Annotated in this window: 38 protein-coding genes and 4 pseudogenes (1 of these 42 running past the window's edge); 13 read left to right on the top strand and 29 right to left on the bottom strand. The window is 69.4% G+C overall.

Annotated features, from left to right (window positions below):
• From ACWCQ1_RS36220 to ACWCQ1_RS36205, 4 genes and pseudogenes are all read left to right on the top strand, one after another.
• Positions 1–116: the 3' portion of a hypothetical protein gene (locus ACWCQ1_RS36220; protein ID WP_451028285.1), read on the top strand. The gene continues 253 nt to the left of window position 1, outside the view; the window shows 116 of its 369 coding nt (coding positions 254–369); its start codon lies beyond the left edge, outside the window; its stop codon occupies positions 114–116.
• A 407-nt stretch (positions 117–523) separates the two neighbouring features.
• Positions 524–970 carry a HesB/IscA family protein gene (locus tag ACWCQ1_RS36215; protein ID WP_451028284.1) on the top strand — a complete coding sequence of 149 codons (447 nt, stop codon included), beginning with the start codon at positions 524–526 and terminating at the stop codon, positions 968–970.
• 23 nt (positions 971–993) lie between these two features.
• Positions 994–1458: a hypothetical protein gene (locus ACWCQ1_RS36210; protein ID WP_451028283.1), complete on the top strand. Its 465-nt coding sequence runs from the start codon at positions 994–996 to the stop codon at positions 1456–1458.
• A 452-nt stretch (positions 1459–1910) separates the two neighbouring features.
• Positions 1911–2477, top strand: a pseudogene (locus ACWCQ1_RS36205) (FAD-dependent oxidoreductase); the annotation flags it as partial.
• Between the two features lie 99 nt (positions 2478–2576).
• On the opposite strand, the gene ACWCQ1_RS36200 reads toward ACWCQ1_RS36205, so the two are convergent.
• From ACWCQ1_RS36200 to eccD, 16 genes are all read right to left on the bottom strand, one after another.
• Entirely contained in the window at positions 2577–2789 is a 213-nt protein-coding gene (locus ACWCQ1_RS36200; RefSeq protein WP_451028282.1) for a DUF7008 domain-containing protein, read from the bottom strand.
• A gap of 213 nt (positions 2790–3002) precedes the next feature.
• Positions 3003–3869, bottom strand: coding sequence for a type VII secretion system-associated protein (locus tag ACWCQ1_RS36195; protein ID WP_451028281.1), 867 nt, complete (start codon positions 3867–3869; stop codon positions 3003–3005).
• Positions 3870–3986: 117 nt separating this feature from the next.
• Positions 3987–25487: a lonely Cys domain-containing protein gene (locus ACWCQ1_RS36190; RefSeq protein ID WP_451028280.1), complete on the bottom strand. Its 21501-nt coding sequence runs from the start codon at positions 25485–25487 to the stop codon at positions 3987–3989.
• 100 nt (positions 25488–25587) lie between these two features.
• Entirely contained in the window at positions 25588–25851 is a 264-nt protein-coding gene (locus ACWCQ1_RS36185; protein WP_451028279.1) for a hypothetical protein, read from the bottom strand.
• Positions 25799–26053, bottom strand: coding sequence for a YbaB/EbfC family nucleoid-associated protein (locus ACWCQ1_RS36180; RefSeq protein ID WP_451028278.1), 255 nt, complete (start codon positions 26051–26053; stop codon positions 25799–25801). The genes ACWCQ1_RS36185 and ACWCQ1_RS36180 overlap by 53 nt, the downstream gene beginning before the upstream one ends.
• Positions 26054–26155: 102 nt before the next feature.
• Positions 26156–27025 (bottom strand): type VII secretion system-associated protein, encoded by an 870-nt coding sequence (locus ACWCQ1_RS36175; protein WP_451028277.1) that lies wholly within the window; start codon positions 27023–27025, stop codon positions 26156–26158.
• A gap of 59 nt (positions 27026–27084) precedes the next feature.
• Positions 27085–27912, bottom strand: a complete 828-nt coding sequence (locus ACWCQ1_RS36170; protein ID WP_451028276.1) for a type VII secretion system-associated protein — start codon at positions 27910–27912, stop codon at positions 27085–27087.
• An 18-nt stretch (positions 27913–27930) separates the two neighbouring features.
• On the bottom strand, positions 27931–73782 hold the full coding sequence (locus tag ACWCQ1_RS36165; protein ID WP_451028275.1) for a lonely Cys domain-containing protein: 45852 nt from the start codon (positions 73780–73782) through the stop codon (positions 27931–27933).
• Positions 73783–73882: 100 nt separating this feature from the next.
• Entirely contained in the window at positions 73883–74227 is a 345-nt protein-coding gene (locus ACWCQ1_RS36160; protein WP_451028274.1) for a hypothetical protein, read from the bottom strand.
• A 17-nt stretch (positions 74228–74244) separates the two neighbouring features.
• Entirely contained in the window at positions 74245–74727 is a 483-nt protein-coding gene (locus ACWCQ1_RS36155) for a YbaB/EbfC family nucleoid-associated protein (RefSeq protein WP_451028273.1), read from the bottom strand.
• A gap of 76 nt (positions 74728–74803) precedes the next feature.
• Positions 74804–78121, bottom strand: a complete 3318-nt coding sequence (locus ACWCQ1_RS36150; protein WP_451028272.1) for an AAWKG family protein — start codon at positions 78119–78121, stop codon at positions 74804–74806.
• A gap of 71 nt (positions 78122–78192) precedes the next feature.
• On the bottom strand, positions 78193–78648 hold the full coding sequence (locus ACWCQ1_RS36145) for a type VII secretion system-associated protein (protein WP_451028271.1): 456 nt from the start codon (positions 78646–78648) through the stop codon (positions 78193–78195).
• 237 nt (positions 78649–78885) lie between these two features.
• Positions 78886–79206, bottom strand: a complete 321-nt coding sequence (locus tag ACWCQ1_RS36140) for a WXG100 family type VII secretion target (protein WP_451028270.1) — start codon at positions 79204–79206, stop codon at positions 78886–78888.
• A gap of 130 nt (positions 79207–79336) precedes the next feature.
• The gene (locus ACWCQ1_RS36135; RefSeq protein WP_451028269.1) at positions 79337–79684 is read right to left on the bottom strand and encodes a hypothetical protein; all 348 of its coding nucleotides are present in this window, start codon (positions 79682–79684) and stop codon (positions 79337–79339) included.
• Between the two features lie 380 nt (positions 79685–80064).
• Positions 80065–81543, bottom strand: coding sequence for a type VII secretion protein EccB (gene eccB / locus ACWCQ1_RS36130; RefSeq protein ID WP_451028268.1), 1479 nt, complete (start codon positions 81541–81543; stop codon positions 80065–80067).
• 16 nt (positions 81544–81559) lie between these two features.
• The gene (gene eccD / locus ACWCQ1_RS36125) at positions 81560–82957 is read right to left on the bottom strand and encodes a type VII secretion integral membrane protein EccD (protein WP_451028267.1); all 1398 of its coding nucleotides are present in this window, start codon (positions 82955–82957) and stop codon (positions 81560–81562) included.
• A gap of 396 nt (positions 82958–83353) precedes the next feature.
• Here eccD and eccCa point away from each other — a divergent pair, with 396 nt between their 5' ends.
• Positions 83354–87289 carry a type VII secretion protein EccCa gene (gene eccCa, locus ACWCQ1_RS36120; protein ID WP_451028266.1) on the top strand — a complete coding sequence of 1312 codons (3936 nt, stop codon included), beginning with the start codon at positions 83354–83356 and terminating at the stop codon, positions 87287–87289.
• A gap of 308 nt (positions 87290–87597) precedes the next feature.
• Here the strand turns inward: eccCa and ACWCQ1_RS36115 are convergent, their stop codons facing one another.
• Complete coding sequence (locus ACWCQ1_RS36115) at positions 87598–88839, bottom strand: S8 family serine peptidase (RefSeq protein WP_451028265.1); 1242 nt, start codon at positions 88837–88839, stop codon at positions 87598–87600.
• A gap of 96 nt (positions 88840–88935) precedes the next feature.
• Here ACWCQ1_RS36115 and ACWCQ1_RS36110 point away from each other — a divergent pair, with 96 nt between their 5' ends.
• A complete protein-coding gene (locus ACWCQ1_RS36110) occupies positions 88936–92271 on the top strand; it encodes a right-handed parallel beta-helix repeat-containing protein (RefSeq protein ID WP_451028264.1) in 3336 nt (1111 codons plus the stop codon).
• Positions 92272–92346: 75 nt separating this feature from the next.
• Here ACWCQ1_RS36110 and ACWCQ1_RS36105 read toward each other — a convergent pair whose 3' ends face one another.
• From ACWCQ1_RS36105 to ACWCQ1_RS36065, 9 genes are all read right to left on the bottom strand, one after another.
• On the bottom strand, positions 92347–93489 hold the full coding sequence (locus tag ACWCQ1_RS36105) for a hypothetical protein (RefSeq protein ID WP_451028263.1): 1143 nt from the start codon (positions 93487–93489) through the stop codon (positions 92347–92349).
• A gap of 223 nt (positions 93490–93712) precedes the next feature.
• Positions 93713–96973 (bottom strand): hypothetical protein, encoded by a 3261-nt coding sequence (locus ACWCQ1_RS36100; protein WP_451028262.1) that lies wholly within the window; start codon positions 96971–96973, stop codon positions 93713–93715.
• A gap of 156 nt (positions 96974–97129) precedes the next feature.
• The gene (locus ACWCQ1_RS36095; protein WP_451028261.1) at positions 97130–98197 is read right to left on the bottom strand and encodes a sugar-binding transcriptional regulator; all 1068 of its coding nucleotides are present in this window, start codon (positions 98195–98197) and stop codon (positions 97130–97132) included.
• A complete protein-coding gene (locus tag ACWCQ1_RS36090; RefSeq protein WP_451028260.1) occupies positions 98197–98355 on the bottom strand; it encodes a hypothetical protein in 159 nt (52 codons plus the stop codon). The genes ACWCQ1_RS36095 and ACWCQ1_RS36090 overlap by 1 nt, the downstream gene beginning before the upstream one ends.
• A 197-nt stretch (positions 98356–98552) precedes the next feature.
• On the bottom strand, positions 98553–98843 hold the full coding sequence (locus ACWCQ1_RS36085; protein ID WP_451028259.1) for a WXG100 family type VII secretion target: 291 nt from the start codon (positions 98841–98843) through the stop codon (positions 98553–98555).
• Positions 98844–98926: 83 nt separating this feature from the next.
• Positions 98927–99262 (bottom strand): WXG100 family type VII secretion target, encoded by a 336-nt coding sequence (locus ACWCQ1_RS36080; RefSeq protein WP_451028258.1) that lies wholly within the window; start codon positions 99260–99262, stop codon positions 98927–98929.
• 791 nt (positions 99263–100053) lie between these two features.
• The gene (locus ACWCQ1_RS36075; RefSeq protein WP_451028257.1) at positions 100054–101016 is read right to left on the bottom strand and encodes an ATP-grasp domain-containing protein; all 963 of its coding nucleotides are present in this window, start codon (positions 101014–101016) and stop codon (positions 100054–100056) included.
• 3 nt (positions 101017–101019) lie between these two features.
• Positions 101020–101298, bottom strand: coding sequence for a hypothetical protein (locus ACWCQ1_RS36070; RefSeq protein ID WP_451028256.1), 279 nt, complete (start codon positions 101296–101298; stop codon positions 101020–101022).
• A 300-nt stretch (positions 101299–101598) separates the two neighbouring features.
• A complete protein-coding gene (locus ACWCQ1_RS36065) occupies positions 101599–104478 on the bottom strand; it encodes an AAA family ATPase (RefSeq protein WP_451028255.1) in 2880 nt (959 codons plus the stop codon).
• 949 nt (positions 104479–105427) lie between these two features.
• Here ACWCQ1_RS36065 and ACWCQ1_RS36060 point away from each other — a divergent pair.
• Entirely contained in the window at positions 105428–106603 is a 1176-nt protein-coding gene (locus tag ACWCQ1_RS36060; protein ID WP_451028254.1) for a DUF4241 domain-containing protein, read from the top strand.
• Positions 106604–106876: 273 nt separating this feature from the next.
• Here ACWCQ1_RS36060 and ACWCQ1_RS36055 read toward each other — a convergent pair.
• Positions 106877–107222 (bottom strand): annotated as a pseudogene (locus ACWCQ1_RS36055) (transposase); the annotation flags it as partial.
• A gap of 383 nt (positions 107223–107605) precedes the next feature.
• On the opposite strand from ACWCQ1_RS36055, the gene ACWCQ1_RS36050 reads away from it, so the two are divergent.
• Positions 107606–108424 (top strand): IS5 family transposase, encoded by an 819-nt coding sequence (locus tag ACWCQ1_RS36050; protein WP_358612385.1) that lies wholly within the window; start codon positions 107606–107608, stop codon positions 108422–108424.
• An 89-nt stretch (positions 108425–108513) separates the two neighbouring features.
• Positions 108514–109755: a GMC family oxidoreductase gene (locus ACWCQ1_RS36045; protein ID WP_451028253.1), complete on the top strand. Its 1242-nt coding sequence runs from the start codon at positions 108514–108516 to the stop codon at positions 109753–109755.
• A gap of 761 nt (positions 109756–110516) precedes the next feature.
• On the opposite strand, the gene ACWCQ1_RS36040 is transcribed toward ACWCQ1_RS36045, so the two are convergent.
• Positions 110517–111128 (bottom strand): TetR/AcrR family transcriptional regulator, encoded by a 612-nt coding sequence (locus ACWCQ1_RS36040; RefSeq protein ID WP_451028252.1) that lies wholly within the window; start codon positions 111126–111128, stop codon positions 110517–110519.
• Between the two features lie 135 nt (positions 111129–111263).
• On the opposite strand from ACWCQ1_RS36040, the gene ACWCQ1_RS36035 reads away from it, so the two are divergent.
• The 3 genes from ACWCQ1_RS36035 to ACWCQ1_RS36025 all read left to right on the top strand — a co-directional run bounded on the left by ACWCQ1_RS36035 (position 111264) and on the right by ACWCQ1_RS36025 (position 114275).
• Complete coding sequence (locus ACWCQ1_RS36035) at positions 111264–112490, top strand: MFS transporter (RefSeq protein ID WP_451028251.1); 1227 nt, start codon at positions 111264–111266, stop codon at positions 112488–112490.
• Between the two features lie 79 nt (positions 112491–112569).
• Positions 112570–113553 carry an alpha/beta fold hydrolase gene (locus tag ACWCQ1_RS36030; RefSeq protein WP_451028298.1) on the top strand — a complete coding sequence of 328 codons (984 nt, stop codon included), beginning with the start codon at positions 112570–112572 and terminating at the stop codon, positions 113551–113553.
• 197 nt (positions 113554–113750) lie between these two features.
• Complete coding sequence (locus tag ACWCQ1_RS36025) at positions 113751–114275, top strand: helix-turn-helix domain-containing protein (RefSeq protein WP_451028250.1); 525 nt, start codon at positions 113751–113753, stop codon at positions 114273–114275.
• A gap of 55 nt (positions 114276–114330) precedes the next feature.
• Here ACWCQ1_RS36025 and ACWCQ1_RS36020 read toward each other — a convergent pair.
• Positions 114331–114495: pseudogene (locus tag ACWCQ1_RS36020) on the bottom strand (IS5/IS1182 family transposase); the annotation flags it as partial.
• 458 nt (positions 114496–114953) lie between these two features.
• Between ACWCQ1_RS36020 and ACWCQ1_RS36015 the strand changes: the two are divergent.
• Positions 114954–115343 (top strand): annotated as a pseudogene (locus ACWCQ1_RS36015) (helix-turn-helix domain-containing protein); the annotation flags it as partial.

The raw sequence follows: 115343 nt of genomic DNA, 5'->3' as shown, positions 1-115343 counted from the left end.
AGCACCCCACCCCGCACACCGAGCAGATAGACCTGTCCCAACTGCACCTGTTCGACGTCACATTGATCGAGCACGCTCGCATGCTTACCTTCGCCGAGCGCACCGCTCTCAGCTGATCCGGCAGGTCGCGCGGCACGGCGCGGCAACGCCCTGCCGCAGCAGCCAGCCCACCACGACCTGCAGAAGGATTTCCCACATGTGCGCACCACCGATCCCATCGCTTCACCCGCGGCACCGGCTCGGCGAGCCCGACGCCGAATGCCGCTATCGCACTTCGTCCCCGAACTGCAGCGACTGCCGCCCGGGGAGATCGCTCGGCCCTTTCACATGAGCGAGCAGCACATCGGTTTCGTCGTGAGCTCAATGTTTCGGCGGGTTCAAAAACTGTGACTGTCCATTCATGCACGGAGCTGACCGCATCAGGGCAGACCTGGGCACGTTGAGTGCACCCCATCCGGGTGGAACCCGTAGTTTTCGATGATGCCCTATCTATACGGGCTTTGGACAGACGAAGGGGTCTTGCATGGTGCAGGAGACGGTGGACAGGCCGACGTATTCAGTCGAGCTCACGGAAGCGGCGATAGCCAAGGTCACCGACTTGCTGCGCCGAGAGGAGCTCGGGCTGGCACTGCAGGTCTCGGTGCAGCCGGGCGGCTGCTCGGGGATGCGATACCAGCTGTTCTTCACCGACAAGTACGCCAGGGCCCTGGCCAAGACGCTGGCGGAACGCGATGACGAAGGGTTCGCGGAGGAGGACGATACCGAGACCGCGGCCCAGCGTGCCGCTCTGGTCGAGGAAAAGATGTCAGTGGTCTGGTTCGACCGCTTCGCGATGGTGATCGACTCGAAGAGCGGCCCCTATCTGGAGGGGGCGAGCATCGATTACCTGGACACGCTGCAGAAGTCGGGATTCGTGATCGAAAGCCCGAACGCGACTGGCTCCTGCGCCTGCGGCGACTCCTTCCGGTGAACCCCCAAGGCCAGGCGCCCGAGATGCCGTTGGCCTGGCTGTGCGCGCAGGACAGCGCCAGCCGACTGCTCACACACAGCCAGGAGCCCTGGCCACAAGCGTCGTTCGAGTACCGCGCCGTGCACGACGTCCTGGCCTTGACCCTGCTGTTCACCTGCCCCCTTGAAGCCTTGCTCGCATTCAGCCCCGCAGACTTCGAAGCGGCACACGCGCTGGTGACCGACGACGTGGAATGGGCTGTCTGGTGCCAGGCCCGCCTCGATACCGGGGACCTGCCACCCGCGGACAGGGAACCGGCCGCGAGGACGTTTCGCTGGCTGGCGGCGAGCCGACTGCTGGGCGGCTCGCTCGACGAGGCCCGGGGAATCTGTGTGTCCACGGCAACCTACCGCGGCGCGGGCGTCACCGCCGGCGTGACGTTAGCCCGCCGCGTGCTCGGCCCATGGGCCCATCAGCGCCACCCCGGACAAGAGCCCAACCTCGCGTAACGCATTCCCGGCCGCAACGGCCGGGAACCCATCAGGCACGCAGCAGCAGCTCACACAGCTACCCAGCCCCAGTCTGTCATGTGCGGACCAGAAGCAGCTTCTCATGCCCTCGCGGGCGAGGTGGTCCAGGATGCGTTCGTAGGTCTCCCAGTCCTTGCCACCGACCTGGGCACATCTGATGAGCATCGCGGTGATGTCCGCGATGCGGTTGGTCTGGCCAGTGAACTGTTCGACGAGGAGCGCGACCTCTTCCCACCCACCGTCCGATACAACGCGACGGCATCGTTCCTGAACTCCTCCGGATACGGAGACCTACGTCCCACCAGGACACCCTTCCTCGGATCTGAAAGATCCATTGTCAGAGTGTCCACACCACCGGGGTCACCTCATCCCTGCTCGACAGCTTGCGCAGCGACAATCCTGCCTCGCTGCGTGATCTGGCGCTGTGGGGTGGTGCCGCATCACACTTGCTGCCGTGGGGCCGGCTGGCCAACGCGATACGCACCGGCACCACCCCGGCACAGGACGCCCCCGGCGCCGAGCTGCACGCCTTCTTGAACATTCGCCGCCCAGAACCGCCATTGCCCGCCCTCCGTAACCCCGACGCCCAGCGGGACCTGATCGCCACGGCCTTCGCAGGCGCGGAGTGGGAGGTCCCGGCATGGTCAACGCCATGCGCGACGCGAATGACCGGTTCTTCGACACGGCCGGTCAGATCCGCATGCCCCACTGGTCCAGAGATCGCGTCGCGCTCGTGGGCGACGCCGCTTACGCGCCCTCGTTCCTCACCGGACAAGGCTCAAGCCTCGCGCTGGTCGGTGCCTACATGTCCGCCAACGCCCTGGCCACGAACCGGGACCACACCGCGGCCTTCTCCGCCTACGAACGCGGCCTTCGCGAGTTCGTTGGCCATGAATCAGGCCCTGGTCGACAACGGTGCGGCCGCGCTCTCTCCTACCACGGCGCGGGCCCTGGAGCAGCGCGACACTATGCTGCGTGGCCTCGCCACCATGCCCTGAGCAACAGCACGACCGGCCTACTCGGCCCTCGCGCTGCCCGCATTCACCCCGACGCCATGACCTGGCACGGCAGCCGGTGGGCGCAGCCGGTGGGTCGGACTACGACAGGCGGTCGGTGCCACCGTCGGGGTCCTTCTCTCTCTTGTCCCACGGGTCGGCGGCCCAACGGCGCTTGTACTCGGGGCGCTCGATGAGGGCAATGTCCGGGCGAGTCTCGATCATGTCGATGCGGGCCTGGACGATGTCGCGGTACCAGTCGGGCCAGCGGGAGGGATCTCGGCGACCGGGGTGGAACTGTGGCGGTCGAACCACGCCGTTGCGATCTCTCCGGCTGCCTGCTTGCTGTGCGCGGCCGGCCTGCCTGCGGCCAGGCGTCACCGTTCCCGGGACGCCCGCGGGCCGGTGCCCGGCCTGCCGCATCGGAGCCTCACCGCGAGCGGCCGGACACCAGGTACGTCGGCGACAGGTTGGGCACGCCAGCGCGGGGCAGCCGTCAGGGCCGCCCGGTTCTCGGCTGCCCCGAGGTCACAGAAGGTCCTGAGCCGCCTGCGAGGACGCGACGTTGACCGTGCCCTTGCGGCGGGAGGAACTGCGCCCCGTGCCGGCTGTTCCACTCGTGGTGGCGGGGCGTGAGAGAACGTCGTGGTCGACCCCGTCCTTGTCCTCATCGGTCTCTTCCACGGTGTTCTCGGCGAGTGCCTCGCGCAGCGCGTCGGTCTCCACGGTCATGCTCACGGGCGCCGACGGATTGAGGTAGAGAAGGTGGCCTTCTGGCAACCGGTCCAAGACGTCGGACACGGGCATCAGCTCGAACGCCAGGCGGCCCGAGGTATGCAGGTAGACCGGCGAGGTGAACAACGGCACGACGGGGGTCTCGCCGTCAGGCGCGGTGGCGGACAGCGGAGCGCCGTCGGGGGTGACGAACACTGCCGCCTCCGGCAGCTCGGCCAGCGCCCGGGGCACGTCCTCGCCCGGTCCGTAACCGGTCGCGGCCAGCTGTACCGCCGCGTCGACGTCGTCAGCGGGCTCGGGCCACCCGAGTGCCTTGGGGGAGGGACGGTACTCCTCGTTGTCCTGCCACTCGACGATCTCGCCGTCCAGATCCGACCGCCACTGACCGACAACGGCCCATGCGGGGGGCGCGCCCTCTCCGTTCCAGGTGGGGTCGACCATCCCGAGCCAGTGGTCGGGCGCGAGGCGCGCGGCCTCGCGGATCTCGTCCGGAATGGGCGGCATGTTCTCCGTCGCGCCCTCGATGTCCCCGGCCTGGGCGGCGGTGGTCGCGTCTGCGGAGTCAGCCGTTTCAGCCACTGCAGTGGACGGGGCCGCCATGTCCTGACTGCCGGTTTCCGACTGCTCGGCCGCCTTGGCGTTCTGTGCCGACTTGATCACTTTTGGTTCCTTACTCGCTGTCTTGACGATGACGGTGGTTGATATGAGGTCATGGCTGAAAACCGGTGCTGCAGTCCGAGGAATCCGCGGGTCCACCGCCGGTCCGCGGGTACGGGATCACAGCGACTCCCCTTCCTGTGGAATGCCGGAAAGTACCCGGTACACCAGCGCGTTCCAAGAGACCTCCGGGACCGGGGCATCGGCATCCGGGCCATCGTCGGAATCCGAGTCGGAGTCGCTCTCGTTCGCCCCCTCGGGCCCACGCCACATCACGCCCTCACGGATCTCCGGCAGGCGCGGGTAGAGCTGGTTCTTCCCCCCGTTCCATTCCGCCGCGGGGGAGAACGCGGGACCGATGCGCCGCCCCGTGCTCGTGCGGACCTCATGGACCGAACTCGCGTTCCCGGACCACGCGCGGTGGCCGGCCGCGGGCTGAGAGGCATCGGTGCCCGCGGTGAACGAGGCGATGCCGGTCTCGTGGCCCTCCGCATCAGGGAGGGTACGCAGGACAGTGCCGCCGTCCCTGTCCCGGGCGAGTTCCGCCCGGCCTTCGAGAACGTGCGTGGGCAGCTTGGTCAGGTGGAAGACACGGCGTGCCAGGTCCTGGGCGGCGGCCCGGTCGGTGACCGCGGCCGAGTGGCCGGGCAGCAGCATGATCTGGGTGAACCCGGACAGCCGACGGTGTACCAGGGCGACGAACTCCGCGTCCTGCATGGGGCGGCGACGCCCGTCGTCCAGGGCCGCGTCGATCAGACCCTCGGTGCTTGGGGAGGACCAGAAGAAGGTGCGCCCGCCCGGATCGAGGGGCAGCGGGCGCCGGGTGGTCACGCGCTTGCCCTCCCGGTCCGTGTGCCGGGCGTCGTACGAGGTCAGCCGGGGCAGGCCCGCCAGGGCCCGCGCCCGCGACGACAGTTCGGCCGGCGGGTACGAGGCCAGCCCGTGGAACACACCGTCCTCGTCCACGACCTCGTGCAGGATGACGCGCTCGTGCCAGTCGTTCCCGCCGAGGGCCGGCCGCCGGCTCAGCTGACCGCGCGGGTCGGTGAGCACGCCATCGGCCAGCATCCGGGACGCGGACTGGCTGAGCATCCGGATCACGACCGGATGCTCCAGCGCCACATCGTGCGTAGCACGGACGTCGCCCAGGCCGATCATGTGGCCGAGGCGCTGCCTGAGCGTGGCGACCATCCGCAGATCGACACTCTTGAACTGGACCAGCACGCCGGGGCCCGAGGGTATGAACACTGAGGTGCTCGCGTGACCCTCCTGCGCGGAGAACGCGGACTTGTCGCCGGGCAGGCTGACCTCGGCCCGCCCGTCGTACAAGTCGCTGTACCGGTAGCGGACCCAGCCGGTACCGGTCTGCCAGGCACCGCCCTGGTCCTCCCGAGCGTCGGTGGTCGCGGTCGCCGGCGTCGGCCGGCCGACCTCACCGCCGTCCACCACCTCGAAACTGGCGTCGCCCACGAGCCCCAGCACCTCACCGTCGGCGAGCCGGGCGTACATCAGCACGTCTAGGTCCTGGTTGCGCAGAAGCGCCGGGACATGGGCCTCGGGCAGGCGCAGCCCCCAGGCGGCGATCGAGGGGACCGCTGCGGTCAGCCACTCGGTGGAGACCGCCTCCTGGGTCGTGTAGGAGGTGGACTGTCCGGTGGTGTGGAAGTCCTCTCCGCCACCGGCCTGCCTGGCCAGTGAGGCGAGCCCGCGCCGTACGGCCTCCGTGCCCTGGAAGGCATTGACCTGGGCTTCACGCGGAAGGCGTACTCCCTTGCTCCGCCACTCCTCCAGGGGCGCCACCAGGTCGTAGGGGCTGAGGATCCGCGCCCGGGGCGGGCTGACGTGGGCCAGTGCCACCAGGTCCGACACCGGCACCCGGAAGAGCAGGGACGGCCGTGTGGCGTCGGCGTCGGCGGCGGCATCGGCGGCATCGGCGGCATCGGCGGCATCGGCGGCATCGGCGGCATCGGCGGCATCGGCGGCATCGGCGAGGAGATTACCGTCGTCGTCGGCCTCGCCCAGCACCCGGCCGCCGGTGTCCGACCGGTCCCCGTTCTCCTCCCGTGGCAGGGGCAGGTCGACCGAGGCGATCGGGTCGCCGTACTCCGCCAGGCCATGGTCGTACAGGGCCAGCGTGGCGGTGAACGGAACACGCAGACGCACCTGCGGCTCGTCGTCCGACACCGCCACCTTGACGCTGTGCACATGGTCGACGGCGGCTCCGTGGCTCCGGGGGCTCGCGCCCTCGAAGTGCGCTCCTGCCCCCACCGGGATGCTGCCGGTGGCCGCGTTGCCCGACAAGCTCGGGAAGGGCGTCACCAGCGCGTCCAGACCGGGGCCGGCGCTCCTTTCCTCAGCGGTGGCCTCCGCGACGGACACCGTGCTCGCGTACTCCAGTCCTCGGGCCCCGTCGGGGCGGTCGTGGAACGTCCCGGTGCCACGCCTCACGGACAAGCGTGCCGTGTAGGCGTGGGTCCCGCTCTTGCCTCTGACGAACAGCTCCACCGGCACCCCGCCGTCCATCGCGCCGGACAGCAGGGCGGGGACGGCGACGCGGTCGAGGACGGCCGCCAGCCGCTGGGTGTTGCGGAACCGGTCGTTCAGCAGCCGTTCGGGCAGCAGGGCATCGGCGAACTCCTCACCGCGAGCGCTCGCCAGCTCGGCCCTGAGCATCGGCAGCAGCTGACCGAAGTCCGGTGAGTTCTCGATCAGTCCCAGGCCCAGCGGCCCGTCACCGGCCAGCTGCAGCCCCTCAACCGTCCGCTCGGCTGTCTGGTCTGCTGCCTGCTCGGTGGGGACTTCGGCCGAGGTCCCGGCCGGCGCTGCCGCGGTTGCCACCGTGGGTGCCAGCGCGTCGGGCGCTGCCCCATCGACTGCCGTCTCCGCGTCACGAGCCCGTTGCAGGGCGTCCAGTTGCTCACCCAGCCCCTGGTCGCGTGCCTGCTCCTCGGTCAGCCAGACGACGGCCACCTTGGGCAGGAGCATGCCGGCGGACCGGGTGCCGTCGGATCCGACCGACACCGACACCTCCGCGGCCTGGTACAGCCTCAGGTCCGCTTGGACCAGGACCAGACGGGTGTCCTGCTTGGTCTTGGCGGCGCGCTCGATGGTCCCCGAGACGCTCTGCTCACGCGTGTGGGACTGGCTCCAGCCGTAGTTGCCGTTGAACCCGCCCCAGGTCCACAGCCGGGGGGTCACGTTGCCGGCACCGCCGGCCGACGCCGCGAACACCAGGGACCGGCTCCTGGACCTGGACGTCGCCGCCTGGTGGCCACCGGCGACGGTGTTCTTGGTTTCCGGTCCGCCGACAAGGTCGATGACCACCGGATTGACCAGCTCGGAGCGCTGTCCGAGCGCGCCGGTGAGGGAGCCAACCCGCCGCTTGTAGTAGAGGTCGTCGACCAGTGAGACACCGCTCCCGCGGCCCAGGCTGACCGCGATGGCACCGGGGCTGAGCCGGTCCTCCACCCACAGGGCGGGGTCGAGGCCGGTCGTGGACAATGCCCCGTCCCCCCCGGCCGCCCCCGTGAACAGCTCCACCGCCAGTTTCTGGCTGTCGCTCCCGTCACCGACGTCCTCGACATACAACCATTCACGCAGGCGGTTCTCACCCTCCGACGGGGCGGCCCACCGCGGGTCGTACATCGAACTGATGCCCCGCAACGGCGGTATCGGCAGCCGACGGGTGGGACCCGGCGCACTCAGCAGTTCGCGCTGCCGCAGGGTGAGCGTGAACGGCACCGGGGTGCTCAGACGCACCGGGACCGGGTCGATCCGAAGTTGGTGCACCCCGGACCGGCCGGAGATATCACCGGTACGCGCGATGACCTGGACAGGCGGCGTCTGCCGCCCCGGGAGACCGGGCGTGACCGACCGTTTCCAGGTACGAGGACGTTCGACCAGTGTGATCTCGACGTCGAAGCCCAGAATCGTCCGGTGCAGAGCGGTCTGCTCGGCGCCCTCGTTCGCGGACTTGTTGGTCGATCTGGGCCCGCCCTTGCGGGCGCGGACGCTGGAGAAGGTGAGAGCGCCGCCGGCCGTGAGGTACAGGTGGCCGGGAATGGGCTTGCCCGCAACCCCAGCACGGAGCCCGAAGACCTGGCTGCCCGCCGCTCCGGTGAGCCCGTCAATGCTGAGTCCGAGGGCGCCGCGCACCTTCCAGTCGTCGGTGTCGCCCAGGTACTTGCTCGGACCGTTGTCCAGGCCCTTGACCCGGACCAGGGCGTACTTGCTGTGGGCACGGCCCTTGCCGCGCAGTACGGCCACCACGCCCTGGGTGAACAGGACGTCCTTGCTGGCGCGCAAATTGGTGTCGGACAGGGTCGTGGTGAGGGCCTGGTGGTTCTTCAGCGCCCGGTCCCCGTCCGCGGTGGCCCGGGTGGGGCGCAGCAGATCGTCGAGCAGGCCCCGCCCGCGGTTCTCCGGCCCGAACGTCGGCAGAAGGCCCTGGAGGCGCGTGTCCCGGGCGAAAACCCTCTCGATCTCGGCGACGAGTCGAGTGGTGTCGAAGCGTGACATGGCGGTGCTGAATCCACGCGGCCCTGCCAGCAGGGTCCGCTCCACACCGGGATGCTTGACCAGGGGGCTCGTGACCAGGCCGGCCGGCAGCGGCAGCCCGAGGAACGCCGCCTCGTCGGCCCGCAGGCTGAACCAGGTGGTGACGGTGAACTGCCCGTAGGGAGTGGCACGTCCGGCTCGCATCGCGGGGCTGAGCGGCCCGGCGCCCTCCAGGTCCAACCGGACCCTGGCCTCGTACAACACGCGGTCACCCTTGACGTCGGCGCCGTGTTGCCGGGAGACGGAGGCGCCAAGCGAGGAGAAGCGCCGACGCTGACCGCCGAACAGCGGGCTGAACCACGCCCGTACCAGGGGTCCGCTGCCCATCAGTCCCGCGCCGAAGGCCGGTCCGACCGCGAACTCCGCACCTCGCTCGCCGCCGACCTCGACGGACAGCTCGCTCGCGGACTGCTGGTCGGTCCTGGGCCAGGGGTTCCCGAGGCCGAAAGCGGGCGCGATGTCCGTGATCGTGGCGTGGTAGCGATAGCTGCCGCGCACGCTGTCGTCCTTGCTGCGCAGTTCTGCGGAGTCCACCCATCCGCTGAGCGCCGCGAGCATGTCCCGCTCCACACCATGGGCGGTCGAGCCGTCGAACGCCGTGCCCCTGCCCGCCGAACCGGGAGCGGTGAGCGCAGGGTGGACCACGCCCTCGATGGCGTCGAACAGGCCCGCGCGGCGGTCGGCCGGAGAGCCGTTTCCGCTGACGGCCATCGGATCCAGCGAGTCGGCGGCGGCGATGTCCCGGGCCAGGTCGGCGGAGACCGACTGCAGTTCGGCCGCCCGGTGAGGCGCGCCGTCCGGGACGAGATGGCCGACCGGGACGTTCGCGATGACCGAACCTTCGCCCCGGAAGGTGGACGAGGCCAGCACACCCTCCTTCTTGACCGTGACGACGAACTGGATCCGGCGGGACACATCCACGGTGGCTTCGGTGGACAGCCCTTCGCTTTGGCTCACCGTCCGCTTGCCGGCGGCGGTCGTGGAGACGCGGCGGATGGGAACGTTGACCGAGACCGTCGCACCTGCGAGCAGACCCGGCACAGGAGTCGGTGCCAATGCCAGCCCCGTACCCCTGAGCCCGAAGCCCCGGTACCGGGTGCGCGCGTGCTTGGTTTGCGAGGCGACCTGTCGATCGAGAAAGACGCCGGACCGGTCGTCACCGGCGTTCTGCTCCTCAGCCACCATCGTCAGAGCGGCGGGCGCGCTGGCGGCCCGGGACGTGCCGTGGGACGGAGGGTCGGCGGGCAGCTGGACGAGCGGACGCCCTTCCCTCGGGGAAGGTCGGATCGCGACCGTCACGTCGTACCAGCTGCCGTCGCCGCCGAGGACCTGGAACGGACGGCCGCCGCCGAGGAAACTTCCGGTGCTGAGGGCGAGCTGCTCGATGACGGTTTCCGCGTTTCCGCCGCCCGTTAGGTTACTGATGGTGCGGGCCACCCAGTCGGTGCCGTCCAGGTCATGGAAGGAGGCGCGCCCGGCGGCCCGCATGGACTCCAGGTACGGGTGCAGACGCATCCGGCGCGGCTCAGCCGTGCGAGCGTAGAGGTGCCGGAACCGCGGCTCCACGGTCGAACTCCCCGGCGCGTTCCAGAACTCCGCGGACGGGTAGTGGACGGACGACAAGGTCTCCTGTCCGACCCGTTCTCCGGGCGCGGGAACGGGATCGGGCACCCCTGGGAGCAGGCTGACGAATCCGGCGGCTCCCTGCGGGTGCACATCGACGTGGATCCGGTCCGGCTGGCCGTCCCGCCCCGGAACCAGCGCGATCCGGGTGGGCACCATGTGGATCGCCAGTCGGCGGCTCTCCACCAACGGGCGCAGCCTGGCGGCCGAGGTCGCCAGTGCGGACGGCGTGGAGCACGCGACCAGAGTGATCGAGGTCAGGCCCGCGGCGACCACCCGGTCCGCGAACCGCCCGAACTCGGCCATGTCCGCGGTCGGGTCGCCGTGCCCGAACCACATCGCGCGCGTCACCGGCATGCTGCGCTGAACCCCGGACTTGGAGCCGTCGGCGGTCTGCACCCACTGCGTGTACTGAGTGATACCCGCCGCCCGGCCCAGGGCCGAACCGCGCCGGTCATGGTCCGCTTGGTTGAAGGCCGCCTCACCGAACCAACGGCCGTCCGCGTTGGTGACCGGTCGGGTCACCACGGCCTCCGCCGGATCAATGGTCCACCGCGTCAACAGCTCATCCACCGGATCGGCACCCTCGCCGCCCAGCGAATCCCCAACCGACTCCGCATCCTCGACGTCCCCGGCCTCCGAGGACGGCGGGGCCACCGTACCCCTCGTGCTCCAAACCCGGATCTCCGCCGGATCAAGGGTGGTCCACCGCGCCAACAGCTCATCCACTGGATCGACGCCCTCGCCGTCCAGCGAATCCCCGACCGACTCGGCATCCCCGGCGTCCCCGGCCTCCGATGACGGCGGGGCCGCCAAGCCGCCCCTCGGCTGGAACGCCGCCAGATCAAGGCCGGCATCCAGCACGTCCAGCATCTCGGACAGATCGTCCTCGTCGAGGTTCCCGTCCTGCAGAGGACCGAGGTCCGCCGGATTCCCGAAGAAGCCCTGCTGAATCATCCGCAGCAGCATCCGGGGGTCCTGCGGGCTGTCATGGGCACCGTTCGGACTCATCCGTTCGTTGACCTGCGCGCGCTCCTGTTCGTCCAGCCCCGACTCGAGCAGGTCCCACAGCGCGCTGTCCGGCCACGGACCGGCTTCGCCGGCCCGGTTGACGTATGTCTCCTGCGGATGGTCAACGGTCGTCTGCGACGGCCTGGACGACGGCGACGCCCCGGACGCCCCGACATGGGTCACCAGGGTGCCGTCATGGCGGTAGGTGATCCAGAACGCCGAATGGCCCTGTTCGTCGGGCAGCAGGTGGAACAACCCCGGCTCACCCTTCTTGCCCGGCGTTACCGCCATCCGGCCCAGGACGTGGACGTCGATACGCTGTTGCGTGGCCAGCTCACGCAGCCGGGCGGAGTCTCCGGCAGCGGCCTGTGGAGCACACATCGTCAGCACCAGGTCCGTGGTGCCGTCACCACTACGGGCGGCGAACTCCTCCGCCACTCCCTCGAGGTCGACGACGCTCGCCCCGTGGGTGGAGGGGTAGTACGCCCGGCTCCGATCGCCGATCGGCACCTGCCACAGCTCGCTGCCGCCTTCGTCCAGCCGCACCCGCATGCGGGAGATCTCCGGAAGACGCGGATAGGTGTTCGGCACCTGCCGCAGCTCGCTGCCGCCTTCGTTCTGCCACACCCGCATGCGGGAGATCTCCGGAAGACGCTGATAGGGGTCCCGGCGCCACTTCCAGTCCGCGTCGGAGAACCACGCCTCGCCGAACCTGCGGTCACCCAAGACCAGATCACGCCGCTGGGGTCGGCGCGGTCGCCAGGCGGAACGCGACGGCAGCGGATCCCGCTCACTGACCGTCACCTTGTGGTAGGTCACGTTGGTGGTGGGATCGGTGACGGTCTCCAGACCGATGACGTCGTACCGCCTGTTCGGCAGGGACACGAAGGCGGAGTCGTCGTCGAGCCCCATATCCGCGGCGGTGCGGGCGCTGGAGTCCAGTACCCGCATCACCAACGGAGTACCGATGTCATCGGACTCGGTGAACGGCATCAGCACGTCCTCGACCGAGCTCCTCTCCAGGAAGCCTTCCCGGACGAGGCTTTCGCCCATGCCGTTGACAAACGCGGCGAGCTCATCGTCCGGTATGACCCTCACCAGGCTCCAGGTGTCGCGACCCGCGGGCGGAAGCTGCACCAGGCCTTCCGCGACCATCGCGTCCTGGATTTTCAACCATTCGGCAAGCTGTCCTGCGCGTTGGGAGAAGCGGTCCTGGAGCAGGTCCCGGTTCCGGGGGTCGCGGACCCGCTGGGCCACCAGCGCGACGAGTGCCGCTTCATCGGCCATGACGTAGGGCAGGGCCGCGCGGCTGAAGCCGTCCGGAAGCTCGCGCGGGTCGGCCTCGGCGATCCACCGGTCCACCCACAGCTCCAGCCTGGCCCGGACCTCGGGGTCGGGATGGGCTTCCGCGAACGGGTCCTCCACCGCGCTGCGCTGCGACAACTCCTCGAGACGCCGGAAGGCGGCGGCATGGTGCGGCAGCACACCCAGCTCCGCCGCGGACGCGATGTCCTCGGTCGACGGCTCACCCATGACGTCGCCGTACAGCGACAGATGCGGCGGCAGCGGCCAAGCCCCGGGTCGCTCTCCCGGCAGCGCCCGAACACCCGCCCCGAGTTGACGGTACGCCCATTGGTACAGGTCGGCCGCCTCACCGCGGAACGCCTCTCGAAGCTGGGCGTCGGAGAACCCCGCCGCGTCGAACGCACGCAACACCTCGTACATCGTCGCCGCCCGGCTGACGAGCACGTGACCGAGCAGTCCGTCACGCAACAACGCCCGGTCCGTGGCCGGCAACCCCAGCCGGCGGTGCAGCCACAGCGCGTGGGCCACCAGGGGCGGGTACTCCCACCCGTGGTCGACCAGAGGTGTGTACTCCCATTCAGTCGGCGTGTGCGGCTGGTTCTCAGCACTCAGCAGGACGCCGCGGCGACCGAGGACGGCGCGTTCATCGCGGCTCGGCGTCCAGGGGCCGACCGCGTCCAGGCCGCCCAGCGCGGACAGCTCGTCACGGTGCCAGCTGACGACGGCCAGGAAGTTCTCCACGGGTGAGCCCAGCCCGATGCCGACCTCCTCGTCCGTGAGGTCCGGCAGTTGTCCGCGCACCGCCTCCAGGGCACGCTCCGCCGCCCTGTCCACGTCCGGGTGGCGCGCGGTCAGCCGCTGCCCGAGTTCCGCCTCGTAGGCAGCCGCACGCTCCCACCAATCCGTCCCGCCGTACATCGCCCCGAACCGCACCGGGGAGGTGGGCAGGACAATTCTGATCGACTCGGGCTGGGTCCCCTCTCGGCCACCGGGCGCTGCCTGCGTGCGAGCCGCCGGGGCCGCCCGCCTCAGACGTTCCTCCGTCGCGTCCTCCGGCAGTTCGTCCAGCCGGCCGTCCGGCAGCGTTGCCCAGTCGTCCGGTAGTGCCTGCCGGTTGACGTACTGGTCTTCCGGATACACGTCGTGGTCGGGGAAGTGGAGATATGCCTGGATGGCCTGCAGGTCCAGTGGGCTGAAACCGCGTCGCGCGGAAGAATTCGCGATACCGAAATCGGCAAGCGCCCTGGTCTTGACCTGATCGCGGGTGAGGACACCACCAAAGCTGCTCCACCACGGAGGCGCGACCTCGGTCCCTGTCCGCGCAGCGTTCGCGACCACCCACTGACCCGCGAGAGTCGGCACCTGGTTCACAACGATCCGCTGGTAGCCGATCCGCGGGGTCTGCCACACCTTCATCCGCTTGCCCTGACGGTTCCCGCTCTCCTCCAGGAAACGCACCTGATGCCCGATCAGCGCATACGCCTCCAGATTCCCGCTGCGGAACCCCAGATGTTTCAGACCGCCCCCGGAAACCCGGGCCAGGTGATCGAAAACCTGGAACTGATCCTCACGAGTGCCGCCGGGAAACGCCTGCCGCCAGTCCTCACCGGTCCAGAACTCCGTCAGATCATGCACATTCGGATACGCCCCGGCCAGCTCCCCCAACGCACCATTACGGGCACCGTCCCCTGCGATGATCACATTCGTGTCAGGCGCCAACCCCTCGATGATCTGCCGCAGACCCTGCGTACCGATGGCATGCTGCGGATGCGCACCTTCCTGACGGCCGCTCAACCGGGACCACAACACCACGTACGGCCCCTGCTCCGGCACCCCACGCTCAGCAAGGAACCCCCGCAACCGCTCAGTCGACGGAGCATCAAGCCCCCACGCGGAGCGGACCGCCGCCCGCGCCCCGTCATCCCACAGGTTCGTCACCTCACTCGTGGCATACGACGTCGGCTTCTGAAGTCGGACACCACGCAGCCCCGGCGGGACCACCGGACTCATATCGTCATAAGGCAAAACCTTGTAGCCGTTCGCCCCCTGCGTATACAAAGCATGCGGGTCATCACTGTGGAATGTGTGAACCCGCGCCTCCTGGGCGCCCAGCTCGGCATCGCGCCGAGCCACCATCCCCGCCAGCGCATCCGCACGCGCCTTCGGCGACAGACCGGTATCCGCCTCAAGCCTCGCCACGGCCTCCGCATACCGCGCACGCACCGGAGCCGTGATCGTCTTACGGACGAACCCACCCACCTGATCCGGATGGCCCGGACCCGTCAACACACCAAGATGCAACTTCGGGTTGAGCAAAAGCGCCGTGGCCACACCGAACATGTCGCCCGTGAAATTACCCGCCGTCAGAACCAACCCGCGATACGGACCACTGCCCACCCGGAAAACATCGGCCAGATCGGCAAGTGCGCGATGCAGCCCCTGCACATCCTCGGACGTCGCACCGAACCGGCTCCACTCGGCCACCAGGGAGGCCCGCGCACGCTTACTCCCCATCAAGCCGCCCAGCACATGGGCGAACTGCGCGGTCAGATCCTGCTTGCCATCACGCCGTGGCCGAGCCGCATACGCGGCACCACGCCGCCCCACCAACTCCTCGACCAGCACCGTCTCCAGCCCCGGACGTGCACGCAACGCCCACAGCAGGTCGAACAGATCCGTTTGCCGCTTCCCGCCACCCACACGATCCGCCAGCGCAAATGCCTTGTCCACCACCGAATCGACGACGGACGGCACCACGATCCCGTCGACCTCACTCGTATCCACATACCAGTGGCGACTCGGGCCGATCGTGACATCCACACCATCGATCGACCCGCTCAGCGCACGGCGATCATGATCGTCCCTCCGCAGAACACCCGGCGCACCACCAGAGACACTCGAGAAACGCTCAGCCACAACCTCATTGATGACATCCGCGTACTGCGTCACATCCGGAGTGTTCAACCGGAAATCCAGATCCGCCACCGGACGCGGACTACCGAACACAAGATTGATCTGAGCACCCCCGGAAAGCACCAACGGATGCATGACCTCGCGCATCCGCCGGTCCTCCCTGACCAGCGTATTGATCACTTCACTCAAAGCACGACCGACATCCAAATTCCTTCGGTTCTCCACCGGCGTTAACACAGGATCGAAAACTGACCGTGCCGGAGAAACCGGCCCGGACACCGGTTCTGCGACACCCCGTGACTCGATACGAATGTCACGGCTCTCAGTCCCGCGATGACCATCCGCGTTGAACGACAGCAACACCTTGTGACTGCTGCCCGCCGCAAGCATGGCCTGAGGCCTCGACAACACGACCTCACTCGCCAGACCCGCCGCATCGATCTGCTCCAGAACAGCCGTCAACAGATCACCGGCAGACGTCCTCCTGCCATCGATCATGACGGTCAGGGGCACGCCTCCCCGCCTCTCCACCGCCCGATCCCACAGATTCTTCAGATCATCGACAGCCTTCGGCGACGCCGTAACACCAACGCTGGCATTCCACGCACCCGCATCAGGGAAAGGAATCCCCTGAGCACGAGCCCCAAAACCGCCCCGAATCTCCCTTACGGTGCCGTCCGGAAGATGACTACGAATCGCAGGAGCACTGCCCGCCCCATCAAGCTGCACATGCCACAACACGGGGCCATAGCGCTCATCCGGCGACTCCGTGACCACCGACCGCCCCAGCGGCTCATGCACGGTTATGCCATGCGTACGGGCCCACTCGCTGAGATCCACCTCCGGCCGCGACTCCCCGGCGACAGGGGTGTAACACGGCAACAGATACAAGTGCCGAGCCCCCGAAGCCGCCATTTCCGCAGCGATTTCCCGGCCCTCAGCCGCGCTCAGACCACCAGCACGATCATGCCGCGCGAAGAAAAAACCCGCCCCCGGATCACCCGGAACCGGCAGCACCTCACCCACCGGCCCATCCTCACCCCATACCACCACATGAGACAGCTCAGCCAACCGCCCAAACGGCCGCTCACGCGACGCCCAGTCCCTATCAGAGAAATACCCGACACCATGCGAGCCCCGCTTCCCGACCAGATCACGCCGCCGCACCACATCCCTGCCCCACTCGGAGCCCAACCGCGACACCGACGAATTCCACGACTCGGGCGCCGGGAGGAACTGGAAATCAATCGGCTGCCCCCCACCCCGCGCCGACCGTGCAGGCGTCGGGTCCTGGGTAAACGAGACGGTCGCATCCGGTCCGGGCATGGACGGACGCCGGGAGTGAACGGCCTGCACCACGCTGGAGCTGCCGGCTGGCCGCCAGCTCGGCACCGACCAGGCGGGCCCCCGGGTGGCGTCGATGAGGTCAAGCTCCTCCGGGGACGCGTCCTGGGCGGTGGGCGTCACATTGAGGTACTCCTGGCCCGGATAGTCGACGGTGGCGGGAGTGCCGGAGCCCGTGTCCCGGGCCTGGGCGACCGGGCCGCCGGACGGGTGGGCCGTCACCCATTCCGTGGCCCGGCCCTCGGCGTCCTCCAGCAAATGCACGTCCGCCGGACCGCCGTCCTCTCCCCCGGTCACCGCGACACGACCCACCGCCAAGTGCACCGGCAGCCCCGTCGCGTCCGCCAGCCGCCGGGCCCGCGCCCTGGCCTCCTCCACACTCCTCGGTACATCACCGGGACCACACGCCAGCACCGTCACACTACTGAAGCCACGACCTCGCACCGACCCCAGCAGCCGTCCCGTGTACGAGCCGTCGTCCCGCCGGACACCACCGTCCTCGACCAGCGCCAGGCCCTCGGACCCGCCGTGCGAGGCAAAGAAGAACGTGCCGCCCGCGCCCCCGCCACCCGGCAGCGTCTTGCGCGTCGCCACCGGCCGGCCCTCGCCGTCACGCTCCCACGACACAAAGCCCGTCGTGCCGTTCAACCGGGCATACGCATCCTGCCGCACCGCCCAGTCCGCGTCATCGAACGACGCCACGCCGACCAGCCTGCCCTCCCGCGAACGGACCTCCCGCAACACCGGCGCGGGACGCGGCGGCTCTTCGGCAGGATCGGTCGCCGGGGCGACGGCGAACAGGTCGTTCAGGTCGCCCAGTACCGGGAGCGACGTGCCAGAGGAGGAGTCGGAGGGGGCGTCCGCCAGCGACGTGGATTCCGTCGCGCTCGTGTACTCGTAAGCCTGCCTCTCCTCGTTGTCCTCTATGACGAGCCGGTCGGTTCTGTCGAAGAACGCACCCGGCGGATAGATGGCCTCCGCCTCCGACAGGAAGGGCACGAACGGGCTGATCTCGCGCGCCGTCGACCGGGGAACGTGCACCAGACCCGGGTGCGAGCCCTGCGTGGCGGGCCTTCTCCGGAACGTGAACCGACGGGCCACGGCGGGGTCCAGCGAAACACTGCGGAAGAACGGCATCGTGATCGTCCGCGCGCCGTAGAGCGGCCCGTCCACCGGCGGCTCGTCCAGCGAGCCCGGCATGCCGCGATCGCCCCACCACACGTCGGCGTTCACAGGCGGCAGTATCTCCAGAGCCTCGATCGCCATGTCGATGTGCAGACCCATCTCGGCGTACAGCCGATCTGCCATGGCGTCGAGCCGCTGCCGCAGCTCGGAGATCTCAGGGGCCTGGCTCCCGAGATCGTTCCCGAGGTCCTCCTCCGCCACCAAGTCGTCGTACACGTCCTGGAGGTCCGGCAGCGCCCGCAGCATGATGGGAAGGAAGGCGGGCGAGTTCGCCGCCACGGCCCTCCGGACCATCCACCAGACGTTGAGCCGCACCAGGCGGCGGCCCATCCCCGAGCCGAGGCGTTCGCCGGTGAGATAGGTCTTCATCACCCGGTAGTCCGTCCCGCTGTACAGGTACAAGGCCGTCAGGTGGGCGGGGCCGAGCCGGCTCAGCGCCGCCATACCGCGGTCGCCGTAACGGCGCAGCCAGTCCAAAAGCGCGCGGTACCTGCGGTCGGTGGGCGGAAGCTGGCCAGCGAGGGCCTCGTCGACCATGGCCACCAGATCGTCGGGGACTTCGAGCTCGCCCGGGTTGATATCCCAGCCGTACCGCATGCGCTCGTCGTACAGGGCCCGGTGCGGCGGGACCAGCTGCCTGATGCGGGGGTCGTGGGGGTTGACCCGATGGAAACCGGCGAGCCTGGCCGCCTCCTCCGCCCAGATGTGGAGCGCGGCGCCGTCGCGCAGGATGGCACGTTCCCGCTCGTGGCCCATGCCGATCAGCTGGGAGGCACGCATGATCTCGGCCAGCGACTGCAGATCCGCCGGAATCATCCAGGCCATGAGCGCGGTGCGGAAGACAGACAGCTCCTGGGGCGACGTGCCGAGGGCGGCGAACGTCCGCAGCAGCCGCAGCGCGGGACCGCGATCCCCGCCCACCCGGCGCAACCCACGGCTGTCGTGCACGGCGCGATAGGCGCTGCCCGGCGCGTACCGCGCACGGCGACCGGGCGGGCGGGACAGCGTCTCGGCCAGCTCGCGCGGCAGCCCCGGACCCGCGTACGCCGCGTACGTGAGCGCGGTCATCAGCTCGTCCAGAGCGAGCGGCCCCGGCGGCAGGGTACGCAGCCTCTCCAGCGCGGCCGCGGGGTCGGCCGGAATGGCGCCCGGGGCGAAGAAGGCGCGCTGCGCCGCGGCCTCGCCGTGACGGGTGGCGAGTTCCCCGTGCATACGGAACACGGCGCCGCGAGCGGACTCGGTGAGCGCGCCGACCCCGCCCAGCATGCCGGCGAAGGCGAACTCCACATCCACACTGCGCCGGCGCCACTCACGGTCCCGGTACAGGCTCTGGAAGCGCGCCACGCCCGGTGATCCCGCCGGGCGCCAGGACGACACGGACCAGCCGGGGGCGTCATCGGTCACGTCCCTACGGATATCGGTGGCGTCGGTAGCGTCCTCCACGCCAGCGCTGGTGTCCGACTGGTCCGTCGCGGACACGGGGGTGGCATTGATCTGGACGGGCGCCGGGTAGGCGATGCCGGACCGCTCGCCCTGCTCCCCGGAACCGTCACGGACCGCGTCGGGCGCGAAATGGTACATCCCGACGGTGTCGCGCCGGCTCTGCGCCGTCGGCCAGGTCCCGTCCGGGTCGAAGTGCGGATTGGGAAGGTACTCGCCGACGGGCTGCCCGTTCTCCATCCGCTGCGCGCCGCGAATGAACCGGAGGTCCACGCCCCCGGCGAAGACCACCTCCTGCTGGTCGGGGAAGGGCGAGGCGAGACCCAACGTCGCGTTGATGTCGATGCCGCCGGGTGCCTCGATGTCGTACCGCCAGCGGTAGTGGCCCTCCAGAGCCGCCGCATGGAGCGGGTCGCTCAGGACCGAATCGCGCACATAGTGCGGATTTGTGGTCACGCTCAGATAGGCCGTCTTCGCCACACCGCCGCTGCTGTACACATGGTCCACCAGGTGGACCAGGTCCTCCCCGCGGGGGGTCAGTCCCTCGCGGAAGACCTGCTCGGGCGAGCGGCGGCTGAACTTGTACAGCGGGCCGTCGTGCGTGCGCCACAGCACGTCCGGAAGGGCTCCTCGCTCCAGCACCCCGGGGGTTGCGGCGACGAGGGCGGGGTCGAGGGGCGGGGTATGGCTCACCGGCCCGGTGGCGGGCCACTCGGCAGGCACGGCCGTGACGTTCCCGTCGGCATCCGTCAGCCAGTCCTGACGCAGCCGTGAGGAAGCGATGAGTCCGCGCCCCGGCAGATACCAGTCCCAGGAGGGGCCTCGCGCGTACAGCCGTCCCGCGTCGTCCGTGACCCTCCCGGCCGTCGGTCCCTCGGGGTTGTATTCCCCGCGCAGCCCGAGCCCCGGTATCTCGGCCACGAACACATGGAGATCGGCATCGTCCTGCCCCTGCCCCCACACCGTGGAACGGTCCCCGGCGAGCACCACCGGGAACTCCTCCACCGTGCCCGCGAAGCGCTCGTCGAAGTCGCCGTACGGGTCGTAGCCGTGCGTGCCCTGCCCGGCGTTCTCCGCGCCCACACCCGAGGGATCCTGGCGCGTCGTCACCGAGGACGATTCGGAGGCGAGGCCGGTCGTCGGGGCCGTGTGGATGGTCCCAGGTGGGAGCGGCGGCAAGTTGCCGGCACGGGCCACGCGCTTCCATGTGCTGAACTTCCACCAGCCCGACGTCTGGGTGCCCGGCTCGAAATGGGCCGTGAGGCGAAGCGGGGCGCCCGGGGCTTCGGAGATCGTTTTGAGGGGACCGCTGAACGTCACGGCGGTACGGCCGGTGCGGTCGGAGTACGCCTGCGACAGCTGCCGTCTGTCCGCTCCCAGACCGGACCCCAGCAGGACGACCTGGACCCCGGTCGCCGTTTGACGCAACGACGTGTCCATGTCCAGCAAGGCCAGGAACTCCTCGTCGGGCACCGTGACGGGCGACATACCGGGCAGGTGCATGACCACAGCACCGTTCTGGTCCGTATCGACCCAGAACACAGCGGAGTGCGGAGACTTCCAGATGGGGTTCCACGGTGTGTATGACCTCTGGAAGTAAGGACCGTTGGGGCCCAGCCACTCCTCCAGCACTTCGTCCATGGCCAAGCCGTTGGGCGTTGGAGTGCCGCTCCAGTTCTTCCCCACGGCCACCTGGCCGTCCGTGAGATTGAGCGCCGCGTCGAACGCCCCGCGCGACTTCAAGTGGTAGGCACCCAACGCGTGGTCGTCGTAGATGTCCACCTTCTCTGCGGCGGCCTGCGCGACGAGGGTCCTGAGCTGCTGCTCCGCAGTCGCGTGCCACTGGTCCGCGTCCGGCATGTGGAGCACCCTGCGCCCCAGGTCCTCGAGGGCCGCCGGATCCAGGTGGCCCAGCCGCTGGTGGGCAGCGGTCAGCGCCCAGAGGGCTCGCGCGACATGCGGTCCGGTCACCGGGCCGGAGCCGGCCAGCCCCATGACTTCCCGCACACGGGCCTCCCGGCTGCCTGCGGACGCGAGCCGGCTGAAGGCGTAGCCCAGTGCCGGGGACGGCATAGCCGTACTGAGCCGGGCATCGGGGTTCTGGGCGACCTGCTGCCGGGCGTTGTCCAGGACGTCCCGACAGGCGGTCGCGTCCGGGGCGTTCCCACCGGGCCGGCCGGCGAGGGTCGTCCACAGCTCCAGTCGGAACGGCGTCAAGCCGCTCAGCCGCGGTTCGTTGGCACGCATGGTCTCAAGCGCGCCGATCCCCTTGAGGAGCTTCTCGTACTCCCCACCCGGCACACCGAGGTCGTCCTCGATTCCGGTGCCGAACACCTGCCGCAGCGCCCGCACCAGCCGGAGCGTGGTCTTTCGCGTTTCCTCCGGAAGGTCGCCGGGGCCGGAGTGCAGACCCGCCTGCTCGGCCAGCAGCGGCAACTGCTCCAGCGGATCCGGAACGTAGGTCGCCACACGTCCGGGCACACCGCTGGGCGAGTCTCTCAAGACGCGAGCCGTGTTGACCAACCCGTTGACCGTGAGGGAAGCGACGGTTTCCCGCTTGCTGACGTTCGCGACATGCTGACCGAGCGGTACCTCCTCCAAAGGATCGTCGACCGGTGGCAACGACCCGTGTTCCGCAGTCGGTCCCAACGGGTCGCCGGCTGCCCCACCGTGGCAGACCTCAAGGCGGATCTTGTACCCCGGGGGCAGTTCGGCCACCTCACGCAGCCCGCCGATGTACTCGGCGCCGTCCTCGGCGCTCAGCACCACCTTCCGGCCGTTGTGGAGGTACAGTTCCAGTCCGCCCGGCAGCCCGTGACCGTAATAGACGTAGACCGCCCGGTCCGGCAGGTCCCTCTCCCTGCCCAGGATCAACGTCCCTGCGCCGGTGACCACCTCATGTTCGACCTGTCGCCTGTTGAAGTACGTCCGCAGCAGCTGAACCCGCGTCCGTACGCCGTCCCCGATCGACATACGGCCGAACCGCTCATGCTGGGCGGAGACCAACGGACGGGTGTTCACGTCACTGTCCCGGAACTCGGTACCGTCCAGCGCCCTCCACGTGCGGTCGACGAACGGCGCCGCCACTCTCGGCGGATGGAACGGCACCCAGGCGGGGGCGGGCGTGCTAGGGGCGGTGTCAACGTCGGTCAGCGCCAGGACATACTCCCGGCCACTGCCCTTGGACGTGCGCAGCAGCCCCGCGTCACCGCTGGGAGCCCACACCGTCCGCCCCAGCCTGACGGCCACGGCACGGGCCAGCTCGGGGTACCGGACATCGGCGTACGCCACCGCCAGCACCACCGGCACGTCCTTGGGCAGCTTGGCCAGCTCGGGATCGTTCGCCAGCTTCTCCGCGAACGCCTCGACGCTCAGCACCTGTCCGTCGGGGCCGCGCACGCCGCCCTTGGTACCCTTCGCGCTCACCACGAAGGCGTTGGTCCGCCACGGCGCGTGCTTCGCGGACTCCAGTTCGAGCGACTGGTCCGTCTGCTTCCTGTACACCCGCAGTCGGCTGATCGACACTCGGTCGACCTTCTTGGACGTCCAGTTACGGCCGACTATCGCACCGGAGCCGTCCCTCAGCAGGGTCTTCGGATCCAGGTAGGGATCTGCCGCGGGAGTGGGCTGTGTGGCGGTCGGGGTTGCGGGGCTGAAGATGCTGTCGGGGGCGGTTGAGGTCGGTGTCTGGGCGGCCGGGCTAGCGGTTGGGGCCGCAGGGGTTGCGGGCGCGGGAGCCTTCCCGGGAGGCGGCACCGCCGACCGCTGTCCGGACTCCTCGGAGGAGGGAGTGTCCGCGGTGTCGGTACCCAAAGGCGGCGACGCGACGGAGTCGTCGGGACTGGCGGTGGCGTTGGAAGAGGTCTGGGCGCGCTGCTCGGGTGTGGCCGCCTGCGGATCGCCCGGGCGCGCACCGGCGGCGGGTACACCGACCACGGGCGGCACCTGGGTCACCGGGGACGACAGCTCCTGGTCTAGAGGCACCGACAGGGATTCGTCCAGGGAGGTCGGCAGGGCTTCGTCCTGGAGGGAAAGGTCCTCGGGTGTAGTGCCCTCGGGTGTAGTGCCCTGAGCTGTGGTGCCCCGAGCCTGGCCCGGGTGCTGCGTGTGCGCCTCGGGACGGGGAGCGGCGTGGGGCGGCGGGAGGTCCGGTGTCACCGTCGGGGCCGGCTGCGCCCCGACGGTGCCGTCCTGGTCCTCCGCGCCGTCCGCGACCGGGGACATGCCGACAGGGGTCTGGTGCCCCCTGGGGGACGCGGTGAGGTCCGGGGACTGCTGGCCCGCCGGGCCCCCCAGGCGGGCGTTCTCGGCATCGGCGTCGGCGGCAGAGGCGTCGACTTCGGCGTCGGCGTTGTAAGGAAGGCTGTCGAGTCCCGCCGTCGACGGCAGATCCGCGCTCTCGGTGACGGTCGTTGCAGCGTTGGACACGCGCACCGTCGTTCCCGGGTCCGCGGCCAACTGCCCGGCGGAGGGGCTCTCTTCCGCGGTGCTCTCCCCGGCGCCCTCCGGGGTGAACCTTTCGACATCCGCTTCGTCCGCCACCATGTCGTCGGCGTCTTCGGCGATCGGCGCGCGTGTGTCGTCGTCCGCCGTCCGCTCTCGGTCGGACTCCCCCTGGCCGGTGCCGGTGCCGGTGGTTCCGGTGCCGGTGGTTCCGGTGCCGGCTGCGTGGCCCGCGGGCGAGTTGATGACGTTCGAACTCAGCGGCTGCTGCCCCGGGGTGAGCGCGGCGCCCTCCGTGATGGGCATCCCCTCCTCCGGATCGAGGAGTGTCTCGTCGGCGGAAAGGCCGGCGGGGTCGTCCTCGTAGTCGGAGGTGACCGCCGACTGCCCGGTGCCGGACGTGTAGACGGGCGCGGGGACGGCCGTGCCCGAGAGGTTCGCCTCGGAGGAGGAAAATGTCCCAGGCGCGGGAACCGCAGTGTCCGCGGTGTCCGCGGTGTCCGCGGGATTGAGTGTGGAGAAGACGGACCCGCTGCTGGAACCCTCGTACGCAGGCACATTGCTCTCCACGTACGGAGGAATACCGCTCTCCTCGTACGAGGGCACCTCGTTCTTGCTGGACGTAGGAAGTCTGGTCTCACTGTACGGAGGAACATCGTTCACGCCGTACGAAGGCACATTGCTCACGCCGTGCGGGGGAACGCTTCTCTCTCCGGACGAAGGCACATCGCTCGCGCTGTACGGAGGGAGATAGTCCTCGCCGACGGGGTTTTCCAGTACGGCCTTCGCGTCGGAGGCATCGAAGGGGGAGGAAGCGTACGGCGGTTTGACGATGCCGAAGGAATCCTTGTTCGACGTCGGCACATGCTCGTCGAGGCTGTAATCCGTTACGTGCGTCCCACTACCGCTCCCGCCACCGCCACCGCCGGCCGGGAGCTGGTTGATGCCATTCTTGTTGAGATTGATGTTCAGGAAGAACTTCTTGTTCAGCCGTTTGCCGCCGGACGAGAGGACGTCGGAGGTGGACTCGAAAATGGCCCCGCTGACGCCGGCCGTCAGAAACGTCTCCGGGTTGAGGGAGAACCCGCCGATGAAGATGGCATTCGTGAACGCTTCGGCGAACACTTCGGCCTGTCCCTCGTTCACGAAGGCCAGCGGGAGTTCGGCCGCCTTCTTCCACAGCGGACTGTCCTTGAAGAATTTCTTGACGTACGGCTGAACGAACTGGGAAAAAGCGCCGCCGAAGAGTCCCGCGAACGCTCCCACGACGGCCGACTGCCCGATGTCCGACCAATCGAACTTCTTCCGCCGACGATCCGGGTCCCCCACCTCCATCGAGATGATCTGCGTCGCGAAGGTGGTGAAGGCCTCCTCAATCGCTTCGAGCACCGCCGAGACCGGAGTCGGGACGGACCGGGCCATCCGCTGGAGAATCAGGATGATCCTGAGCGCGGTGCGGAATTTCGCCGCAGCTATCTCGGACAGCGAGGTACCGAAGTCGAAGACGGAGGCTGCGGCAAGAAGCGCGAGTTCGAGGTTCATCATGATGAACTCGAGAAGCATCTCGTACTTGCCTTCTCGAAGCTTCATCGTGTCAGGGCCGTGCTGGGCGGATAAGTTCCGGAGTTCGGTGGAGAACTGTGCCAGATGGTTCGTCCCGGAGTCGTCGACGAACTCCTTCACCGCGGCGACAAATTCCCTGGCCATCTCCGGCGGCATCGACTTGCCGGCTGTGGTGATCGCTCCCTTCAGCGAACTGGAGAGCGCCTCCACGTCGTCCGCCAACCGGCTGTAGGCCACCCGCGCATCCCAACCCCTGTCCTCGTTTCCGGACGCGACGTTCCCACCCACGTACCACTTGAGGAACTCTCGAAAATCGGGTGGGAACTCGATCGCCATTTTACCGCCGCTTCCCGGTTCCCGACGCCGCGTCCGCGATGTCGTCCATCGCCCACTCCTGCGGACGCCCGACCGCAGAGGCCTGCGCGGCGACCGCGTTGATCAGTCCCTGCACGGCTTCGGTGATACCTGTCGTCGTCCTGATCACCGAATCGCTTGTCTCCCGCCATTTGGCACCGAGCTGGTTGGCGAAGTCGTCACCCACCCCCTCCTCACCCCACCAGCCCTCGAAGTTCCGGTAGGTCTGCTGGAACCTGGGGAGCATCCATGGCCCGGTACTTGCCGTCGAGGAACTCCAAGCTCGTCAGTTCGCCCTTCCCTCCGACGGTCACCCGGACCGCCCGGCCCGCCGAGTGAGCGGTCATCGACGCGGCGTTCAGCTCACTCGTAGCCTTGGCCACCGCTTCTTGCGTCGCTGTGAGATGGGCCATCGCCTCGGCTACGCGGTCGTTGATCGACTCACTCAACCTGGTCTCCCTGCTGGGTACTTGGTACTTCACGCGCCACTGACCACGGGTCAAGGAGCCTGACGAGCGGCCCCGGCAACCTCGCCGGGGGCGCCCCCGGTTTCAGACGTCCCCCGCCTCCCCGGTCCCGGGCTTCTCCTCCACCCCGACCGACCCGAGATCCGGCAGGTCGGTCATCGGCCTCGGCCGGTCACCGCCCGCTTCCGGATCGGCCAGGCCGCCGACCGCTTCGGGGCCGGGCCAGCCCAGGTCGCCGCCCTCCGCCTCGAACCGTTCCAGGTCGGCCTTGGCCTCCCGCAGCGCGCTCACCGTGACGAGTTGCCCCACCGGGGCGGAGGAGCTGAGGAACAGCACCTCTTTGCCCTCCGGCATCCTCGCCAGCAGATCGGGCACCGACATCACCTCGTGCGGGGGCAGTTTGGCGTCGTCCAGCTCCGGTGATGTCGAGAAGACGGGCACGGCCTCCGTGCCGTCCTGCGCGTCGGTCACCGCCAGGCCGCCGTTCTCGTCAACGCACACGGCCACCTCGGCGTCGGCGAGCATCAGGGCGAACAGTTCCTCCGAGGCGTATCCAGTGGCGACCAGTTGCACGGCGGCGTCCACGGGGCCGACCGGTGGGGCCCAGCCGTACGCGTCTGGGGAGGGGCGGTACTCGGTGTTCTCCTCCCACTCGACGATCTCGCCGTTCTCGTCGCTGCGCCAGCGCCCGAGGCTCGCCCAGGACGGCGGGGGTTCGCCCTCGTCACCGTTCCAGTGCCGGTCGATGATGGACAGCCAGTGGTCGGGGGCCACCTTGGCGGCCTTGACGTAGTCCTCGGGCGGCTCCCGGAAGCCCTCTTGGCCCTTGAGTACCGCGCCAGGGCCGCCCTGAAAGCCGCCGGTGCCGCCAGTGCCGCCGACGGGATCGTCCGCGGGGTGCGCCTCCGCGGTGTTCTCTGGCTCGTTGTCCGGTGTGCCGGAAGAACTCGTCATGGGATGAAACTCCATCGATGTGCGGTGTGTGACGTGCGGTGGGCGCGGAGTTCCGCGGATCAGGTGGTGGAGCCCAATCCCGGATCAGGTGGAGAGGTCCAAGCCGAGGGCCGACCCCCGGCGGTCTCCCCGTCAGCGGCCTCCTCCTCGGCGGGGGCCGTGGCGGCGGGCGTGGCGGGCGCGGGTTCGCCGCTGACCGTCGGGGGGCGCACGGGGGCCGGGTACTCGGGAGCCTCCCCGACAGCCGCCTCCTGCCCCTCCAGGATCCCGTTCTCCGCTCGCGCCGTTTCCTCGACCGCCTGACGCAGCACGTCGCTTTCCACGGTCATGCTCACCGGGCCCGAGGGGTTGAGGTAGAGCACATGCCCGTCCGGTATCCGGTCCAGGAGCTGGATCACCGGCATCAGCTCGTACCCGAAGCGACCGGCGGCGTGCAGGTACGTGGGGGAGGTGAAGACGGGGACCACCGACGCGCCGTCGGGCGATGTGGCCGACAACGGGCCGCCACCGGGCCCGAGCAGCACCGCCACCTCCGCGCCGACCAGCAACCGCGGTACGGCCTCACCCGGGCCGTAACCGGTTGCTGCGAGCTGGACCGCCTCGTCCACCGCGTCGGTCGGCGCGGGCCAGCCGAGCGCCTGCGGCGAGGGACGGTACTCCTCGTTCCCGCGCCACTCCTCGATGTCCCCGTCCAGGCCGGAGCGCCACTGGCCCACCACCGCCCAGTTCGGCGGCTCGCCCTCCCCCGACCACGCCGGGTCGACCATCCCCAGCCAGTGGTCCGGGGCGAGCCGAGCCGCCTCCTTGATCTCCTCGGGGACCGGCGGCGCGTCGGCAGTGGCCTCGGCCTCGGCGGTGGAGTTCGCGGCCGCCGTGTTGTCGTTCATGAGCTCCTCGTTGGGGTGTTATGCGCGGTTGTTCAGTATCTGACGGAGCTTCTCGGCCAGGGAGCCGGCGAGCTCCAGGTTCCGCGTGCGGAACCAGTCGTCGACGAGGCGCTCCAGCAGCTCGGGGGTGAGGGGGGCGCCGTCGGCGTCGTGCCCCAACGTCACCAGGACATCCCGCACGTCCTCCAGGGTGTCACGGTGTGCCGCGAGCCACTCCGCCGCTTCCTGGTCGGCCGACCCCTCCGAGGCGTCGTCCGGCCCGATGCCGGTCGGCCACTCCGTGTCGTCCAGGGCGTGCTCGTCCGGGAACCTGCCGTCGACGGCCACGTGCTCACGCAGCTCGGCCTCGGTCAGCGGGGCGATATGCCAGTAGCGGCCCCAGTTGTCGACGTAGTCGAGATCCGTTGACTCCGGGGTGCCACGTTCCCGCAGCTGGTCGAGGACCATTTGGCAGCCCCGCATGATCTCGTGCAGGGAGTGGTGGCCGGCCGTCAGCATCTCGGCCAGCAACGCGATCCGCACCAGGCCCAGGTCGAGGTCCAGGCCCCACACGTCGCGCATCGCCACGGCCTGCGTCATCAGCCGCTGCGACGAGCCGGACGTGCCGGCCAGCACCAGCCCGCCGGCCGGCTCGGTGGCGGCCTGGAAACGGCTGCTCATGGCGTAGTCCCAGCGGTTCCTCCCCGGAATCCATGCCATGTCCGCGTCCGGCATCAGCGCCCGCTCGGCCTCGCTCAGCGGGGGCCGTACGTCCTCGGGGAGCACCGCTGCCCGCAGGGGCCGTTCGGCCTCGGCGAGCAGACGCGCCTGCTCCCGGGGCGGCATGCCCTGCGTCTGTGCGCGCGCCTCGCGGTACGCGGTCATCGTGCTCGACGGCAGCCGTTCGGCGTATTCGTCGATGATCGACTGCGGCATCGGGGCGGGCGTGCCGAGCAGGTCGGAGATCAGCCCCCCGGCCGGATGCGGGGCCCCGATCCACAGCAGGCCCATCCGCTCCCGCAGGTTGCCCGACTCCACCACGGCCTGGATCCGGTCCCGGTCGGTGCCCACGGCGCCGTCGGTGCTGGGATCGGCCGAGCCCAGTTCCGCCCAGCGGCCCGCCGTCACGGCACGCTCCCACACCGCGCGAACCATCACGCCGAGCTGGGCGTTGGCGGCGTCGTGGTCGCCGAGATACCGGCCGAGCCGCTCCTCGAAACGCTCGGCCTCCTCCATGTAACGGATGCGCGCCCGGATCCAGTCCGGCGCCTGCCGGGTCGCCAGCCGCCGCCGCACGGACACCGGCGCGGCGGACAATGTCTCCACCACCCGGCGCAGCCGCGCCTCGCTGTCACCGGTGGTCTCACTGCTGGTGTCGCCGGTGGTGTCACCGGGCCCGTCCGGAAGGCCGGAGAGATAGCGGTCGCCGTCGCGGACGAGGAGGGCAGGCGGCGCGCTCCGCGTGGGGTCGCCGTGGAACGTCACCTCCCCGTCCGGGCCCGCCACGGCCACCTCCACGCCGAGCGCGCGAACGACCGTCCCCACGAGCGCTTCCATCGGCATGCTCACGCCCTCGCCCGCGTAGGAGGGGTCGCTCATCAGCACCTGGAAGCGCTGGACCGGGCTCAGGGTGGCCTCCGAGACCGGCAGCGCGTCGCCGAGAAGGGCCGCCTGGGTCTGCTGGGAGGTCCCGAGCTTCACCCCGATCCGCTTGAGCAGGCCCAGCGGGATCGTCCGGCCCCGGTCCAGCGACGGCACCGTCACCTCCGCCACGTCGGCTTCGGTGACGGTCCGCCCGAGCCAGTCGCGGAAGGCCTCGGGGGTGTCGATCCCCGCCTCCCGGAGCGCCTCGGGTACCGCGTACCGCAGGGCGGACAACAGGGTGTCGGCCGTCCGGTCGCCCTCCCCCGGCGACTCGTGCAACGCGAAGGCGGCGCCGTCGAGTTCGGAGGCGTACGGCCCGGTGCGCCGGTAATCCCCCCGCGCCGCGGGCTCGACCGCGGACTCGACGGCCGGGGTCTCGTCGTTCTCGTGCTGCGTGAGTTCCACGATCCGCGGCCACGGCTCGCTGTCGGCGTTGTGGTAGGGCCTGGGCGGGTAGGGCAGTTCATCCGTCGTGTAGTCGGCGAACTGCTGCCCGGAGACGGGATCGGTCTCGATGTCGCGGGCGGTGATGCTCAGGACCTGGCCCGGCGGGTAGAGCACCTCGTCCTCCTCACCCACCCACGCCGCGAACGGCGTCACCACGGGGGCGGTGGAGTGGTCCACGAAGCCCCGCATCGGGTGCCGGTCCCGAGCGTCGCCGATCTCTTGGGCGTCGTCGCGCATGTACCCCGTCGCCAGGCCCGCGTCCTCGCTGGTACTGCGGAACCGCGGGAGGTACATGGTGGTCGCGGTGACGAGGGGCGAGTCCTGCGGGATCTGGCCCAGGCGGCCCGGAAGCCAACCACCCCACCACACCGGCCCGTTCACCGGCGGCAGGATTTCCAACGCCTCGACCGTCATGTCGACATGCCAGGCCAGCTCGTCGTAGACGCGGTCGGCGACCCGGAACACCTGGCGACGCAGCTCCGCCACGGCCGGTCCGTCCGTGGCCGGGTCCAGATCCTCAGTCAGTACGCCGCTCGCCTCGACGATCTCCGGTTTGTTCGCCAGCAGCTCCGGCAGGACCGGATCTCCGCTCGCGGCGTCCTCCTGTACGAGCTGCCACACCTGATGCCTGATCATCCAGCGGCCGACGGCCTCGCCGAAGCGGCCCCCGGTGACGAAGGTCTTGAACAGCGTGTGATCCGGGCCGGTGTACAGGAACAGCGCGGTCAGGTGTGCGGGGGTCAGGGCGCTCAGGGCGGCCCGGCCCCGCTGTCCGAACCGTTCGAGCCACTTCCTGGTGGCCTCCACGCGTTCGGCCTGGGACTCCATCTCGCCCCCGGTCACCGCCGCCGTCACCGCCTTGAGGATGTCTTCGGGAACGGCGACGTCGTACCGGGAGACGAAGCGCGTCCTGGCGTCATACACCTGGTGGTGCGGCAGCGGTCCACGGATGCCGTAGGCCCGCGCGGCCCACTGGTGCAGCCGCACGCCGTCCCGGGTGACCTCGGTGCGCTCCGCCTCGTTGCCCAGGCCGACCAGGTGCGAGGCGCGCAGGGCCTCATGCAGGGACTGGCTGCCGGTCAGGATCGACCAGGCCAGCACCCCGTTACGGAAGGCCAGCACCTCGGCTCGGGTCGCCCCGATCGCATGGTATGCCTGCAGCAGCCACAGCGCGGGACCCACCGTTCCGCCCACGTACCGGAACCCACGGGGATCGTGGGCCCGTTGGTAGGCACCCTGACGGTGGCCCCGGGGATGCGCAGGGCGGGGGGAGCGGAGCCACCCGGGCAGGGTGGCGCGCAGAGAGGAGGGAGCCGCGCCCGCGTACGAGGCGCCGGCGAACGCGCCCATCATCTCGATCATGGACGGCCCGCTGCTCAGGAAGCGGCGTACCGCGTCGGGCTGGCCCAGCCAGCGTTCGCCGGAAGGCCCCCGGAAGAAGGCCCGGTCCGCGGCGTCCGAGCCGTGTCGCTGCGCCAGGTACTGGTGCAGCTGGAAGACGGCGCGCGCGACGGCCTGCTGGGCGGCGGGGGTGGCGGCGATCTTCTGGGCCAAGCCGAATTCGAACCGCACGCTGAGGTTGTGCCATTCGCGCTGCCTGTACATCCCGGCGAACCGCGTGCTCTCGGGCATCCCGGCGATCTGCCAGCCGGGCACGGCCCACGGCTTGCCCACCGGCGCGGACGGGGCGGGGTCCGTGATGGTGGAAGACGGGGGCTCCGGGAGGTGCTGGAAAGCATCGGCCGCCGCACGGGTCCTCGGGGGAATCCGCAGGAAAGTCGTCGGGGTGCCGTCGGGAGACTCCAGGAGGTGGATCTCGGCGGTCTTCTCGCCGTCCTCATTCCGTCCCGGAGTGACGGCCGTCCTGCCGGTGTTGAGATACACCTCCAGCCCGGTGGCGTCAGCGATGCCCTGCGCCCGCTCGACGGCGCGGGCCAGGGTGCCCGCGCCGGTTCCGGGTACGGCTCCGGGGTCACAGGCCAGCACGGTGATGCTGGTGAAACCGTTCGCCGCCGGATCCTCGCCGAGCAGGCGCCCCACCATCTCGTCGTCGGCACCGACCGTCACATCGTCCTCACGGGCGAGGACGTAGCCGCCGTTCTTTCCGTGGGACGTCCAGAAGAACGTGCCGGTGGCAGGCAACGGACGCCGCGAGGGCACCCGTTCACCACCCGGACCACGGCTCCACTCGGTGTAGTGAGTCGCCAGGGGCAGTAGACCATAGAAAGGCTCACGCAGCGCCCAGTCCTGCCGTGAGAACGATGCCTTGCCGACCGTACGGCCGTCCGCACGGCCATCCGCACGGATCTCCTGGACCACGATCCCCTCCAGAGACCGGGCGCTCTCGTGTCCCTGCCACGGAGCGTTCCAGAAGTCCGGCTCCGGATAGGCCGGGGCCGGTGCGTCGGAGGGGCCCTCCTCACCGGGGTGGGAATCTACGTCCATGTCAAGGTCGGAGTCCCATTCGCCATCCGACATGTCGGAGTCGGAGCGGCCGAGGTCGAGGCCGAGGAGATCGTCCGCCGAGTCCTCGAGCTCGGCCGGAGCGTAGGCGAGCGGGTCGGCCTGCGACGTTGCGGGGAGGCCGTCCGGCAGCGGAGTGTCACCCGCCGCGTACACGGCTCCCAGCGGGGCCACGGCCGGGGCGACGACGGATGCCTGCCAGTTTCCGTTCCGTACCCATGTGCCCGGCAGCCCGGTGGCTGTCTCGGGATGCAACTGGATGGTGAGCGGGGCGGCGAACGAAGCAGGCGACGGCCAGACCACCTGGAGGAGACCGCTGTAGCTCCAGTTGACGTGGCCGGTGCGGCGGTAGAACTGCGACGCCACCTGCCGTCCCGGGGTACCGAGACCGGACCCGAGGAAGAAGAACGGGATCCCCGGGGGTGTCGTGCGCACCAACGGGGACAACCACAGGAGCGCCTGGAACTCCTCGTCGGACACCTGGACACCGGACAGCCTCGGCAGGTGCAGCATCAGGGCCCCACTCGGCGCCGTGTCGGTCCAGAGCACCATGGGTTGCGGAGTCACGGCCTGCCCGGGCTCCTTCCACGGCGGATCGTTCCGCGTGAGGCCCTGCGGCCCCGCCACATGAACGACATCCGTGTCCACGCCGAGGGGCGCCTGCCAACCGCTCCAGTTGTAGCCCTGGACAGTCCCGTCGGCGCCGATCAGCTCTGTGGACGGTTCGAACGCGCCCATGGACATCAGGTGGTAGGCGGCCAGCGCATGCTGATCCGTGATGTCCACACCCTCCGCGAGCGCCTGCGCGGCCAGTGTCCACAGATCGGCGAGGCGTGCGGCGTCCCACGGGACGTGGCCCTGCATGTGGAGCACCCGACGGCCGAACCCCTCACGGGACACGGGTGGCATCGCGCTGAGCAGCCGGTGGGACCGGGCCAGCGGCCACAGGGCCCGTGCCATCTGGTCCCTCCCCATCGGCACGTGCCACGGGGTCTTGGTCACACTCCGCGCCAGGCTTTCGCCCAAATTGGTGAGACGGCTGAGGGTGTGGTCCACGGCCGGGTGCCGTAGTTCCCGACTGAGTTCGGCAGCCGGCCGTGCGGCCTGCCGTACTCGGGCGGCGTCCAGGACTGCCAGGTAGGCGTTCTGGTCCGGGGTGTTGCCGCCGAACGACTGGGCATAGAAGGTCCACAGATCCATCCGGAACGGCGTGAACCGGCCCAGCGCCGGGTCGTTGGCCCGCAGGTTCTCCAGGGCGACGATGCCGTCCAACACCCGCTGGTACCGGCCGCCCGGCACACCGCGGTCGGCCTCTATGTGGTTGCCGAACGTCTTCCGCAACGCCCGCACTAGTCGGCGCATGGCCTTCCGCCGGTCCTCCGGTGTCTCGTTCAGTCCGGGGTGCAAGCTGTTGTCGTACGCCAACCGGTCCAGTTCGTGGTCCAGCGGCTCCGGGACGTGGCTCACGATGCGCCCTTGCAGACCATTGCCCGCCGTGGTCAGCACGAAGGTGTCCGGCGCGACCGCGAGGGGCATGAGGGACGCGTCGACTTCCATCCTGCTGACGTTCGCGGTGTGCTGACCGAGAGAGACAACCTCCAGGGGATCGTCGACATGCGGCGGCGGCATGGATTCCCCCTGGGGCTGTGACGGGTCGCCCGCCAACGCGCCGTAACACGCATCCAGTCGCAGCCGGTAGCCCGGAGGCAGCTGGGACAGCTCGGGCAGCCCGCCGATGTAGCGTGCGCCGTCCGCGGCGCTCAGTGTCACTGTCCGGCCGTTGAGCAGGGCGAGCCCGAGGCCGCCGGGCACCCCATGGGCCATGAAGACATAGACCGCCGGGTCGACGGGCGCGATCTCTTCCACGCTGTAGTCCAGGAAAGCGTCGCCGGTCTTCACGAAGCGCGTGAGCAGCCGCTTCTCGAAATACGAGCGCGCATTTTCCTCCCGCCTTCGTGTGTTGTCGTTCACCGACATGCGGCCGTACCACTTGTGGAGGTTCGTGACCATGAGCCGGGTGTCGACATCGCTGTCCCGGAACGGAGTGCCGTCCAAAGCAACCCACTGACGGTCGACAGTCGGCAGCACGGACGCCGGCGGAGCCATCCGGACCCAGGCGCCGTACGGCAGTCGGGCATCGTGGTCGACCAGTACCGGGACATACTCACGACGGTTTCCGTTGCGCTGCAGACGTCCCCGGTCGCTGGGGCCCCACACGGTCCGCCCCAGCCGGGCGGCCACGATCCTGAGGAACTCCTGGTAGCCGCCGCCCACATACGGTATGGCCAGCACCACGGCCACGTTCCCCGGCAGCTTCGCCAGCTCGGGGTCCGCCGCCAGCTTCGCTGCGACCTCGTAGGCGTTCAGCGTCTGTCCCGCGAACGTCACGGCCCGGCCGTCGTCGCTCTCGCCCGCCACCACATAGGCGTCGTCCGGCCACGGCGCGCGCTCCTGGACCCCCTTCGACACCCGCTTGGGCGGCAGGCCGGGCCGTTGCTCGTAGACCCGGATCTTGCCGGTCACCAGGCGCTCGATAGGCTCGAGCGTCCAGTTGCGTCCGCGCACCGCACCGGAGACGTCCCGCAGCAGTGTCGTCGGCGACAGCAGCGGGTCCTCCGGGTCCGGGTCCTCGACCGTGGGAGGGTCGGACGGCGTGGAGGATGCCTGGCCCGCCGCCGACTGATCCGGCTGCCCGGTCACATCGCTCGGCGCCTGCCATGTGGTCTGCACCCACTTGGCCAGCTTTCCGGCGTTGTCCCTGCGGTGCGTCACGATGCGCAGCGGATCCGACGGGTCTTCGGCCTCGGCCACCTCGTGGGGTCCGCTGTAGACGTAGCCGAAACGCCCGGTGCGGTTGGAGTACGCCTGTGACACCGCACTCTGCTGTCCGGCCCCGGGACCGGACATGACGAAGACCGCCGGAACCGTCAGGGGGATCCGGTGGAACCGTGTCATGAGATCCGTCAGCGCCAGGAACTCCCCCTCGGACACCGGTACGGGACCGAGCGTGGGCACGTCCAGCACCAGACCCCAGGCCTGGTCCGTACCGGCCAACAGCATGATCGGCATTCCCGACTGCTGCGTGCGCCACCTCGGCTCGTACGGCTTGGCGTCGGCGATGTGAACGGACGCGCTGGTCAGCAGGTGCGCCCGGTCCCACTCGACGCCGTTCGGCGCCGGCACGCCACTCCAGTTGACGCCCCTCAGCGACTCACCGACCTCGCTGGGATCACTGGTCCTCAGCAGCCTGGACTCGTCGAACGCGCCGACTTCCTCGAGGTGGTACGCGGCCAGCACATCCGAGTTCAACGCGTCCGCGCCCTGGGCGAGGGCCTTGGCCGTCACCTGCCACAGGGCTGGGGTCCTCGTCTGGTCCCACGCGTTTGTGTCCCGCAGATGGAGTGCCTTGCTGCCCAGTTCCGCCACGTCCTGCGGCGGCAGGGCGATGCGCTGGGACGCGGCGGCGCCCGCCCACAGGGCCCACGCGACCTGCCGGGGGCCCACCTGCGCGGAGGGGTCGAGCTTCAACAGGGTCCGGACGTGCGCGTCACCGCCCTTCGTCAGCTGATCAAGGGAGTACGCCAGGGCGGGGTCGGGGGCCGGGGTGAGCCGGGCGTCCGGATCGGCGGCCAGCCGGTCGCCGGCGTCATCGAGCACGGCAAGATAGTCGGCCCGGGCCGGCACGAACCCACCCGACCGGCGGGCGAGGAACGTCCACAGACCCATGTGGAAGGGCGTCAGGCGGCTCAGCTCCGGGTCGTTCGCGCGCATCCGCTCCAGCGCGGCGATGCCATGGAGCATCCCGGTGAACCGCGCATCCTTCTGGACGTGTTCGCCGAACACCCGCTTCAACGCCCGCAGCAGCCGGAGCGTGGTCTTGCGGGTTTCCGGAGTCACAGCGCCCGGGCCGCGGTACAGCCCCGCCTCCCGCGCCAGAGCGTCGAGTTCGTGGTCCAGCGGCTCCGGCAGGTGAGCGACCCTCCTGGCGACCTCGCCACCGGGGCTGTCGAACACTACCCGGCCGGTGGTGTAGGCGCCGGTCTGGCGGGTGTACGTGGTCGCCTCCCGCCGACTCTCGTTGGCGGCGTGCTGCCCGAGTGACACGTCCTCCAGCGGGTCGTCGACGAAGGGGGCCGGCGCGGTCGAGGGATGAAAGAGCGATGGGTCGCCTTCCGATTCGCCCCAGCACACCACGATGTCCAGCTTGTAGCCGGGGGGCAGTTCGAGCACCTCGTGCAGCCCGCCGATGTAGCGGCCCGCGTCGCGGGTGCTCAACCAGATCGTGCGGCCCCGCACGCTGAGCCCCACCCTGCCCGGTTTGCCGTGCGCGACGAAGGTGTGGACCGCAGACTGCGGGGGCAACTCCTCCGATCCGGTCATGGCGTGGCCATCGCTCACCGGAACGAAGTGCGTGAGCTGGCGTGCGGAGCGGAACAACCGGTACCGCTGCTCGGCGGTGCGCCGCCTGGGCTCGTCGTCCCGATGCGACTCCAGGCCGAACCGCTCGTGGCTCTCGTCGACCATCGGCATGGTGTCCACGTCGCTGTCCCGGAACGTCGTACCGTCCAGCGCGGTCCACTCGCGGTCGGTGTAGGGCACCTTCACCGACGGCGGGTCGAACGGCGCCCAGGCGCCGAGCGGCCGGTCAGGGCCGGGGTCGATCAGTGTGAGGACGTGCGCGTCCAGCTCGTGGTCGTACCGCAGACGCCCGTCACCGCTGGGAGCCCACGCCCGCCGCCCCAGCCGGGTCGCCACCGCGCGCTGCAACGCCATGTACTGGCGACGTGCGCCGTACGGCACCGCCAGCACCACTGCCACGTTTTTCGGCTGCTTCAACAGCCCCGGATCGTTCGCTAGCTTGTCGGCGAACTCCTCGTTCGTCAGCACCTGCCCATCGAGGATCCGCACACCCCCCCAAACCAGCTCGCCGGCCACCACATAGGCGTCGCTGCCCCACGGCGCGGGCTCGTCCGACACCCGCTTCGGATCCGAGCCCGGTTCGGCCTTGTACAACGCCACCCGGTCGGCCCTCACCCGGTCGACCCGCTCACCCGTCCAGTTGCGCCCACCCGGCGCGCCGGAGGCGTCCCGCAGCAGTGTCGCCGACGACAGCAGCGGGTCCGCGGCCACGACGGACCCGGCCGACGGAGCCACGGTGACCATGCCGGCGGAGGACGTCAGGATCGGCCGGGCCTTCCAGGTGGTACTGACCCACTGTCCCAGCTTCTTGTCGCCGATTGCGGTGATGCGCAGCGGAGCGGACGGGTCGTCCTCGATCACGTCGAGGGGCCCGGTGCAGCTCCAGCCGTTCCGGCCGGTGCGGTCGGAGAACGCCTGCGACCGCCGCAGATCGCCTGCCTCGGAACCGGGCATCACGAAGACGACGGGGATCTTGACGGCCTCCTCTGTCAGCAACGGGGCGAGGTCCAGAAGCGCCCAGAGTTCGTCGTCGGGTATGCGCAGCGGAGGGTGCCCGGGCAGGTGTATCACTACGGCGCCCTGGTCCGTCCCCGTCCAGATCACTCTGGATTCCCGAAGCGACCCCTTGGGCTTCCACGGCGCCCGCTGAGAGAGGGTGGTGGTGCCGTTGCCTTGTCGCACCAGCGCGTACGACTGGTCCACGTCGACACCGTTCGGAGCCGGGCGGCCACTCCAGTTGTAGCCGGTGGGTTCCGTACCGTCGGTGAGGACCTGGTCGAAGGCGCCCAGTGTCCTGAGGTGGTGGGCGGCCAGCACATGCCGGTCGGTGATGTCCAGGCCGCTCACGTGGGCACGCATCACCAGCAGCGTGAGCTCCATGACCTGGTCGTCGCCCCACGGGGCCGTGTCCGCCAGGTGGAGAACACCGCGGCCCAGGCTCTCCTGGTCCGCCGACTGCATCCGGAACAGGACCAGGTCGGCCGCGGCCACCATCGCCCAGAAGGCCCGTGCGATGTCCTTCGGACTCACCGGCGAGGAGCCCGGCAGATCCAGCGCGTCGCGTACCAGGTCCGCCCCACCCGCGCCCGACAGCTCGTCGACCGCGTACGTCAGGGCAGTGTCCGGGAGCATCTGGCCGAGCCGGGCGTCCGGCCGCTGGGCCAACTGGCCCCGGGCGGCGTCCAGGACCCGCAGATAGGCGTCCTGGTCCGGGGTGTCCCCGCCGATTCGCCGCGCCAGGAACGTCCACAGGTCCATCCGGAACGGCGTCAGCACACGCAGATCCGGGTCGTTGGCGCGCAGGGTCTCCAAGGCACCGATGCCCTTGAGCACCCGCTCGTACCGGCCACCCGGCACCCCGCGGTCGTCCTCGGTGCCGTTGCCGAACTCCTCCCTCAGCGCACGCACCAGCCGCAGCATGGTCGCGCGGACCTCCGGCGGCACGGCACCCGGGCCGCGGTGCAGCTCCGCGTCCCGCGCCAGCAGGTCCAGTTCGCCGTCCAACGGCTCCGGTCGGGCACGCTCCACCCGTCCGACCACGCCGCCCGGGGTGTCCTCCACAGCCTGGAGGCCATGGCCAAGCCCCCTGATCATGGACGTTGCCTCGACCTCCAGTCGGCTTGCGTTGGCTGTGTGCTGTGCGAGCGACACCTCCTCCAGAGGATCGTCCACGCGCGGTACCGGGCGGCCCTCCTCCTGGTGGTGCGAGAGGTCACCGGCCGACAGGCCGTAGCAGACCTCCAGGCTTATGCGGTGGCCGGCGGGCAGCTCACCGACCTCGCGCAGCCCTCCGATGTACCGCCCGCCGTCGGCCGCGCTCAGCAGGACCGTCCGGCCGCCGCGCAGACGGAGTGCCAGCGCGCCCGGGAGCCCATGGGCCTCGTAGACGTAGATCGCGCGGTCCGGGGTGAGCGTCTCGGAACTGACGCTCACGTCCCCCTCGCCGGTGGCCACGTAGTGGATCCGCCGCTGCTTGCCGAAGTAGGCCCGCAGCAGCCGCTCCCGCCGCGCCAGGTCGTCGTTCATCGACATGCGGCCGAACCGCTCGTGGCCGTCGGCGACCAGGGGCCAGGTCTCCACTTCGCTGTCGCGGAAGACGGTGCCGTCCAGCGCCGTCCACTCACGGTCCTCGAACGGCAGGTTCACCGCCGGCGGGTCGAACGGCAGCCAGTCGCCGCGCCAGCCGTCGGCGTCCTGGTCCATCAACGTCGGGACGTGCGCGTCCAGGTCGTCGTCGTACCGCAGGCGCCCGTTACCGCTGGGCGCCCACACCCGCTGCCCCAGACGGACGGCCACCGCGCGCTGTACCTCCATGTGCTGCGAGCCCGCGTACGGAATCGCCAGCACCAGGGGCACGTTCTTCGGCAGCTTCGCCAACTCCGGGTCTGCGGCCAGCTTCTCCGCGAACTCCTCGTAGCTCAGTTCCTGCCCGTCGAGGGTCTGCACACTCCCCGGGACCAGCTTCTTCGGCAGCTTCGCCAACTCCGGGTCCGCGGCCAGCTTCTCCGCGAACTCCTCGTAGCTCAGTTCCTGCCCGTCGAGGGTCTGCACACCCCCCGGAACCAGCTCGGCCCCCACCGTGTACGCCTGGCTGCCCCACGGCGCGGGCTCGTCCGCTTCCCGTATCTCCGGCTCGCCCGGCCTGTCCTGGACCACCAGCACCCGATCGGTGCGCATCCGGACGATCTGCTCGTGCGTCAGGTTGCGTCCGCGTACCGCGCCGGAGGTGTCCCGCGTCAAGGTGTCCGGCGACAGCAGGGGATCGGTCGCCGGGGCCGTCGGGGCGTAGACACCCTCGGTGCTCGACACCGACGAGGACTGCGTCAGCGGATTCCGCGGCTGGCGGTGGGCCGCGATCCATTCGCCGAAGTCCTGGGTGGCCGGATCCGGAAGGACGGCGATGCCGAGCGGATCGGACGACGTGGCGGCGCTCAGCGTCATGGGACCGCCGTAGCTGAAAGCAGGCCGTCCGGTGCCCTGCGAGAACCGCTGCACCAGTCGCGGGTCCAGGGCTCCGGAACCGGTGGTCAGGAAAAGGATCGGCTGGCCCAGGGGAAATGCGTCAAGCGGCGTGGCGAGACCCATGAGAGCCAGGAATTCGCCGTCGGAGACCCGGAGAGGACTGCGGCCGGGCAGGTGCAGCCCCACATTTCCGGCCGCATCCACGTCGACCACGGTGAGCAGCGGCTCGGGCCTTCCCTTGCCCTTCCAGACCGGCTCGACCCGCCGGCCGGAGCCCTCGCCGGGCCGTTGCTGGTACACCCTGTCCAAGTCGACGCCCTTCGGCGCCGGGACACCGCTCCAGTTGACGCCCTGGAAGTTCTGCCCCCGCGTCAGCAGAGCACCCGGGCCGAACGCACCGATGTCCTTCAGATGGAAGGCGGCCAGCACATCGACATCCGAGGTGTCTAGGCCCGTCGCTGTCGCCTTCGCCATCAGCGCCCAGAGCTGCTGCTGCTGTGACCGGTTCCAGGGGTCCGCCGGGCCCAGATGAAGGACCCTGCGGCCCAGTGCCTCAAGGTCCGCCGGCGTTGTCCCGCGGAACAGTGTCCCGGCCGTACGAGCCATCGCCCACACGGTGGACGCCACCTGCTTGGGCGTCACGGCCGCGGAGGCGGACAGCTCCTGGACATAACGCGTGGCGGCTTCGCCCTGGGCGGAGAACGCGCTGAGGGTCACCACTAGGGCAGGCGACGGCAGCTCCTTCCTGAGCTGGGCACCGGGCCGGACCGCGATCCGGTCCCGGGCGAAGTCGAGCAAGGCCAGATGCCCGGCCTCATCCGGGGCCCTGCCGCTGTGCTGCTCGGTGAGGAAGTCCCACATGTCCATCCTGAACGGCGTGCGCCCGCCCAACACCGAGTCGTTCGCGCGCATCCGCTCCAGCGCGCCGATGCCCTCCAGCACCCGCTCGTACCGGCCGCCCGGCACACCGCGGTCGTCCTCGATCTCGTTACCGAAGGCGGTCCGCAGCGCCCGCACCAGCCGGAGCGTGGTCGCCCGCACCTGCGACCGCGTGGCACCGGGGACGGTGTCCAGACCCGCCTCCCGCGCCAACCGGTCCAGCTCGTGGTCGAGCGGCTCGGGCCGGTAGATGACCCGGCGGGCCCGCTCGCCGCTGACCGCGTCGAAGACCTTGCGCCGAAGGCTGTCGGCACCGGTCGACCTGGTGGCCGCCGAGACCTCCCGCCTGCTCTCGTTGGCGGCGTACTGCCCGAGTGGAACGTCGTCCAGCGGATCGTCGACATGGGGCGCGGGGAGGTGGTAGCCATGCGGCCGCCTCGGGTCACCGTCCGACGCGCTCCAGCAGACCTCCAGATGCAGCCGGTGGCCCGCCGGCAGCTCCCGCACCTCACGCAGCCCTGCGAGGTACCGCGCGGCATCCCGCTTGCCCAGCCACACCGTCCGGCCGCCCCTCAGCGGCAGCGCCAGTCGGCCCGGCTCCCCATGACCGGCATAGACATAGATCTCCGGGTCCGGGGTGATCGTCTCGGAACGCTCCTCCTGAACGCCGCCACCGGCGGGTACGTAGTGCACGAGGCGCCGCAGGTGACGGAACCCGCGGAGCCATCTCTCCCGCTTCCGCAGATGGTCGTCCTTCGCCACCGCCAGCCGGCCGAACCGCTCGTGGCGGTAGTCGGTCAGAGGCCTTGTCTCCACCTCGCTGTCCCGGAAGACGGTGCCGTCCAGCGCCGTCCACTCCCGGTCCTCGAATGGCAGCGTCACCTCCGGCGGGTCGAACGGCACCCAGGCACCGACCGGCTCATCGGGGTCACGGTCCATCAGCGCCAGAACATGCGCGTCCAGTTCGTCGTCGTACTCCAGACGCCCCTCCCCGCTGGGCGCCCACACCTTCCGCCCAAGACGGGTGGCGACCGCGCGCATCAGGTCCATGTACTGCGTGGCGCTGTACGGAATCGCCAGCACCACCGGCACGTCCTTCGGCAGCTTCGCCAGCTCCGGATCCGCGGCCAGCTTCTCCGCGAACGCCTCGTAGCCCAGCACCTGACCGTCGAAGGTCCGCACTCCGCCGGGGACGTGCTCGGCACCCGTCACATACGCCCGGTCACCCCACGGGGAATCGTCCGAGACCCGTACCCGCGGCTTCTCCGGCCTGACCTGGTACTCCACCACCTGGTCGACCCGCACCCGGTCGATCCGCTCACCTGTCCAGTCACGCCCACCGGGCGCGCCGGAGGTGTCCCGCACCAGCGTCGTCGGCGACAGCAGGGGATCGCCCGCGGACGTGGGCAGCGCGGTTCCGGGAGGTGGGGAGGACATGAGGGGGGTGCCCCGGGTGGTGGCCGAGGTGGTGGTGGGGTTGGGGCGTACCAGCCACGTCTTGCTCCACCCGGCCGGCGTCCCGTTACCCGCCTCGGGCAGGCCGACCATCCGCAGCGGGGCGGACGCGGCACCCGCGGGCGGGGTGGGTACGACCGTCAGCGGCCCGTCGTAGGCCAAGCCCCCGCGGCCCGTACGGTCGGAGAACATCTGCGACAACGACACCGCACGCCCCGCACTGCCCGCCCCCGTGCCGCCCGCACCGGACACCACGAACACCAGCGGCGCCTCGAGGGGCGTCGCACGCAGCAGCGGGGCCAGGTCCAGCAGCGCCAGGAACTCCTTGTCAGGCAGCCGCAGCGCAGGCATCCCAGGCAGGTGCAGCACCACGAAACCGTCGGAGTCGGTATCCGTCCACACCGCCAGGACGTTCTCGGGCTCCCCAGGGGCCGTCCACGCCGCACGGACGTACGTGTCGGACGTCCCACCGTCCTCCTGGTTCCGTCTGCCGACGGTTCGCAGGTCCATACCGGCGGGCGCCGACGTGCCGCTCCAGTTGTAGCCCCGGACCTTCTCACCTTCCCTGAGCAGCTGCGCGGGCCCGAACGCCCCCTTGGAAGCGAGGTGGAAAGCAGCCAGCGTGAAGTAGTCCGACGGGTCCAGCCCGGCCGCGATGGCCTGCGCCGTCAGGATCCACAACTCCTGTTTCCTGGCCGGAGTCCACTGCTCGGCCGGGGCCATGTGAAGCACCTTGCGCCCCAGCCGCTCCGTGAACACCTCATCCATACCGCCCATCCGCTGCGCGGCACCGGCCATCGCCCAGAAGACCCGCGTCACCTCCCGCCGGGTGACCTGCCCATCGCCGGGCTTCCTCAGCACGCTCCGCACCAGACCCGCACCCAGCTTCGTCACCTGGGTCAGGGCATGCTGGATGTACGGATCCGCGATGGCCTCGCTCAACGGGGCATCCGGCTTCTGCGCGTGCAGCTTCGCGGCGAAGTCCAGAACCTTCCGGTAGGCCTCCCGATCCGGCGTCCTACCGCCCACACGCTGCGCGATGAAGGTCCACAACTCCATCCGGAACGGCGTCAACAGGCCCAGTGCGGGATCGTTGGCACGCATGATCTCCATCGCAACGATGCCCTTGCGCAACTGCTCATGCAGGCCACGGTCCGCCTCGACCTCCGGACCGAACACAATCCGCAACGCCCGCACCAACCGGAGCATGACCGCCCGCACCTCCGGCGACACCTCGCCCTCACCGGAATGCAGACCCGCCTTCACTGCCATGGCGTCCAGCTCGTGCGGCAGCGGCTCGGGCACCGAGTCCACAAGACGCCCAGCCACACCACCAGGCGTGTCCACCAGCACGCGCGTATTCTCGTCGTACCCGCTCATCATCACCGACCCGGTGGTCACCCGTCGGCTCACGTTGGCCGTGTGCTGGCTGAGAGACACCTCCGTCAGCGGATCATCAACCGGGGGCGCGGGCCGGTTGTCCAACTGCGGCAGCCCCGGATTCCCCGCCGAACTGCTCCAGCACACCTCCAGACCTATCCGGTGTCCCTCGGGCAGCTCGCTCACCTCACGCAGCCCGCCGATATACCGCCCGCCGTCCGCGGCACTCAGCGTCACCGTCTGACCGTCACGGAGAACGAGGTCCAGTCCTCCTGGGTTCCCGTGAGCGACGAAGGTATAGACCGCCGGATCCGACGACGGGCGTTCCTCCTCACTGACCGTCGCCGCCACGGCACCGGACCACACCACATGCCTCAGCTTCTTCGCATGCAGATACGAGCGCAGCTGCCGGTCCCGCTTGCGTAGGCCATCCGCCTGCGACATCCGGCCGAACCGATCATGGCGATCGGAGACCAGAGGCCGGGAGTCCACGTCACCGTCCCGGAACCTCGTACCGTCCAGCGCCGTCCACTCACGGTCCTCGAACGGCGTCGACCTCGTCGTCGGATGGAACGGCACCCACGCACCGACCGGCTGATCGGGACCGTGATCGATCAGCGCCGGAACATGCTCACGCTTCTTGTTCCGCACCAGGCGCCCGTCACCGCTGGGCGCCCACACCGTCCGCCCCAGCCGGTTCGCGACCACCCGCATGTGCTCCAGGTACCGCTCGTTCGCCAGATACGGCACCACCAGCACGACCGGCACATCCTGCGGCAACTTCGCCAACTCCGGGTCAGCCGCCAACTCCTCCGCCAGTTCCCCGGCACTCAGCACCTGGCCGTCCCGCAAGCGCACACCCGCCGGGTCGCTTCCGCCCCACACCGCATACGCCGCATCACCCCACGGCGCGGGGGCGGCGGCGTCCGCCACCTCCTTCAACGGCACGCCCGGCCGCTCCTCGAACACCCGCACGCGTCCGAGCCGCAGCTGACGCACCGTCTCACCGGTCGCGTTGCGCCCGCGCGGCGCACCGGACGCGTTCGTCATCAGCGTCCCGGGCGAGAACAGCGGAGTGGACGAGGACTCCCCCTGCGTGTCGATCCCCAGCGCCCCGATGTCCGGCAGCTGTGCCGAAGCCTCGGAGGACTTCGGGGCGAAGACAACCGGGTTCGCCCCGGCGGTGGGGGTGATCTGCCGCCGGTAGGCGGCGGTCCACCGGCCCGGGGCGCCGGTGGCCGGATCCGGGAGGGCGAGGACGTTGAGTGGCCGGGAGGGATCGCCGCTGGTCAGCAGCATGCGCGCGCTGTAGCCGAGGGCGGGGCGTCCGGTGCGCTGGGCGAACCGCTGCACGAACTCCGGGCGCAGAGCCCCAGGGCCGGTGGTCAGGAACACCATCGGGTGGTTCAGGGGCAGGGTACGCAGCATGGGGGCGAGGTCCAGCAGGGCCAGGTATTCGTCCTCGGTGACCGGGACCGGCTGTCGGCCTGGCAGGTGCGGCACCAGGTTTCCGGCGTGGTCCACGTGGATCACGTTCATGAGCGGTTTGGGCTCTCCGGGGCCGTTCCAGAGCTTGTGGGTGGGCTGGAAAGCGGGCGCCCCGCCGGGCCCGTTCGTCACCTGGAACACATTGCCCATGTCGACCCCGGCAGGCGCGGGAGATCCGCCCCAGTTGAAGCCTTGGGCGTTCTGCCCCTGCATCAGCAGAGCGGCTGGACTGAAGGCGCCGGTCTGCGCCAGGTAGAAGGCGGCCAGCAAATGGTGGTCGGTGGTGTCCAGTCCGCTCGCGACGGCCCTGGCCGTCACCGACAAGAGGACATCCTGCCGCGTCCGGTCCCAAGGAGCGGCGGAGTCCAGGTGCAGGATTTGGCGGCCCAGCGCCTCCTGGTCCGCCTCCGCCATCGCGCTGAACATCTTTTCGGCGCGGGCGAGGGCCCAGAGGGTGGACGCCGCGTGCCGTGGGGTGAGCGGGGCGACGGCAGGCAGCGACTGGACGTACCGCGTGAGCCCTTCGCCCCTGGTGGAGAGATCATCGAGCGCGTCCCGCAGGGCCGGTGCCGGCACCTTGTCAGTGAGCCGGGCGTCAGGGTCGGCCGCCACCTGCTCCCGGGCGAAGTCGAGCAGGGACAGATACCCGGCCTCGTCCGGAACCCTTCCGCTGTGCTCCCGGGTGAAGAAGTCCAGCATGTCCCGCCGGAAGGGCGTGAGCCGGTTGATCTTCGGATCGTTCGCCCGCATCCGCTCCAGCGCCACGATGCCCCGCCACGCCCCCTCGTACCGGCCGCCCGGCACCCCACGATCGTCCTCGATCGTGTTGCCGAACACCTGCCGCAGCGCCCGCACCAGACGCAGCACGGTCGCCCGTGCCTCTGCCGGTCCGACACCGGGGATTGTGTCGAAACCCTCGTCACGCGCCAACTGGTCCAGCTCGTGCTCCAGGGGCTCGGGCCGGTAGGTGACCCGACGTCCGGCTTCGCCGCCGGACGCGTCGACCATCGACCGGGCATCAGCGGACATACCGGTGGGCCGGGTGGCCGCCGTGGTTTCCATCCGGCTCTCGTTGGCGGTGTACTGCCCGAGCGGAACATCGTCCAGAGGATCGTCGACATGGGGCGCGGGCTGGGTCTGCCCAGGGGAAGGCCGCCTCGGGTCGCCGTCCGATGCGCTCCAGCAGACCTCCAGATGCAGCCGGTGGCCCGCCGGCAGCTCCCGCACCTCACGCAGCCCGGCGATGTACCGCGCGGCGTCCCGCTTGCCCAACCACACCGTCCGGCCGCCAAGGAGGGGAATTTCCAACCCGCCGGGCCTCCCATGGCCGGCGTAGACGTAGGCCGCCGGATCCGGTGTGATCGTCTCCGAGCCCACCGTCTGATAACCGGGACCGGCGGGTGTCAGGTGCACCAGCCGGCGCATCTGACGGAACGCCCGGAAATACCGTTCGACGTCCCGCACTCTGTCTCCGCGCGGAAGCGCCATCCGGCCGAATCGCTCATGGTTCTTGTCGACCAGCGGCCGGGTGTCCACGTCGCTGTCCCTGAACGTCGTCCCGTCCAGCGCCGTCCAGACACGGTCCTCGAACGGCAGGTTCGTTGCCGTCGGGGAGAACGGCGTCCAAGCGCCGACCGGCGCCTTCGGAGCGGGGCCGGTCGGCGCACCGGACGCGTCGACCGGCGGGACCGGGACGTGGTCGAGCAGCGCCAGGTGTGCGTTCCCCGAGCCGTCGACAGCCAGGCGCCCGTCGCCGGTGGGGCCCCACACCATCCGGCCCAGCCGGTTCGCCACCGCCCGCAGCACGTCCTGGTACTGCTGCCCCGCGTCCGGCACGGCCAGCACCACCGGCACGTCCTTGGGCAGCTTCGCCAGCTCCCGGTCGGCCGCCAGCACATCGGCCAGCGCCTCCCCGTCCAGTACCCGGCCGTCCTGGAGCCTCACCTGCCCGCCGCCGCCATCGGCCGCCACCACGTACGCCGAATCACCCCACGGCGCGGGCTCGTCCGAGACGGCTCTCGGCGGGACCCCCTTCTGGACCTCGATGCCCCGCACCCTCCCGAGCAGCACCCGGTTCACGGGCCGAGCCGTGAAGTTACGGCCCTGCGGCACACCCAACGCACTCGTCATCAGCGTCCGCGGCGACAGAATGGGGTCGTTCGGTCCGGTGAAGCCGCCCGGCACGGCCGGGGGCGCCGGTGCGGTCGCCGTGGCGGGCGGTGTCGAGGCTGACGGCGCGAACAGGAAAAGCTGCTGGGCCGCGACCGACGTGCCGGCGAGGGTGGCCCCCGTGGCACTCCGGCCCCAGGCCCGCGGGCCGTTGTGCTGGGGGATGAGCGAGAACCGGGAGAGCTCCAGATCCACGCCGACCCTGCCGGCGGCGGCGACCAGGAGGAACGGCAGCGCCATCGGAAGCGGCGGCTGGGGCCGGCCGGGCTGGGCATAGTACGAACCGATCATGTGCAGTAGCTCGCTCCAGGTGAGCGGCGGCCGGCCCACCCTGGTCTGCTCCAGGGCCCAGAAGCCCGTCAGCAGCGCGTCGAAGGCGGCCCGGTCGTTCTCCATCATCGGCCCGTAGATCAGGCGGACGGCCCGGACCCAGCGCTGCACATCGGGGGCGCGGCCCCGGTCGCCGGTCACCTGCTCGGCCATGCGGCCGAGTTCCGCGGTCGTCGGCTCAGGACGGAATCCGGCCCACCAGTCGCCCTCGGCCAGTTGGAACCGCGGCCCGAGCCCTGCCTGGGCGTCGGCAGGGACGAGGACCGGCTCCCGCCCGCTGGCGGTCGTCCACACCCATCGGTCCAGGCCGGTGGCGAGTGCCTGACCGGCGAGGGGTTGCTCCAGCGGGTCGTGCGCGGGCGGACCCGTCAGGTCGGCGCCGGTGACGAGCACGGCCGTCTCCGCGGCCAGTGCGTTCAGATCGGCGTCGACGGCGAAGAGGAAGTCCACGATCCGGTCGTAGTCGAAGACCGCGCTGGTGCCGTCGGACAGCGCGAGCGCGGCGGCCGTGCCGTCGCCGCGGAAGCCGACGAGGTGCGCCTTCTTGAACGGCAACGGCTGCGGGGCGCTCTCCTGCAGCACCGGCCCCGGCCGCACCAGGGTGAACTGCTCGGCGTCGGGCAGCAGGGCGTAGGTGTTACGGCGTCCGTCCTGCCAGTCCTGGAGCGGACGGGAGGACACACCCACCGGCTTGCCCATCAGGCTCCGGTGTCTGACCACCGATATCAGGTCCAGGGGAACGCGGGTACCGTCCGTCGCGACGATCTCCTCGGTCCACGGCATGATGGGCGGCTGCTGCGCCGGATCGGCGAGGATGTCGAGGGCGTTGCGCGCGGCCTCGAAAACGGTCCGGGCCTGCTCCTGCAATTGTGGAGGCACCTGAGGCAGCAGAGCGAACGCCTCGGCTACGGCGTCCCGCAGCTGCTGCGGTGCCGGGTGGGCGGCGAGCCGGGCTCCCAGGGCGTACTCGCCCAGCGCGGCCGCGATGCTCATGCTGTCCCATACGGACAGCAGCTTCCTGGACGGGCCGCCGACCTGCGGCACGCCCGCCACCGTGACCCTCACGAGGAAGTCCGCGACCGGTTGGACCACCGGATTGCTCACGATCCGCAGAATGGATTCGCGCAGGACGTCGTCGGGGAGTGGGGTGCGGAGCGCTGCCGCCCGCCGGTAGGCGCTCCGGGCGAGATCCGACAGCTCCGCGACGGCGCGCCGGATCTCCTCGCGTGTCATGTGCTGGCCGGTGTAGCCGAAGTGCCGCAGCTCCACCAGGACCAGCGCGACCGCCAGCCGGCCCTCGTCGGTGTCCAGGGACGGGTAGAACGCGTCCTCCATACCTATCGCGTGGCTCTGGGTGATGACCGCACCCTGAGACGTGCGTCCGGTGAGGACGGCCGTCCAATGCTCGCGGGGGACTGGCACAGCGTCGCTGGGCGCGTCGAAGAACCCCGCGTCGAAGGGCTGGTTCGGCGTCAGGTGCCGCCGGTGGAGCTCCATCAGCTTGAAAAGATGGGAGCGGAGTTCCTCGGTGAGCTCGTCGTGGCGCTCGTTGAGGAACCTCCTGGTGCGCGGCCGCAGTGCCCGCCGGATGCGGTCCAACGAGTGCCGGGACGCGGCCGGCACGAAGTTCTTGATGAGATTGTCCCCCGTGGCCTGGTGGAAGATGGTGCTGATCGGCGAGGCCGCGACGTGCTGCGCTCCCATCCATCCGTAGCCCCAGACCTCGTCGATATCCGGAATGACCGCCAGGAACGGAACGAGGTGGCGCGCCGGGCCGTCATGGCCGAGGAAGTGACGCATGAACGCCGTCGCGGTCAGCTGCCCGAAACTCCGCGCCGAGCCCATCAGGAGCCCTAGGGCCGGCACGCTCAACCGCTCGAAGGCGGCGTCCTGGAGCTCACGGAGACCGAGGGCGGGGGAGCCCTCGGTGAGCTGGGCGTAGTCGGCGCCGACGTACCCCTCGGGAGCCGGCAGGACCACCGCCATCCCACCCGTCTCGGTGAGCTCCCAGCCGCCGAGTGGTGCCAGCAGATCGGCGAGCCGATCCGGGGCCCCACGTCGGTCCACGATGGCCATCGCGTCGTCTGCCCGCTCCCACTGGGCCAGTGCCGCCTCGGGGGACTGCCTCCGCTCCCCCGGAATCGAGGCCATCGGTTCGACGACGAACTCGCCGATAACGTGATACTCCGGGACGGGCTCCGGTTCCCCCGATGCCACCTGCGGCTTTTGAAGGAGGAGCCGCCCATCGGCGGTCCGCCAGAAGGTGGCGTGATCCGTAACGAAGTTGAGGCCGGGGCCGTGGGCCAGCACCAGCTTCTGGGTGACAGCAGTCAGCCCGCCGAGGAAGAGAGGCCGGGACTTCTCGACCTCCAACCCGACGGCACCGTAACGGCGCTCGGTCGGCGCGTCGAGTTCCGCGTGCCCGGTGGAGGCGGACCGCGCAAACTCGGGCAACTTGTGTTCCGCGACCTGCCCGGACGGGTCGATCACCACCGCTTGCGCGTCGGAGGGCGCGATCCGCGGGGGAATCGCCGAGATCCGGCTGCCCACACCGGCCGACGCGTCCACCCACACCACGCCGTCCGTCTCGCCGAGGTGGTACGCCGCCCAGGCGTGCCCCAGCGCGTCGCCCTGACGTCGGGCCAGCACGAACGCCGCGGCGCCCGGCCCGGCATCGGCCACCGCCCGGGACACCGCGTCCCAAGACCGCACCCCGCGCCATCCGGGGCCCGCCGCCAGGGAGGACGCCGCCGAGGTCAGGCCGACGGCGGAGTCGTCAAGTGCCGTCGCGGGCCGCACTCCCTGCGGGTACAGCTCGTCCCGTAGTGACCCGAGCAGCGTCAGGCAGCGCTCGACGGACTGGCGCTGATCCGGTCCCCGGCCCACCAGACGGCGCACCAGCCGCACCAACTCCCCACGGCTGCGCACCGGAACAGGCCCACGAGGACCCGCTGGCTGCGGCCTCGCGTCGCTGCCCGCCCGGCGCGCATCCCGGCTGACGGGGCCGCCCGGGCTGACCGGGGTGATCGGGATAACCGGAGCAGCCGGGACAGCCGCGGTCCGCTGCCGCCCACCACCCGGCCGGCGGGCGGGCGTCGAGGACAGGGAGCCGCGGATGGACCCTCCCTGACCGGTGCCCGCCGCGCGGCGGGCGGCGTCCAGCGTGCCCGCTACTCTGGACAGTTCGCGCCACACGTTGTGCTGGGCCCGGGCCTGCGTCTGCCGTTCCTGCCGGGTGTCGCGCAGCGTCTGCTCGACCTCACGCAACCGGAGCAGGTCGTCGTCGCGCAGCCGCGTCCGGCGCGACACCACCCTGGCCCTGCGTTGCTCCTCGGTCTGCGCCTCGGTGACGGCGCGGTCGGTCTCCAGCCGGACCTGCCGCCGGTCCGCCCGTGCGGTGTCCACCGCGGTACGAGCCGCGGGCAGCGCGGCCCGTGTGTCGCTCAGGGCCGCCGCGCGGCCCTCATGCCGCCGCTGGAGGTCGAGCCACTGCCGATGGGCGGTCGCGGCACGCTCCTGAGCCTCCGTCAGTCCAGGTGGCGGGCCATTCTCCGTGGTCATCCGTTCGACGCTCTGCGCCTCGGCCTGCGCCTGCCGCCATGCCAGCCGCGCCTGCCGCACCTGTTCCGCGGTCGGCAGCACCTCCGCGTCCCGGACGGCCTGCTCGGCACGGGCCAGCTCCGCTTCGGCCTTGCGCACCGCGGTGTCGGCCGTCTGACGGGCGAGCCCGGCCTGCTGTACGGCGGACTCGTGGGCCATCACCGCCGCCGTGTGCTCGGCGGTGGCGTCCACCACCGCCTGCTCGGACCGGAGCAGGGCCCGCTCGGCCTCGCCCCGGTCCGCCAGGAGCTCCCGCTCGTCCGTGACGGCCTGCCGCTCGGCCGTCACCGCCGCCGAGTAGGCGTCGGCGGTGGCGCGCAGCGCCCGCGCCGCGACGGCGGTGGCCTCGGTGGCGTCCGTCAGCGTGCCGTCGGCGGCGAACGGCCAGTGGCGCAACCCGTCGTCGGTGCGCACCACCAGTTGGACCGGCTTCCCGGACAGAGTGGCGGTACGGGAGGCCGTGAAGAGGGCGCGGGCCAGCCGGGTCCCGTCGAGGTCGGTTCCGAGCGCCAGCCACAGCTGTGCCGAGGAGTCCTGCTCGTCGAGGCCGTCCGCGAGCACCCGCGGAAGGTCGGTGACCGGGTGGCGCGTCCAGTCCCGCAGATCCTCCGCGTCCTGGTCGGCGAGCATCGCGGGCAGATCGTAGATCCCGGCGTCGGGTCGCGCGGGCGCGACGCCGAAGCCGAGTAGGTCCCGTTCCGCCAGCCGCACGGTCGCGGTCCCGGTGACGTACCGCGTCCCCTCCGGCCCCACCGCCGTGACGACCGCGTCGACCATCGTCTCGTAGCTGCGGCTGCCGCGCCGGCCCTCGGGCTGCGTGGAATGGCCGGTCCGCATACGGTCGTACCGAGTACCGGTCACACCGGCGTTGGTGGACACGGTGTGCGGCTGCTGGGCCGCCAGGGAGACGTTCACGCCCAGCAGTTGCAGATTGCCACTCTCGAGGCTGTACGTACCCTGCTGGGCCAGCGAGAAGGAACTGCCCGCCGAGGATGAGGACAGGCCCGTACGGGAGTGTGTCCGGCCCCGGTCCACGGCGGCGTCCCCCGTGTCCGTGACGGGTCGCGGGTTGTGCAACGAAACCGACAGCGCGGGCGCCACCGCGGGTACGTCCAGCGGCCAGCTGCCGGGCATCCGATGCGTCAGACCCGCTGCGGCGCGGGGCAGGTCCACGCTGATGTCCCCGGCCTGGATCAGCTCACCGAGACGGGCGGCGGTCACCTCCGGGGGGGCATCGGCGTGCAGCCCCCAGGAGGAGGCCAGGTCCGGTGCGACGGTGTGCAGGGCCTGGGCCATCTGGGGAAAGGCATTGAAGTCCTCGACGGGGGTCGCCCAGGTCGGCACCAGCCGGGAGTTCCCCGGGAACGGCGGCGTGCCCTGGGCGCGCGCCTGCCGCGGCGACATCGCCAGCGGGTCCTGGGTGAGCAGCGCGGGTGGACGAGGACCGTCGTGCTGCCGGGGCTCGGCGGCCTCGGAACCGACGAACCGCAGCATCGCCGCGGCCGGCACCATGGCCGAGCTGACCGACCGGCCGCGCAGCAGTCGGCGGGCCCCGGCGATCAGCCGGGCCGCGACATTCCCGTTCAGGCCCGAGAAGGACAGCATCCCGGCCTGGAGGAGCCCGCCCGGGACGTTCGCGGGCCATTCGGGGATCAGCTGGGAACGCACCGAGGCGGTGAAGCCGTAGTCGATGTCGTCGAAGTCGGCGACGCTGTCGGTACGCGTCCACAGGCGGTCTTCGGCGGTGATGCCGGACTGCCGCGTGCGGGTGCGGGTGTTGGCCAGTGCGACGGACGGGCCTTCGCGGTCCGTGCGGCCGGTGACGCCGGGACGCGGATACCGGGAGATCGGGTTGACCGCGCCCTGGTGCGTCCAGGTGGTGGCGGCGGTTGTCGAGCTCACCTGCGGCGCGTGCGACTGGATCTGCTCGAGACCGCTGCCCGTGCCCGCCGGGCGCCCGCGGACGCCGCGCAGCGCCGGGGTCTGCATCAGGGGTTCCGCGCGAACGGTCACCTCGACCAGTCGTGCGCCGCCGTAGCCGACGTGCAGGAACTCGAACCGGGTGCCGTCCTCACCACGGCCGGGCAGCAAGCGCAGGGCCGAGGGTTCGGTGTGCCGGATGATCGCGGATTCCACGCCGGGGAGATGGGAGGCGTGTCCCGGCCGGGTGGCGCCCGGCGCCTCGTTCTCGACCAGCTCGGTCAGCTCCTTCCGGAGCTGGTCGCGGCGCTCGTTGCGGCGGATCGTGCTGTCCAGCTGGGTGATCGACAGGACGCTGGCGACGCCGAGTCGGCGAGTGCGGGCGAACACATCGGGAAGCGGGACGCTCGGCTCGGGCAGCGCCAGGGACGGCATCCCCGCCATGCCCTGGAACCATCGGGCGTAGCGGACCAGCGACTCTTCGGGCGTCAGGAACGTCACCGCACGCGGCAGATCGATCGCCACCGTCACGGGGGCGTAGCCGCCCAGCCCGACGATGTTCCCGGCCACATTGCGCAGGCCCCGCTTGACCGTCACCAGCAGCGTGACGTCGGCGCCGATCAGATGGTGGACTCCTTCCTGGACGGGGACGCGAGTGATCTTCGTGACGCTGCTCAGCGCACGGGTGTCGTCGGTGCGTCGGGAGTAGGTGTACCGGCCGCTCGGGTTGAACTGATGCACCAGATCGGCGGAGTCCGCCGGGGCCGTCTGCAGACCGGAGAGCGCGAAGTTCCCCTGCCGGACCAGACCGACACCCCGCTGCTGACCGGCCGAGTCCGCCCACGCCACGTCCTGCTCGGAGCACATGTCCTCGGAACCCAGGTGCCGAGGGTGGTGCAGATAACCCTCGATCTCCACCGTCATGACCTGGTCCGCCGCCATGCCCGGCAGCGTCAGGTTCTCCACCACATGACGGCTCCCGAAGATCTGTTGCGCGCGGGAGAGAAGCTGAGCCGGCCGGATCCCGGCATGCCGGGTCTCGGCCGCGAGGGTGCCCGGGTCGTTTTTCGCCGCACCCACCAGTGCCACCGACGTCCACCTGTAGGACGTCGTCGCCCAGGTGTAGGGCAGGAGTGCCGCCCGTGCCAGGGGGGAGCCCGCCAGGTTCGCCACGGTGGCGGCGCGGTTCAGGGCACCGCCGAAACTGGCGGGTACGACACTCTTCGCCGCGGCGGCGGTCCGCTGCGCGGCACCGGTGATCAGGCCCGCGGCGCCGGTGGCCGAGCCGAAGAGACCGGCGGCGGCACGGCGCGCGGCCCGGGTTAGCGTGCCGGGCTGCGGGCTGCCGGGATAGGTCCCCGCGACGATCCGGTCCATGGCCTCCATGATCGCGGCGGTGCCGCGGAAGGTGTCCACGACCGTGCCGTCCGGTATCCGGGTGATCCCGGGGAGCGGGCGTCCGTGCGCGTCCACCATGCCGAGGCGCGCGTGGTCGTCCATGGGCCCGCCGTCGGTGACCAGTTGACGGATCACGTGTCCGCCGGGCCGCGGCCCGGCGGACACGGTGCTCCTCCTCGGGGGGCGGGTGCGGTAGTGCGGAACCAACAGAGAGATGCTGCCGGGAACGGTGTGCGGCACGGTGGGTGGCGTGGTGGACAGGTCGCGCAGCGGTACGGCCGTGCTCGCGCCCTCCCCGGCGTCCACGTCCCCTTCCGCGACGTCCTCCGTGTCTCCCGCGTCGTCCTCCGCGACGAGGTCGGCGAAACGGACGAGGGGCTGCTCGTCGGTCCCCTCGTACAGGTCCAGGGCCAACCTGGCCGGCACCTTGAAGACCTCGCTGCCGTTCTTCGTCGTCATGGTGAACTGTTCGAAACTGACCACGCCGCCGACGGACACGGTGTCGGTGATCTGCCCGGAACCGGTGTAGTCGGGGCCGGTGCTCAGCGTTCCCGCGCCGTCCGCGAGCGGAACGTTGAACCCGCCGCCGAACCCGAACGCACCGCCCAGCGCGGTACCGCGTTGCCGCCCGCCACCGGACTCGGACGAGCTGAAACCGAGCTGATGGATGTCGGGCAGCCTCCGGGTGTGCTCGGCGGGCCGCGTGGTGTCACGCAGGGCGGACAGCCGCAACTGCACCCGACGGGTGCCGCTGACGGCGTTGGGCCGCTCGAACCAGACGGGGCGCCCGCCGTCCACCGCCTCCGGCATCGAGGTGGCCAGGCCGAACCGGGTGCGCAGGTTTCCCAGCTGCCGCAGATTGGCCAACTGGGCCTGTCGGAGCGGCTCGTCCAGCCGGATCGGGAAGGACGACGCCTGGTGCTGGGCCGGCGGCAGGAACCCTTCCTGCCGCAACCACGCCTTCGCCCGGTCAAGGAGCGCCTCGGCCCCGTCGACCTTCAAGGGCGTTTCGGAGTACCCGATGCTCTCCAGGTTCTCCAGATGCTCGGGCAGCTCCCGCACCTCGTCCGGACGGGGCTGGTGCCCCTCCTGTGTGCTCCGCTGGGCCATCTGCAGCCGCAGGCCGTCCTCCCACGGCCCGAACGTCCCGCGGATCTCACCGCCCCCGGCCCGGTGCAGCGTCACGTCATAGGTGACCCGGCCGGGGGTGAGCAGAGTACTGCTCGTCGTGGTGACGCCGTGCATCAGCATCGCGCCGCCCGAGGCACTCAGCCCCTCGTTCACCTGCCAGGTCACACCCAGCTTGCCCACGAGGTTGCCACCGAACGACGCTGCGGCGTTCGGGTGCTGTGGGGCGTGGTCGGTGGTGAACGTCGGCCCGCCAGTGCCCTCGACCCCGAGTCCGCTGGTGAACTTCGCCGACTGCTCCGTGTTGACGCCATGGGCGAACCACGTATCCAGCAGGAACTTGCCGTCGCGGCTCTTCGCCATCGGCTGCCCCGGCTCTATCCGCGCCTTGAGTTCGAGCACACCGATCGCGTTGCCGTCCGCGTCCATCAGCGTCGGCGAGTACGCCCCGCCGCTGGTCTGGAGGTGCGGGGTGCCGGCCAGCATCTCCTCGCCCAGGAAGATCTCCAGCTCCCGCGCCGAGTCCTCATCCAGCGCGGTCAGCGGGACGAAACCCGGATCCGCGACGAGTTCGCTGAGCAGTTGGCGCGGCTGTCCCACGCTCTCCACACCCCACAGCGGAATGCCATCCGGATCCGCGGGCTCGGGCAGGTCCGCAGGGTCGGTGCCGTCGTCGAAGGCCCGGTGTTCGGGGATCCACGCCGTGAGCGGACCGTGCGACCGCTCCGGCGACCAGTTGTCGGTGTGCTCTCGGGGGGTGTCCACCCGGATCTGCCACAACCCGTCGAAGTCCAGCGGGTACGCCCGGTCCTCGGCCCGCTGCTTGCTCGTGATCACGAGCGAATCGCCGACGATGACGGACTGGGCCAGTTGGTTGTGCGTCGTGGACACCGCGACCGTGACGTCACCGAAGCGCACCGGGCCCGCACCGTTGGCCAGGCGGATCAAGGTCCACGGGAGGGAGCTGTTGCGGACGTTCCCCCAACCCTCGGTGGCGGAGGACGACTGGCCTCCCTTGGCACGCCGCTCCACCTGGACGTCCGGGAACGCCACGGCGTCCTCGCCGTACTTCGACGACACCCTGCTGTTCCCGTGCGCCAGCCGTACGTCGACGGTCCGCTCCCGCCCCCCGTACCGGACCGTGATCCGGTGGCCCTGGAGGCTGCGCAGATAGGCCCTGTTCCGTTCGACTTCCTCCGCGCTCAGCACATCGCGGAGCTGGGTCCGCAGGGACGAGGCGTCGGCGCTGCTCCCATCGACCCCGAGTTCGTCGATGACCTGCTCGTACAGCCCGTCGAGGACGACGTCGGTGGTCGGCTCGTGCTGGACGAGGCCGACGTGGCCGTCGTGCTGGGAGCCGTAGGCCAGGGCGTGCGCCGACAGCCTGCGGGAAGCGGGCGGCGAGGTGGGCTGGGTCTCCTCCGTCTGCTCGATCTGTATCCCACTGGGCGGCGGCCCAGGAGCATCCAGGACAGTTCCCACCGGGCGCACAGGAGGCGCGACCACCGGAGCGGTAGCGTGCGACTGCGGCACATGAATGCCCTCCGCCTCATCCCACAACGCCCGGAAACCCGCATACATCTCGTTCTCCGCCTGAGTGGCATCGACCGGATTGACCGTCCCCGCATCCGTCCCCGCGTCCGTCTCCTGCTGACCGGTGCCATACAACCGCTGCATCAGCGGGAACAGCTCCGGGAAATGCCGGCGGACCCAGTCCGGACCGCCGTTCTGCCGCGTATGACCGGTATACGGGTCCTTCCCGTGGTTCACCCGGAAATAGACGTTGGTGAGCTGGGCGAAGAACTCCCCCTCGTCCCGGCTCGAATAGTTTGCCCCGGTACGGCGCCCCTCGCCGTCCATGCCGTACAACGGTCCATCGGGCCACAACGCGCCGTACTCGGCCAGAGTCGCCTGGTGCACGTCGTGGATGAGCTGCTGGTCCGCCTCACTCAGCCCGTACTGGTGAATCGTGTGCGCGAACTCGTGATGGGTCGTGGAGTACCCGTCCTGATAAGCGGGAGGGGCCCCAGGGACGGAGGTGATCTCGCCGAGGAGGTTCTCCTCCGTCACTCCCGCCGTGCGCAGGCCGACACCACGCACCTCGTCCCACGACCGGCCGTCCGACCTGATCCGCCCCGCCAGGTCACGGAACGGGTCCAGCGAGGTCATCGCCTCACTCATGGGCACCACGATCGCGCGGGCGTTGCCCTTCAGCAGCTTCGCCGTGACGACCGGGTCGTGCAGCATCTGCGCGATCTGCGTCTGCACCGCGCGCTTTGCCGCCACCGGCTGGTCCACCCCAGCCGGAATCTGCACCATCAGCTGCACCGCCGTCTGGGCGAACTCCTCACCGGGCAGCCGTTGCAGCGCGTCCACCAGAACCGGATCCGACGCCAGCCGCTCACGCTCGCCAGGCGACAACAGCGCTAGTTCACGCGACCGGTCCGCCTCGGACATGCCCGGCAGACGCGACGCCAACTGCCGGACCGGGTCGGCGGCCACCACGTCGGTGGCACGCAAAGCATCAGCCAAAGTGGCGAGTTCACCGTTCAGCCACCTCAGATCGTCCGCCACCGCCCCGAGAGCCAGCCACTTCGCCTCATACTCCGACCGGGCGACATCGTTCCGCACGACCCCGTCCAGCAACTCGCTCAGCCGGACCGTCAGCGTGGGAGCGGCCCCGGAAGGACGTGCCGCACGATAGGCATCCCCACGCAGGCCCTCCAGCCCAGCAACCCCGAGCGCGCCGTCGACCGGAGCCTGCGACAGCCCCCACACCAGATCGAACAGATCCCGCGCACGCCCCTGCTCATCCGTGGCCAAAGCCAGCCGATACGCGGTATCCGCCAACGACTCGGTCACGGAAGGAACCGTGAAACCGTCCATCTCAGTGGTATCGGCAAAGACGTGTGGGGCGGTGCCGATACTGATCTCCGCACCCTGGACCACACCGGTCAGCGAACGCCCGTCCGCCCCCACACGCAGAGCGTTCGGCGACACGCCAGGGATCCGCAGGGCAACCGCCCGGTTCACGACATCGGCGAAACGGGCCGCATCTGTGGGGAGATAAAACTCCAGCGTGCCCAACGGACGCGGATTCCCGAACTGCACCCTCCCCCGAACCCCACCCGCGAGAACCACCGGATGACCGATCTCCCCCATCAGCGCGCTGAACCCACGACCCACCTCCAGCCTCACGTCATCCGACAGCGGTCGAACGGGCGGAGTCCCGGACTCCTTGTCCGGTTCATCCGCCCTCGAGATGACGGAGGAGGTCCGGGACGCGTCGTCCGGGTCAACGGGTGGTGGTGCCGCGGCCTGCTGAGGGACGCTCGACGTTGTGGTACTACTCGTCGGGCCGGCGGCCCCGAGACGCGGGCTGTCGTACTGGGCGACCAACGACGACCAGGGCAGCGCCAGCTCGATCCCCTGCATGGATGCGACCTGGGACAGGACGACCGGCAGGGCCTGTGCCGGCTCCGGCTGCGGCTGGCCGGACTGCGTGTAGTACGCGCCCATCACGGTCCGCAGGCCGCTCCAGGTCAGCGGCTGCCGGTCGCCCTGGGCCGCCCGCCACTGGTCCAGCGCCCGGAAGCCGTGCAGCAGCGACTCGAACGCCGCCGTGTCGTTCTCCAGCATCGGCCCGTAGGTCAGGCGGATGGCTCGCACCCAGCGCAGCACATCCGCGCCACGGCTCCGATCGCCCGTGACCCGCTCCGCCAGTGTGTCCACCATCGCGGTCGTGGGCTCGGGACGGAAACCCGCCCACCAGTCGAACTCGCCCAGCTGAAAACGCGGTGCGTGGTCAGTGGACGGGTCGGCGTCGGCGATGGTCGGTTCCTCGCCGCTGCGGGTGGCCCAGACCCACCGGGACCAGCTGTTGGCCAGCAGTTGGCCGGCGGACGGCGCATCCAGCGGATCGTGCGGCGGCTCGCCCGCGATATCGGCGCCCATAACGACCACCGCCGTGTCCGCCGGCAGCGTGATGAGGTTGGCGTCAGTGGCGAAGAGGAAGTCGACGATCCCCTCGTAGTCAACGGCCCTGACGTCGGTCTGCGTGGCCAGTCCGGCTGCCGTGCCGTTGCCGCGGAGAGCGACGAGATACGCCCTGTCGAACGGCAGGGGCTGCGCGGGACTCTCCTCCACTACAGGCGCCAGGCCCGTACCCTGCGGCCCGGGTGCCCGCCGCACCTGGGTGAACCCCTTCACCCGGGGCAGCAGACCATAGGTGTTCTGGCGCCCGTCCTGCCAGCCCTCGGTCGGGCGCAAGGACACGCCCACGCCCACCGGCTTTCCCTCTGGGTCGGTGTGTTTCACCGTCCACACCTGGTCCACCGGCACCGGAGTCCCGTCCAGCGCGATGATCTCGGCGTTCCAGACCAGCGCGGGGGGCGTCTGCGCGGGGTCGGCGAGGACGGAGAGGGTGCCGCGCGCGGTCTCGATGAGCTGCTGGATCCGCGGCTGCAGCTCCGGGGGCACGTTGGCCAGACGGTTCGACGCCGCGTCGAGGAGTGCCCGCAGACTCTGGTGTTCGGGATGGTCGGCGGGCAGCGGAGTACCCAGGGCGTAGGCGCCCAGCGCGCCCGCGATGGCTCGAGCGCGGCGCGGTGTTATGAGATGGAGGGGCTGACCGCCGATCTGTGGCAGGCCGTTTCTCGACACCCAGTGCAGGAAGGGGGCGACCGCCTGCACCACCGGCTGGTGCAGGATGCGCCCGATGGATTCGCGAAGGACACCCGGGGAAAGCGGGACCGAGTGCGTCAGGGCTCGCTGGTAGAGGTCCCGGCTGACCGCGGAGAGCTCGGCGACGGCTCGCCGTATCTCCTCGGGAGTCATGATGCGCTTGCCGAACCCGTAGTTCCGCAACTCCGCCAGGAGCAACGGAATCGCCAGTCGACCGTCGTTGGTGTCCAGGTCCTGGTACTCGGCGTCCGCCATGCCGACCGACTCGTACTGACCGACGGTCGTCCCCTGGGAGGTGCGCCCGCTCAGTGTGGCGTTCAGATGTTCGCGGGGGGTCGGCGCGGCGCCGGCCGTGACGTCGAAGAATCCGTCAAAGATCGGAGGCTTTCGCAACAGCCTCCGGTACTGCTCCAGGACGTTCCCCAGTGCGACCTGATACGTCTTGGTGATCTGGGCGTACGCCGTGTCGAGGTACTTCCGGGAGGAACGAGGCCGCAGGGCCGGCAGGACGCGGCCGAACGGATCCCGGGACGCCACAGGCAGCAGGTTCTTGGTCATCTGGTTGAAGACCATGGCGGCGTTGGGCCTCGCGGCGACATGGTTGAAGGCGGCCCATGTGTATCCCCAGACCTCGTCGACGTCCGGGATGACCGCGAGGAAGGGCAGCATCTCCTCCGAAACGCTCGGGTCACCGATCCCGGCGCGCACGAACTCCGTGGCGATCCGCTGTCCGACGTGCCGCCCTGCCGCGAGCAGCGGCCCGAGTTGGGGAGTGTTCAACCGCTCCCCGGCTAGATCCTGGAGCTCCGTGAGACCCAGGACGGGGACACCCACGGTGGGCTGCGTGCCCGCGGCATGCACCGCACCCGAGGGAGAGGGGAAGGCCACGGCTTGTTTGCCGAGTCCGGTGAACCGCCAGCCCTCGGCCTCGGTCAGGAGATCGGTGAGCCGGATCGGGCTCGAAAGCTCGTCGGTGAGTCTCAGCTTGGCTCGGGTCCACTCCAACCGGGCCAGCCCCTCCTCCGGGGCCATCCACCGCTCTCCGGGGAGCGCGGCCATGGGGTCGACCACGATCTCGGCGACGTAGTGCTCCTCGGCGATGGGCTGCGGCTGTCCCGGGGCCACCTGAGGCTTGGTGATTTGAAGCTTGTCCGTGGCGGGGTCGCGCCAGAACAGCCCGCCGTCGAGGACGATCTTGAGACCCTGGCCGTGGGCCAACGGCATGCCGGACTTGTCGCGGGACGCCGTCTCGAACTCCGTCTCGGACCCCTCTACCAGAAGGCGGATCACATGCATGTCCTCCACCTCCAAGCCGACTGCGCCACCGCGTCCCCGGGCCGGCAACCCGAGGTCGTGTCGCAGCCGTCCGGCCAGTCGCACCCCCGACGCCGCGTGAGGCCCGTACTTCAGCAGATGGTCGGCGACCTGCCGCACCGCGTCCCGGTAACCACTGCCCGCGTGCCGGGGGTCCGCGAACAGCGGGTCAAGGACGAGCGGCAGCACGAGGAAGGCAGCCTTGTCCCAGGCCTGTTCGATATCCTGCTCGGTCGGCGTCGATACCGTCCCGGCGGCCTGCGCCGTGCCCTTGAAGTCCGCGTACGCGGACTGCCACATCCGCCGCGACGCGTTCGCCGCCACTTCGTGGAGCAGTTCCGGCCAGGGGCCGGGCCGCCCCATCAGGACGCGCAGCTGGTCGACCGGTTCCAACGCGCGTATCGGCAGCAGACCTTCGCGGAGGGCTTCCTCGGTCCGTGGGCCGGAGAGCGGCCACCTGTCCGCGGCCCGTAGTTCCTCCACGGTGACAACGCCGTCCAGATCGTCGCTCGACGCATCCGTCGGCACGTCCTGAGCCGTGATGTGTGAGGCGATCCACCGGCGTTGGACGTCGTCGAGACGGATCTCGGGCACCGCCGTCGCGCGGCTCCCCGCTCTCCGTATGAACGGGTCGACGCCCAGGTCCCGCAACCGGGCCAAGGCGCCGGCCAGTTGCCCGTACGCCTGGTCGACACGGGCCCGGGCATCCGGGAGCGCGGAGGTGTCGGTACTATTCCCGGTCCCGGACTTCACCCGGCTGCTCAATGTCTCTGCCAGGTGGACGGCCTCGGCGTAGGCGTTCAGGGCGTTCGCCCAGTCCTCACCCGCCAGCTCGATGTCGATCTCCGGAACGCCGCGCGGATCACGGGTCGGTGCGCCGTCCAGAGCCCGCGCCTTGCCGCCCGCGCCGTCCGGAGTCCGCTCGTCTCCGTGGAGCGTCGCGATGTTCTCATCCCTCGACGTCGTGGGCGACGCGTCCGGCGTCGTGCCGGAGGCCTCATCCGCGTAGGCGACGGTCGAGGACTCCCGGCGGGGGACGAACCTGAGCAGCGCCTCCCCGCCGTTGCTCAGGTGCGCCGCGCTGATGGTGTCGTAGATCTCCCGGCCGAAGGCGTCCTGCGGATCCCACTCGAGGAGTGCCCCGTGCGTGACACCCATGCCGGAGTCCTTCATCTCCTCGATGAGCGCCTCGTACTGCTCCGCCGGAACGGAGCTGCCGTCGGGATTGCTGATCCGGAAGACGTCGTGATCGCCGGTGAGCGGTCTGCGGGTGCCGTCGCCGGTGACGGCGTGGACCACGCCGTCGACCGTCCGGTACCGACCCGCCCGGCTCAGCTCGTCCATCTGGCCCCGCAGCGACTGGTACTCCCGCAGCCGCTGCTCATGACGCGCCCGGACCGGGTCGTCGGCGGACACGCCCTCAGGCAGACGCGGTTCGAAGAAGCCGACCAGCCCTCGGTCCTCTTCCCGGGCGCCGAGACGGACGTCCAGGGCGTTGATGGTCTTCGCCTTGATTTCCGCGGGCTTCGGAAGGGCGCCCAGGGTCAGCCACTTCACCGAGTCCACGTTGGTCGGCCGCACGTCGATGACCAGTTCGCGCTGGTCCGCGAACGCCTGGAACCGGAGTTGGTTGTCAGGCGGCATGCCCCAGCCCGAGATGGCCGACTCCACGGGCACGTCGGCGGAGTACTCCTGCACCTGCGGCGCCTGCCGCACCTCGACAGGACGTCCCGGCCCCGGCCTCAGGCGAGCACCCTCCCGGGGTTCCATCTCTCCGGCGGGCGGTGCGGGGGGCTCGGGGAACGTGCTCGACGTCGTGCTGACGGGCCGGTACGGCGTGGCGGCCGGACCGTCGGTGGAGAGCGCCGGGCCGGTGTCGGTCGGGTTCTCGTCCGGCTGACGGAAGTCCGGTGGTACGGCGGGCTCCGGCAGCGCGTCCGTGCCAGCGTCGGAGGCGGGGTCCGAGAGCGGCGACGCGACGGAGTCGTCGGGACCGGCGGTGGCGTCGGTGCCAGAGGCCCCTTCCCGGTAGTACGGGATGTACGCCGCTACGGTACCCGCTCCGGCGTCCGTCAGGCTGTCGCCCGGCACCAGGTACAGGCCCGACTCGCCCGACAGCAGCGTGTACGGCTGTGTGCTCCCCGGGCCCATCGCGTCCAGACGGCGCCCAAGCCCGTCCTTGTCAGCGGCCAACCCGATCCAGCCGGTATCGCCACGCAGGAAAGCACCCGTCGACCGGTGGACGAAGTCGTGTCCGTACCCGACCCATCCCTCCGCAGAGAGCACGTCACCGGATGGCAGCTCGATCCAGCCCGCCCTGCCCACGGTATACACGTCAGAACCGGCGCCCACACGGATGTCCCCATCGGCCAGCCGCATCTCACCCAACGGCACCATGCCCGGGCCCCGGCCGACCTGACGCGGCTCCTCGACCTCCACCGGACCGCCGACAGGCCACCCCGCAGCGAACGGCTCGGCATCAATGCCCGGGAACTCAGCCAGCCTGCCGTCACTCACCATCATCCACGCGATGCGCTCACCCCGCGCCTTGGTGGTCGCCTTCCGCTGCCACACCCCGGGAAGCAGAGCATGCAACCGCGCCACCTCGGCATCATCCACGGGCCGACGCACCCTCCACCGCGCCAACTGCCCCACAAGCGCCGCACGGACATCTTCAAACTCGTCCGACGACAGCCCGCTGCCCGACGGACCGGATCGGTGGGCGGCGATCGGCGGGACGGGCCGCTCGGACGATACGGGCGTCGCGGAGGCCGCGGACGCCGCGGTCGGTTCTGTGGATGCCATGCCATCAGGGCCGACGGTGCCCTTCAGCGGGATCCGCACCGCCTTGCCCCCGTCCGCTGCGGACTCCCGTTCAACGGGACGCGCTGGAACAGCCGCTCCGCCGGGCAGTCCGATGGTCCGTGAGGACCCCGCGGTGACGGGCGCCTCGTAGGGCAGCAGGCGGGCCGCGACGGACTGCTCGCCGAGCCACCACCCGTCACCGTGTGCCTGACCGAACCACTCCTCCCCGTCGCCCTCGGGCAGATCCAGCGGCGAGCGCTCACCCTCCGGATACTCCAACAGGCCGCGCACACCCTCGGGCAGCTCGACCACGAACTCCTCGTCCACCCCCACCAGACGACGCAGCGTCACACCACGCACCAGCTGCCGTATGTCCCCACGGGAGGCGAGGAACCGCATCACGGCCTCCCACACCATCTGCGGCTGCGCATGCCGGTTAATGACACCAGCCGCGCCCGTCAGCCGCAGATCCCCGTTGCGGTTGTACAGATCCCGCACCAGGCTGTGCAGCACACGCCGGGTGAAGAGCAGCGTCCGCGCACGCCCCGTGGCCAGCAGCGGCGCGGAAGCCGGAGCCTTCCAACTCCAGTCCGTGCCGATACTCACCCCCTCCAGCCGCGGCAGATCCCGCACCTCCTGGAAACCACCGTGCCGCAACAGCACATTCAGCACCGCCGGCGGGAAAGTACGCTCCAACACCGAGTTCCGCCTGGCCCGGCCCGACTCCGTCGTCACCCAGAAATCACGCAACGTACCGGCGACGCCATACAGGTCCTGCTGCGTCCTGCCGTACCGAGCACGAATCACCTCCCGGATCTCACCGACCGCCGGATGCCCCGGCACCATCAAGACGGCCGAGTTGGCAACCTGGTCACCCACACGATGAACAGCAAAGCCCTGACCATCCGCGGCAGACAGGAAATCCTCCGCCGGATTTGTGATCCCGTTGTCCCCATCGCTGTACAGACCACCGAACCGGTCGACGATCTCCCACCGCAGAAGGTCACTGGCAGCAGCCCACCCCGGCCCCGACTGCTTCGCCATCTCAGTGAGATACTCCGCCTGCAACCCCATCGGCCGAGCGGAATTGAACACCTCACCGATATTGACCAGGCTGATACCCAGATCCTGCGCCCACAAGGCCATCCGCTGCACCGCCAGCAGCCACGGATCGTCGGACCAGTCCGTCAGCCGCAGAACCGCCTCGACATCCTCACGCGGCACATCGGTGAACAGAACGAAATACATCTGGCCCTGGAAATCCCTTGCGGCACGGCCGAACTTCTGCCAGAACCCCGCAGACGGTCCCGTGTCCGACAACGGATCACCATGCCAAATAGCCGACACCAGCAACGGCATCCGGTGACGCGTCCCCTGATGACTGTAAGTTCGCTCCGCCACATCCCACGAGGCCGGATCCATAAGACCCGGCTCCGGCCTCGGATCCAACATGTTCATCAAATACAGATACTCAACCCCATAATCAGGGCCGTACCCCGAATAGTCATACGGCTGCCCAGACGCCGGATCCCGCAAAAACTCCGGAACCTCCGGCGGACTCAACACACCGAAAACATCCACACCCAACGTCCGGTCCGCCACCACCTGACCCACATCAGGAACACGAACCGAAGCAACCACATCACCCAACAACTCGCCCGAAGACCCATAACCAACACCACCAACCGGCGCACCACCCGGCAGACCCGGCCGCCAAACCTGCCGTCCGCGGGGCTCGACGGGGGCGAAGCCCTGGTCGAGGGAGACGCTGTCCGCCTCTGCGGCCGTCCCCGTGTCCGCGGGGGCGTACGCGGCCGGTGCTTGGAGCTGTCCGCCGTCGGGTGCCAGGACGGACCCAGGAGCGGCCTGCTCCCACAGCCGAGCGCTGCGGTACCGGGGAGCCACAGTGAACCGGGAGAGCCCGAGGTCCAGCCCGCGCGGGCCCGCGGCAGCCGTGAGGAAGAACGGCAACGCCCGTGCGAGATCCTGCGGCTCGGGCCGGCGCGTCGCGACGAAGAACCGCGAGATCAAGCCCCGCAGACGGCCCCACGTCAGAGGGCTCATATCCCCGCCGCCCCGGCGGCCCTCGTCCAGTGCCCAGAAGCCACGCAGCAGCGCGTCGAACGCCCCACGGTCGTTCTCCATCTGGGGCCCGTAGATGAGGCGGATGGCCCGCACCCAGCGCAGCACATCGGGGGCGCGGCCCCGGTCGCCGGTCAGCTCCTGGGCCATCCGGCCGAGTTCGGCGGTCGTGAACTCGGGACGGAAACCGACCCACCCGTCGCCCTCTGGCAGCTGGAACCGTGGCCCGGGGTGGCCGTCGGTGTCGCCGGGGAGGATCGTCGGCTCCTGACCGCTTGTGGTCGTCCACACCCACCGGTCCCAGCTGTTGGCCAGCAGCTGACCGGCGACCGGCTGCTCCAGCGGATCGTGCCCCGGTTGCCCCGCCACGTCGGCCCCCAGGACGAGCACCGGCCTCTCCGGCCGCAGTGTCGACAGGTAGGGGTCGGCGGCGAAGAGGTAATCGACGATCCGGGCGTATTCGAAGGCCACGCGGCGACCATCGGACAACTCGAGTTCGGCGGCCCGGCCGTCGCCGCGGAAGCCGACGAGGTAGGCCTCGTCGAACGGCAGCGGCTGCGGGGCGCTCTCTTGCTGCACCGGACCCTGCCGCACCAGGGTGAACTGCTTGGTGTCGGGGAACAGGCCATACGCGTGCCGACGGGCGTCGTGCCAGTCCTCGATGGGCCGGGAGGACACGCCCACCGGCTCGCCCTGCGAGCCGTGGTGCTTGACCACCGACACGTCGTCCACGAGGACCCGGGTGCCGTCGATGGCGACGATCTCCGAGGCCCACGGCATCACGGGGGGCATCTGCGCGGGGTCGGCGACGACATCGAGGGCGTTTCGCGCGGCCTCGAAGACGGACCGGACCCTCTCCCACCCCCCTGGGGGCACCTGGGGCAGCAGGTCGAACGCCTCGGTGACGGCTTCCGCCAGTCGCTGGAGGGCCGGGTGATCAGCGAACCCCCTGCCCAGAGCGTAGTTGCCCAGCGCGAACGCGATGCTCTGGCTTTCCCACACGCTCAGCAGCTCCTTGGTCGGGCCGCCGATCTGCGGCACGCCCGCCATCGAGGCCACCATCAGGAAGTCCGCGACGCCCCGGACCACAGGGTTGTTCACGATCCGCTGGACGGATTCGCGGAGGACGTCCTCAGGAAGCGGGGCGCGGAGATCCAGAGCCCGCTGGTAGGCGGCCTCGCTGAGATTCGAGAGCTCGGTGACGGCCTGGCGTATCTCCGCGGGAGTCATGTTCCGGCCGGTGTAGCCGAAGTGCCGCAGCTCCAGCAGCACCAGTGCGGCCGCCAGTTGCCCGTCGTCGGTGTCCAGCGTCTCGTAGTCGTCCATGCCGATCGCGTCGCGCTGGGTGACGATCGTGCCCTGGGACGTGCGCCCGGTAAGCACGGCCGTCCAATGCTCGCGGGGGGTCAGCACATCGTCGTCGGCGGTGTCGAAGAATCCCGGGTCGAACGGATGGTTCGGCGCCAGTCTCCCGCGGTAGAACTCCAGCACCTCGGAAAGCTGCGTGGCGAATTTCTCGGTGAGCTCGTCGTGGTTTTCGTTGAGGAACGCCCTGGTGCGCGGCCGCAGGGCCCGCAGGATGCGGTCCATCGGGAGCCGGGACGCCGCCGGCACGAAGTTCTTGGTGAGGTTCGGGTTCGCACCGGGGGGCAGGGACTTGTCGAAGATGGTTCTGACCGGCACGGCCGCGGCGTTCTGGGACCCCAGCCAGCCGTAGCCCCAGACCTCGTCGACGTCCGGAATGGCCGAGAGGAACGGAATGAAGTGGTCCCCCACGTCGCCATTGCCCATTAGGCGGTGCACGAGCACCGCCGCGGTGTTCTGCCCGAAGACCCGCATCGACATCATCAGGGACTCAAGCGTCTGCACGCTCAACCACTCAAGGGCGACGTCCTGGAGCTCCCTGAGGCCGACAACGGCTTGTCCCACGGTGGGCTGGGCATAGTCGCTGCCGTCGTACCCCTCCGGGGCCGGCTCGACCTCCGTCACCTTGCCGTGCTCCTTGACGTCCCAGCCGCCGAGGGACGCCAGCAGCTCGGAGAGTGGGACCGGGACCCGCCGTTCGTCCACGCCGTCGAGCGCGGCGACTGTGCGCTCCAGCTGGGCCAGTGCCTCCTCCCGGGACTGCTTCCGCTCCCCGGGAATCGAAGCCATCGGGTCGATGACGAGCTCACCGATGACGTAGTTTGCCTTGACGGGCTGCGGCTCCCCTGGCGCCACCTCCGGCCGCTGGACATGGAGCCGCCCATCGGCGGTCTGCCAGAACGTGTGACTATCCGTGACGATCTTGAGGCCGGGGCCGGTGGCCAACTCCACCGTCCGGGTCAGAGTACCCACTCCACGGAGGAAGAGTCTCCGGCGCTTCTCGACCTCCAGGCCGACGCCACCGCCGCGAACCCGCTGCGGCAGCCCGAGGCGGTGCCGGAGCGTGTCGGCCAGCTCGACGCCCGACCGCGCGCCCAGTCCGTTCTCCACCAGGTGATCGGCGACCTGCCGCACCGCCTCCCGGAACCCCGCGACGGCGTGGCGGGAGTCCGCGAGCACCGGATGCAGCTCCAGCGGCAGCACGAGGAAGAGCGCCTTGTCCCACGCCCTGTCGGCGTCCGTCTCCCTCGTCCGTGCCGACGTCGGCGTCCGCGTCGGCAGAGACGTTTCTGTCGTGATGGCCGGTGCCGCGCCCTTGAAATCCATGTACGCCGACTGCCACATACGCCGTGACGCGTTGGCCGCGACGGCGTTGAGCGCGTTCGGCCAGGGGCCTGGCCGCGTCATCAGCAGGCGCGCCTGGTCCACCGGGTCTAGCGCCGCCACCGGGAGCCGGTTTCCGCCCAGCTCCGCCAGCTCCTGTCGGTGCGGGTCGAGCGTGATGCCCGCGGCGCTCAGGTCGTCTGTGCTGACGGTGTCGTCCGGGTCCGGCCCCAGGTCCTCCAGCAGTTCTCCCGGCACGTCGTCCGCCGTCAACTGCTGGGCGATCCAGTGCCGTTGCGACTCGTCACGGCGGACATCGGGCGCTGCCTCCGCCAGAGCATCGGGGCCCGGTCCGTACGGGTCGATACCGAGGTCCCGCAGTTGTCCGACGGCGTCGAGCAGTGTCTCTTGCGCTTGGTCGGCCTTGGCCCAGCCGTCCCGAAGCGCGGCGGAGGTGTCGGTGCTGCGGCCGACTCCGACCGCCATGCGCGCTCCGATCGCCTCGGCGGCACGAGCGGCACCGACGTAAGCGCTGAACGCGTCGTCGTACTCTTCGCGCGCGAGGGCGATGTCCGCCTCATCCCGGACCGGAGAGGCGCTGTCCGGGACCTGACCCGCAGGCTCCTTGCCGCGCGATCCTGTCGGGCTGCCAGAGGCTGTATCCTGCGGGTCGCCATGGTCCGTGACGATGCCCGTGTCCCGCTCCCCCGGCCGCGAGTCGGAGGACGTCGGCCGGGAGTGAACGGCCTGCGGGTCCGTGCCCAGCCGCTCCTCGCCGAATGTCCCGGCATCGCTGCCCGAGTAGTGGTTGCGCGCCATGTCGCGGAAGATCTCGATCTCCCGGGCGGCACCGGCCGGTCCGACCTCGATGAGGTGCTGGTCCGACATCGTCTCGCCGGTCCGGTTGAACTGGGCGACGGTGGCTCGCAGGCCGAAAGCGTGCGTGACCAGCGGCAGGAACGCCTCGCCTTCGAGGGTGTTCCCGTTTCGCTCCCAGTTGACGACGGCGTTGGTGAGGAGGGCGAGCTCCGCGCTGTCCAGCGGCTTGTGACGCAGCACCAGGTCACGCAGGTCGTCGGTGGTATGGGCTTCGAGCACACCGGGAACCTGCATCTCCGGCAGCGCCGTGTCGGCCCCGCGCAACTCCTCCAGCAACTGGGCACGGTCCATGCCGGCAACGCGCTCGAGCGCGTCGGGCGACCACGCACGGTACTGGTAGGCGATCTGCTCAGGCAGCCTTCCCTCACGCGTGACCCGGGCCAGGTAGTCGCCCACGACGTCCCGCATGGCATCGGCGACCTCGCGGTACGGGCCGACGTCGCTCCTCGTGCGGTCGGCCAGATCCGCGCGTACCCGCTGGGTGTCCCCCAGCCAGGCGTACGCCTCCGGGCTGACGGACGCCAGACCGGGCAGACGGTCGCGGATGAAACCCGGATCGCCCGCCATGACGGCGTACAGCAGATCGTTCCCGTCGTCCGGTACCACTTCGTCGGTGGCAACGTCGTGGGGCCCGTGTTCCTCCGTCTCCGTGTCCTGCCGCTGGGAACCCGACCCGCTTGAGCCATCGGCGGCATCACTCCCCTCCCTGTTCCCGTGCACATCCGGGTCGGACCCGTCAGACAAGTCGATTCGACCCGGAACGGAGGGGGAATCGGCCGGAACCTCCGTCAGCGTCATGTCGCCGGACCGCGCCGACTCGGAAGCAGTGGGCGGCAGCGCACTGGACTCGGTCGCTACCAGTCGATACGGCTGCGAAGCATCAGGGTCGGAGCCGGTCGGCGGTACCGCCGACCGCTGTCCGGGATCCACGGAGGAGCGGGTGTCCGCGGTGTCGGTGTCCACGGGCGGCAACTGAGTCACCGGGGACGACAGCTCCTGGTCCAGGGGTGCCGACAGGGCTTCGTCCTGGAGGGAAAGGTCCTCGGGTGTGGTGCCCTCGGGTGTGGTGCCCCGAGCCTGGACCGGCTGCTGCGTGTGCGCTTCGCGACGGGGAGCGGCGTGGGGCGGCGGGAGGTCCGGTGTCACCGTGGGGGCGGGCTGCGCCCCCACGGTGTCGTCCTGGGCTGTCGTGTCCGACACCAGGTCCGAGTCGGCCACGGTCCCCTCCCGGTCCTCCGCGCCGTCCGCGACCGGGGACATGCCGACAGGGGTCTGGTGCCCCCTGGGGGGCGCGGTGAGGTCCGGGGACTGCTGGGCCGCCGGGCCCCCCAGGCGGGCGTTCGCGGCGTCGGCGGCGGCATCGTCGTCGTAAGGAAGGCTGTCGAGTCCCGCCGTCGACGGCAGATCCGCGCTCTCGGTGACGGTCGTTGCAGCGTTGGACACGCGCACCGTCGTTCCCGGGTCCGCGGCCAACTGCCCGGCGGAGGGGCTCTCTTCCGCGGTGCTCTCCCCGGCGCCCTCCGGGGTGAACCTTTCGACATCCGCTTCGTCCGCCACCATGTCGTCGGCGTCTTCGGCGATCGGCGCGCGTGTGTCGTCGTCCGCCGTCCGCTCTCGGTCGGACTCCCCCTGGCCGGTGCCGGTGCCGGTGGTTCCGGTGCCGGTGGTTCCGGTGCCGGCTGCGTGGCCCGCGGGCGAGTTGATGACGTTCGAACTCAGCGGCTGCTGCCCCGGGGTGAGCGCGGCGCCCTCCGTGATGGGCATCCCCTCCTCCGGATCGAGGAGTGTCTCGTCGGCGGAAAGGCCGGCGGGGTCGTCCTCGTAGTCGGAGGTGACCGCCGACTGCCCGGTGCCGGACGTGTAGACGGGCGCGGGGACGGCCGTGCCCGAGAGGTTCGCCTCGGAGGAGGAAAATGTCCCAGGCGCGGGAACCGCAGTGTCCGCGGTGTCCGCGGTGTCCGCGGGATTGAGTGTGGAGAAGACGGACCCGCTGCTGGAACCCTCGTACGCAGGCACATTGCTCTCCACGTACGGAGGAATACCGCTCTCCTCGTACGAGGGCACCTCGTTCTTGCTGGACGTAGGAAGTCTGGTCTCACTGTACGGAGGAACATCGTTCACGCCGTACGAAGGCACATTGCTCACGCCGTGCGGGGGAACGCTTCTCTCTCCGGACGAAGGCACATCGCTCGCGCTGTACGGAGGGAGATAGTCCTCGCCGACGGGGTTTTCCAGTACGGCCTTCGCGTCGGAGGCATCGAAGGGGGAGGAAGCGTACGGCGGTTTGACGATGCCGAAGGAATCCTTGTTCGACGTCGGCACATGCTCGTCGAGGCTGTAATCCGTTACGTGCGTCCCACTACCGCTCCCGCCACCGCCACCGCCGGCCGGGAGCTGGTTGATGCCATTCTTGTTGAGATTGATGTTCAGGAAGAACTTCTTGTTCAGCCGTTTGCCGCCGGACGAGAGGACGTCGGAGGTGGACTCGAAAATGGCCCCGCTGACGCCGGCCGTCAGAAACGTCTCCGGGTTGAGGGAGAACCCGCCGATGAAGATGGCATTCGTGAACGCTTCGGCGAACACTTCGGCCTGTCCCTCGTTCACGAAGGCCAGCGGGAGTTCGGCCGCCTTCTTCCACAGCGGACTGTCCTTGAAGAATTTCTTGACGTACGGCTGAACGAACTGGGAAAAAGCGCCGCCGAAGAGTCCCGCGAACGCTCCCACGACGGCCGACTGCCCGATGTCCGACCAATCGAACTTCTTCCGCCGACGATCCGGGTCCCCCACCTCCATCGAGATGATCTGCGTCGCGAAGGTGGTGAAGGCCTCCTCAATCGCTTCGAGCACCGCCGAGACCGGAGTCGGGACGGACCGGGCCATCCGCTGGAGAATCAGGATGATCCTGAGCGCGGTGCGGAATTTCGCCGCAGCTATCTCGGACAGCGAGGTACCGAAGTCGAAGACGGAGGCTGCGGCAAGAAGCGCGAGTTCGAGGTTCATCATGATGAACTCGAGAAGCATCTCGTACTTGCCTTCTCGAAGCTTCATCGTGTCAGGGCCGTGCTGGGCGGATAAGTTCCGGAGTTCGGTGGAGAACTGTGCCAGATGGTTCGTCCCGGAGTCGTCGACGAACTCCTTCACCGCGGCGACAAATTCCCTGGCCATCTCCGGCGGCATCGACTTGCCGGCTGTGGTGATCGCTCCCTTCAGCGAACTGGAGAGCGCCTCCACGTCGTCCGCCAACCGGCTGTAGGCCACCCGCGCATCCCAACCCCTGTCCTCGTTTCCGGACGCGACGTTCCCACCCACGTACCACTTGAGGAACTCTCGAAAATCGGGTGGGAACTCGATCGCCATTTTACCGCCGCTTCCCGGTTCCCGACGCCGCGTCCGCGATGTCGTCCATCGCCCACTCCTGCGGACGCCCGACCGCAGAGGCCTGCGCGGCGACCGCGTTGATCAGTCCCTGCACGGCTTCGGTGATACCTGTCGTCGTCCTGATCACCGAATCGCTTGTCTCCCGCCATTTGGCACCGAGCTGGTTGGCGAAGTCGTCACCCACCCCCTCCTCACCCCACCAGCCCTCGAAGTTCCGGTAGGTCTGCTCGAACTTGGGGAGCATGTACCGGGATTCTTCATAAGCTGCGGCAATATCCTTCGAACCCTTCAGGATTCCTACCAGGTCAGCCGAATAATCAGCCATCGCCTTTCACTCCTGTCTCACTTGTTCTCGGTGCCACGACTGGTCGGGGTGGCGGGTTCCTCTTCGTCCTCATGGATCTCGTCACGGAGCCGGTCCATCGCCGACGATCCCTTCTCCACCGAGTTCTCACTGAGCAACGATCCGAAGATCGAGCTCCAGTCGACCCCCATGCGTTCTGGGGCCATACCCCGGGGGGTCATTCTGGTGAGGGGGTCGAGCGTGTCGACGACCCGGCGTGCCATGGCGGCGCGAGCCTGGTTCACGGCGTCGAGCACCGAGGCGGAGAGTTGCGAGGCGGCCATGGCCCGGTACTTGCCGTCGAGGAACTCCAGGCTCGTCAGTTCGCCCTTCCCTCCGACGGTCACCCGGACCGCCCGGTCCGCGGAGTGAGCGGTCATCGCCGCGGCGTTCAGCTCACTCGTAGCCTTGGCCACCGCTTCTTGTGTCGCTTTGAGATGGGCCATCGCTTCGGATACGCGGTCGTCGATCGACTCACTCAACCTGGTCTCCTTGCTAGGTACTTGGACAACCGAACTTCTACGTGTTCAACCAAGACAGGGTGACGGCGGCATGTATTCATCGCCCCAACGCTTGGGGTGTGCCGCTCTCTTCGGTGCCCCAGACGTCCTCGTCCTCCGCCAGCCACGTCGTCCGCTCGCGGTCGCTGCTCTCCGTCTGCTGGCCGGGCCCTTGGCTCCCGGGCATGCCGCCCATTGGTGGCATGAAGGGCTGCGAACTGCTGCTCGTCTGCGTGGCCCGCGGGATCACCCGGTGCTCTTCGTCCTCGACGGTCGATCCGGAGCTGGCCACTCTGCCGGAGCGGCCGGCACCGGCGTCGAGGACATTACGCACTCGCTCGCCGGACGATCCCGACTCCCCGCCACCGCGCATCATCTGCGGCATCATCGGCGCCCCGGAGCCCCCCGGTGAACCGGTGGACGAGCCGGCGAGGGCGCCGTCGCCCTGCGGGCGTCCCAGCGCGGATGCCAGATCATCCGAGTTGTAGAGGTTGTCGTTGAACGCGGAGGCATACTCCGAGCCGGCACCCGGCGACGGGTTGTAGGAGGACAGGTCGGGCGGCTGCGGGAGATCCGCGATGCGTTGGCGGATCTGCTCCTCGATGTCCTTGTCGCCACCCGCGATCCGGTCGTACTCGGACTGGATGTCGCCCATCTTCTGGTCGTACTCGGCCTTGGCGTCCCGCCGTGCCTGCTCCGCGTCCGCGCGAGCCTGCTGGCGTTCCTCCTGGGCGGCGGCCTTCTGCTCCTGGTAGTCGTGCTTGGCCTGGGCCTCACGGTCTCCGGCATCCCGAAGGGCGTCCTGCTCGGTCTTGTTGATCTCGGCGATCCGGTGGTCGTACTTCTCACGAGCCGCCTGCTCATCGCCGCCGCTGGCCACCTCACGGTCGAAGTCCCGCTTGGCTTGCGCCCGGTCCTGATCGGCCTGCTCGTGAGCCTGGTCCCGTTCCGACTGGGCTTCGGCCTTCTGCTGCTCGTACTCATGCTTCGCCGCCGCCTCCTGGCGATCGGCATGCTGCTCTGCGGCTGCGCGCTCTTCCCTGGCCTCGGCCTTCTGCTGCTCGTAGTCCGCCTGCGCGTCCGCCTTGGCCTGTTCGGCCTCCAGCCGGGCCTGCTGCCTCTCCTTGACAGCGTCCTGCCGAGCCTGCTCCTGCTGCCTCTGCGCGTCGGACTTCTGCTGCTCCGCCTGCTGCTTGGCCTCGTTCTTCTCCTGCTGGGCCTCCTGCCGGGCCTGCTCCTGCTGCTTCTGCGCCTCGGCCCTCTGCTGCTCCGCCTGTTGCTTGGCTGCCGCCTTCTCCTTGTCCTGCTCCGCCTTGGCCTGGTTCTTCTCCTGCTCGGCTTCCTGCTTGGCGGTCTGCTGCTCTGCCTTCGCCTCGGCCTTCTCCTTCTCCTGCTCCGCCTTGGCCTCGTCCTTCTCCTTCTTGGCCTCGGCTCGCTGCTTGTCCGCCTGGCTCAGGGCGAAAGCCTGCTGCTGGGCGGCCTGTTGTTTGGCCTCGTTGCGGTCCTGCTCGTTCTGCGCCTTGGCTTCGGCCTTCTCCTGCTCGGCCTTCTGCTTGGCGGCTTCCTGCCCCGCCTTCGCCTCGGCCTTCTCCTGCTGCTGCTCCGCCTTGGCCTGGTTCTTCTCCTGCTCGGCTTCCTGCTTGGCGGCCTGCTGCTCCGCCTTCGCCTGAGCCTTCTCCTGCTGCTGCTCCGCCTTGGCCTCGTTCTTCTCCTGCTCGGCCTTCTGCTTGGCGGCTTCCTGCTCCGCCTTCGCCTGAGCCTTCTCCTTGTTGGCCTCCTCCTTGGTGGCCGCCTGCTCCGCCTTCGCCTCGGCCTTCTCCTGCGCCGCCTCCGACTTTTCCTTGGCCTTCTCCCGCTCCGCCTCCGCCTTCTCGTTGTCGCGCTCCCGCTTGGCTTCCGCCTCCTTCTTCTCCTGCTCCGCCTTGGCCTGGGCCTTCTCCTGCTCCGCCTCCGCCTTCTCCTTGTCCCGCTCCCGCTTGGCTTCTGCCTTTTCCCGCTCCGCTTCCGCCTTGGCCTGGGCCTTTTCCCGCTCCGCTTGGGCCTTCTCCCGGTCCGCCTCCGCCTTGGCCTTGGCCTTCTCCCGCTCCGCGTCCTTCTTCTCCTTGTCGCGGGTCTCCTTCGCAACGATGTCCGAAATCGGCCGTTTATCTTTGTCGGTCAGCTTAGAATCAAAGGCCTTTTCCGCCTCATCGAAAGCTTTGGTAAGAGCCACAATGGCATTGGCGCCCGCCACACCCAGCCAGTTCTTCGCCGAATTATCCCACCGACGCACGGCCTCTTCGGCGAGCCTCTTCCACGACTCCATCAAATGGGGTTGTCCGTAGGACACGCCTCCGACGATGAGGTTGTTGTCGAACCCCTCCAACGCCACGTTGTAGAGTGTGGCGCCATACCTCTCACCAGAATTCACGATTTTGACCTTGCCGAACTGCGTGTCCAAGGAGTGGAATCTCGCGTCCTGCAGCATGTCGTACAGCCACCGCTGAGGGTTGCTCTCGGCCCTCCATGCGTTCCACGCGTCGACAAGGTTCTGCGCCTGGGTGAGGATGGTCTGCTGGAGTTCGGCCAGGGCGATAGCAGGCCTGGACGTCACCGCCGTACCGTCCAGGAGCACACCACTGCCCGTCTCACCCTCCCCTTTGAGCTGGTCGGCGTATCCATCATAATTCTTTGCCAGTTTGTGGATGAGTTGCTTGAAGACGGCTGCCGGGGTTCCGTCCCAGGAGTCACTTCCCTCACCGATGTTCTCAGTGTCCCATTTACCGACGGTGACGGCGCTTTCCGTGAAGAATTTTACGGCCCGGTCGAAGGCTTTGGCCACGTCGCTGAAGGATCCCAGGTCGACGTAGGAATCGTCGGCCACGGAATTCGAGCGGTCCGAGAAGCCATGGGTCGAGTAGGGCCACGTGGTCAGCTTGTCGAGGGCCGCCTTGGAACCGTAGACGTACTGGGTGAGGGGCCCGGTGTCCCAGTCGAGCTTGTCCCCTTCCTTGTTATAGCCGCCCTTGTCCTTCAGCTTGTCGCTGGTCTTTTTGTAGCTGGAAATGATGTCGTCCCCGGCCGGCGGTAGAGCCTGGGCCGAGGCAAGGAAGGTGATGTACGCATTGTAGGAGGGCACCTTTGCGCCTGCCGACCGGTTGCCCTCGCCGAGAAACGGAAAGACGTAGTCGGTGTTGTGCACGTGCCAGCCGCCCCCCGAAACATGGTGGGGCGAATAGTGGTCACTCACCTTGTCCAACCGGACATGAATAAGCGGGATGTCGTCGTTGCCCTTGAGATTGTCGAACACCTTGCTGCGATCCGGCAGCATATAGCCGGTGAGCATGTCGACTGCCGATTTCCAGGTGTCATTGTTGTTCTCTTTGGGGTCGGCCATCACCGGGCTCCGCGATGTCGTGGGCGAGAAGAGGACTACCGGTCGTGATTCAGGACCTTCCGGCCCGTCTTCTATTTGTCTTTAGGTTCTCCGTTTCCGGGAGTCCCAAGATCGCTGTCGAGGTCCCCGAAGATGTCGTCGAAATCATCGAGGGAAATACTGTCGAGATTCTTCCCCTGCATGCCGTTCAGCTTTTCGATGGTTTCTTCCAGCGCCTCATGCAGATCACCGAACAGAGTTACATGGCTGTCGATGATGCGCTGGAGTTCTTCTGCGGCGCCTTGGATGACCTTGTTCAGATCGGCTCCGCCGACCGGGCTGTCACCGAAAGCCAGGTGACCGATGACGAGCGGCTTCGGGGAGAATATGGTGGTGCTGGTGGGCTTCTGCTTCGCAATGGTCTGGGGGGCCGGCCCAAAGGTCGGGTCATCCTTCTGCATTTTTTCCAGGCTGGTGGAGAACGTCTCGATCTGGTTGGTGATGAACTGCTTCAGGAATTCCGTGTTGAGAACCGTGACATTGGCCATGCCGTTCCCCTTCCATGCAGCATCAGGGACCATGACGGTCCCCTAAACGTGATCTTTCAGAGCTACTCACGGTTGAAGCACCGGTCATGGCGTCGGGCGCCGCCGGCCTCAGCTTCCCGCACCGGGCCGGTGGCGCCCGAAACAGCTGAGGCCGACGGCGCCCGGTCGTTCGCCGCTCCCGCCCGGTTCAACCCGTGCCGTCGTGCACGGGGCGGACGAGAAACGCTTCTCCCAGGGTCAGCGGCTGCCGATCCTGATGTCTCCCCACCTCTGCGTGAGGTTCTGCTCGGTGCGCCGGTAGTTGCCGGAGATGTCGGTCAGCAGGTTGGAGTGGCTGGCCAGCAGGTTCTTGATGTTCTCGACGGCATGGTCCCACTTGGTCTGCACCTCGGTGTAGACATTCTTGTCGTCACCGATCCAGCTGTTCTTCAGATCCGCCAGCTCCATTTCCAGGTTCGAAATGATGCCCATAATGGCCTGCGACTGGCTGATCATTTCTTCGGCCGAGCTTTCGGCCTGGTTGTAGTCGACGTAGATATAGCCGTCTGAGTAGTCCATCAGAATCCCCATTCGCCGCGCGTACGATGTCGTGTGCGGTATCGGTCAGTGGGCAGGACCGCGACCGCCGGAGAGTGGTTCCCGAACGCGATGCCACGCAAAAGGGGCAAGCGCACGGAGGGCCCGTGAGTCAGGATGCGGTGTGGGTGCCGTTGAGCTCGTCGAACACGCTCGTGGAGCGCGAGTACGCGGTGTCGATCGCCTCATTCGCGGAACCCTGCATCAGACCGTGTTCCTGGAGGGTCCCGTTGAGCTCGTCGACCATCCGGTCCAGATTGGTCAGGATGATGTCGACATTCCCGTCCCACTGCTCCAACAACTGCTTGAACTTCCCACCGTCCGTGCCCCCGTAAGCATTGGCCAGAGTCTGCCCGGTGGTCTGGACGTCCTGCTGACGCTGCTGGATGCTGCTGAACGCCTGCTCCAGCGACCTGATCCCGCTACGAGTTGCCTGCTCTTCGGACTGCTGCATGGCCATGAGAGAACTTCCTTTCGGCGAAATTCACCGACCTGTGGGCCCCATGCCACCCGTGGACAGACAGGGTGGTCCCGCAACCACGCACCGGTTCACCGGGATTGGGGGGTCAGCCGATACTAAGCAGCCCGTTTCTCGTTTGGCAATTGCCGTCAGACGACCACGACCGCCCGATTGGATATCCCGGAATGCTCGGCTGAGCGCCTATTCGAATTTCACGCCGCTCACTTGAGCGGACGGTCGACGCAATCGGACAGACCGGTTACTAACGCACGCCCCGTTCCGTGTGCGGGACACCGCACTGCAACGGGGCGTGACCGGAAATGAACCAAAAGTTTTTCTGCCGAAAGCTCCGCACCGGTGGGCTGGTTCCCACTCGCCCGCTACGGCTTCGGGCACCGCAGCGTCACCCGGGCTTCTCCGGAAGAGGCCGCCTCCGGAGTGAGGTCCGGGCCGCTCGGCAACATGGCCAGCATCGGGGAGGGCATCGTCCGCTCCTCGACGCCCCCGTAACCGAGCGCCTTCACCCCGTCCTGGGACAGCAGCCGGTACTTCACACCGTCGTCCGTGACCAGGTACGTGGTGTCGCCCAGGGCGCTGCCGCTCGCGCTCAACGCCCTGACCAACGCGCCCGTTCCGGCCCGCACCGCGACGGTGTCGACCTTCAGGCAGCCCGGCACGATCTCGGGAGCCGGGGGCTGCACCGGTTTCGGCAGCGACTCCTCGGGCCGTACGGACGTGCCCACCCGCACGCCGCCCCCCGAGGAGTCGACGTCCGCGCACACGACGGAGCCGGCCGAGACCTGGACCGCCTTCGGCGGCGTCTCCGGGAGCTTGCCCGTGTTCACGACGGAGGTCTCGGAGCCGGGGGCGAGATGCTCGGTCAGTTCGTCGGCCCGGAGCGTCGCCACGGTCGCGGCGGCTCCCCCGTACGCCTTCTCGCGGGTCTGAGGGTCACCCAGCACAAGGGCCGCGCCGGTGGCCGTGAGCGGGACCAGTCCGGCCTTCGTCAGCAGGTGGTAGCGGGGGGCCGCGCCGGGTATCTCGACCCGGAAGATCTGGCCGACCTTCGTGCTCCGGCCCGCCAGTGACGGCCCGTCGGTCCCCCGGCCCGGCACATCGGCCGGGGAAAGGTCCGGCCCCAGGGGGAAGGCAGCGAGGAAGGCGGCCGAGACGGGGCGGGGCGTGACGCTTCCGTACCCGAGGGCGTGAGCCGCGTTCGCCTTCTCGTCCAGGCGCAGCCGGCTGCCCTGCCACAGCAGATACGTCGTGTCGTCCGGCCCGGCGACCAACAGGCCCTCATTCTGCCCCAGTTCGCGTCCGCCCGGGACGTCCTGGGGTTCGTCCGCGCCGAGCGCGAGCGTCGTGGTCTCGTTGACGACGCCCGTCGTCCTCGGGCGGATGCCCGAACACACCAGCCACGGCTTGCCGTCCAGGTCACCGATGACCGGCAGGGACTCCGGGCCGTCCGGGATGCCGAGGGGCGCTCCGTGCGGTGTGCCCTCGAGCGAGGACGTACCCACCGTCGTGACGCCGAGGCCGCCGCCGGCCAGCAACTGGGCTGACGCGTAGTTGCGTACGGGGCGCAGCCGCCCGTCGAGGTACAGGTAGCGCGCACCCGTCTGCTTGTCGACGATCAGGTTCTTGCCCGCCCGCCACGCGTCGTTGCCGCCGGGCTTGATGAGCCCGAAGACGAACGCTCCGGCGCACACCATCACCGCGATGATCACCCCTATCGCGGCGCCGCGGTTGGTTCTGCCCAGCGGGCTCTCCGGCTCGTCGGGATCGGAGCGCAGCATGGCCGAGGCCAGCCGCCCCATGATGAAGAGGTGGGCTTGTACTTGGTCCCGTTTGTTGTTCATGGTCGCGTCTCCCGCGTCAGCCGTTGATCCCGCGCAGCAACCCGTAGACGCCCATCGACCAGAGCATCAGCGGCAGCATGCTGACGGCGGCGAGCGAATGCAGCAGTTCGGCGGCCCGGCCCCAGTAGGGCACCAGTCGCCGCCCCGGTACGGTCCACGAAGCGATCATGATCGCGGCTGCCAGGCCCATCAGACCCGCCACCAGCACCAGTCGGTCCCCCGATCCGAGGTCGCGCGCGGCGATGAACAGCAGCAGGATCACGCCCCAGGCCCCGGCGCCGGTCAGCGCCACCCGCTGCCATACGTTGCCCAGTCCCCTGCTGTGGAGCAGCAACAGGAGGGACAGGGCCACGACGGTGAAGATCCCGGCGAGGCCCGGCTCGACCGAGAGCGCCGCGAGGCACGGCAGACAGACCAGCGCGATGGCTCCGTAGAAGGCAGTCATCCAGCCGTCCGCCGCCGTGGACCGCAGCTCGATGTCGGAGGGTGAATACGGGTCGATGTCCTGCTGGAGCTGCTGGACGTTGGTGGGCAGCGGCGGCATCCGCATGCCGGAGAGCCTGAACGACAGCGAGGGGACGAAACCGCCGAACAGGACGACCACGACGGCGACCACGCTGGCCGACTGTTCCATGTTCAGCTCCGTGGTGATCAGGACGCCGCCGAGCGCCCCCGCGGTGGCGACGAACGCGGAGCCGATGAACAGCGCCGGGTACACGCCGACCGCCGCCAACGCGAGTACCGCGCCTCCACCGCCGGCGGCGGCCGCCGCCAACAGCCGTGCTCCCAGGACGGCGTCGCCCTCGGCGCCGCTCAACTGGCCGCCCGGCAGTAGCCATCCCGCCAGCGCGAGGTAGAGGGCCGACATGAGGCCCAGCACCGAGCCGGCACCGGAGTCGCCGACGGCCCGGGCCGCCGAGCCCGCTCCGGCCAGCAGCAGCAGTCCGGCTGCCGAGGCCGCCAGAGCCCGGACCCAGCCGGGCGATCCGGGCACGGCGAGGAAGACCATGCCCAGCACGAGAATGACCACGGCCACGCCGCGCAGCAGGCGCTTGGAGACCTCGGGGGTCCAACTGTGCGGCCGCTGCCGCATGCTGCTGTAAATGCCGTCGACCAGGTCGTCGAGATGTACCTCGGGCAGTGCCTCGGCGCGAGGCCGCAGATAAAGGTACTCGCCGTCCCGCAGACCGAGGGAGTCCAAGGTACTCTCAGGGGCGAGCGGTGGGCCGCCGAGGCGTTGCAGCACCCAACCGCCGTGTTCCAGGCCGGATTCCTCCAGATCGTCGCCTCCGTAGCTGATCACAGTGGGCAGCAGATCGGCAACGGGCACATCGGAGGGTACGGCGAGGTCGACGGTTCTGGCCGGGGCACGTACGGTGACGCGACACAGGCTTGCCGCCTGGATATCAGTCATGGGCTTCGGGTTCACGCTTTCTGGCGGAGCGCGGGGCGCGCGGTGGCTGGAAGACAGAGGCGGTGCGCCGGTCAACCCGTCGAACGCGACGGGGAGTCGGATGCGGCACGCGCCGATGAGTTTGACGGTAGGTCGGACTCTTGTGCAACACCCTCGAACATTCAGCGTTCCTCGGAACCCCTAGGCAAAAGGTCCGCAATCATCGCCGGACTCTGACTGACTCTTTCACGATGTGAAGAATCTCACTTCACTTCACCGACTTTGATGCGAACCCGCGTCCGGGCGGACATCGAATAATTCCGTGCCATTGCCGCGAAATTGTTCTGAAATCATTGAGGAGGCCATTCGTTGAGCGTGATCCTGTTCCGCAGGCCGGCACGCCGCAAAGGTCCGGAAATGCCGTCGGGAGAGCTGAGCCTTCAGGAGCCTCCGACCCTTCCGGAAACCGTTCCGGACAGTTCCGCGGTATGGACATACTTGCCGATGGCGCTGATGTCCGTCTCCATGATGCTGATGTTCATGAGACCGGGCATGAGCAAGTCCAGCGGCGGATTCATGTACGTCGCGCTGGGCGTGATGGTGATCGCGTCCGCGGGAATGATGATCGGCCAGGTCATGCGCAAGAGCGGCGAGCGCAAGCAGCGGATGAAGGGCGAACGCCGCGACTATCTGCGTTATCTGCGGCAGACACGCCGCAAGGTGCAGGCCTCCGTCATCGACCAGCAACTCGCCCTCGCCTGGCGGCATCCCGCGCCGGACGCGCTGTCCTCGTTCGTGCGCAGCACCCGGCTGTGGGAGCGCCGCGCGTCCGACGAGGACTTCGCCGAGGTCCGGATGGGCAGCGGTGACCAACGCCTGTCGATGAAGCTGACCCCGCTGTCGACGAAGCCCGTCGAAGACCTCGAACCGCTGTCCGCGCATGCGCTGCGCAGCTTCACCAAGGCCTACTCGACCGTACGCGACCAGCCCATCGCGATCTATCTGCGCGCCTGGTCGAAGGTGCTCTTCCGCGGGGAGGAGGAGCCGATACGGGATGTGGCGCGCGCTCTGCTCGCCCAACTGGCGTTCTTCCACTCCCCCGACGACCTGTGGATCGCGCTGTGTGTGTCGGACGAACGGCGGGCCGAGTGGGAGTGGGCGAAGTGGCTCCCGCACAGCCTGCACCGCCACGAGGAGGACGGCGCCGGGCCGGCCCGCCTGATCACCTCGGCCTTCAGCGAGCTGGAGAATCTGCTCGGTGCCGAGTTCCTCGAGCGTCCGAGTGCCGACCCGGACGCCGTTCCGGGACGGGAGGAGCCCTACACGGTGGTCGTGCTCGACGGCTGCACCATGCCCGCGGGTCACCGTTTCGACGGCCTCGGGTTCCGCAACGCGGTGGTGCTCGACCTGAACGGCGCTGTCGCCTGGAAGCCCGGTCGCACCACCCTGCGTCTGGAGGTGGAGCAGGAGAAGGTCGCGCTGGTACGCACGGACCGCGACCGCAAGGAGCAGACGACGGTACTCGGCAGGCCCGACCGGTTCAGACCGGTGGAAGCGCTGGCGCTGTCCCGGCTGCTCGCGCCCTACCGGATGACGGTGGGCGGTGACGACTCCAAACCGCTCTCCGACGATGTCCAGCTGACGACACTGCTGAACATCCCGGATCTGCACCGGCACGAGCCGTCGACGCTCTGGGAGCAGTACACCGGCAGCGCCCGGCTCCGGGTCCCCATCGCGGTCAGCGGCGACGGCAGGCCCGTGGAGCTGGACATCAAAGAGTCCGCGCAGGGCGGCACGGGACCCCACGGCATGCTCATCGGCGCCACCGGCTCCGGAAAGAGCGAACTGCTGCGTACCCTCGTGCTCTCCCTCGCCCTCACCAACTCCTCCGAGACCCTGAACTTCGTCCTCGTCGACTTCAAGGGCGGCGCGACCTTCCTCGGGCTCGACGAACTGCCGCACACCTCCGCCGTCATCACCAACCTCGCCGACGAGGTGGCGCTGGTCTCCCGGATGCAGGACGCCCTGCACGGCGAGCTGATACGCCGCCAGGAACTGTTGCGGGCCGCCGGCAACTACACCTCCGCGCTGGAGTACGAGAAGGCGCGCCAGTCCGGGGTGCCGCTGCAGCCGCTGCCCAGCCTGTTCGTCGTGGTCGACGAGTTCAGCGAACTGCTGTCCGCGCACCGGGACTTCATGGAGCTCTTCGTCATGATCGGCCGACTCGGCCGTTCACTCGGGGTGCATCTGCTGCTCGCCTCGCAGCGGCTGGACGAGGGCCGCATGCACCAACTGGAGAGCCATCTGTCGTACCGGATCGGCCTGCGCACGTTCTCCGCGATGGAGAGCCGCGGTGTGCTGGGCGTGCCGGACGCCTACGAGTTGCCCGCGCAGCCGGGTGCCGGTTTCCTCAAGAGCGGTGTCGACGCGCTGACGCGGTTCCATGCCGCCTACGTGTCGGGCCCGTACGAGCGGCGCCGCGCCGTCCTCCAGGCGCAGGTGGCACGCCAGGTGGTGCCGTGGACGGCGAACTGGGTAGTGCCGCGCGCGCCCGCCGACCCCGACGTCACGGGCGAGGCCGAGCAGGAGCCGGACGACCCCGACGAGGGGACCAACGAGACGCTGCTGTCGGTGGCGCTCGACCGGCTGCGCGGCTCGGGGCCGCCTGCCCACCAGGTCTGGCTCCCGCCACTCGGCGCGCCGTCCACGCTGGACCAGATCCTGCCTCCGCTGGCGCCCGACCCGCGGTTCGGACTCACCACGGCGGACTGGCCGTTGCGGGGCCGGCTCACCGTACCGGTGGGCGTCGTGGACCGGCCGTTCGACCAACTTCGTGATCTGCTGACGGTGGACCTGTCGGGGGCCGGGGGCCACGTGGCCATCGCCGGTGGTCCCCAGAGCGGCAAGAGCACCCTGCTGAGGACCCTCATCACCGCGCTCGCCCTCACCCACACGCCGCGGGAAGTGCAGTTCTACTGCCTTGACTTCGGTGGCGGCACACTCGCCACGCTCGAGGGCCTGCCCCATGTGAGCGGCGTGGCGTCCCGCGTGGACAATGAGCGGGTGGGCCGGGTGATCGCGGAGGTCAACACGCTGCTCAGCCGGCGTGAGCGGTTCTTCCTGGAGCACGGCATCGACTCCATGCCCACGTACCGCAAGCGGCGCGCGGCGGGCGAGTTCGCCGACGAGCCGCACGGCGACGTCTTCCTGGTCATCGACGGCTGGTCCACCGTGCGGCAGGACTACGACCGGCAGATCCCCACCTTCAACGCGCTGGCCGCCCGCGGACTCAACTACGGCGTCCACCTGATGATCACCACCGCCCGGTGGGTGGAGCTGTCGTCGTCGGTGCGCGACCAGGCCGGTACCCGTCTCGAGCTGCGGATGGGTGACCCGATGGACTCGCAGATCGACTCCCGCAAGGCGGCGTCGGTCCCGCGCAGTCCGGGCCGCGGCCTGACTGCCGACAAGCTGCACTATCTGTCGGCGCTGCCGCGTGTCGACGGGGTCGAGGACTCCGACGACCTCGCCGACGGCATCGCGGGGCTCATCTCCGCGGTCAGCGAGAACTGGCCGGGCCCGGCCGCGCCCCGGGTCCGGATGCTGCCCACCAGCCTGCCGCTCGCTGAACTTCCCGCGCCCGAGGGCGAGATGGGCCTCAGGATCCCGATCGGCCTGGACGAGAACGAACTCGCCCCGGTATGGCACGACTTCTCCGAGAACCCGCACATGATCATCGTCGGCGACAGCGAGTGCGGCAAGACGAACCTGCTGAAGGTGATCGCCAAGGGCATCACCGAGCGGTACACACCCGCCGAGGCCCGTATCATGACGGTGGACTACCGGCGGGAGCTGGTGGAGAGCGTCCCCGAGCCGTACCGGCTTGGACACGCAGTGTCCACCGACATGCTGAAGGATCTCGTGGACGGGGCGGCCAGAGCGGTCCGGCAGCGGGTGCCCGGCGAGGACATCGCCCCGTCGCGGATGAGGCTGGGCGACTGGTGGCAGGGACCACGGCTGTTCATCCTGGTCGACGACTACGACATGATCGGCAGCGGTCCCATGACGCAGCCGTTCACCCCGCTGCTCGACCATCTCGCGCTCGGCCATGAGGTCGGCCTGCACATGATCGTGGCCCGCTCCTCCGCGGGAGCCGGGCGGGGCCTCAACGAGATGCTGATGCGCAGGCTCCAGGAGGTCAACACCCCCGGCCTGCTGATGTCCTGCCCGCCGAGCGAGGGGTATCTCTTCGGCAGTGTGAAGGGACGCGAGCTGATCCCCGGCCGTGCGGTGCGTATCGCGCGGCGCAAGACCCTCCAGATCCAGACTCCGCTGCTGGAGGACAAGCTCTGATGTCCGGCACCAGCGGCACGGACCGCCGCGGCCCCGTTCTGGTGCCGCGGACTGTTCGTGCCGTGCCGCGGCTCCCTGGGGGCGACGCCCGGCGCAGTGCGCACGGGACGACTGGTGCGGCGGCTCACCACCGGGCCGCGTCCGGCCTCACGGCTCGACGGCAAGACCCCGTGGCCAGCCTCGCGGGGGCACGCCAGGTCCCCTGGGCGGGTCTCGCGGCGCCACTCCATGGCCCTGCGACCGGCCTCGCGGGGCCACGCCGAAACCCCGCGGCCGGCCTCGCGGGGCCGGGGCTGCCCGGAGGCGGATCACTGACCGGGCTGCTGCGCCGCGGACGCCTCCGCCGGGTTGCCGGGCGGCAGCCAGTTCCTGGCCCGGCCGCGTGGGATCACCACGGCCATGCCTCCCACCAGCAGGACGATCGCGAGGCTCGCGGCGGCGATCACCAAAGACCGGGTCCGGGGGCCGGGGTCGGCGGCCGCGGGCAGGTGGGCGGGGACAGGCTTCGCCGAGGCCGCCTCACCCCTGTCCGGGACGACGGAAAGGGCGGCGAAGGGGTCGGCCCTTGGAGTGTCCGCCGGATAGGCGGTGGCGAGCAGCCGGTGGGTGACCTCCGCCGCACTCGCGTCGGGCTGGTAGGCCCGTACGAGGGCGGCGGTCCCCGCGACAACGGCCGCGGCCAGCGAGGCACCGGAGCCTATGTAGTGCCCGGAGCCCTGCGGTCCGGCGCTGACCATGGAGCTGCCGGGCGCGGACAGGTCCGGCTCGTAGGCGGGCGGCGCGTTCTGCTGCCGTACGCCGCTGGGTCCGAAGTCCACGACGGACAGCACGTCCGGCACAGCGGCCGGCCAGTACGGTCCCTCGGGCATCTTGTTGCCGGGCCCCAGTTCCTCCTTGGGCACGGCGTCCGGCGCGGCGGGAGCGACCACGAGCGCGTCCCGCTTCGTGGCATACGCGACGGCCGCGGTGAGTTCCGCCTTTCCGGTACGCAGGACGTAGCCGACGTAGATGACCTGCGCGCCCCGGTCCGCCGCCGTACGTATGCCGTCGGCGACCCTCTGCACGGAGGGCACACCGCGGTCGTCGGTCCCGCGCAGGGCGACGATCTTCGCGGCCGGTGCCGCCCCGGTGATACCGCTGCCCTTCTGCGGGGCCGCCGCGATGAGGCCGGCGGCGAAGGTGCCGTGTCCCACGCAGTCCTCGTCCGCCCCGTCGAGGGCCGTTACCCGCCCGGACAGGCTGGGCACGTCCGGGGTGACTCCGGTATCGACCACTCCGACCGTCACCCCGCTCCCCCGGGAGATCCGCTGTGCCCGCGTCAGGCCGAGGGCCGTCTGCGACCACGTCACTCCGGTCGCGGTCTCGTCCGACGGCCCGGTGCACGGATTGCCCTCGCCGAGCCGGACCGGCAACGGAGGCAGCAGCGTCGTGCCGGGGGCCTCGTCGCCGGAAGAGGCCGACGGCCCGCCGTCTGCGGCGAAGGCGGGGACAAGGGGCACCGGCATGGCGACCGCGGCAGCCAGCACAAAGCCCACATACCTGTATTTCATGGCATTTCGCATACCCTGCATGATATGCACATGACACGCTCGGCGCACGCGCGGGGCAGGGCCAATGAGGCAGAAAAACGAGGAGGTTCGAGGCGCGTGGCACGGCAGATACTCACGGTCAGCCCGGAGCGGACGGACGGTTTCCCGACGATCGGTGAGGCACTGGCCCAGGCACGCACCGGGGCGGTGATCCGGGTGCGTCCCGGCCGCTACGCCGAGAAGCTCGTCATCAGGAACCGGGTGACGATCGTCGCCGAGGGCGAGCCGGGATCAGTCGAGATCTGCCCCCGCTCCGGCACCGCCGTCAGCCTCATGGCCGACGCCGTCATGCTCACCGGTCTGACCCTGAGCGGCCGCGACAAGGAACTGCCGGTGGTCGACGTACCGGCCGGCCAGGCCGCACTCGACGGCTGTGTCGTCAACGGCTCCGGATGGACCGCGCTGCTGGTCCGCGGCCAGGGCTCCCTGGCCGCCCGCGGTTGTCGGATCAGCAACCCCGGCGGCGCCGGCGTCGTCGACTCCTCGGGCACCGAAAGCGTCCTGGACAACTGCGTGTTCGAGAACTTCGGCACCTCCGCGGTGGTCATCGGCGAGACGGCCAGACCCCTCGTCCGCGACTGCCGGATACGCGGCGCGCGGGCCAACGGTGTGCTGGCGAGCGGCGAGGCCGGCGGCACGGTGGAAGGCTGTGACATCTCCGGCACCGACAAGCCCGCTATCGCCCTGGAAGGCCACAGCTCGACCCGGATCCTGCGGTCCACCATCCACCGCACCTCGGTGGGACTGCTCGTGACCAGCGTCTCCCGCCCCGAGATCGAGGAGACCTCGTTCGAGTCCATCACCCAGAGCGCCGTCGTCATCTCCGGCGGTGCGGACCCCCTGCTGCGCCGCTGCGTGACCCGGCGCACCAAGAACAGCGGTGTGCTCGTCCTCGACCGCTCGCGCGGCATCCTGGAGGAGTGCGAGTTCCACACCTCCACGGAGTCCGCCATCCGGGTCGTCGAGGGGTCCGCCCCGCTGTTCCGCGACACGGTCGTGAGCGACTGTGCCGACACCGCCGGGGCGGTGCTGCTGGCCAACGACTCCACAGCCGAGTTCGACCGGCTGGACGTACTGGACGCAGCCGGGGTCGGCGTCTCCGTACGGTCCTCCGCCAACCCCCTGCTGCGCCATGTCAAGGTCACCAGGGCGGGCGGCCACGGCATCGAGATCGGTGACGACGGCCGCGGCCGCCTGGAGCACTGCGAGATCGAGTCCGCGGGCGGCTGCGCGCTGAGCATCGACGACGACGCCGACCCCGAGGTCAGCGACACCGTGATACGGTCCTCGGCCCGTTCGGGCGTCCTCATCGGCGAGCGCGGCCGTGGCAGCCTTCGGGACTGCCAGATCAGCGACAGCGCCGACGCCGGTGTGAGCGTGCGAGACGGCGGTGAGATCCTGCTGGACAGGGTCCGGGTGAGCGGCTCGAAGGCCCACGGTGTCCAGGTGTCGCGGGGCGGCCGCGCCTCGCTCACCGCCTGCGAGATCACCGGCAGCGCCGGCGACGGCGTACGCGTCGACAGCACCGAGCCGGTGAATGTCACCCGGTGCGTGGTACGCGAGAACCAGGGCGCGGGACTGCGGCAGACCCAGGCCGGCGACCGCATCTCGGTGGACTTCCTGACCAGCGCGGACAACGGCTCAGCCGACAGCTGGGGCGAGAACGAAGAAACGAGGGGCGGGGGCGGAGGAGCCCCGGGAGAGTCCAAAGGGGGCACCGAGCCGCAGAGCCCGCTGGCCGAACTGGAGGGGCTCGTCGGTCTGGACAACGTCAAGCACCAGGTGCACACCCTGGTCAACCTCAATCAGCTCGCGGAACGCCGCCGACGGCTCGGCATGCCGGTCCCCTCGATGAGCCGGCACCTGATCTTCGCCGGGCCGCCCGGCACCGGTAAGACCACCGTGGCCCGACTGTACGGGAGCATCCTGGCAGACATCGGCATCCTGCGTACCGGCCACCTGGTGGAGGTCGCCCGCGCCGATCTGGTGGCCCAGATCATCGGCGGTACGGCCATCAAGACCACCGAGGCGTTCAACAGCGCGTTGGGTGGCGTCCTGTTCATCGACGAGGCGTACACCCTCACCCCCGAAGGGGCCTCAGGCAACGACTTCGGGCGCGAGGCAGTCGACACCCTGCTGAAACTGATGGAGGACCACCGCGACGACGTGGTCGTGGTGGCGGCCGGATACTCCGAGCAAATGGAGTCGTTCCTGTCCGCCAACCCGGGTCTCGCCTCCCGTTTCACGCGCACCATCGAGTTCGGCAACTACGCGGTGGAGGAGCTGGTGACCATCACCGAGAGCATGTGCCTGCACCACCAGTTCGAGCTCGGGCCGCTGACCCGGGAAGCACTGGCCGTGCGCTTCGAGCAGATGACGCGGGACGCGACCTTCGGCAACGGCCGGGCGGCCCGCGCGGTGTTCGAGGAGATGGTGGACCGGCAGGCGTTCCGGCTCGCGTCCATGCCGAACCCGGGCGAGAACGACCTGACGCTGCTGCTGCCGCAGGACGTCGGGGACGCTGAGGCGGCGGCCGTCGACGGATCACCGCGGAACGCGGACGGCACGGACGACGCGCACGACCCGATGGCCGAACTCGAGGCCATGGTCGGACTCGCGGCCGTGAAGCGGGAGGTCACCGATCTGGTGAGTCTGCTGGCCAACGCCCGCCAGCGGATCGCGGCGGGGCTGCCCTCCCCCAGGATCAGCAACCATCTGGTCTTCACCGGACCGCCCGGAACCGGAAAGACCACGGTGGCCCGGCTTTACGCCAGACTCCTGCATTCGCTGGGGGTGCTGCCCCGCTCCACCCTGGTGGAGGTAGCACGCGCCGACCTGGTGGGCCAGTACGTCGGACATACCGCCCAGCGCACCAAGGAAGTCTTCGAAAGCGCCCTGGGCGGCGTGCTGTTCATCGACGAGGCCTACACCCTCACCCCCGAGGGCTCCTCCAACGACTTCGGACGCGAAGCCGTCGACACCCTGCTGAAACTGATGGAGGACCACCGCGACGAGGTCGTGGTCATCGTCGCCGGATACACCGAGGAGATGGAGGGTTTCCTGGCGTCCAACCCCGGGCTGTCCTCACGGTTCTCCAAATACGTGCAGTTCGAGGACTACAGCACGGACGAACTGGTCACCATCGTGACCCGGCACGCCGCCGCATCCGGTTACGAGTGCAGCGCCGACACCCTCGCGGAGCTGCGCGCGCACGTGGACGCGATCCCCAGAGACCGTTCCTTCGGCAACGCCCGACTGGCCCGCCAGTTGCTGGAGACCATGATGACGAGCCAGGCCCGGCGCCTGGCCCAGATCCAGTCCCCCAGTCTCGCCGACCTCACCACCCTGCTCCCCGAAGACCTGCCGGCACGGCGTCCACAGACCGCTCTGTGACGGAGAGCGCCCGCCGGACGTCGGTCCGGCGGGCGCTTCCCGTGCTGTGGGCCGTCGCCGACCAGGCCCACAGCGTCACACGGTGAACCTCACCGCTTCGAGCGCACGCTCCTTGCTCACATCGCCGCCGAAGACGAACTTGTTGGTGGTCTCGGCGGTGTCACAACCGAGACCCAGCCAGCCCTTGCCGCTGACGTAGGCGTCCTGGCAGATGTTGCCGCCGTTGCCCCTATTCACGTTGATGGCGAAGCCGCTCATGTTCCGTGCCGACTTACTCGCCGTTCCTATGACGAGGTCGCTGCCGTTGCCCACGCCCTTCCACGGCGTCGTAAATCCGGCACCCTGGTAGGCCGCATTGGCGTTCGTGCCGTTCGTGCCGGCCACGGCGATGTTGAGGGCTTTGATGGCACGCCCGTCCGTACCCGCCGTGGCACCGTCGCACACCGGAGCCTGCCAGCCGGTACCCGCAACGTAGGCCCGGTAGCAGATGTGCCGGCCTCCGCTCGCGGCGGCCAGCTTCGAGACGGCCAGCGCCGCGGTGTTCGGGGCGGGCTTGGGAGGCTTCGGCTCCACCACCGCCTTCGGCTTCGGAGCGCTCTCGGCGGGAGCATCGACCGGCGGAGCCGGAACAGAGATCTGCGGCGCCGGCTTCCGCGCCTTGGCGGAGGGCTTGGCGCTCGACGCCACCGGTGTGGGCTTGGCCGGGGCATAGTTACCCCGCGGCGCGTACTCGACATCGTCCTGAAGGGCGGTGCCGGACTTCGCGGCCACCGCCACCCTGTCCTTCTTGGGCTTGGAGTCGTCCGTCGCGAAGATCAGCAGCGGCACCGCGAGAAGGACGACGCCGGCGATGCCCGCGGCGGCGAGCAGGGGCTTCTTCGGGTTACCGGAGGGCGGTTCGCCGTCACCGCGGCCGGTTCCCTCAGCGGCAGCCCCCGCCCCCATGGCGGCGGCCCTGGCTTCCGCAGTCGCCGCGGCAGCGGTCGACGCCGCCTGGACCCCCTCCTTCGCGGACGCGGCTTCCGGCTCGGACGAGGGCTGTTCCGAGGCCACCGCGCCTTCCGCGGCCGTACCGCTGGCCACGCTGGGCCGCGCGGACGCGGCGCTGTCCGCCGACGTGTCGAGCCGCAACCCCACCGTCGGCTCGCTCTCGCCCCGCTTCGCGCCAGCGGACTCCGGCACGGCGGGGGTGAGCTTCGGGCCCGGGTCCGCTCCCACGGACCCCAGCGCGACCGCCCTGCGGAAGGACGACCGCACCCCGCCGACAGACGAAGCCGCGCTCCCGTCAGCTGAGGACCCCGGCGACGACCCGTCGCGAGAGGGCCCGCTCTGTTGCCTTGCCATCATTCTCCTTCGCCTTGGATGACTCTGTGCGTTGTCCGGTTGCTCGTGCCCGATGGCTGATCCCCGGCATCCGAGGTGGTCCTCGACGCCCGCCCCGCTACCCACGCAGGCTCAGGGGCCCGGTGCAGCGCTCAGGCCAGCCCCCGCTACCGCCTACCGCGAAGCCCTTTGCGAGCGCCGCTTCGAGGTGTGCGAGGGCCTTGAGATCAAGCCCGCTCAGCTCCTGCGTTCCGTCCATGTAGACGCTCGCTATGCCCGGGAGCTCACGTAGCAGCACCACGGGAGAATCGTCGGGCCCGGTCCGTACCCCCAGCACCCGGAAGCCCGTCCCCGGCATGAAGACGACCTCGTCATGCATCTGTGTGGCTCCGGAGCGCTGGTCGAGTAACTGCCGGACCCTGCGCCCGGTGACGGACCAGATCGCATAGCGGACGGGGGACCCGGCGGGAAGCCCCGAGGAGTCGGCCAGAGTACTGACCGGCGCGGGCTCCTGCACCAGGGACCCCACCGCGGGCTCGGGTTCCGCGGTGGCCCCGCCGCGCAGGGCCACACCGCAGTAGGACGGGAGCCGCCGCAGAGCGGACGCCAGGCATCCGGCGTAGGGCAGCAGGCGGCCCTCACCGGTACGCAGGTCCCGGATCAGCTCGCGATGGTGCAACAGCCCTTCCTCAGTGGTGAGGTAGGCGTACGCGGCGACGAGATCGCTCCTCGCCTCCTCCAGTTCGCGGCCGCGCAGCGCAGGCATCCGCGTGAGCATGCTGGAGACGGCGGCGGCGTGCCTCTCCCACGTCTCCGAAGCGAGGTCACGGAAGGCCTCGCGTTCGGCGGCGCTGCTGACATGGCCCGGCACGATCGGAAGGCGCACGGTCCACGACGCGGAAGCCGACTCCGGATCCGGCCGCGCGGACCTCTCCGGGGCGGCGTGCGCTTGCGGCCCTGGCTGCTTCGGCGCGTCACCACGGCCCCGGTCGGCACCCCTCGCGACCCCCACGTCCGGGCCGGGTCCCTGCACCCCGTCGCCGTCACCGCGCCCTCGCCGGTCACCGTCGGCACCGGTCACCGCACGACCGGGCGTGTGTCGCGGCGCGCCGACAGCCGTTCCGCCGGCGGCGCCGCTCTCCGGCTTCACGCGAGCGAGGGAGGCCGCCTCGGGAGCGAGCTGCTCCCCACCGGGAGTCTCCGACACCTCATCAGCCTCGCGGCCGGCACCCTCGCCGGCCGGCGAACCACCGGGCGGCGTATCGCCGGAGGCATGCGCGGTGACGCCGCCGTGGCCGGGCTCGCCCTCCGGTGCCGCGCCCGTGTCCGCGGCCGTCGTCGGCGCGGGCGCGGCGTGCGTCCTGTCGCCCTGCGCGCCTGGCGTGATACGACCGGACATGGAGCCCCCGGACGGGGAGCTCCCGGGCTTGGAACCCGCGGGGGTGGGGCGGCCGATCGACATACCACCGGACGCATATCTCATCGATCCCGTGCCCGTTCCGCCACCGCCACCGGACTCGGCTTCCGAGTCCCGGCCGCCGGCGACCTCACCGGACGGCCCCGGCGACTCAGGTGCGGCAGTACGGAGTCCGGCGGACGTCCGTGCGCCGGACTCCGCGGCGGCGGCCTGGGTCAGTGCCTCGCGCGGGTCGGCCTCCGGGGCCGTCGGCCCGGAGGAGGAGGCGAGCTGCACGGAAGGCGCTGACGGTCCCGTGACCAGACCGTGCTCCCGCGGCGCGATGACCGACCAGGGGGCCGCTTGCTCCGCACCGGGCGCCCCCTCGCGGCGGGGCACCCGCGGCGCCGCGCTGCCGGGTGCCGTTCCCACCGGTGACGCGGCGGGAGACGGTCCGGCGACGGCCGTACCGATGTTCCGCGCCGCCGGAGCGGCGCCCGGCGCCGGGACCCGCGCGGACCCGGGACGTGGGGCCACGTACCCGGGGTGGGCGGCGTGCCCGGAGGTGACGTAGCGGATGGCCGCCACGCCGTGTTCGGCGGCCAGGCGGCGCAGTTCGCCCTCCCCCGTGACGAGCCTGCCGCGGACCAGCAGGGTCGCCCTGGACCGCGCGTCGGCTCCGAGACCGGTCAACAGCCGGGACAGCGCGGGCAGCAGCGACTCGTCCAGCGGCTGCCCCGGTGCGCCCAGTTCGATGGCGCAGACGTCCGGGTCTACGGCCAGCCCCGCCAACGGAGGACGGGGCCCGCCCCGTTCCCACAGGGCGAGTCCGGCCCGGGTCACGGTGGCCTGCCAGCGGTCCGTCAGCCGCAGGCTGCCCGGTTCGCTACCGCGGGGTATCCAGTCGGGCGGATGGCCTGCGACCAGCCGGGGGGCGGGAATCCTGCCCCCCGCGTCGGCAGGCAGGCAGGCCACGGACGTGACGAACGGATGCCAGTTCGGTCTGCCGTCGGTACTCACCAGGGTCGTCCGGGGGACGGCGCCGGGCGGCGCATGGTCGGCGAGCAGCGGCAGGCCCGTGAGCACCTCCACCCCACCGCCCACCATGTCGGCGACGGACTGGCCGAGCCGCAGCAGATCTCGGCGGCCCCCGGGAGCGAGACGGACACGGGACCGCTGTGCCACGGGCAGCGCCGCGAGCACGGCTGCCACCTCGTCGGCCGCGACGTCCTCGGCGTGGGGAGCGCCGACCACCACCGTGGGGCGCTCCAGGTCGACCGGCACCGCGAAGCACAGGTCGTCGGGATGCGACTGGGGAGCCTCGGCCGGACGCATCAGCACGCCCGCCGGTATCTGCTCCACCACGCAGCCGCCCGTCGTCCGCGACGGCACCCGGCCCAGCGCCTCCTGCCAGGCGGGAACGGGCGTGCGCGGGCCCAGCCTTCGGGGTGTCTCACCGGGCGCGAAGCGCCACCATCCGCTTCCCGGCCTGGAGTCCCCGTGGACGAAGAGCGCGCCTCCGGGGGTGATCAGCACGGCCGCGTCCGGAGCGATCACTTCGAGCTCCCAGGCGTCGGCGATCCTGCGGGCCACGCAGGGCCGGCCCGGCCGGTCGTCACCGGCATGCGACATGACGAGCCGGACCCGGCGGGTGCCCCTTGAGCGGAGGGAGTCGAGGAGAGTGCTCAGGCGGGTCCAGTGGTCGCCGCCGGACGCGCCGTCCCCGGCCACGGAGCCGACCATCACCGTGACGATGTCCTCGTCCACGCTGACGGCATGGGCCACTTCGGCGAGCGTCCCCAGTGGGAAGGAGTCGTCCTCGACCGACCGCACCAGCAGCACGCCGTCGATGTCCTCGACCAGTGAGGTGCCACCAGCCCCCCGGGTCGAGGCGTTGCCCGCGTCGACGGCCTGCCTGCGCGCGTCGGGCACCTGACCGCGCTCGCCGCCCCTGCGGAACAGGCCGGATCTCACGCGGCTCACGGATTCTTCCCAACGGACCGCCGACCGCCCGGCCTGGTCGCCGGTGCGGCGGCCTTCTCGGTGCTCTGCTGGGTCATTGCTGTCCTTACTAGATGCGTCGGGGCGCCAGGTCGGAGGGGGCCGGGCGGAAGAACCGGGGTGTTTCGCACGGGGTTCTCACACGGAGGTTTCCGTCACGCACGGCGTACCCGCCGTCAGCGGGGTGATCTCCCGGCCTTCGGACCACAGCAGACGGCGCGCGGTCGCCGTGTCCGTGACGAGGCCTGTGAGAAGGCCGGCGTTCAGTACGGCGCGGACCGCCTCGATTCTCCCCGCGCCACCCGAGATACCGATCAGCTCCGGAACGGCCCGGAGTTCGGCGGCGCTCATGGCGATCATGCGGGCGTTCAGCTCCGTGGTGATCGCTTCGCCCGCCGGGTCCAAGACCTGACCGACCACTTCGGCGCACGCTCCCAGCTCCCGGTACGTCTCGCGTTCCGGCTCCGGCAGATCGTCGTACACCGTGGAGAGCGTGGCCTCCCAGGCGCCGATGCCGACGACGGCCTTGGTGACCCGGCCGAACCGGTTCAGCGTCTCGGCGATGGCGGGCTGGCTTCTGAGGACGGTCGCCGTCGGCGCATTCGGCAGGATCAAGGGGGTGTAGAGGGGAAAGGCCCGGCCACCACCGGCCTGAGCGGTGCGGTGGACCGCGGCGACCGCGGGGTCATTTGCCAGATCCTGCCCGTGCACCCCGGTCAGCTGGACCACCTCGCAGGAGGGCAGCCGGGTGACCGCCTCGCTGAGCACCCGCACCGGACGGCTTCCGTCGAGACCGAGAACATCGCCTTCCTCGGCGATCTCCGAGATCAGCTGGGCCGCTGCCGTTCCGAGCCAGGGGCTGACCTGACGGGTGTCCGGGGAGGCCATCACGCCTCCGTCACTTCGGGTCAGGTTGACAACGATGGCGTGGCGGAGCCCGAAACGTTCGGCCAGCGCCCGGGAGAGCGGCGCGTCGATCTCCGCCGGGACCGTGATGTCGATCCGCACGATGTTGTGGGCCAGCGCGGCATCGAGGAGGCGGGCCACCTTGAAGCGGCTGATGTTGAATTCCTTGGCGATGTCGACCTTCGACTGGTTCTCGAGGTAGAAGCGTCGGGCGACGGAGGCCGCGAGGAGTCTGTCGACGGGCGCGGGGGGAACGTCGCCCTCGGGGTGTTCGCCCACGTCGTTCCACTGGGGTCGCATCAGTCGGTCCAGGTCGAACCGAGCACGAAGTCATAGAGCTCACGCGGTGTCCTCGCCCGTCCACCGGCGTCCGCGGCTGCGGGGGCGGTCTGCGTCAGATGCCACGGCTCCAGGGCGAGCGGGGGGGAGACGCGGACGATGTCCGCGCCGGTGACCAAGCGGGCGCCACGTGTACAGAGGTTTTCGGTCCGAGAAGCGTCCCACAGGGCACGCGCGCCAAGCGCAGTGTCCGCTCTCAGCACATCCATCCCTCCACGCGGCCGCACAAACGGCGTCTCCGCACAGTCGGTCTGATCACCCACCGTTGGTCACCTCCCGTCCGTATCCGCGGTTACAGCCCCTCGCCACCAAGACGTCACGACTCCCAGAGGTTCACGCCGTACTTCTCGCCGTGCACGTAGTGATCGGTGATCGTCCCCAGCGACGAGGTGGCTATCCCGGCCTGCCGCTGCATCTCCTCTGCGGCCGCGTCCCACTTGGCCTTCGCGACGTTGTAGATCTGGCGCGCGTCACTGCTCCACTCGGCCAGGCGCTGCTTGGAGGAGTCGTCCAGGTTGCGGATCATCTCCTGGACGTTCTTGGTGATGGTCTGCATCTCGCCCGCGACGAACTCCATCTGAGAAAAACTGACCTCGCAGGTGGCCATGCCCGTCCCTTTCGTTCAGAGGTTTCGTGGTCTCACCAGTCGATCGGCCGGCACACCCCGGGTGGGTTCGCGCCGGCCTCGGCTCAGGATCCGGGCAGTCCCGCGCCGATGGCCTGCTGGAGGGAGGCCGCCGAGTCGGTCGTGCTGGTGTGCACCCGGCCGTACTCGCCGGTCAGCGACTCGAGCTTCTCGGTGACGATCTGAAGCTGCTTCTTGACCGTGTTGCCGTTCTCCAGCCACGCGTTGAGGGCACTGACGAAGGTGGACCCGGCGTCCCCCTTCCAGGTGCTCTCCAGGGTGGTCGCCTGGTTCTGCATGTTGGTGAACGCGCTGGCCGTCTCGGTGAGCGCCTGCTCGAAATGCGGCAGCGCCGCCCGCATTCCCTCTACGTCGACCGTTGTCGTCGTAACCTCAGCCATCGCTCATCCCTTCTTCAACTGGGTGTTGCACTGCGGTGTTCCCCGCGGCACCCTCTGCTGTGCTCAACCCTGCGCGGACGCCGCGCCCGCGAGGAACGGTGAACAGTCTTTGTTGCCTGCCGGTACGCGGAGCTGTGCCCGCGTGTCACCAAACGCCTCCGGTACCGAGTGAGGTGCGGTGCCGGGATGTCCCGGGGGCCATAGGGCGGGCGCCTTCGGCCGCTCCGCGATGCGGTCCGCGAGACGGTGCGCGCCCTGGGCGGGCGGCCCCTTGGCGTCGTGCACCCGGCAGCCAGCCGCGTGTGAGGGTGCTCCCGCCCAGCACCCTGGCCCCGTCGACCGAGGACCCCGTCAGCTCACCGTCCTGCAGGACCACCTCCCCGTCGGTGCCGCCGAGCACGCCAGCGTTCGCGACGGTGGCGGACTCCACCTCGGCCTGGGGGCTTTGAGGGTTCCGCGGCAACACCGGCACGATGTGCCGGTGCGGGGCTCGCGAGCCGCAGCAAGGCTGCTCACCCACCTTAGGAAGCCGGCCCAGACGAAGTCCGCACCTGGCGGACACTTTGTCCGTGCAGACGACGGATGCTGCCTGCGCGTTCAACGGCTGCCGCCGGTGCCCGACCCCCCATTACCGTCGTAGCCCCGCAACGGGGTTACCGGCCCTCGCAGAACCACCTAGGGCGTCTATCAAGGCGGCTGAAGCGCTGACACTCGTATCGCGTCAAAACTGGGAGACAGTCAGCCCTCGGCAGGCTCTTCGATCGCAGCGATGAATGTGTGACGGCGTTGGGTCACTCCAGCTGCATTCCAGTAGAACTAAGGTCCGTCAAGTCGCTAGCGTCTGCTTGATTGGGATCGGTGAGTCGTCTTTTCAAGTATGCCAGGTATGCATCGAGTTTGTCGGCGGTGTGCCCGCCGCTGCTCATCGGAGGGTTCGGATTCACGTCCAGGACGCACCATTTTCCGGTTGTCCAGTGTCGGACGAGGTGGACTCCGGCGATGTCGTACCCCAATGATGTCGCTGCTTGCACAGCAGCGGCCCGCGCCGCCGGATCCAGGCCATTCGGGTCAACGATAGCGGCTTCCTCCCAGTTCAGCTTTGCCAACAGATCGCTGCTACCAATGCTGTGATGGTGCAGAGCGACTGAGATGGTCCCTCCGAAAATGAGCGCGAGATACGAACCGTCAGGTGGCACGAGTTCCTGAGCGAGTAGCCCGCGTGTATGGTTGCCGTTTCGGAGTTCTTCGGTGAACGCAGCCTCGTCGGCGACCAGGCTGCTCCTGCCGGATCTACCGCCCGTGACCGTTTTCAACACGAACGGAAGGTCCAGCTGCACGGCCAGGTCCCGATAGGATCTTGGGAGCAAGCGCGGCGGCAGATAAACCGTGGACGGTATAGAGAGTCCCCTGTTGGCCAGCCGGACGTACTTGAACAATCTTGTTGGCGCGCCGATGTCTGCGATGTTGACGGCGCGGACATCATTGGCGGCAAGATAGTCCGCGACTGCGTTCAACAGAGTCGCAGTGGGCCTCTGGTAGGAGGCGACTTGCACAAGACCGAAGTCGGCCAGATCCCGCCCACTCACGGTCTCCCGGATCCGGACTCCCCTGCGTCCGATGTCGATTGTGAGGTCCTCGATGCTGCAGAACGTGACCTCGAGGCCGGCGGTGGCTAACTCGTCCGCCAGCTTGACATGTTCGCCAAGGCCTTCCCCATTGAGCACTAGTGCGGGTTTTTGCGATGAGCGGGTCATCCGCTACTGGCCGCCCTTCTGTACGAACCCCCTGATTTTATCTGCGATAGCCTTGTCTATCTCTTCAGCATCTACCTCTTCCCCTTTCCGGAATCCGAGTTCGGAAAGCGTCAAGTCATCGAACTCCTCGAGGACTTCATCGATTGTGTCGATTACGTCTGCCGCCTTTGAGGATGCCTCCTCAGCCGAAGCCGCGAAAGTGCTCTGCTGCTCCGGATCCGGTTCTGTCTGTTCTTCATCCTCGGCGGCCGTTCGAGTTTCCCGGTCCTGATTGCTGGACACGCTTCGCTCCCTTGTTTTTGCGCTGCGAAGGCGGCGCTATGCGGTATGTCGGCCAACGCCTTGCGGCAAGCGGTGGCCGGGATAGTCAGTTCCGTGGGTGAGTCTGGTAGCCACCTGCTGCGATGAGCCGGCATGACGAACCGTCCAGAGTCCGCTGCCCAGGTGGCCCCTCCCATGAAATGCTTCGCATTGTATCGATGCGCCACAACCGCAGTGAGTCCGAATCGCTGCCAATCGGCGCCCGCTTCATGTGACAACAGCTTCTGACGAAGGACATAGGGGCACCCCCCAACCGGGCTGTCAGATCGCGGTCGCCCCGTTCCCCGGGTCTGATCCGCCCTGGCTCCTGGCGGTGTCCGGCACCAGCCCCAGCCGGGCCAGACTGCCATCCAGCCAGGCCGCGGCCAGCTTCACCCGGGAAGGGCACCCGGTGCGTCTGTACAACCGGGTCAGCCGCTGCTCCACGGTCTTCTCACTGCACGACAGCCGGGCCGCGATCTGCCGGTTGGTCGCACCGCCGCTGACCAGCTCGATCAGGCTGATGTCCTGCTCGCTGAGCCCGCGGCTGACCGAACGGCGCCTCGGCAGCGAAACATTCCGGCGTTGCGCCGCGCGGTCGATCACGGCGCGCACCGGCCGCCCGATCGCCATCATGTGCGAGATCCGCCTCACCTCGACGAGCCACGGCTGGGGGTCGTCGCCGAGCTCCAGCAGGCCGTAGCAGCACAGCAGGCCCAGAGGCGTGTCGTCCCGCTGGGCCACCAACCGGTGGGCGGCCAGCAGGCTATCCGCGTCACGATGCACCAGGCCACGTCCGATGAGCACCGCTTCCCGGCTCATGGGCGAGGCCTCTTCCTCGTGCAGCGCCTCCAGCTCCTCCAGCGCCTGCCGCGCCGTCTCCGGCCGCTCCTCCAGCGCGGACACCACGAGGATCCGCAGCAGCACCCGCTCCACGCCCGCGAGCGTGCCGTCCTTGAGTGCCCGGCGCACGGCGCGCCATCCGCCCGCCAGCGCCTCGTCCGTCTGCCCCGACCAGTACCGCACGGCGATGCGCACCCGGTCCACCAGTGGATGGACCACGTCGTCGGGGATGAGGTCCAGCCAGGCGCGGGCGTGTCCCAGCTCACCGCGCATGCAGTGGATCTCCGCCGCCAACGCCCGAGCCAACTGTCCCGGCCCGGCCGCGCCGTCGGGGCGGCTCCGTGTCTCGATCCGGCGCGCAGAGGACAGAGCACTGTCCCAGCGTCCCTGGAGATAGTCACGCACCATCGCCCGGTAACGGATGGCGGTGCTGTGTCCGGCTCCGGTGTAACGGTCACCCAGCACGGCTGCGAAGGCGCCCGCCAGGTCCCCGTAGGCCGCGGCGTTCCGCAGCCGGGTGAGGGCCTCCTCGGCGACAGCGCCCGACGGCAGCGCCTGCCGCGCACTGTCGAGCTCCGCCTTGCTGCCCACAGCGGCGGCTATCAGCCGCAGTTCGACGGCCGCGAGCAGCGGACCGTGGCCGCGCCCGGGGGCGGACGCGGGGGCCTCGACGTCGTCCCATGCTGTCAGGGCCACCGGACCAATCCCGTACAGTCCGGCGAGCGTCACCGCCCTCGCCACGGCCGGCATCGACTCGAACGCGGTTCGGTATCGCTCGCCATCGCCCTGCCAGAAGGGGAACCGGTGCTCGTGCAGCACCGCGAGAACCCATAACTGGACCGCGAGTTGCAGGGCAGTCCGGTGCCCGCCGGACCGTTCTCCGGCGGCCGGGTGATCCACCCACCATTCCACACAGGCGAGCAGCGGTTGACCGAGATCCAGCACCTCCTCGTAGTCGGCGTACCGCAGGCTGAGTTCGACGGCCTCGCGCAGCACGCCCGGCGTCCTGGGGTCACCGGGGGACAGACGCCGCAGCGCCGACCGGTAGGCCTGTGTGGCCCGCCGGAGGGTCGATGGTGCGTAGTTGCGGCCGGCGGCGAGCAGCAACGGGACCGCGAGCCCGTCGTCCAGCAACGGACCGGCCGCCGCGACGTGGTCGGCCAGATACGGGTAGCGGGCGCCCGCTGTGGCGGCGTCCATCCGGTCGGTCACCGACGTGACGATCCGCGCGTGGACGCCCGCCAGATCACTTCGCATGGGCAGCACCCGCAACGTCGCGGCCAGTGCGGGAACGGGGAACGACAGACGGCGGTCACCGTCGACGGTCAGCACCTCGTCCTTGACGAACCGGTCCACGTCGGCGGCGACCGCCGCGGCGCGTGCTCCGTCATCCGGCCACATGAAGTGAAGGTCGTCGACCCTGACTTCGCCGCCACCGATCAGATGGGCCAGCGCGGCGGCCAGCTCCACGGACTCGGCGTCCATGCCGGGCCGCACAAGCTGGAGCAACCCTTCCGGCCGGCTGAGCGGACCCAGCCGGTTCGTGCACTCCATCACACAGAGCCGGCCGTCCAGCTCGAGCAGGAGGCCGCTCTCCCGCCAGCAGCTCAGCAGGGACAGCACTGCCTCCGGGTTTCCGGCCAATGGCCCGAGCGCCCGTGACAGCGTCGTGAGCAGCGCCGGTTCGACGGGCCGACCGGCCCACCACACGGCCAGCTCGCCGATCCCGGACGGCGGAAGCGGCCGCAGTTCCAGCACCCGGTCGGCCGTCGCCGCGAGGGCGGTTCCGCCGGCCCGTCCCGCGGCCCCGGGACGGCCGGCCATCACCACGGGAATGTCCGCAGGGCGGAAGGCGCGCAGTACCACCCCCAGAGCGGAGGCGGTCTGCGGCGGCATCCGCTGCACGTCGTCGAGAACGACAGCGAAGGGGACGGACCGGGCGGCGTCGGCCAGTACCTCGCCCATGGTCTTGAGCAGAACAGACTCACCACCGCGGTGGGTGATGCGCCACTGGACCCGGCGCACGGCGGTGATCCGGGCCGGCAGCCAACCGTCGTGGATCCTGGCGAGCACGTCGCACACCGCATCGGCCAGGGCCGCTACGCCAGGTGGTGCCTCGGTGTCCTCCCAGTTCATCGTCACGATCTTGGCGCCGTTCCGCGTCGCCACCAGCCGCGCCTGCTCCAGCAGGGCGGTCTTCCCCACCCCGGCCCGGCCGCTGATCAGCAGGGTCTGCGCCGACGTACCCGTGGAGCCCAGGATCCGGGCCACTTCTTCGACTTCGCGGTCCCGTCCGATGAGAGGCGCACGGTGCCGCACGAGCATTCCTCCCACGCCTGCGAATCACAACCTTCCAAGTCGATGCACGCCTCACGGGGGCTGCCACCACGTGCCGGTGCTGATCGTGGTCGTCTCTTCACACGTCAGTCGGATCGGAGCCTGATGCCGGGTACGACGAAGACCCTGCCGCTGGGCAGTGCGTCGACGACGGCGTGCAGGGTCAGCAGCTCTGCCGGCGATACCCGCCGGGCGACTTCCACGCGCGGCCCGGCATCTTCCGTATGCACCCGCCCCGGAACAGCCCGGGTGCTCCCCCCACTGCCTTTCGGCAGCTTAGGAAGATCGCCACGGTGTACACATGAACCACGACGACATCCTGTGTGGAACATGAGCGCCACGCTTGCCATGCTCGCCTACGCGTTCCTCGCGGTGACGGCCGTGCAGGATCGTGTAAAGGGGGTGCCGAGGCCGACACACCCGACCTCGTGGACACCAGCCGGAATCCGTCGTCTGCTGGCAACTCAACCTCGCCACCGTCCTGCACGCCGCGATCACGCGGTGAACTGGTCACGATGGCGCCGCCGTCACCAGGCACGAGCCCGACGCTGTCACTACAAGCGGCGCGGACACACGTTGGTGGGACGACCTGTCCAGGACCGTCCCAGCCATGCCCAACCCCCGCTACACTCCCCACCGCCAAGCCGTTGACCAGGAGAAATACAGAAGTCCGGCTGGAGTATTAGTACTCTAGTGCGGTTTCGTGATCTATCCAGCAGGTTCGTCGGCGGTCCGTCGTCGGTAGTAGCTGCGGCGGGCTGTTGCCTGGTGGCGTCTGCGCCAGTTGGACCAGTGCAGCAGCCTGGTTGCTGACTGGGCAGGTGAGTTGAAGACGGCGAAGGGGGCTCAGGCACCGCCGCTATCGCCTCACTGCGCGGTACGTTTCTGGCAATCGAATGCTTCGGCCGACATGCACACCGCAGGAGAGGTCATGCCCGTTCTCGCCCCCGACTTCGTACATCTCTTCGCGCCCGGCACCAGCCATCCGTACCCCCGTGGCGTCGGTCTGTTGGTGAGGGTGCTACCGGGTGTTCCGCTGTCGCTGCCGTCTGGCCGCGTCATCGCGATGGATCCGCTCGGCTGCGGGGCCGGCGATCCTGCTGAGATGGCGTTCACCCAGCAGGTCCGGCCGGGCAGCTATCCGGTCGTCCTGGTCATCGTGGACGTGATCGGTCCGGACGGCGGGCACCGGGACACCCGCGTGGCCGCGGCCCGGCTGGAGATACGGGACGAGCCCGTCGCCACCTGGGAGTTGGCCCTCCGGCCCGGCGAGGACATGGAGGAACTCGATGACGACGAGCTCTTCGGCTACCCCGTCGACGGTGGCACCGGATGCTTCGTCGATGCCCAGACTTTCCAAGCCGCTGTCGAGAAGGAGGACTTCGCGGGTCAGGTCGCGGAATCCTTGTGGAGCAGCCCCCAAGCTCCTGTCGGCTCGGTCCGCGAGTGCGCCCCGATCACCATGTCTGTGGGCGACGATGACCGTGCCGTGGTCCTGTTCGGCACAGGCTGGGGCGACGGTTGCTACCCCACCTGGATCGGCCGCACTGCCGACGGCGACGTCGCCTGCTTCCTCACCGACTTCCAGGTCCTGGGGGACGAGAACGATGGGGAAGCCGCAGGCGACGCTGAGGATGTACGGAACCGACTTCATGCCCCACTAGAGACCGTCGCTCAATACCGCGCTTTGATGCATCGGCTGGAAGGCATGCCCATCCTGACCGAGCTGTTGCCGGGCGACACCCTCCGGCTGGGTTCGTTGTCATCCAAATCTGGAACATTCCTTCTCGTGAATCAGGACGACGGTGATGTAGTGATCTATCGTGCCCAGGACGGCGCGACGGTGTGGAGGACTGGCACCCTGTTTGAAGATGAGCTCATCGGCCTGTCGAACCGTTTGGTGCTACAGGACAGCGGTAACCTCGTGGTGTTCGCGCCCACTGGCGTACAGGTTTGGAACAGCGGCACGCCGGGTCGGGATGTTCAGCGCGCGGTGCTCGGCGACGACGGCAGGCTCGTACTGGTCGACGCTGACGGCCGCGAAGTCTGGTCATCCGAGCTCCTGTATCCGAAGCCGATCTCGCCTGGCCAGTCGCTGATCAAATAGCCGACATCGAACGGACGGCGCGAGCATTCCGGGCAACCGTCAGGAGAACACCGGACCACGCATAGGCGGCCAAGGTCACCATCCTGCACCTCGAGCCGTTCCCGGCCAGCCAGGTTGTCCTACGCAAGCTCGTCGAGCTCGAACTGCATCACGTCGACCTGAACGCGAGCTACCGGCCGGCCCACTGGCCGGTCACCTTCAAGCCGCTCGAACTGTCCGAACCCCTGCGAGGCCAGGCCGCCGAGAGGATGTCCTATCGCGGCGAAGTAAGAGGTCGATCACACAGGCCGACGGCTCGGCGTCCCGTCCATCCTTCTCCCGTAGCAGCCGCCTGAGCAGGGCCGTTGAGCCAGGCGAACACGCCTTTCTGCTGCCACTTGGCGAAGTATCCGTAGACCGTGTTCCAGTGCGGGAAACCCGTGCGGGAGGTAGCGCCACTGGATTCCGGTGCGGTCCTCATACAAGATCGCGTCCATGATGTCAGCAGGTCGTGCTCGGGCGGCCGGCCGAACTCCAGAGCTCTGCCGCGGCGCTCGAAGCGCCATGCCGAGAGCACCGGCTCAATCGACCCCCAGCGGGCATCGGACAGATCACTCGGATACGGACGTCGCGGCGGCATGTTTCCGTCGTATCGCCGCGGATCGAGTGCGCCTGGCGGCAACAGAAGCACACGACCACGTAGGGCCGGACGTCCTGGAATGAAACAGGAACGGGCCACCCCTTGGCCACGTCCACTTGTACGCAGACACCCGGCCGATAGAAAAATTCGAAGCTAAGGTCGTCTCGATCGTGGGTTTTGATCATTTGGGAGACGACTCCGGCGACATGGATTGGATGAATATGTTTGACTTCATTGTGTGCGGCAGCGGTTCTTCAGGCTCGGCGCTGGCAGGTCGGCTCGCCGAATGGCCCGACGTGTCGGTCCTGCTTAGGGGTCCTTGCAGAATGATCTCCCTGTGGCACGGTGGAGGTGTAGTGGTTCCGTCTTTGTGGGGGTGACCCGTGGCACGGCGGAAGCCGTGGGAGATCAGTGACGAGCTGTGGGCGGTGATCGAGCCGCTGCTCCCGAAGCATGAGCGACGGTTCCGGCACCCCGGGCGCAAGCGGATCGATGACCGCAAGACTCTGCAGGGTGTGCTGTTCGTCCTCTACACCGGAATCCAATGGGAGTACCTGCCGCAGGAGTTGGGCTTCGGCTCGGGGCCCACCTGCTGGCGGCGGCTGGCCGAGTGGCAGGAGGCCGGCGTGTGGGAGGAACTCCAGCGGGTGCTGCTGGACCGGCTGCGGGCGGCGGACCGCCTGGACTTCTCCCGCGTCACCGTTGATGCCTCGCACGTGCCGGCCAAGCGGGGGCGCAGCAGCCCAAAAGTCGGGCCGAGTCCGGTTGACCGTGCACGGCCGGGCTCGAAGCACCACGTGCTGACCGACGCGCACGGCACCCCGTTGCGGGTATCGCTGACCGGCGGGCACCGCAACGACGTCACCCAGCTGCTGCCGCTGGTCGACGGCGTACCGCCGGTGCGGGGCAAGCGGGGGCGGCCTCAGCGCAAGCCTCGCGCGTTGTACGCCGACCGGGGCTACGACCATGACATCTACCGCCGCCGACTACGCGAGCGCGGCATCGTCCCGAAGATCGCCCGCCGCGGTCAGCCACATGGCTCGGGCCTGGGTCAGGTGCGATGGGTTGCCGAGTCCGCCATTGCCTGGCTCCACGGCCCCCGCCGCTTACGTACTCGCTGGGAAGCCCGAGACGACATGCACGACGCTTTCCTCCAGCTCGCCCACTGCATGACCCTCGCCCGCAAGGATCCAGCATTCTGAAAGCACCCCTTATTGAGGCGGGCGGTAGCGACGAGATGGAGGCTGTCCAAGACCCGAACCAGTGGCTGTTGAATATGGGTACGGACCGGGTGTGGGACTTCACCACAGTGCCCGACCCGGCGGTTGGTGGCCGGGCGCTTTCCTACGAGATGGGCCGCGTCCTCGGCGGGGGCGGCAGCGTCAACGTGAGCAACTGGGTCCGCGGACACCGTGACGACTGGGACCACTACGCCGCCATAAGCGGCGACCCTGCCTGGGCAAACAAGGCCATCAGTGATGTCTTCCGGCGCATAGAGCAGAGCCCGATGCATGTGGAGAACGCGCCGTCGCATCCGCTCGGCGAAGCTGTGCTCGCGGCGGCAGAACACGCCGGGTTCACCACGTATGCGAACCTGAACGCCGGTCCCGGCACGCAGGAGCGGGCCTTTGTCCGGTCTTTAAAAACCATCCGACACGGTCGCCGCCGCTCGCCCTATAGGGCCTACGTGGCCGACAGGGAACTGCCGAACCTGACCGTGATGTCCGGCTCGCTCGTATTGCGCCTGCTCATCGAAGGCGACCGGGCGGTCGGCGTCCAGGTACTGACCGGCGGACGGGTCGAGGAGATCCGTGCGGCAGCAGAAGTCGTCCTCTCGCTCGGTGCGGTCAACACACCTCGGGTGCTCATGTTGTCGGGCATTGGGGACGCCGACGAACTCCGGCGGCACGGCATCCCGGTCACCCGACACCTGCCGGGCGTCGGCCGCAACCTGCAGGACCACGCCCATATCGACCTGAACTGGGATGCCGCCTCCGGGGTTCGGCTGCCACCGCCCGGCGACACCGGCGTGGCCGGCTTCTGGCCGTCGGCTTTCCTCTATGTGACGCCGTCCATGGCAGGCGGGGTCAACTTCATGGTGGGCGTGCCGATGCGCAACCCCGGCCGGGTTCGGCTGTCCTCGGCCGACCCGACTGCCGCCCCGCTCATCGAGACCGGATACTTCACGCACCCCGAGGATGTGACGGACGTCCGGAAGGCGCTGGACACCGCCAGGTCGATCGGTACCGCGCCGCCTCTGCGGTCCTGGATAGCCGACGAACGGCGGCCGGGCGCCGCAGACACCGACCGGTACCTTCGGGAGACCGTCCAGACGTTCTGGCATCAGACCGGCACCGCCCGGATGGGCAACGACGACATGGCCGTTGTCGACTCCCGGTTGCGGGTCATAGGGTGCCGGGGCCTCCGGGTCGCGGACGCCTCCGTCCTACCCCGAGTCCCAATGGCCAACACCATGGCGCCGAGCGTGGCGGTCGGCGAGCAGGCCGCTCACTTCCTGGCGGGAGACCGGTGAACTCGTGCTGGTCCTGCCGGAACCCTCGGGCCTGCTGAGACCGGCTGTGTGGCCAGGCCGGTATCGCTGTAGGTATGTCGCGGTGACAGGTGGGGCAGGCGCCGGTCAGACCGCGAGGAGTAGCTGCAGTTCGCGGGCCACGCGGGAGAAACGGGCTCCGGTCTGCAGGAAGAGTTCTTCGAGTTCCAGGTCCCATGCGTTCGTCGGTACATCGTGGATCACGGCGAGGGACTGCTCACCTCGCTGCCACTACATGCGGCGTGGGCAGCGGAGCCGGGTTGGTCGGGCGGTCAGTGAGGTCTTGCCATCCTGATTCTTGCTGGACAGCGGGGCTGGCGTGTCTTCCCTGTGGGGTGCTCGTGCTGGTCGGGGCGGAGATCGGTAGCACGTGATCGTCCGTCAGGGCCGTCTTCTGCGCTTCCGGGGTGCGGGTCTCGGCTTGCTGCGTAGGGGCTCGCAGCCCGGGTGGTGTAGCCGTAGGCGGATACCGCAGCGAAGCCTACGACCAGAGCCAGCCCGGTCTGCAGAAGGCCGCGAAGCACATGCGCGCGGCGCGTCAGCTGCTTTGGCAGCTCTGCGAACACAGTGCAACGCTCTAAGGTGTCGGGCTCAGCCATGCCCCGGCCCTATTGAGCATGGGAGCAATATCGCCCACGGAGCGTGACGGCTTTGCGCAGCCGCTTCTGCCGGCGGTGGACCCGGTAGGCGGTCCGTGGGCATGCCGGGCTGCAGAAAGCCGGGTCCTGGCGGAGTGGTGCCCGTCAGCCTTGGGTAAGGTCCCCGGATGCTGCCCGGGCGAGGGTATCCGCCACTGTTGTGCAGGCGAGCCGGGCCACCGACTGCAGCTCGGCGTCTGAAGCGCCGGCACGGCTCAGGACGGCCAGCGACTGGTTGACAGCGACGACAAACGTGGCGAGTTCGTCGAGCGTTCGAGTGTCGGCCGAGGAGTCCTCCAGTGCCGCGCGTACCCGTTGGCGCTGCAGGTCGAGAAGGCCACGCACCTGAATGCTGTTCTCCTCGTTCAGTGTCGGTGACTGTGCGGCGGACTGGGCGATGAGACACCCCACGGGGACCGATGGGTCGGCGATACGGCTCAGGATGACCTCGAAGAATGCCTCGACCGCGCGCACCGGATCACCAGGGTGCGCCGCGAGCGCCTGCTCGTACCGCGCGCCGTAGATCGACGCGTAGCGGTCGAGGCACTGGCGGAACAGGGCGTCTTTGTTACCGAAGGCGCCGTAAAGGGAGCCGCGGCCGAGACCTGTTGCGGAACCGAGGGCATCGAGTGAGGCGTCGGCGTACCCGCGCTGCCAGAACACTCGCATGGCCTGGTCCAGGGCCGCACTGACATCGAACTGCTTCCGGCCAGACATGGCGCGCACCTCCCGTTTCCCTTGCCTGCTGTGAGCCTACCCGTATTTTGGATCGATCGGTCAAATTATCCTTGACCGATCGATCCAAGATGCTTAGTGTGATGACCAGCGTTCCCGCACTCGAAAGGCCGCACGATGATCGACAAGGTCGCGTCAGACGTCCGCACACAGGCGGGTTCGCCCGTTGACGGACGCGGGCCGCGCGCCGGGTTCTGGCTCATAGCCGCGGTGTACATGCTGGTCATGCTGGGCGGCACGCTGCCGATTCCGCTGTATGCGTTCTGGGCGCCGCAGATGGGCTTCGGGCCCTTCACCACGACGCTGGTCTTTGCCGTCTATGCCTTGGGGACCGTGCTCGCGTTGATGGTGTTCGCGTCGCTTTCCGACCGCGTGGGCCGCCGTCCCCTGCTGGCCGCTGCTCTCCTGGCTGCGGCGGCGAGCACCGCGCTGTTCCTCGTCGCCCACAACGTCGGAGCCCTGTTGGGGGCACGGTTTCTGTGCGGCTTGAGCACCGGTGTCTTCACTGCCACGGCGACGGCCGCGCTGGGTGAGCTTGCCGGAGCCGAACACGACCGGCGGGCGTCGACCGTCTCCACGGTGGCGAACATGGGCGGGCTGGGGCTGGGCACTGTTGCCGCCGGGCTGTTCGCGCAGTACGGGGTGGATCCCACCCACCTGGTGTTCTGGGCCTACCTGGCCGCCCTGGGCCCGGCGCTGCTGGCCGTCATCGTCACCCCGGAAACCGTCACGGCCCGGCAGCGCCTCGCGCTGTCGGTGCGCCGGCCGGCCATTCCCGACCAGCGGACAGCGCGGACCGAGTTCCTGCAGGCTGCCACAGCCGTGCTCGCCGCGTTCGCGGTCGCGGGACTGTTCTCGTCGTTGGTGCCTTCCTTCCTCCGTGAACAGTTGCACGTCCACAACGTCGCGGCTGTCGGCGCACAGGTCGGGCTGTTGTTCATCGTCGCCCTGATTGCACAGGTGGCCGCCCCGGAGCGGTGGATCTCCGGGCGCTGGCCGGTATCGGCGTTCCTCATAGCGGGCGTCGCAGTGTTCGAGACCGGCCTGTGGACACGGTCACTGTCCACGTTCGCCGCCGGAACCCTTCTGGCGGGTGCCGGCATCGGCCTGGCCTTCCGCCGCGGCATCGGGGTCACCCAGCGGCTCGCCGACCCGCGGCGCAGGGCGGATCTCCTTTCCACGTACTTCCTGTTCGCCTACACCGGCACGATCGTGCCCACGCTGGCCCTCGGGTTCCTCGACCAGACCATCGACCAGGACGTCGCAACCCTGATCCTCGCCTTCACCGTCGTGGCGACAACCCTCACCAGCGCACTGAGCCGCCCCACTGGCGCCACCACTTGATCGACCACCATCGCGCGGCTCCGCCCCTCTCCTGCCCACTCCATGACACCGCGTCAACCCTGTGCCAAAAGGAATGATCATGAGTCTGTCATCAACCAACCTCCCCGCACCCGAAGGCCCCGGTTCCGTCCCCCAGGCGCCGAACCTCCCGGCCCGATTCACCGACACTTTCACCAGCCGGTACGTCGATACCGGAGACCTGCGCCTGCACGCCGTCACCGGCGGCGAAGGGCCCGCGCTGCTGCTGCTGGCCGGCTGGCCTCAGACGTGGTATGCCTGGCGCCTCCTGATGCCCGCGCTGGCCCAGGACTTCGCGGTTGTCGCGGTCGATCCGCGCGGTGTCGGGTTCTCCGACAAACCCCTGGACGGGTACGACACCGGCACCCTTGCCCGCGACATGGTGGCGCTGATGGCCTCGCTCGGGCATCAGCGGTTCGCCATGGTCGGTCACGACGTTGGGATGTGGACCGGCTACGCCCTGGCCGCGGATCACCCTGACCGGCTCGACCGCCTGGTCGTCGCCGAGGCCGCGATCCCCGGGCTTTCCCCAACACCGCCTCTCTTCGGCAGCCGGGAAGCCAACGACCGCCTCTGGCACTTCGCCTTCAACCGCCTCACCGACGTCAACGAGCAATTGGTCAGCGGACGAGAACACCTCTACTTCGGCCACCAGTTCGCCACGAAATCCGCGAAGCCACTGCCCGACTACGCAGTCCAGCACTACGTCGACACCCTCGCCGCCGACCCGGAAGCCCTGCGAGCCAGCTTCGAGTTCTACCGCGCACTCGATACGACCATCTCGCAGAACCAGAAGCGCAAGAGTCGACGGCTGTCCCTCCCCGTCCTGGCGATCGGGGGAGCGGAGAACTTGGGCGCATCGGTCGGCGCGACAATGAAGCTTGCCGCCGACCATGTGGAGAGCCTTGTCCTCCCCGAGTGTGGCCACTACCCCGCCGAGGAAGTCCCAGAGGCGATGCTGTCGGCGCTGACCGCGTTCTTGGCCCCATACCGCGATAGGCGGATCACATCAGGTATCCCCACGGCACGTGGTACGGAAGCCTGACGACTTGAGGAGAATGCCGAGGCGCGGTCGGTCCGGAATGAAGGAAGGGCCGCACGGGTTTGGGTGAGTTGTGACGCTTGCTTGAGCCCGTACGGCCTGTTCCCATCCTGCCCTGTCCAGGGTCTCACATGCACATCTCGGCGAGTTGATCGAAGAGTTGGCCCCGAAATGGGTGGCGCGCCGGGAGTCCTCGCTGCGTGAGCGGCGGGGCGGCGAGCGTCACCGAGCGGCCGGCGCGGGCCGTAAGCCCAAGCTGGTGTTCGTCGACCCGGCTCCTGGTCACCCTGGTGCACCTGCGGCTCGGTCTGCCGCATACGGCGTTGGCCAAGTTATTCGCGGTGGACCGCTCCACCGTCTCGGCGGCGGTGCGGGAGATCCGGCCGCCGCTGGCGGCCCGTGGCTTCGCCACCCCCGACCACCCCGGCCTGCGGATCCGCACCCTGGACGACCTGTTCGCCTACGCCAACATCGAGGGCGTCGAACTGCGGATTGACGGCACCGAGGTCCAGGTCCGGCGCCCAAGGGCGGGCCGCCCGGGCCGCAAGGTCTTCATCTCCGGGAAGAAGAAGCAGAACACCATCAAGATCACCACCTTCCTGCATCCCGAAGCGCGGTCGCGCTACGCGAACGGCTGCGTGCCGGACGGCGAGAATGGAGATTGCCGTTTGACGGGAAGCGGCAACCCACAACACCACGTGAAGAACCCGACCTACGAAGGATAGAAACGGCTCACTCAATGCCCTCTCGGGCGATGCGATGCCGAATGCCTCGCTTTCATAGCCATCGGCGCATGATGTCGTAGTCGTAGCCTTTGTCCGCGTGCAGCTTGGCAGGCCGGGGTCCGCGGCGGGAGCAGATCGGCAGGAGACCGCGTACGAGCGGCTCGAGTTTCTGGCTGTCGTGGAGGTACGCGCCGGAGATCCCGATGGACGGAGGTAAACCGGCCGCTGTCTGGGTTACCTTCAACTCATGGAAAGCAGTACTCTCGGCAGCGTCGAGATCTCCAGAGTGATCGAGTGGCATGGCAAATTCGCGCCTGCCAGCGTCCTGTCTCCATCCGTGTCAGACGACCTCATCTATGCGGAGTTCACCGTGAACATCCATCCAACGCAGCGACTACCGAGGTTACTTCGCCTCGCCGCTGATGAGCGGGCTGGGCAGCTGTTCCGCGAGAGCCGCCGCTCACTCACAAGGAGTCCTCAGTGAGGGGAACCGGGGCTCGCTACAGTGCCAGGTCGCGCGGTGCTTTCGCGCTGGACTCAACCAGGCCCGGCGCGGGTCGATGGGGAATGGATGCCTTCCAACGTGAGTGGGAGACCAAACTTGGCGATCCGTTTCGTTTGCCGGCCTTCAGCTCGGACACGACCGCTCATTTTCGGGTCAGGAGCCGGGGGGCCAGGGTGGGCGATGTTGCAATCACCGATCTTTACGGCGTGTCGCCCGTCCGGACCGCAGGCAGGCCGCCAGGCGCCGAAGATCAGGTTCGCATGTACATAGTGTCGCGCGGTGAATGGACTTTGGACAGCCCGCGGGACCGTGAGGAGCGGGCCGTATCGGCCGGGCAATTCGTTTTGCAGCATTTTGGGCTGCCACCGCGATTCGAGACCGCGCCGCACACGAAGGCGAAGATCGTTTTTCTGCCCTCCGCGCTATTCAAACCATTGCTGGGAAATCGGGTCCTGACCGGCAGCGCATACTCGGCCGAGATGCGCCTGCTACTGGCCCACACGAACATGGTCCATCGAGCAATCGCCGACCTCAGCCCGGCCGGCGTGCACGCCGCCCACGGC

It is taken from the genome of Streptomyces sp. NPDC002144, assembly GCF_053593695.1.
Note: the sequence above shows the minus strand (reverse complement) of the source record. Positions and strands in the feature narration are given on the sequence as shown.

What these genes read in the sequence shown, in the direction of transcription:
- eccB (WP_451028268.1), bottom strand. Translation starts at nt 81,543, where the DNA reads ATGAACAACAAACGGGACCAAGTACAAGCCCACCTCTTCATCATGGGG.
- ACWCQ1_RS36035 (WP_451028251.1), top strand. Translation starts at nt 111,264, where the DNA reads ATGATCGACAAGGTCGCGTCAGACGTCCGCACACAGGCGGGTTCGCCC.
- ACWCQ1_RS36060 (WP_451028254.1), top strand. Translation starts at nt 105,428, where the DNA reads ATGCCCGTTCTCGCCCCCGACTTCGTACATCTCTTCGCGCCCGGCACC.
- ACWCQ1_RS36085 (WP_451028259.1), bottom strand. Translation starts at nt 98,843, where the DNA reads ATGGCCACCTGCGAGGTCAGTTTTTCTCAGATGGAGTTCGTCGCGGGC.
- eccCa (WP_451028266.1), top strand. Translation starts at nt 83,354, where the DNA reads ATGCCGTCGGGAGAGCTGAGCCTTCAGGAGCCTCCGACCCTTCCGGAA.
- ACWCQ1_RS36175 (WP_451028277.1), bottom strand. Translation starts at nt 27,025, where the DNA reads ATGACGAGTTCTTCCGGCACACCGGACAACGAGCCAGAGAACACCGCG.
- ACWCQ1_RS36040 (WP_451028252.1), bottom strand. Translation starts at nt 111,128, where the DNA reads ATGTCTGGCCGGAAGCAGTTCGATGTCAGTGCGGCCCTGGACCAGGCC.
- ACWCQ1_RS36160 (WP_451028274.1), bottom strand. Translation starts at nt 74,227, where the DNA reads ATGGCTGATTATTCGGCTGACCTGGTAGGAATCCTGAAGGGTTCGAAG.
- ACWCQ1_RS36030 (WP_451028298.1), top strand. Translation starts at nt 112,570, where the DNA reads ATGAGTCTGTCATCAACCAACCTCCCCGCACCCGAAGGCCCCGGTTCC.
- ACWCQ1_RS36210 (WP_451028283.1), top strand. Translation starts at nt 994, where the DNA reads ATGCCGTTGGCCTGGCTGTGCGCGCAGGACAGCGCCAGCCGACTGCTC.
- ACWCQ1_RS36115 (WP_451028265.1), bottom strand. Translation starts at nt 88,839, where the DNA reads ATGAAATACAGGTATGTGGGCTTTGTGCTGGCTGCCGCGGTCGCCATG.
- ACWCQ1_RS36215 (WP_451028284.1), top strand. Translation starts at nt 524, where the DNA reads ATGGTGCAGGAGACGGTGGACAGGCCGACGTATTCAGTCGAGCTCACG.
- ACWCQ1_RS36185 (WP_451028279.1), bottom strand. Translation starts at nt 25,851, where the DNA reads ATGCTCCCCAGGTTCCAGCAGACCTACCGGAACTTCGAGGGCTGGTGG.
- ACWCQ1_RS36095 (WP_451028261.1), bottom strand. Translation starts at nt 98,197, where the DNA reads ATGCGACCCCAGTGGAACGACGTGGGCGAACACCCCGAGGGCGACGTT.
- ACWCQ1_RS36080 (WP_451028258.1), bottom strand. Translation starts at nt 99,262, where the DNA reads ATGGCTGAGGTTACGACGACAACGGTCGACGTAGAGGGAATGCGGGCG.
- ACWCQ1_RS36145 (WP_451028271.1), bottom strand. Translation starts at nt 78,648, where the DNA reads ATGGCCAATGTCACGGTTCTCAACACGGAATTCCTGAAGCAGTTCATC.
- ACWCQ1_RS36150 (WP_451028272.1), bottom strand. Translation starts at nt 78,121, where the DNA reads ATGGCCGACCCCAAAGAGAACAACAATGACACCTGGAAATCGGCAGTC.
- ACWCQ1_RS36135 (WP_451028269.1), bottom strand. Translation starts at nt 79,684, where the DNA reads ATGGCCATGCAGCAGTCCGAAGAGCAGGCAACTCGTAGCGGGATCAGG.
- ACWCQ1_RS36140 (WP_451028270.1), bottom strand. Translation starts at nt 79,206, where the DNA reads ATGGACTACTCAGACGGCTATATCTACGTCGACTACAACCAGGCCGAA.
- eccD (WP_451028267.1), bottom strand. Translation starts at nt 82,957, where the DNA reads ATGACTGATATCCAGGCGGCAAGCCTGTGTCGCGTCACCGTACGTGCC.
- ACWCQ1_RS36170 (WP_451028276.1), bottom strand. Translation starts at nt 27,912, where the DNA reads ATGAACGACAACACGGCGGCCGCGAACTCCACCGCCGAGGCCGAGGCC.
- ACWCQ1_RS36075 (WP_451028257.1), bottom strand. Translation starts at nt 101,016, where the DNA reads ATGACCCGCTCATCGCAAAAACCCGCACTAGTGCTCAATGGGGAAGGC.